The following is a 115343-nucleotide window of genomic DNA, read 5'->3' as shown; positions in this document are numbered from 1 at the left end:
CAGCGCCGGGTCCTCCCGGTCATCGAGGCCCTGGTCAAGGCCGGCGCCCTGGTCAGCGTCGACACCACCCACGCGTCAACGGCGGCCGCGGCCCTCAAAGCCGGTGCCGCCATCATCAACGACGTGTCCGGGCTGACGATCGAGCCCGAGATGGCCGAACTGGTTGCCCGCACCGGCGTCCCGTACGTGCTGACCCACCGCCGCGGCGACGCCAAGACGATGACCTCGCTCACCGACTACGGCAACGTGGCAGAGGACGTTGCCGCTGAACTGGTGGGCGTGCGGGACAAGCTGTACGCAGCCGGCGTGGCACCTGAACAGATCATCGTGGACCCGGGCCTGGGCTTCTCCAAGAACGACGCCCAGAACTGGGAGCTCCTGCGCAACATGGCCCCGCTCGAGGCTCTCGGCCACCGGATCCTCGTAGGGGCGTCCCGCAAGCGCTTCCTCGGCACCCTGCTGACCGTGGCCGGCAAGGCCGCGGCCCCCCAGGAACGGGACCACGCAACCGCCGCCATCACGGCCATCAGCGCCGCACGCGGTGCGTGGGCCGTGCGCGTGCACGACGTCGGATCCAGCCTTGACGCCGTCAAGGTCGCCGCCCGGATGGCCGCGGGGCCGCTCGGCGACTCCAGTCCCACTAACTAGGCAGCCACGATGGACACAATCACGCTGAGCGGTGTAACCGCCGTCGGCCATCACGGGGTGTTCGATTTCGAGCGCCGCGACGGCCAGCCGTTCATCGTTGATGCCGTGCTGCACCTGGACTTCACCAAGGCCGCCGCCTCTGACGACGTCCTGGACACCGCCCATTACGGCGAGGTGGCCGAACGCATCAAGCACTGGATCACCGGGGAGCCGCTCAACCTCATCGAGGCCCTTGCCGTGCGCATCGCCGACGACCTCCTGCAGGAGTTTCCGCTGGCCGCCGTTGACATCACGGTGCATAAGCCCAAGGCCCCCATCGAGGTTGAGTTCGCCGACGTGTCCGTCAGCGTGCATCGGCGGCGGCCATGAACCCCCCGTACTCGAACAACCCCTACGTCCGTGCGGTGCTGGCACTCGGCAGCAACCTGGGGGAGCGGAACGACACGCTCTCCAGCGCCGTCGCCGACCTCGTGGACCGGCCCGAGGTGCGCCTCATCGCGGTGTCCCCGGTGGTCCAGACAAAGGCCGTGGGCGGACCCGAGGGCCAGCCGGACTTCCTGAACATGGTGATCACCGTGGAGACCTCGCTGCCGCCGGCGGAGCTGCTGCGCCATTGCCAGGCGGTGGAAAACAAGCACCACCGGGTGCGTGAAGTCCGGTGGGGCCCGCGGACCCTGGACGTGGACATCATCACCTACGGGGACGTGGAGAGCTCGGATCCCGCCCTGACCCTGCCGCACCCCCGGGCCGCGGAACGTGCTTTTGTGCTCTACCCGTGGTCGCTGATCGACCCCGCGGCCGAGCTCAACGGCGTCCGGGTGGGGGAGCTGGCGGTCCGGGCCGCTGACTTCCCGGACCTGGCCCCGTTCGACGGTTTCGGCGACTTCGACGGCCTCCCCACGGCGGGAGCAGTGGAGTAGGCCGTGAAACCAGTCAACCCGTTCCTGCTGATCGTTGTGGGGCTCATCCTCGCCGTTGCCGGCTGGTTCGCGACAGTCATGACCACCCGCTACGGACTGGCCACCCCGGTGCTGCCGCAGACCGGCCTGGTGACCATGGGCGTGATCGTTGTGCTCACGCTGGTGCTGGGCATCCGGGTGCTGCGCTGGCGGAACGGCAACAAAAAGAAAATGCTCAACCCCATCCTGGCCGCCTGGACCCTGGTCCTCGCCCAGGCCTGTGCGTACACGGGGGCGGTTCTGCTGGGCTGGCACGCGGGAATCTTCCTGGACCTCCTGAGGCTCTGGAACCTCCGCAGCGAGCAGGGAATCACCTGGATGGCCCTCTCCATGGCCGGCGGGGGACTGGCCATGATCGTCGTGGGGCTCGTCGTCGAACGCTTCTGCCGGATTCCGCCTGAAGACGGCGACGCGGACGGCACGCCGGGGGTGCCCGGACGGGGCGCCCGCAAACCCAAGGGGGAAGGCGAATATGCCTACGGAGGCGATTGATCCGCCGGGGATCTCCTGGCTCCGGGTCTCGCCCAAATACGTGACCGTCCGCCTGGTTGAGTGGGCCTTCGGGAACCTGATCGCCGTGGCACTGCTCTCGCTGCCGCTGCTGTTCACGCTGGCCGGCTGGTGGGACTGGGTTCCGCTCTGGCTGGCCATCGCGGTCCCGGCGTTCATGCTGGTGCTGGCGGTCTGGCGGCTCCTGCTGATTCCGCGCCAGGTGCGGGCCATCGGTTACGCAGAACGCGACGACGACCTCCTGATCCGCGGCGGCATTTTCTTCCAGCGCACCCTGGTGGTTCCCTACGGCCGGATGCAGTACGTGGATATCGGCGTAGGTCCCGTGGAACGCAGCCTCGGCCTGTGCACGCTGAAGCTGCACACCGCCTCGGCCGGCACCAACGCCGAGATCCCCGGGCTGCCGGCCGACGAAGGGGCGCGGCTCCGCGAGCAGCTGTCCGCCCGGGGCGCTGCACGGCTGGCCGGACTGTGACGCCTGCCGGGGCAGGGGAGACGCCCGCCACCTCCGGTACTGCCGGGCCGGTTTCCGTGGTGCCCGACGGCGAGTGGCTGCGTGTGCATCCCGCCTCGCCGTTCATCCGGGGCTGGGTGGCGCTTGCCGCCATCGGCTTTTTCTTCGGCCGCGACACCTTCGAACGCCTCCTGCAGGGCAGGCCTTTGATGGACGACATGTTTGCCGGCCGCGTGCCCTTCCTGCTCGCCGGCGGCGGACTGATCCTGCTGCTGGCCGTGCTGGGGTTCATCATGACGTGGTACTTCACCCGCTACCAGGTGGCGGAAGGCTACGTCCGGGTGAACACGGGCTTCCTGTTCAAGCAGCAGCGCCAGGCGCGGCTTGACCGCGTGCAGGCCATCGACATCGTGCAGCCGCTGCTGGCCAGGATCTTCGGCCTTGCCGAACTGAAGTTCGAGGTGGCCGACGCCGGTGAATCGGCGGTGCGCCTGGCCTACCTCCGTATCGACGACGCCCGCCAGTTGCGGGCCACCATCCTGGCGCGCGCAGCCGGGCTCGAACCCGACCCGGAACGGCCTGACGCAGTCCTGCCGGAAGCCCCGGAATTCGCCGTTCTGTCCGTGCCGCCGTCGCGCCTGGTCGGTTCCCTGCTACTCAGCGAGCAGAGCTTCTTCGTGGCCCTGGGTGCCGTGGCATCCGTGGTGCTGTCCGTCCTCACCGAGAACCGCAGCTTCTACTTCTACCTGATCCCCGCCGCCCTTGGCCTGGCCGCCGCCTACTGGGCGTCGTTCAACAAGGGCTACAACTTCACCGCCGCCATTTCGCCGGACGGCATCCGGCTCCGGTACGGGCTGCTGGACACCCAGGCCCAGACCCTGCCGCCCGGCAGGATCCAGGCCTTGAAAGTCTCGCAGCCGCCGCTGTGGCGGATCTTCGGCTGGTACCGGATGCAGGTCAACGTGGCCGGCTACGGCCCCGGCAGCAACGGCGAGGGCGCCTCGCGCACCACGCTTCTTCCGGTGGGCGTCCAGGCGGACGTCATGAGGATGCTGTCGCTGGTGCTCCCCGACCCGGGGACGCCGGACCCGGCGCGCGTCTTTGCCGCCGGCCTCACCGGATTGGCCCGGGCCGGAGGGACTTATGCAGGAGAGCCAGGCGCCGAAGGTCCCGACGGCGGTTTTGTCACCAGCCCGCGCCGCGTGCGGCTGCTGGCTCCCCTGGGCTGGCGCCGCAACGGCTTCGCCGCGACCGGTACGGCGTTGCTGATCCGCTCCGGCCGGCTCTGGCGCGAACTGGTGGTGGTTCCGCACCAGCGCACCCAGTCCATGGCCCTGCACCAGGGGCCGCTGGCACGACGCTTCCGAGTGGCCGACCTGGTCCTGCACACCACAGCCGGTCCGGTGTCGCCGCGGGTCATCCAGGCCGGACTGGACGAAGCCCGTGCCCTGTTCGATGCCCAGGCGGCGCGCGCCCGGGAAGCCCGCAAACGCCAGACCAGTGAGCAGTGGCTCGCGCAGGTCGCCCCGGCCACGGTGGTTGAGCCCGGGGGCGAAACTGAGCCCGCCGAAACCGCGCCTGTCGACCAACAGAACCAGCAGGAGGGCCAGCAACATGGCTAAGCCAGGACGCCTCGGCGTCGGAATCATCGGAGCCGGCAAGGTGGGAGCAGTGCTCGGCGCGGCGCTCCGCGCGGCCGAGCACGCCGTCGTCGGGGTTTCCGCAGTGTCCGACGCAAGCCGCGAACGTGCCGAAACCCTGCTGCCCGGCGTGCCGGTGCTCGAGGTGCAGGACATCGTGGAACGGTCCGAGCTGGTGCTGCTGGCCGTCCCGGACGACGCCCTCGGCGGACTCGTGGAAGGCCTCGCCAAGCTTGGTGCGTGGCAGCCCGGACAGCTCGTAGCCCACACTTCGGGCCGCTTCGGCGTCGGGATCCTGCATCCGGTGCGGGCAGCCGGCGCCGTCCCGCTCGCGCTGCACCCGGCCATGACCTTCACCGGCATGAGCCTGGACCTCACCCGGCTGCTGGACTGCACGTTCGGGGTCACGGCGGACGCAGCGATGCTGCCCATCGCGCAGGCCCTGGTCGTGGAGATGGGGGCCGAGCCGGTGGCCATCGCCGAGGGCGACCGCATCCAGTACCACGCAGCCCTGGCCCACGGTTCGAACCACCTGGTCACCCTGGTTGCCCAGGCCTCGCAGCTGCTGCGCGAAGTGGGCGTCGAATTCCCTGAACGAATGCTGGGGCCGCTGCTGCGGGCGACGCTGGAAAACGCCCTCGCCTCCGGCGAGTCGGCCTTGACCGGGCCGGTGGCGCGCGGCGACGCCGGCACGGTTGCCGCGCACGCCGAGGCGCTGCGGGAACACGACGCCGGTGCCGGCGGCGATATTCTGGAGGCCTACCTGGCCATGGCGCGGGCCACCGCGCGCCGGGCAGCGAGCCGCGGGCTGCTGAAACCGGACCAGCTGGAGGCGATCCGGAACGCCCTGGACGGCGTGGACAACGACGGTGGGGACAACGACGGCGTGGACAACGACGGGCCGCAGGCCACTGGAGGAAACTGACTTGGCGATCAAACTCGTAACCACTGCGGCAGAGCTGCGGGCCGAAAGCGCACGGCTGCTGACGGAGAAACAGGGTGCGTCGCAGGGCCTCGTTCCCACCATGGGCGCCCTGCACGAAGGCCATGCCAGGCTTGCCCGTACCGCCGTCGAACATAACGACGTTGTGGTGGCCAGCATCTTCGTGAACCCGCTGCAGTTCGGCGAGGCCGTGGACCTGGACCGCTACCCCCGGACCCTTGAAGCGGACATGGAACTCCTGGAGGCCGAGGGCGTGGACCTGATCTTCGCGCCGTCAGTGGACGAGGTCTACCCGGGCGGCGAGCCCCTGGTCCGGGTCACTGCCGGCCGACTGGCCGAAAAGTGGGAAGGCGCGTCCCGTCCCGGCCATTTCGATGGTGCCCTCACCGTGGTGGCCAAGCTGCTGCACTACGGCATCCCCGGGACGGGCCTGCCGGGCGGAGGCGCCTTCGTGACCGGCGCCGGTGCGGGCCTGCCCGCCTACCGCGCCTACTTCGGCCAGAAGGACGCCCAGCAGCTGACCCTGGTGCGGCGCATGGTGGCGGACCTGAACTTTCCGGTGGAGATCGTGGCTGTTCCCACGGTCCGGTCCGCGGACGGCCTGGCCCTGAGCAGCCGGAACAGGTTCCTGTCCGGGGAGGAACGGGAGGCCGCCCTGGTTCTGTCGCGGGCCCTGCGGCTCCTTGAAGAGCGCGCCAACGCCCACGAGCCGCTGGACCTGGAATCCGCCCAGGCGCTGGTGGAATCGCAGCCCATGGTGGGGCTGGACTACTTCGACGTGGTGGACCCGGAGACTCTCGAGCCCTTGGCGGAGAACTGCAAGGAGACGCCGTTCCGCGGCGAAGGCCTGGCCATCATCGCAGCGAAGGTGGGGCCGGTCCGGCTGATCGACAACGTTCCGCTCAGTTCCTGAAAATTTTTCCAATGACGGGAATTACCCCGGGGGATACACTGTTGGAATCTGCAGCGACGACGCTCGCCGGAAACCACTTCACCTCTCCCTAGGGAATTCCCCATGTCTACAGACGTCTCTTCCAACGCCCACGGCGACCCCGTGGCCCCGCCCGCTCCGGCGGCCGGGGCGGCACAGGCGGCCGGTCCGGTGAAGATGTCCCGCGAGTCGGTCACCATCATCGTCACCCTGCTGGTTGCCACGTTCGTGGTCATCCTCAACGAAACCATCATGAACGTCGCCCTCCAGCGGCTCATGGTGGACCTCGGAGTCGACGCCCCCACGGTGCAGTGGCTGTCCACGGGCTTCATGCTCACCATGGCCGTGGTCATCCCCACCACCGGGTTCATCCTGCAGCGGCTGTCCACCAGGGCCGTGTTCATGCTGGCCATGGGACTCTTTTCGGGCGGCACGCTCCTCGCCGCGCTTGCTCCGGGATTCGAAATCCTGCTGCTGGCACGCATTGTCCAGGCCGGCGGTACGGCCATCATGCTTCCCCTCCTGATGACCACCATCCTTACCCTGGTCCCGGTCGAACGGCGCGGCGCCGTCATGGGCAACGTGAGCATCGCCATTTCCGTTGCCCCCGCCATGGGTCCCACCGTCTCCGGCCTGATCCTCGAGCACTTCACGTGGCGCTTTATGTTCGTGTTCGTCCTGCCCATCGCCCTGGCGGCCTTCGCCATCGGAGCCCGCTACCTCACCAACATCGGTGAGACGGAGAAGACCCGGCTGGACATCCTGTCCGTACTGCTGACCGTGCCCGCCTTCGGCGGCCTGGTGTACGGGCTGAGCCAGATCGGCGGCGGCCACGGCGGGCAAAGCGGCCCCGGAACCGCTGCTGTCGCTGCGCTGGCAGTGGGCCTGGTGGCGATGACTGCGTTCGTGTTCCGCCAGCTGAAACTGCAGAAGTCCGACGGCCCGCTGCTGGACCTGCGTGCGTTCAACTTCCGAATGTTCACGGTGTCCGTGCTGCTCCTGGTGGTTGCCATGATCGCCCTGTTCGGCGCCGTCATCCTGCTGCCGCTCTACCTTCAGGAAATCCGCGGGCTGAAGTCCCTGGAGACCGGCCTGGCGCTCCTGCCCGGCGGCCTGGCCATGGGTCTGCTGGGGCCGTTCATCGGCCGCCTGTTCGACAAGGTGGGTCCGCTGCCGCTGACGGTCACCGGCTCCCTCATGATGGTGCTGTCGCTCTGGCAGTTCTCCATGCTGAACGCGGACACGGCCGTCTGGTGGATCGTGGCGCTGCACGTGGTCCTCAGCCTGGGCCTGGCGCTGCTGTTTACCCCGGCGTTCACCACCGGGCTCAACCCGTTGCCGCCGCACCTGTACTCGCACGGTTCAGCCATCATGAGCACGCTGCAGCAGGTGGCCGGGGCCGCCGGAACCGCGCTCCTGGTGTCGATCTACGCCGTGGTGTCCGCAGGCTCGGGCATCGTCGCCGGAATGCATGCCGCTTTCCTGACGGCGGCCGTCATAGCCGTCGCCGCCGTCGTGCTCGCCGCCATGATGCGCAAGACCGCAGGTGCGGAAAACCCGGTGCCCGCGGCCCACTAGAAGTCCACACTCTAAGCGCGAACGGACACTTGAGGCCCCAAAAACGCGGGGCCTCAAGTGTCCGTTCGCGCTGCTGTGGTGCGGGGACTCAGCCGGCGAAGAACTCGCTGAGTTCGGTGATCAGCTTGTCCGGCGCGCGGTTGACGCCGTCGTGGCCGGCTCCCGGCAGGATGGTGTAGCTCGAGCCGGACAGGACGTCGTGGATCTGGCCGCACGCGATGCCGAAGTACGCCGGGCTCTTTTCGCCCACAATGATCAGCGTTTCCAGCGGCAGTGCCAGGAACGGCTCGGCCGGCATGTCCGCCGCAATGATTGCCTTGATCTCGCGGACGCCGGCTTTCATCAGTTCCCGCTGCTGCCTGCCGAGGGGTGTTCCGGCGGTGAGCTTGTTCGCCAGCGTCAGCATCGAGAGCGGCATCCGGGAGGACAGGGCGCCGCCCGTCTCGAGGCCCCTGAGCAGTACGGCGAGGGCGCGGTCGTCGTCCCCGGCCGCGGTGGCGCGTTCGTATTCGGCGATCCAGTCTGCCTTGACGCTGTGGTTAACGGAGACGGCGGGGTCGTAGACAGCCAGCCGTTCCACCGGCAGCGTGCGCGCGGCGTGCAGCGCCACGGCGCCGCCGAAGCTGTGCCCGAAGACGTCCGTGCTGGCCGTGTGCCTCATCACGGTGTCCAGGTCGCGGATGTCCACGTCCAGCGTGTAGTCCGCAGGCTGCGGTGATGATGCTCCCCGTCCGCGCCGGTTGAACGTGTGCACCGGCCGGCCCAGCGAGGCGCTCAGTTTCTGGGCAAAGCGCGTGTAGTCAGCGGCGGTGACCATTGAAGCCTGGACGACGACGACGCCCGAGCCCGCCGAGGCCAGTTCGGCTCCGGTGGTGTAGAGCTCCAGCGTTCCGCCGTCGGGTGTTTTGATGTTCTCGCGCGTCATGTTCCGAGCCTACCCGGGGCGGCGGGAACCGCGCAGTAGCGGGGCGGGATGTACAGGGAAGCGGCAGGAAACGGCCGGGGTTCGGTCAGCCTTTGAAGTATTCAGAGATGTCAGAGACGAGTTCCTTCACAGCGGCCGGGATGGAGCCGTGGAAACCCTTGGGCGACAGCTCATAGGTGCTCCCCGGCACGGCGGCGTGGAGGCGCTGGGCGGTGACCTTGTAGTAGCTGGGGCTTTTGCCGCCCGCCATGAAGTGGGTGGCGGCCGGCAGGACGCTAAAGTCCCGGGCGTGGTCGGCTTCGTTGTAGGCGGCCCGCAGCTCTCCCACTGCGCTGGGCATGACCCCGCTGAACATTTTGTTGAGCCTGGTGCGGGACACGAGCGCCATCAGACCGGCAAGTATGGGTTCGGGGATCCTGGCCATCGCTGTTCCTGGCTTCGTGGCCTTCTTCATGTGAGCCAGGGCGTGGCCCACTTTGCCGTTGTTGACGGCGTGTTCAAATCCGTCCAGCCAAGCGGTGTCAATGCTGCCGTCGATGTTCACGGCGGCGTCGTAGACGGCCAGCTTGTCCGGTACATACGGGGTGCCGGTGAACTCCTGGACCGCGTTCAGCGCCACCGAGCCGCCCAGGCTGTGGCCGAAGAGGTTGCGGGCGCCGGTGGCGTCCATGATTGTCCGGACGTCGGCGATCTCGGTGGCCATGGAATAGTCCTCGGGCTGCGGGGTGGAATCCCCGCGCCCGCGCCGGTCGTAGACGTCCACCGCCCAGCCGTCGCCCAGGCCCTTGGACAACGCCTCGGAAAACGGCCGGTAGATCAGTGCCGTCAGGAATGCTCCGCCGATCACCACCACCCGGCGCTCGCCGGGGGCATCCACGGTTCCGTAGCTGTACAAGGCCAGCCGGCCGCCGTCGTGCGTGTCCACGACCTGCTGCTTCACTGTTCCGTCACGTTCGCGGGTTTCTTTCACGGGCCCATCCTAAAACGGCCGCCCTGCGGGAGCCGGGCGGCGCGGATGCGCTGGAGCCGCAGGCCGGCGTCGTTGGCCAGGAACCGCGCGGTGGTGAGGGCCAGGCGGTGCCCGGGGCGGAGCGGGCCTTCGTGCAGCTGCCCGGGGATCAGGGCGAAGTCGATCGCCGGGACAGCCGCCGCCAGCTGGCGTCCGGTCTCAGCGAAGTACGCCGGGCTCCAGCCGCCGCTGAGCATCAGGGTGGGTGTGGTGACGCCCGCGAAGTCCCCAAGTTCCGCGTCGGCTTGGAGCACCGCCCGCATTTCGGCAACGGCGGTGGGCAGCAGCTGCCGCATTTCCGCACCGAGGCGGGTCCGGGCGGACAGGATGCTCAGCATGCGCAGGGCGCCGAGGGGGAGTTTGGAGACCGGCCCGGCCGTTTCCAGCCCCTGGACCAGGTGCGCCCACGCGTGGTCGAGCTGTCCGGCGGCCATGGAGTGCTCAAGTTCCGGCCGCCACCGGCGGCTGAGGCTGCCGGACAGGGAAACCGCGGCGTCGTAGGTCACGAGCCGCCGGATGGGCTCGGTCCTGGCCGCCTGCAGGGCCACGAACCCGCCGTAGCTGTGGGCGACGACGTCCGTGGAACCGGTGGCCCGCATGACGGCACGGAGGTCGCCGACCTCCGTCGCCGCCGAGTAGTCCCCGCCCTGGCCCGAGGAGCCGCCGCGGCCGCGTCGGTTGTAGGTGTGCACGGGCCGTCCCAGCAGGCGCGCGATCTTCATCGCGAAGGGCCGGTACAGTGCATCGGTCACCAGGGTTCCGTGTACGACGACGACGCCGGGTTGCGCCGTTGCGTCCGGGCCGCTGCCCGGACCTCCGATAAGGCTGTCCCGCGGGTCGCCCGCCGCTGCGGGCAGTCCCCGGCCGTGGGCAGGCCTGAAGGAGTGCACCTGAAGGTGACCGTCGCCGTCGTCCGTCCTGATCGTCCGAGTTTCCACAGCCCCGAGTCTATTCCCCGCCCCTCAGCGGACTCGGCCAATAGTTTTGTCCAGATAATGGGGGATAAGCGGCCGGTTGGAGCCATTATCTGGACAAAAACTCCGGGGTGAGGGGGATCATGGGCGGTCGGAAAAACATGCCGGAGAACTCCCGGTAAACTTAGGGATTGTGACTTCCCAAAACACCCCCACCCCGACCAATGCTGCCGAACCGGCGGACGCCAGCGAGCAGATGCGCATCCGCATGGAGAAGCGCGCCAAGCTGATTGAACGCGGCGAGGCTTACCCGGTGGGTGTTGAACGCACGCATTCCCTCAGCGAGATCCGGGAGAAGTACGCACACCTCGAGGCCGATGAGACCACCGGCGACGTCGTGGGCGTCACCGGCCGCATCGTATTCATCCGCAACACCGGCAAGCTGTGCTTCGCCACGCTCCAGGAGGGCGGCACCGACGGCAAGGGAACACGCCTCCAGGCCATGCTGAGTCTGGCGAACGTGGGCGAGGAGTCCCTGGCGGACTGGAAAGCCCTGGTTGACCTCGGCGACCACGTCTTTATCAAGGGCGAGGTTATTTCCTCCCGCCGCGGCGAGCTGTCCGTCATGGCCGACTCCTGGTCCATGGCCTCCAAGGCCCTCCGCCCGCTGCCCGTGCTGCACGCCGGCCTGAACGAGGAAACCCGCGTCCGACAGCGCTACGTGGACCTGATGGTCCGCGATGAGGCCCGCGAAATGGTGTACACCCGCGCCGCGATCACCCGTTCCATCCGCGAAAGCCTGCACCGGCGGAACTACGTCGAGGTGGAAACCCCGATGCTCCAGCTGGTCCACGGCGGCGCCCTGGCCCGGCCGTTCGAGACCCACATGAACGCCTTCGACCAGAAGATGACCCTGCGCATCGCCACCGAGCTGTACCTCAAGCGTGCCGTGGTGGGCGGTATCGAACGCGTCTACGACATGGGCCGGGTCTTCCGCAACGAAGGCGTGGACTCCACCCACAGCCCGGAATTCACCACGCTCGAATGCTACGAAGCCTGGGCCGACCAGTTCGTCATGGCGGACCGCATCAAGGAGATCATCCTCGACGCCGCCGACGCCGCCGGTGTGGGCCGCACCATCCAGACCGAAGCCGGGGAGATCAACCTCGACGGCGAATGGAAGTGGCTGGCCGTCTACCCGGGACTTTCCGACGCCGTGGGCCAGGAAATCACGCCGGACACCACCGTGGAGGAACTGCGGGCCGTGGCGGCCAAGCACGACGTCAAGGTCGATCCGAAATGGGATGCGGAGAAGCTGGCCGTTGAACTGTTCGGCGAAATCGTGGAGCCCACCCTGCTGAACCCCACGTTCGTCTACAACTACCCGCCCTCCGCGCAGCCGCTTGCCCGCCAGCACCGCGACGACGACCGCCTGATCGAGGCCTGGGACCTGATCATCGGCGGCATGGAGCGCGGCACTGCCTTCTCGGAGCTCATCGACCCCGTGATCCAGCGGGAACGCCTGACGGAGCAGTCCATGCATGCAGCGGCCGGAGATGTCGAGGCCATGCAGCTGGATGAAGACTTCCTGCGTGCCCTGGAGTACGGCGCTCCGCCCATGGGCGGCATCGGGCTGGGCATCGACCGCCTGGTGATGCTGTTCACCGGCGCCGGCATCCGCGAGACCATCCTGTTCCCGCTGCTGAAGCCAGAAGGGCACTGACCGTGGAGTACGTTGCAGTCCTCCTGCCTTCGCTCGTGGTCGGTTTGCTCTTCTGGTTCGCGATGAAGTCGATTTTCAATGCCGACAAGTCGGAGCGCCAGGCAGAAGCGCGCGCGCAGGCCGAGGCGGACGCCCGCGCGGCCGGACCTAATGGCGGACAGAATGACGTACCGAATACCGGCACGAATGCCGGCAACGGGAACGGCACAAACTAATACTTCCTGTGTATTCCTGCCCACCATTCACAGGAACTTTTTGCCGCTTTGACGCGTTGCCATAAACCGGGGGATACTTTTTACAGATACATCCTGCTTTTCTGCATACCCGTCCTTTCCACAAGAGAGAATTTATATGGCACAGAAAGTAAAAATCATCCTTGTCGATGATCTGGATGGGGGAACCGCGGACGAAACTGTCCGATTTGGCCTTGACGGCGTCAGTTACGAAATTGACCTGTCGGCTGCCAATGCTGCAGAACTCCGCTCCTCGCTGGAGCGGTTTGTTTCAAGCGCCCGCAAGACGTCCACCGGCCGCGCCACCCGCACCAAGGTCTCAGGCGGCCGGAACCAGGACTCTGCACAGATTCGTCAGTGGGCCAGGGAGAATGGCTATGCGGTTAACAGCCGCGGCCGCATCCAGGCTGAAATTCAGGAAGCCTACCAGAAGGCAAATTCCTAGCACTGCCGCAGTTTTGCGTGGAAAAGCAATGCCCCTGCCTCACGGCGGGGGCATTGCCATTTGTTTGGCCCCCTGCGTCGGAGCCCGCCGCGGTAAAGATGGGGCGGCTATTTCGGGGTTATTGCGGCGGGCCGGGCCGGGAACTTGTTGTGGAACTAGCCAGGTTCAAGTTCCAGGCAACTGCAGCGCAATTGATGCCCCGCAGTAAGCCGGATTAGCGGCCGCATCAAAGCTAAAAAGCGGCCGGTTCGGCTGGTCCGGGACCCTCCCAGGCGGGCGGCGTCAACCCCGGACACCGGTCCCGGGTTTCCCCTGTGGCGAACACGCTCCACAAGTCCGGGTCCGCCACGTAGCATCAAAGTACGTCGTAGCTAGGAGTGTGGCGAAATGTTTGAGCGATTTACGGACCGTGCCCGTCGCGTAGTTGTGCTTGCCCAAGAAGAGGCACGCATGCTGAACCACAATTACATCGGTACCGAACACATCCTCTTGGGTCTGATCCATGAGGGTGAGGGCGTTGCCGCCAAAGCTCTGGAGTCCTTGAGCATTTCGCTCGACGGCGTACGCGAGCAGGTGCAGGAGATCATCGGCCAGGGCCAGCAGGCCCCGTCAGGCCACATCCCCTTCACCCCGCGCGCCAAGAAGGTGCTGGAGCTTTCGCTCCGCGAAGCGCTGCAGCTGGGCCACAACTACATCGGCACGGAGCACATCCTGCTGGGGCTCATCCGCGAGGGTGAGGGCGTGGCTGCACAGGTGCTGGTGAAGCTCGGAGCTGACCTCAACCGCGTCCGCCAGCAGGTGATCCAGCTGCTCTCGGGTTACCAGGGCAAGGAGACCACCGGCGCAGGCGTCGGTGCCGGCCAGCCGGAGGGCACCCCCGCCGGTTCCGTGGTCCTGGACCAGTTCGGCCGCAACCTGACCCAGGCTGCGCGTGAGAACAAGCTGGACCCGGTGATCGGACGCGAACAGGAAATGGAACGCGTCATGCAGGTTCTTTCCCGGCGCACCAAGAACAACCCCGTCCTTATCGGCGAACCCGGCGTCGGCAAGACCGCCGTCGTCGAAGGACTTGCCCAGGCGATTGTCCGCGGGGACGTTCCGGAGACCATCAAGGACAAGCAGCTCTACACGCTGGACCTTGGCTCCCTGGTGGCAGGCTCCCGCTACCGCGGTGACTTCGAAGAGCGCCTGAAGAAGGTCCTCAAGGAGATCCGCACCCGCGGCGACATCATCCTGTTCATCGACGAAATCCACACCCTTGTGGGTGCGGGTGCCGCCGAAGGCGCCATCGATGCCGCATCCATCCTGAAGCCCATGCTGGCCCGCGGTGAGCTGCAGACCATCGGTGCCACCACGCTGGACGAATACCGCAAGCACATCGAAAAGGACGCAGCGCTTGAGCGCCGCTTCCAGCCGATCCAGGTCAAGGAGCCGTCGGTTGCGCACGCGATCGAGATCCTCAAGGGCCTGCGCGACCGCTACGAAGCCCACCACCGCGTGACCATCACCGACGGCGCCCTCGCCTCCGCAGCGAACCTGTCCGAGCGCTACATCTCGGACCGCTTCCTGCCGGACAAGGCGATCGACCTCATCGATGAAGCCGGCGCGCGCCTGCGCATCCGCCGGATGACGGCTCCGCCGGAGCTGAAGGCCATGGATGAGCGCATCGCCGAACTCAAGATGGAGAAGGAGTCCGCGATTGACGCGCAGGACTTCGAAGGTGCCGCCTCGCTGCGCGACAAGGAGCAGAAGCTCATTGCCGAGCGGGCCGAGAAGGAACGCCACTGGAAGACCGGCGGCATGGACGACATCTCCGAGGTGGATGAGGATCTCATCGCCGAGGTGCTGGCGAACTCCACCGGCATCCCGGTCTTCAAGCTGACCGAGGAAGAGTCCTCGCGCCTGCTGAAGATGGAAGACGAACTGCACAAGCGCGTCGTCGGCCAGAACGAGGCCATCAAGGCCCTGTCCCAGGCCATCCGCCGCACCCGTGCAGGCCTGAAGGACCCCAAGCGTCCGGGCGGCTCGTTCATCTTCGCCGGCCCCACCGGCGTCGGCAAGACCGAGCTCGCCAAGGCCCTGGCGGAGTTCCTGTTCGGTGAAGAGGACGCCCTCATCACGCTGGACATGTCCGAATACTCCGAGAAGCACACGGTGTCGCGCCTCTTCGGTGCCCCTCCGGGCTACGTCGGCTACGAAGAAGGCGGACAGCTGACCGAAAAGGTCCGCCGCCGTCCGTTCTCCGTGGTCCTGTTCGACGAAGTGGAGAAGGCCCACGCCGACCTCTTCAACTCGCTGCTGCAGATCCTGGAGGACGGCCGCCTGACCGACTCCCAGGGACGCGTGGTGGACTTCAAGAACACCGTGATCATCATGACCACCAACCTTGGTACGCGGGACATTTCCAAGAGTGTCGCCACCGGCTTCCAGTCCGGCACGGACACACAGACCGGCTACAACCGGATGCGCGCCCGGGTCACCGAAGAGCTCAAGCAGCACTTCCGCCCCGAGTTCCTGAACCGTGTTGACGACGTTGTGGTGTTCCCGCAGCTGACCCAGGACGAGATCATCGAGATCGTGGACCTGTTCGTGAGCCGCCTGGAGAAGCGCCTCAAGGACAAGGACATGGGCATCGAGCTCACCAAGGCCGCCAAGGTGCTCCTGGCCACCCGCGGCTACGATCCCGCCATGGGTGCGCGGCCGCTGCGCCGCACCATCCAGCGCGAGATCGAGGACCAGCTGTCCGAAAAGATCCTCTTCGGTGAGATCCACGCGGGCGACATCGTGGTGGTGGATGTGGACGGCGAAGGTGACGACGCCAAGTTCACCTTCGAAGGAAACGCCAAGCCGCGCATCCCGGAAATCGCTCCGAGCGTCTAAGCATTACCGCTAAGGCCCCGCCCCTCTGCAAAGAGCGGGCGGGGCCTTTTGCATTTCCGCTCGGTTCCCGTCGCCCCGTCGCCTTCCGTGTGGGCAGGTTGTGAAAACACCGTTTCACTAGTAGTGAACGCGCTGTGATCCGCGCCACAGTCGGTGTTGAATCTGTTCATGGCTTCTGAAAACTCAGTGATCCTGAGTGAACAACCCGCGACCCCTTTCCATGACATTGACCATTACCTGGCCATCCCCCGGGTGAGTGGGCTGGCTTTGAGCCCGGACGGAAAACGGCTGGTGACCACTGTTGCCACGCTGAACGCCAAGGGCACCGAGTATGTGACGGCGCTCTGGGAACTTGATCCGGCGGGGGAGAAGCATGCCCGCCGGATCACCCGCAGCGCCAAGGGCGAGGCCGGGGCGGCCTTTTCCTCCACGGGCGATCTCTACTTCACGTCGGCGCGACCCGATCCTGAGAGCCCTGACGACGAGCCCGTCAGCGCCCTCTGGCAGCTGCCCGCCGACGGCGGCGAAGCCCGCGTGGTACTTTCGCGCGCCGGCGGGGTCAGCCACGTGATGGCAGCCAAGGACGCCGGTGCCACCTTCGTCACCGCATCCGTACTGGCGGGCTCCCCGGACGAGGAAGCGGACGAGGCGCGGCGAAAGAGCCGCAAGGACAACAAGGTGTCCGCCATCCTCCACAGCGGCTATCCGGTGCGCTACTGGGATGCCGACCTGGGCCCGGACCAGCCGCGAATTTTTGCTGTGGAGCCGGGGGAGGACAAGGAACCCGGCAAGCCGGCGACCGTCGATGCCGCCGCGCCGCTGAAGCTCCGCAACCTGACCCCGGGCGTGGCAGGCATGCTGCGCAACGCAGATTCGGTGGTCAGTCCCGACGGCAGGACGATCTACACCAGCCTCGACAAGCCACTGGCCAAGGCCGACTCACGGTCGGTCCTGGTGGCCATTGACGTGGCCACTGCCACGCACCGGGTCCTGCTGGACGGCGAAGGCATGAGCTACTTCGCGGGACCGGTGAGCCCGGACAACCGCACCCTCGTGGTGATGAGCGAATCGGACACCACTCCGCACCAGGCTCCGCAGGTCAGGCTCCACCTTCTGGACGTCGGTGCACCGGACGCCGGCGCCCCGGACTCCGGTGCACCGGACGCCGGCGCCCCGGACTCCGGTGCACCGGGGGAGCCGGAAGCGAACCTCCGGCCGCTGGCCCGCGACTGGGACCGCTGGGCCATCAAGGCGGCCTGGCTGCCGGACGGCTCGGCCCTCCTGGTGACAGCCGACGACGACGGCGCGTCGCCGGTTTTCCGGATCACCGTTCCGGAGCCTGCCGCCGCCGCGAGTGTCACCCGGGTGACGCGTGACGCGGCGGCCTACACCGACGTCGTGGTTTCGCCTGACGGGCTGAGCGCGTACGCGCTCCGGAGTTCCTACGAATTTCCACCCGAGGCGGTCCGGATCGACCTGGCGAGCGGTGACGTCACCCGGCTTCCGGCTCCTGCTGAACGTCCCCGCATCCAGGGCTCCCTGGAGCGCATTCACGCGTCAGCTGCCGATGGCGCCCGGGTTCCCGCCTACCTGGCCCTGCCGGACGGCACCTCCGCGCAGAACCCGGCGCCGCTGCTCCTGTGGATCCACGGCGGCCCCCTGGGCTCGTGGAACGCGTGGACCTGGCGCTGGAACCCCTGGCTGCTGGCGGCCAGAGGGTATGCCGTGCTCCTGCCGGACCCCGCGCTGTCCACCGGCTACGGCCAGGCCTACATCCAGCGGGGCTGGGGAGAATGGGGCAAAGCGCCCTACGTGGACCTTATGGCAATCACGGACGTGGCGGTGGAACGCCCGGACATCGATGCTTCGCGGACAGCTGCCATGGGCGGCTCGTTCGGCGGTTACATGGCCAACTGGGTGGCGGGCCAGACCGACCGCTTCGACGCAATCGTCACCCATGCCAGCCTGTGGGCCCTGGACCAGTTCGGCCCCACGACGGATGCGTCACAGTACTGGCTGAAGGAAATGACGGCCGAGATGGCCCTGGACAACTCGCCGCACCTGCACGTGGAGAAGATCAGCACGCCCATGCTGGTGATCCACGGCGACAAGGACTACCGCGTGCCCATCGGCGAGGGCTTGCGGCTCTGGTACGAACTGCTGTCCAAGTCGCAGCTGGCTGCCGACGACGCCGGCCGCACTCCGCACCGGTTCCTCTACTACCCGGACGAGAACCACTGGATCCTGCAGCCGCAGCATGCCAAGGTCTGGTACAGCGTCGTCGAGCACTTCCTCGCGAAGAACGTGCTGGACCAGGACGTGCCTTTGCCTGCCGACCTGGGCTTGTGAGGCGGCGGGCGGGGCGGTCGTAAGATGGGGGCTGTGACTGAGACCTTCCGTATCCGCCCCGCCCGCACCAGCGACGTAGCTGCCATCAAGCGCCTCGTGGCGCCGCTCGCGGACAAGAGGATCCTGATGGCCAAGGAGACTGTGGCGTACTACGAAAGCCTGCAGGAGTTCAGGATCGCGGAGTCGGCCGACGGCGAGGTGATCGGCTGCGGCGCCCTGCACGTCATGTGGGAGGACCTGGCGGAAGTGCGCACGCTTGCGGCCTCCGACGCGTGGCGTGGAAAGGGCGTGGGCCACGTGCTGGTGGAAAGCCTTCTAGAGGAGGCCAAAGCGCTGGGTGTATCGCGTGTGTTCTGCCTGACCTTCGAAGTGGATTTCTTCAAGAAGCACGGCTTCGACGTCATGGCCGACCAGACAGCCGTGGATCCGGTGGTCTATTCCGAGTTGCTGCGATCGCATGACGAAGGTGTGGCGGAGTTCCTGGACCTCGCACGGGTGAAGCCGAACACCTTGGGCAACACCCGCATGATCAAAGCCCTCTAGGCAGGTTTTCGCCAAACTTCTGCGCTCCAGATAACGTCTTATTTCTCAGTCTTCCCTTATATCGAATCGATGTATAAAATTAAAGAGCTTGCCTGCTAAGACACGGATCCCGAAACCACCTCTAAGGACAGAAATGCGCGAGCTCGCCATTTTTCCGGATTTTTCGGCGTTTCAGATGGATGTGCCTGCGGTTCTGACCCGCAGCGATCCGCTCAGCCGGCCCTCCGAGGCGTCGGCATTCCATATAGGCGCCGCCGCGTGGCCGGATTTGATCCCGGCTTCCTGGGGGAAACGCTGAGCCCGGCCCGGGAACACAAGCTCGGAAAGCGAAAGGGACAGTCAATTGGGGGCTGTCCCTTTTCGTTTGCCCTCTTTCGCCGGCGTTGCCGGGGGGGCACTAGCACCACGATGTGACAGGGCGCTACCCTTGCACGGGCCGCGGTAGTAGGGTCAAGACAAAGCCGCCAGGACCTTCCAGGGAGCCCTCCAATGAAGAAGCTGATCAATGATCCCCGCGCTGTAGTGGACGAGTCCGTGGAAGGCTTCGGCCTGGCCCATGCGGACCTCGTGACCATCAGCGCCGAGCCCAAGTTCATTACCCGCAAAGATGCCCCGGTGGCGGGGAAGGTGGGCCTTGTCAGCGGCGGCGGGAGCGGCCACGAACCGCTCCACGGAGGATTCGTCGGACTGGGAATGCTCGACGCCGCCGTACCCGGCGCCGTCTTCACCTCACCCACGCCCGACCAGATCATTCCGGCCACCCTCGCGGTGAACTCCGGCGCCGGCGTCGTGCATATCGTCAAGAACTACACCGGCGACGTCCTGAATTTCGAAACGGCCGCCGAAATGGCGGAAGCCGAGGGCGTGCAGGTCCGCACCGTCCTGGTCAACGACGACGTCGCCGTGGAGGACTCGCTCTACACTGCCGGCCGGCGCGGCGTGGGCGGCACTGTCCTGGTGGAGAAGATCGCCGGCGCGGCCGCGGAACGCGGGGACGGCCTGGACGCGGTCGCCGCCATCGGAGACCGGGTCAACCAGAACGTCCGCAGCATGGGCGTCGCCCTGACTGCCTGCACCGTGCCGCACGCCGGGACGCCCAGTTTTGACCTGGAAGAGAACGAAATCGAAATCGGCATCGGCATCCACGGTGAGCCCGGGCGGCACCGGATCCCCATGGAAAACGCCGACGGCATCACCGACCGCCTTCTGGAGCCCATCCTGTCCGACCTTGGCATTGCCTCCGGCGACAAGGTGCTCCTGTTCGTGAACGGCATGGGCGGGACGCCCCAAAGCGAGCTGTACATCGTGTACCGCCGCGCCGCCCAGGTGCTCGCGGAGAAGGGTGTCACGGTGGAGCGCTCCCTGGTGGGCAACTACATCACGTCCCTGGAAATGCAGGGCTGCTCCATCACCGTCCTGCGGCTCGACGACGAACTCACCGGCCTTTGGGATGCCCCGGTCCACACTGCCGCGCTGCGATGGGGCATCTGACCATGGGGCTGGACGTTGACTGGGCCGTTCGCTGGCTGACCCTTTCCGCGCAGGCCATGGCGGACCACCGGGTGGAACTGATCGAGTTGGACCGTGCCATCGGGGATTCGGACCACGGCGAAAACATGGACCGCGGATTCAAGGCCGTGATGGCGAAGCTCGCCGAGGCTCCCCCCGCCACGCCGGGAGCGGCCCTGAAGCTCACCGCGATGGCTCTGATGTCCAAGGTGGGAGGTGCCGCCGGCCCCCTCTACGGCACAGCGTTCCTGCGTGCTTCCACTTCACTGGGCGACGCAACGGACATCGATCCTGCCGCGCTGGCCGCTGCCATCCAAGCCGCCCGCGACGGCGTGGTGGCCCGGGGCAAGGCCGAATCCGGCGATAAGACCATGGTGGACGCCTGGACGCCCGCCGTCGACGCCGCAGCAGCGCAAGCCGCCGAAGGCGACGGGAACGTCGTCAAAGTCCTCCTCGCGGCTGCGGAGGCCGCCGAGGCGGGCGCCGTCGCCACTGATCCGCTGATCGCCCGCAAGGGGCGCGCCAGCTACCTGGGGGAGCGCAGCGCCGGCCACCGCGACCCCGGCGCCGTCTCCACCGCCCTCATCCTGCGCGCCGCGGCCGGGGCAGCTGAATGACGGTCCGCCTCGTCGTAGTGTCCCATAGCGAAAAAATCGCCGACGGCGCCGTGGAGCTGGCCGCCCAAATGGCACCCGACGTCGTCATCCTCCCGGCGGGCGGCACCGATGACGGCCGGATCGGGACCAGCCTCGAAAAGGTCATGGCGGCCCTGGAACAGGCGGCCGGCGGCGACGGCGTGGTGGTGCTGACGGACCTCGGCTCCGCCGTGATGACGGCCGAATCGGCTGTGGAATTCCTGCCGGATCCGGACTCGGTCCTCTTGGCCGATGCGCCCCTGGTCGAGGGGCTGGTGGCGGCGGCTGTTGCGGCGCAGTCGGGGGCGGACGCAACCGGGGTGAAGCAGGCGGCCGAAGCGGTCCGCCGTGCTCCGGCGCCGGAGGTGCCGGCGGAAGCGGAGATGTCCGGTCCGCCCGAGGCCGCGGGTGATTTTGCGCTGGTCAACCAGGCGGGCATGCACGCCCGTCCCGCCGCGAAGATCGCCGGGGGACTGGCGGGCATGGACGCGGACGTGACGGTCAACGGGGTGGACGGCGCGTCCATGACGGGCCTGATGACCTTGGGTGCGGGCAAGGGATCAGTCCTCCATGTGGAGGCCTGGGGGCCGGATGCCGGCAAGGCTGTGAAGTACGTCGGCGGCCTGGTGGAAGCTGGGTTCGGCGAGCCCTAGCCGGCCGGCCTGAGCCCGTCTTCATCCAGCAGCACGCCGGCTGTGATGAACTTTCCGCACTGCTCGCCGTAGGGGTACTCCGCCCGTGGCAGGAAGCTCAGCGTGCGCTCCGGCAGCGGAATCCCCGCCGTGGAGGTGCCCGTGGCCGTGGCATCAATGCGGGATTCGGTCAGGATATCCATCATCAGCATTCCCGTGAGGGTGCCGTCAGGCGAGGACGTTGCGGAGCATACGCCGTCGGGGCCCGCGGAGGGCTCGCAACCCAGGTCCACTGCGGTGCTGCCGGGCATCAGGTCAAGGTCGGCTTCCCGGCACGTGCCGTCCTGGCAGGCCTTCAGGTGGATGGCCTTGACGTGTGGCGCGTAGCTGGCCGCCACGGTCAGCGCCACCACTGATGCCTGCGCGATGGCCGGGCAAGGCACTGCCTCCGGCAGGCACGCGGAGGGGAGGATCGACGTCGTGACCGCTGCCAGAAGCACGCCCAAGCTGCGCATGCTTCAGCGTAGATCCGCCGGCGCCGGCCACACCAGCACAGGGTGATTCCAGTTCCGGAACGAATGCGTAACGGACCTCAGGATCGGACCTCAGGCGGGGAGCCGCAGGCCGCCAGGGTGCAGCTCGGCAAGGCCGTCGCTGACCAGCCCCGCCAAGGCCCGTTCCAGCTGTTCCGGGGCGGAATTCAGCCGGTGCAGCGCCGCAAGCGGGACGCCGATGCCGCTGGCTTCGAAGCCAAGGTCCGCAGCGGGCTGGTGGAACATCTCCGGCGCTACCGGCGCGTCCGCCAGGCGGAGAACGGCCATCACGGCGCCGCGGACCTGCCGGTCGGTGCCGTGCCAGGACTGCCCTTTCGGAGTGTACGACGGCGGCGGCTCGCCGGCCGCCAGCCACGCACAGGCACCGCGCACCGGGCAGTCACCGCACTTCGGCGCCCTTGCCGTGCACACCAGGGCTCCCAGCTCCATCACCGCCGCGTTCCAGCGGACCGAAAGCCCGACGTCGGCCGGCAGCAGTTCAGCGGCCAGCCGCATTTCCGCCGCTGCCAGCGATTGCGCCGGCAGGGCCGTGCCCGAAAAGAGCCGCGCGTGGACGCGGCGGATGTTGGTGTCCACAACGGTCTCGCGGCGGCCGAAGGCGAACGCCGCTACCGCTGCGGCCGTGTAGCTGCCCACTCCTGGAAGCTCCAGCAGGGCGTCGTACGTTCCCGGCACCTCGCCGTCGTGCTTCTCGACGACGGCGGCGGCTGCCGCGTGCAGTCGCAGTGCCCGCCGCGGGTAGCCGAGCCTGCCCCAGTGCCGGACTGCCTCGCCGGACGCTTCGGCGGCGAGGTGCGCGGGCGTGGGCCAGCGGCGGAGCCAGTCCTCCCACACGGGGAGGACACGGACTACGGGCGTCTGCTGCAGCATGATTTCGCTGACCAGGACACCCCATGGCGTGCAGTCAGGGTCGCGCCAGGGCAGCTCCCTTGCGGTGTCAGCGAACCAGCGGTCAAGCGCTTCGTGGAGCGGCGCGAGCGGCGGCAGCGCGGGGCGACTCGCCGGGGACGTGGCAGTGGGTGTGGCTAAGGCTTCGATGCAAATACTGTAGTGGATACTGGCCAGGGGTCCGCCTTCCCGGCGTGGTGGTGCGCCAATGTGCCCGGCGTTCTCTAGCCTAGAAGGATGGTCAGGCAAGGCACTTCAGGAAAGAACGGTTCGAAACCGAAGGGCACCCCCGGCCGGAAGCCGGGGCGGCCTCCGCTGAAGGCTGTCTACCGCCGTCGCAGGCTGTTCGTTGGCCTGGTTCTGCTCCTGGTTGCCTCGGTGGCGCTGGGAGGTTTTGCTGCCGTGTCCGGCGCCATGCGTTCCTCCGAGCAGGCCTCCTCCACGGAGCGGAACGGTTCGGACGCGTCCAAGCCCGACGCCGAGCCGTCCGCATCTGCCACGCCCAGCACCCCGGCGACGCCAACGTGCGACCAGGGCCTGGTTACTGTCTCCGCGTCGACGGACAAGGCTGCCTACGCGGCGGACGAGACCCCGCTGCTCAGCCTGAAGGTCACCAACGGCGGCAAAGTGGCGTGCGAGGTGAACCTGGGCACGTCCCAGATGGAGTACACGGTGACCAGCGGCTCCGACCGGATCTTCTCCTCGGTTGACTGCCAGGCGGAGAGCAGTGACCTGGTGAAGACCATTGCTCCGGGCCAGAGCGAGACTGCCAACTTCCCGTGGCAGCGCAACCGCAGCGTGCCCGGCTGCGGCGCGGTGTCCGCGAAGCCCGGCGCAGGCGGGGCGTACTACATGTTCGTGGCGAGGCTCGGAACGAAGTCCAGCACCAAAGCCGTTTTCCAGCTTCTCTGAGAAGGCGTTTAGAGGAACCGGTCCAGCAGGCTTGCCTCGGCCATGCGGCTCAGTCCCTCCCGGACCGTGCGGGCCCGCTGGTCGCCGATGCCATCCACGGTCATGAGGTCGTCGATGGTGGCCGCCATCAGGTATTGGAGGCCGCCAAAGTGGTCAACGAGCCTGTCCGCAACGGCCTTGGGCACGGCCTTCAGGCCGGACAGGAGACGGTACCCGCGCGGCTGCACCACGGCGTCGAGCGTGTCCACGCCGCCCGCGAAGCCGATGATTCCGGCGATCCTGCTGAGGTCGATCAGCTCGGTGGGGCCCAGGTTGAGCAGGGCGTTGACGGCGCCGTCGATGTCCTCCGGGGAAGCGTTCGGACCGGCGTAATCGCGGATGATCACGTCGCTGCCGGGTCCGCGGCCCACCGTGAGCTCGTCCAGCTGCAGGGAGAGCAGGCGTCCGTCCTCTCCCAGTTCAAGCACGTACTGGGAGATCTCCTCGGAGATACGGCGCACCATCTCCTGGCGCTGAAGGGTCACGGCGACGTCGCGGACGGTCACCATGGCTTCGATTTCCAGGGCGGAGAGGGAACTGGTGACCTGGTCCAGGCGGGACCGGTACCGTTCCAGGGTGGCAAGCGCCTGGTTGGCGCGGGCCAGGACCTTTTCCGAGCCTTCCAGGACGTGCCGCAGCCCGTTCACGTAGAGCGCGATGATCTGCATGGACTGGCTGACCGAAATCACCGGAACACCGGTCTGGATGGCGACGCGTTCCGCCGTGCGGTGCCTGGTGCCGGATTCCTGCGTTTCGATGCTCGAGTCCGGAACCAGCTGCACGGCAGCCCGGAGGATGTTGCCGGCGTCCTTATCGCAGATGATGGCGCCGTCCATTTTGGCCAGCTCGCGAAGGCGGGTGGGGGAGAAGTCGATCCCGATATCGAACCCGCCGGAGCAGATGGACTCGATGGTGCGGTCCGAGCCCAGGACGATCAGCGCGCCGGTGCGTCCGCGGAGGATGCGTTCCAGGCCGTCGCGCAGAGCGGTGCCTGGAGCCACTCTGCCCAGAGTCGCCTTAAGCGAATCTTCAGGGCTCCGAGCCATAGGTTGTCCCTTCAAAGGTGCAAGCCGGTGCCTGCGGGTATGCCGGTTTTACGATGCCGCCGGCAGGATCAAAAGTACTCATTTTCCCACTGGCTCCATACTAGGGGCAAAGAAGCGCATTAACCGCACGGACAAGCCTCAAAGTGGCCCGTTGGGCTGCCGCTGACAGCGGTCCGGAAAGGCTGTGGACGACGACGGCGGGAAGCGGCACTTGGGCGTCCCACCGGCGGCGTTTCCCGCCCTGCGATAAACTGGAAACCTTGGCTGCACAGTTCACGCGTGACGGCCCCCACGTTCAAATTCCCACCAGACCCCATGTCGCAGCGAAAGTAGCACCGTGTCCCAAGAAGTCCTCAGCCCCGCCCGAGTCCACGAGATTCATAAGCAGGCGGCCCGGCGTCGGACCTTCGCGGTCATTTCCCACCCTGACGCCGGCAAGTCGACGCTTACTGAAGCCCTGGCCCTGCACGCCAAGGTGATCGGCACTGCCGGCGCCTCCAGCGGCAAGGCCAACCGCAAGGAAACGGTCTCGGACTGGATGCAGATGGAAAAGGACCGCGGCATCTCCATCAGCTCCGCTGCCCTGCAGTTCGCCTACCGGGACACCGTGATCAACCTCCTGGACACCCCCGGCCACGCCGACTTCTCCGAGGACACCTACCGCGTCCTGGCCGCCGTGGACTGCGCCGTGATGCTTGTTGATGCCGCCAAGGGCCTCGAGACGCAGACCATGAAGCTGTTCGAGGTGTGCAAGCAGCGCAACCTGCCCATCATCACCGTGATCAACAAGTGGGACCGTCCGGGCCTGGATGCCCTGGCGCTCATGGACGAAATCACTGAGCGGACGGGACTCCAGCCCATGCCGCTGACCTGGGCCGTGGGCATCTCCGGCGACTTCCGCGGCGTGTGGGACCTCCGCAACGACCGCTTCGCCCGGTTCCAGCGCAACAACGCCGGTGCCAACATCGCGCTCACCGAGTACTTCACCCCGGAAGAGGCCGCAGCCAACCAGGGTGACGACTGGTCCAACGCCGTGGACGAAGCCGGGCTGGTCATCGAATCCAACCTCGAGTTCGACGTCGACGCCTTCCACGCCGGCAAGGCAACCCCCATCCTTTTCAGTTCGGCCGCCCTCAACTTCGGCGTCAAGGAAATCCTGGACGCCCTGGTTGACTTCGCTCCGCCGGCGGCGCCGCGTCCCGACGTCGACGGCGACCCCCGCCCGGTGGACGCCCCGTTCGCGGGCTTCGTCTTCAAGGTCCAGGCCGGCATGAACAAGGCCCACCGCGACCATGTTGCGTTCATCCGCGTGTGCTCCGGCGTCTTCGAGCGCGGCATGGTGGTCACGCAGACGCGCACCGGGAAGTCGTTCGCCACCAAGTACGCGCAGCAGGTGTTCGGCCGTGAGCGCGAGGTCATCGACGAAGCGTTCCCCGGCGACGTCGTGGGACTGGTGAACGCCTCGTCGCTCCGGGTGGGCGACAGCCTGTTCCTGGACGAACCCGTGGAGTTCCCCGCGATCCCGCTGTTCGCGCCGGAACACTTCCAGGTGGCACGTTCCAAGGACCCCAGCCGCTTCAAGCAGTTCCGCCGCGGCATCGAGCAGCTTGAACACGAGGGCGTCATCCAGGTGCTTCGCTCCGACATCCGCGGTGACCAGGCGCCGGTGCTCGCCGCCGTCGGTCCCATGCAGTTCGAAGTGGTGGAGGACCGCATGGCGCACGACTTCAGCGCCCCCATGCGCCTGGAGCGCCTCCCGTACTCGATGGCAAGGATTTCGACGGCGGACGCCATGCCGGCGCTGGCCAACGTGCCGGGCGCCGAGGTGCTGCTGCGCTCCGACGGCGAATACCTTGCCCTGTTCAACGACATCTGGGCGCTGCGCCGGATCGAAAAGAACCATCCGGACCTCACCCTGGTGCCGATCGGAACCCACAACCCTGCGAAGTAGCTAGCGCCGCCCCGCATGCAAAGCCAGCTCCAGCTCGAACCGGGCCCGGGGGTCTTCCAGCGCGTCGCCGAAGAGTTCACGCAGCTGCGCCGCCCGGTAACCCACGGTCTGCGGATGAATGCCGAGCTCGGCGGCCACCGGAGCCCGCTGGCCCCAGTGCCGCAGCCACGAGAGGAGGGTTTCCGCCAGCCTTTCCCGCTGGGCCGGCCGGAGCCCTTCCAGGGGTGCAAGCCTGCGCTCGGCCAGTTCCGCGATGGCCGAGGGCTCGGAACCGAGAATGATCTGCGCCAGGTGGTCGTCGGCCCAGATGGGCGGATCCTCGGGGTCCTCCCTTGGCGGCAGCACCGAGGCGGCCAGGACGGCCAAGCGCAGCGAGTCAGGTACCTTTTCCCAGCTGCCCGCCGGCCCCACGGCAGCGGACCGGCCCTTCAACACCTTCTCCAACGCGGCCCGGGCGGAGTCGGATTTGCGGGCGGGAACAAGGGCCACGGCATCTGTTTCGCGTTCCACCACCAGCGTCCCCGGACCCAGCTGCAGCCGGAGCCCGGCGGACCGGTCCAGCGGAAGCGTCACCACTACGAGCCTCGCCGGCAGCGACCAGTCGGCCATGGACGCGGCCTGCCGCAGGGCCGCCTCGTCCGCCTGGCCCATCAGCAGCAGTTCCAGCAGTTCGGTCCGGCGCCGGTCCACCGCCCCCGCGCGTTCGGACTGTTCGAAGGCGTAGGCCTCGGCGCTGACGGCGGACAGTTCGTCGATGTAGGCCAGGATCGATTCGCCCAGGTCCACCACAACGCTCTGGCCCAGGTCCTTCTCCATCGAGATCCGGGACATCTCCCGGAAGGTCACGCGGGCGCCCATGCGGTAGGCGCTCAGCAGTGCGTCCATGCTCCGGCCCTGGCGGAATTCGCCGCTGCCGAGGCCGGCCACAAGCTCCCGGCTTTCCTCGGACAGGGCGGGCAGCCTGGTGCCGGGCAGCTGGAGGAACCGCTCCAGTGCCGCAGCCACCCCGCGCCTCAGGCCCCGCCCGAAGCGGCCTTCGATGGGCCTGGCATAGGCCGGAACCAGCTGCGGGACTGCACCGATGATGGCCTCCACAATGCCGGGCATCCTGGGGCGCAGCAGGTCGCTGACTTCCCGGGGCAAGGCGAGCCACGGCGGATCATACGCGGGGGTTGCGGGACTCTTCGAGGCGGGAGGGTTCATGAGAGACTTCCATAAGTTGTTTCGGGGGAACAGTTTAGAACGTTCGATCGTATGCCTTGGGAGAAGAAATATGCCTCGATCCAACATAAGGTTAATAACATGATCCGGCTCCGTAAGCTGGCGCGCGCCGCATCTGTACTGACCACCCCGCTAGCTCCAGAAGATATTCTGTCGCTGTTCAATCCTGTGTTCTCCGCCCGCCAGTTGCGCGGCGTGGTCACCAGGGTGGTCGCCGAGACGGCCGATTCCGCCACCATTTTCTTCCGCCCAGGCCGTGGCTGGAAGGCGCACCAGGCTGGCCAGTGGGCCCGCATCGGCGTCGAACTCGACGGCGTGCGGCACTGGCGTTCCTATTCACTGAGCGCACCCGCCGGCCAGGATCCCGCCATCACGGTGACCGACGTCGGCGCCGTTTCCGGTGTCCTGGTCCGCAACACCCGACCCGGTGACGTGCTGTTCCTGGCCCCGCCGCAGGGCGACTTCGTCCTCCCCGAGCACCCGAGGCCGCTGCTGATGCTCACTGCGGGCAGCGGCATTACCCCCGTCATGTCCATGGTGCGCACGCTGGTGCCGCACCGCCCGGACGCGGACGTCGTGCTGATCCATTCGGCCCGGACCCCGGCGGACAGCATCTTCCGGGAAGAGCTTTCGGAGCTTGCCGACCAGTTCCCCAACTTCAAGGTCACGCACTGGTTCACCGGCGAACGCGGCCGGGTGGACTTTTCCTCCGCCGCCGTGCTGGACGAGCTCTGCCCGGACTGGCGCCACCGCGCTGCCTATGCCTGCGGGCCGGAGGGCTTCCTGGACGACGCCGAAGCGCTGTGGTCCGCGGAAGCCGCCGCTGCGGCGGCTGAAGGGTCCGCCACTCACGGTTCCGCCGCTGGCGGAGAATCCCACCAGCCGGAGGGGCCGTTTGCTGCCGACCCGATCAACCTCATCATCGAACGGTTCACCACCAGCCTGGCCGCCGGGGCCGGGCACGACGGCGGACTGGTCACCTTTGAGGCCTCCGACCGTGAGGTGGAGGCGGACGGCAGCACCCCGCTCCTGGACGTCGGCGAAGACGCCGGCGTGCTGATGCCCAGCGGCTGCCGGATGGGCATATGCCACAGCTGCCTCACCCCCCTGCGGGCAGGGCATGTCCGCGACCTCCGCACCGGCGAAGTCCACGGCGAGCCGGGCCAACTAATCCAGACGTGTGTATCGGCAGCAGCCGGACCCGTTAACCTCGACATTTGAGGAGCACCACCGCATGGCAATAGTTACCAACCACGAAGCCGAGACCACGGAAGACGCCGTAGTGCCCGCTGCGAAGGCGCGGCGCGGGGCGCTGGCCACCTCCGGCAGCCCCCTGGTCCGTCCACCGGCCGCGGCTCACCTCTCCGACGAGCAGGTGGCTGAGCTGGGCCGCGAACTTGATGCCATCAAGGACGACATCCTGGCCAAGCGCGGAGCCTCCGACGCCGCCTACATCCGCCGCATGATCAAGATCCAGCGCGGACTGGAGATCTCCGGCCGCGCGACGCTCCTGGTGAGCCGGAACAAGGGCGCCTGGGTTGCCGGCACCACCCTGCTGAGCCTGGCCAAGATCCTGGAAAACATGGAGATCGGGCACAACGTGCTGCACGGCCAGTGGGACTGGATGCGGGACCCGGACATCCACTCCACCACCTGGGAATGGGACTTCGTTACTCCCGCCCGCGCCTGGCAGCACACCCACAACGACCTGCACCACCGGTGGACCAACGTGGTGGGCAAGGACAACGACGTCGGATACAACCTCCTGCGCATGGACCCGCAGCAGGAGTGGAAGCCGTTCAACCTGGGCAACCCGCTCTACAACGCCCTGCTGGCCCCGGTCTTCGAGTGGGGCATCGCGATCTACGACCTTGAACTGCAGGACTTCAAAGAGGGCAACAAGTCCAAGGAAGCCCTCACCAAGGACCTCAAGGCCCTCGGCGTGAAAGCCCTCAAGCAGTTCACCAAGGATTACGCCGCAACCCCGGCGGTCGCAATGCTGACCGGCTCCGGCAAGCAGGCGCTCTACGGCACCCTGACCGCGAATGCGATCCGCAATGTGTGGGCCCACGCGGTGATCTTCTGCGGTCACTTCCCCGAGGGGACGGACACCTTCACCGAGGAAATGGTGGAAGGCGAAACCCGCGGTGACTGGTACGTGCGGCAGATGATCGGTTCGGCCAACATCTCCGGTTCCAAGTTCATGCACCTCATGACGGGCAACCTGTCGCACCAGATCGAGCATCACCTCTTCCCGGACATTCCGTCCAACCGCTACGCCGAGGTGGCGCCGAAGGTGCAGGAGATCTGCAAGCGCTACGGCCTGCCGTACACCACCGGTCCGATGTGGAAGCAGGTTGGCTCCACCTGGGCCAAGGTCTTCAAGCTGGCACTTCCGCCCAAGAAGGCCTGATGCCGGGGTCCACAACGGGCCTGAGTATTTGACGAAAGGGACGCCTGCCATCGCGGCAGGCGTCCCTTTTTGTGAGAGCTATTCAGGGGGCTTTGCCGCCGAGCCAAGGATGTGGGCTACCCGCGGATTGCCGGGAAGGGCCGAGAATCCGAAGCGCTCCACGGTCTGCACTGTGAGGCCGGCTGCCGCGATCCCGGTGGCGGTGTCGCGGTTCGGGTGGCATCCGCCGGCCAGCCGGCTCCATAGGGGAGTGAGCAGGTCCTCCAGTCCGGCGAGCATGAAGTGTTCGGACCGGACATGTTCATAAAACAGCAGCAAACCGCCGGGCCGGAGAACCCGCATGGTCTCCGCCAGGACGGCTGACTGGTCCGCCACGCTGCACAGGACCAGGCTGGAGACCACCACGTCCACCGATTCGTCCGCCGCCGGCAGTGACTCCGCCACGCCGTCGTGAACTGTGATGGGGACCGGTGCCTTGCCGGCCTCGGCAAGCGCCAGCGCCCGGAGGGTCGGGTCCGGTTCGAGCGCCAGCACGCTGGTCACCGCGGCAGGGTAGTAGGGAAAGGTGGCCCCGTAGCCCGCCCCGATTTCGACGACGGCACCATGCGCGGCCTCGACGAGGCGCCGGCGGTGGTCCGCCGCCCCGCGTGCGTCCATGCGCGGGCCGACGCGGGCGAAGTAGGGGCCGAAGGATGAATTCCGGGGGTTGGTTTCCGGCATCGGTGCCTCCTTGGTTCAGCGTGGCTGGCCGGTCTTGCTACCACTATCCTGCATCGGATTCTGGTTCAGGCATGTCTGGCGCAGGTGACCACCCGGGATCTTCGGCCCTTGCGGCAAAAATCATGCGGGGAACACACTGAGAGCAACGCACGAGGAGCTGGCTTGGGGTGGCGGGCATGATTGCCGGCAGCCCTTGACGCATACCCCTGGGGGGTATATGTTTCGGATACCGGAAAACGACGTCGCGGGCGAGAGCCTCTACGCAGTGAAGGTCCGACAGCGGGTGAATCGCCCGTTGCCCTCCTCGGACACCCTTGCGAAAGGACGCACCATGACTGCCGGCCCGAAGCCCGCCGACGGAGCAGTGACTACGCCCCTGCGGAACACGGTTGTGGAAGTGCGGGGCCTCCACTGGGCAACCTCCAAGGCGGTGGTGGAACACGTGCTGCTGCAGCGGCCCGGAGTCACCGCCGTCGACGCAAACCCGGTCGCCCAGACTGCCACCGTGAGCTTTGACCCGTCCGTGACCTCCGTGGAGCAGATTTCGGGTTGGATCCGGGACTGCGGGTACCACTGCCGCGGGGAATCGGTCCCCGACCATGTCTGCTACCCGATGGACCAAACAATGCATCCGGCGGAACATGTGCACCCGGCAATGCACGCTGGTCATGGTGAGAAGCCCCGGACGCCGCAGGACATGATGGGCCACGGCGGGCATCATGCCGGAATGTCGATGGATGACATGGTCAAGGACATGCGCAACCGGTTCCTGGTCGCCGCGGTCCTGTCCGTCGGCGTGACGCTATGGTCCCCGATGGGCCGGGACATGTTCGGTTTCACAGCTCCGACGCCGTTCGGGCTCCGTGACGACGTGATGGCCCTGATCCTGTCCCTGCCTGTCATCTTCTACTCTGCCTGGATTTTCTTCGACGGCGCCTACCGGGCGCTGAAGGCCCGCACCCTGGACATGATGGTCCTGGTCGCTATCGCCGTGGGCACCGGGTGGCTCTACAGTGTCTGGGTCACCTTCACCGGCGGCGGTGAAGTGTTCTACGAAGCCGCCACTGTCCTTGCCTCCTTCGTGCTGCTGGGCCACTGGTTCGAGATGCGCGCACGCGGCGGGGCGAATGAGGCCATCCGCACACTGCTCGAGCTGGCCCCGCCGGTCGCGGTCGTGATCCGCGACGGGGACACTGTCGAGATCCCCACCTCGGAGGTCCAGACCGGGGACCTGCTGCTGATCCGGCCGGGGTCGAAAATCCCCGTTGACGGGGAAGTCGAGGACGGCCAGTCGGAAGTCGATGAGTCCATGGTCACGGGTGAGAGTCTTCCGGTGACCAAAACCATTGGCTCGGAAGTAATCGGCGCGTCCATCAACACCACCGGCACCATGCGGGTCCGGGCCACCAAGGTCGGCGCCGACACCGCCCTGGCGCAGATCGTGGCCCTCGTCCAGGAGGCCCAGAACTCCAAGGCACCCGGCCAGCGGCTGGCTGACAGGGCCGCGTTCTGGCTGGTCCTGGTCGCCCTGATCGGCGGGACAGTGACGTTCGCCGCCTGGCTCGCCCTCGGCGCCGGCATCCAGGCCGCCCTGCTGTTCGCCATCACCGTCGTCGTGATCACCTGCCCTGACGCGCTGGGCCTGGCCACCCCGACGGCCATCATGGTGGGCACCGGACTCGGTGCCAAACGCGGCGTCCTGTTCAAGAACGCCACCGCCCTGGAGGTATCCGCACGGATCGACACCGTCGTGATGGACAAGACCGGCACCCTGACAAAGGGCGAACCGGAAGTGACCGACGTCGTCGTTGAGGGAATAAGCGAAAGCGAACTTCTGGCGCTGGTCGCCGCCGTCGAGCAGGAATCCGAACACCCGCTCGCTGCGGCCGTCGTGCGGCACGCTCAAGAACACGGCGCATCTGCCCTGGCTGCCTCGGATTTCCTCAATGTTCCCGGCCACGGTGCCGGCGCCACCGTGGACGGACACCGGGTGCTGGTGGGCAACCGCAAGCTCATGGCCGACGAAGGAATCGACCTTGGGCCGCTGGCCGCAGTGCGCGACAGGCTTGCCGCCACCGGACGGACCGCCGTGCTCGTCGCCGTGGACGGAAGGGCCGCAGCCGTGATCGCCTTGGCGGACGCCGCAAGGGAAACAGCCGCCGCCGCCATAGCTGCCCTGCACGAGGCCGGGATCGAAGTGGTCATGCTCACCGGGGACAACGAAGCAACCGCCCAGCGGATCGCCGGTCAACTGGGCATCGATACCGTGATCGCCGAAGTGCTGCCGGGCGATAAATCAGCGAAGATCGCCGAACTGCAACAGCGCGGAAAGGTGGCCATGGTTGGCGACGGCGTCAACGACGCGCCGGCCCTGGCCCAGGCCGACCTCGGCATCGCGATTGGCGCGGGCACCGACGTGGCCATTGAAACGGCCGACGTCGTCCTGATGCGGTCGGACCCGCTGGATGTGCCCATAGCCCTGCGGATCGGCAAGGGCACCCTGCGGAAGATGCGCCAGAACCTGGGCTGGGCCGTGGGGTACAACGCGATTGCGCTCCCCATCGCTGCCGGGGTCTTCGCCTTCGCCGGGATCGTCCTCAGCCCGGAGATCGCGGCGCTGTCGATGTCCGGTTCCAGCTTCCTGGTCGCCGTCAACGCCCTCCTGCTCAAGAGGCTCCGGCTGCCGCGTCCGGAAACGCCCGAGGCCACCACGGCACGCGCTTCCCGGCCGCTTGCCCCGGCCGGGACCCGCTAGGCTCCCCGTCATGGACCTCCGCCTCATGGCCCGCGTGCTGTTCCTGCGGGCCGCCTGGCGGAGACGGGACCACTGGGACGCCGCCCGGATCGCCGCCCACCAGGAACACGCCCTCCGGGACCTGCGCCGTGCAGCGTACGCCGGCTCGGAGTTCTACCGGCGCCATCACGCCGGCCTGCACGAGGCTCCCCTGGACCAACTGCCGTCCGTGACGAAAGCGGAACTGATGGACCACTTCGACGAGGCCGTCACCACACCGGACCTGAGGCTGGTGGATCTAGAGAACCATCTGCGGGCACTGACGGAGCGCGGGGGAGACCCGGGGGTGCCGTGGAAGGGCCGGTGGTGGGCCGCCGCAACGGCGGGGACCACGGGCTGGCGCGGAACGTTCGTCTGGAACCGTTCCGAATGGGCAACCGTCCTGGCCTCCTACGCCCGTGCGAACGACTGGGCCGGGATCTCCGCCGGGCTCACCCGGCCCCTGAAAATGGGCCTGGTCAGCTCCCTCGTCCCCACACACCAGTCCGCCGTCGTCGGCGTATCCCTGCGCTCCGGAATCGTCCCCACCCTCCGCCTGGACGTCACCGCACCCATGGAAGAGACGGTCGCCGCCCTGGACCGCTTCCAGCCCAGGATCCTGGTCGGCTACGCCTCGGCACTCAAGCCCCTTGCGGCGGAGCAGCGCGCCGGGCGGCTGCACATCTCCCCGCAGGGTGTGATGTCCGCCTCCGAAGTGCTCAGCCCGCACACCGCCGCGGAACTGGAGGCGGCCTGGGGAAGCGCCCCCTTCGACGTTTATGCCGCCACCGAAACGGCCGGCATCGCCTCCCCCTGCACCTACCGGAACCGCCATGTCTACGAGGACCTGCTGATCATTGAACCGGTGGACCAGGCCGGGAAGCCCGTGCCCGCCGGGACAACCGGGGCCAGGCTCCTGGTCACTGTCCTGTTTTCGCGCACCCTTCCACTGATCCGTTACGAAATGTCAGACACCGTGCGGCTGGACGGACGGGGTTGCCCCTGCGGACGACCGTTCGCCCTTCTGGAGGGCATCGAAGGCCGCATCGAAGACATCCTGCAACTGCCGGGCAAACAGGGACCGGTCAGCGTCCATCCGATCGTGTTCCACCACGTCCTCGATGAGGCCGGGAGCGCAGGGTGGCAGGTCATCCAGGAGCCCGCCGGGCTGCAGGTCCTCCTGGCAGGCCTCGCGCCGGGAGCTTCCGCTGAAGGAGCGCGGGCAGCCGTGGCAGGCGCGCTCAATGAAGCCGGTGTTGTGGGAACCCGGGTGGATGTGCACGTGGTGGAACACCTTGAACGGACAGCCCTGGGCAAGGCGCCGTTCGTCAGGGCATTAGTCCGCCCGCAGTAGGCGACGCGCTCAACGGACTTCGATCACGCCCATCATGCCAAGATCCTCGTGGTCCAGGATGTGGCAGTGGTACACGGAACGGCCGGCGAAGTCCCGGAAAGCGACCCGGACCTTCACCCGCCCCTGTGCGGGAATGTTGACCACATCGCGCCACTCCGGCTTTGGCAGAGCCTGTCCGCCCTCCTCAACCACCTGCATCGGCCAGACATGCAGATGGAACGGGTGGTCCATGGGGCTAGGGTTGGTCAGCGTCCATTCCTCCACCGTGCCCGCCGTGACGGTAGTGTCCGTTCGCGCCGCGTTGAACTCGCGGCCGTTGATGGTGAACCCCATCATGCCGCCGCCCATGCCCATGCCCATGCCCATGCCGGAGGAGAGTGTGAGCTGCCGGCGCGCCGCCACGGCCGCCGTCCTGAGGTCGTCCGGTTCCGGGAAAGCGGGCAGCGGAAGCTGCGTCGGCGGCAGCGGGGAACCCGTAGGGGAGGGGGAGGGGCCGCTGCTCCCGGCAACCCGAAGCGTTGCCAGCGCCGCGCCCGCACTGTCCGGCCGGCCCGATTGCCTGGGGCCGCGCCCCTGGCCCATCATGCCGGCCATGCTGCCCCGGTCATAGTACGCGGCACGCAGGATGGAGTCCCCGGCGGCTGTGGTGACCAGCAGGTCTGCCCGGTTGCCGGGCACCAGGAACAGTTCCTCCACGGCCGACGGCGCGGGGTAGCGGCCCGAGTCCATACCCAGCAGCTGAACCTGCTGCCCGTCGAGCCGCAACGAAAGGTAGCGGGCCACGCAGGCGTTGATGATGCGCCACCGCTCGCGTTGGCCCGGCACAGCAGTGAACTCCGGATTGCTCTGTCCGTTGACCAGGATGAACTCACCTTCCCTGCCCAGCATCCGTTCCATCTGCGAGACAGGGACAACGCTCCCGCCGCTGTCCAGGGTGGTGTCCGAAATGACCAGGACTCGTTCGGTGCTGACTGGAACCGGCTCGGGATCCTCCACAATGATTGCGCCATAGAGGCCCGCGAAAATCTGGTCCGCCACCATGCCGTGGTGGTGGGGGTGGTACCAGTACACGCCGGGAGGGTGGTCCGCTGGAATCCGGTACTCGTAGTCAAAGGCAGCGCCCGGATTCACCACGACGAACACGTTGTCCCCGGCGCCCTCCGGTGAGACATGCAGGCCGTGCACGTGCAGGTTTGTTGGCTGGTCCAAACTGTTGGACAGCCGGACGCTCAGCACATCGCCGGGCTGCACACGGAGGGTGGGCCCGGGGATGCCGCCGTTATAGCCCAATGCCCGTGCCTGCCGCCCGGCGAGCTGGAGTTGGCCGGCGCGGGCTTCAAGCCGGACTTCCAGGCGGCCGCCGGCGCTGCTCATCTCGGACGGCTGCGACAGTTCCGCACCGGTCTCGGGTGCCAGCCGGGACGAGGGCCGTGAAGCCAGCGACCACCACAGCCCTGCTCCGCCGGCTGCCGTGCCGGCGGCGCCGAGGCCGCCCAAGAGCAGAGCGCTGCGCCTGCTGATGGGCCGGCGGACCTTGGGACGCGCGCTTGGTGGCGGGCCGGGCTGGCTTAAAGGCTGCGGGTCCGATGGCGGGCTTGATGGGGGATTTGCCGGAGGCACTAGGGTTCCTCGCCGAGTACCCTGACCTGCTCGCGGTACTGGTCGGCGGTCAGTTCCCCTTTGGCGAACCGTTCGTCGAGGATCTGCCGGGCCCGGCTACGGCCCGGCCAGTGGCCCCCGGGTCCCGGCTGGCCGGGAGGAGGGAAGCCGCCCTGATACCCTGCGCGGCCGCCGGAGAACACTCGCACGGCAACCAGCACCAGCAGGGCTATGCCCAGCAACATCAGCACTCCCCAGAGCCACATCCATCCCATATCCAGACCGTAACCCCACATCATGGCTGCCTCCTTCGTGGCATGCGCTTCCTACCCCAACAGTGCGCCCGCTTCCCGGACTCCACTAGGGTCCTAAGTCGCTTGTGCGGTCAGCTCAGCTGATGAGCAGGCTCAGGGCCTCGGCCAGGTGCCCCACTTCCCGGACGGAGAAACCTGCCGGAACGGGTCCCGGCCCGTTGGGGCTGGACGGAACCACGGCGTGCGTGAAACCGAGCCGGTGGGCTTCCTGGATGCGCTGGTTGATGCCGGGGACCGGCCGGACTTCACCGGCCAGCCCCACCTCGCCGAACGCGATCAGCCGGATGGGCAGCGGCTTTTTCGCCTTGGCCGAGGCCACGGCGAGGGCCACGGCAAGGTCCGTCGCCGGCTCGCTGAGCTTCACGCCGCCCACGGTTGCCACGTAGGAGTCGTCCTTTTGCAGCAAACAGCCGGCGCGCTGCTGGAGCACCGCCAGCAGCATGGCTACGCGGGAGCTGTCCAGGCCGCTGGTGGCGCGGCGCGGCTGGGAGCTGGCGCTCTCGGCCAGCAGCGACTGCACCTCGGCAAGCAGCGGGCGGCGCCCCTCCAGGGTCACCGTGATGCAGGTGCCGGATACCGGCTCCTTAGTGCGGGACACAAACAGTCCGCTGGGATCGGCCAGGCCGACGATGCCGTCCTCGTTGAGGTCGAAGCAGCCGACGTCGTCCGTGGGCCCGTAGCGGTTTTTGACGGCCCGCAGCAGCCGCAGCCGGGAGTGCCGTTCGCCTTCGAACTGGCAGACCACGTCCACCAGGTGCTCCAGGAGGCGCGGGCCGGCAATGGACCCGTCCTTGGTCACGTGGCCCACCAGCAGGGTGGTCATGTTGCGGCGCTTGGCCGCGGCGATGAGGGAAGCGGCCACCTCCCGCACCTGCGAGACGCCTCCGGCGCTGCCTTCGACATCCGCGCTGCTGAGCGTCTGGACGGAGTCCACCACCAGCAGCCGCGGTTCCAGCTTCTCCACCTGCCCGAGCGCCTGGCCCAGGTCCGTTTCGGCAGACAGGTAGAGGGATTCGGCAACGGCATCGATCCGGTCCGCCCGCAGCTTCACCTGGGCAGCGGATTCCTCACCGGTGATGTACAGGACATCCTGGGCGGTGCGGGCGAACTTGGCGGCGACGTCGAGGAGCAGCGTGGACTTGCCTACACCGGGTTCACCGGCCAGCAGGATCACTGCGCCAGGAACCAGCCCGCCGCCCAGCACGCGGTCCAGTTCGTCCACACCGGTGGGCAGGAAAGCTGCGGTGGTGGCGTCGACGTCGGCAATCCGGCGGGCGGGCTCCAGAACTGTGGTGGCCGCCGTCGTACGCGCAACGGCGGCGCCGGTTTCCTCAACGGTGCCCCAGGCCTGGCACTCGCCGCACCGGCCCACCCACTTGACGGTGGTCCAGCCGCATTCGGCGCATTTGTAGGCCGGGGCTTTGGATGCCCGGGAAGTCTTTGTTGCCATGGGTTCCACCCTAGCGGCGGGGCCGGACATTCCCCGCCCGGGTTAAAGGGCCGGCAGCACGTCCCGGGCCTCGCGCGAATCCATCCCCGTCGCTTCCAGCAGGTCCACCATGAGCGGCCGGAACAGCATCACCACGGTTTCGCCCTCCAGCCGCTCCACTTCCAGCAGCTTGGGGTGCAGCCGCAGCGCGATTTCACTCAGGTCCTGCCGGGCGGTGCGCAGGTGCGCGCGCCGGGCGCCGTCGTGCGTTTCCGCCAGGCCGAGGGAGAGCTCATCGATCGCGGCAGCGGTCTCCTGCAGCACCCCGGCAATGTTGTCAGTGGCTTCGTCGGACAGCGCGGCGTGGTTGATGGCGCTGGTCAGCCGGCGCGCAAAGACCCTGCTGTTGCGCAGCGCCAGGTCGATGAAGTCCAGCGACTCCTTGAGCCGGTCCAGCTCGTCCCTGTGCCGGCGGTAGGCCGGCGCAAGGGTGGCCACTTCGCCGGAGGCGCGCAGGGTGTGGCGCATTGCGTCCACCAGCGGCTGGCAGTTCCGGCCGCGGATCAGCGCGTGCCACGCCTGCGTGGAGTCGCTGTTGGTGAGGGCCGTGGCGCATTCCCGCAGCACCTCGGCCAGTTCATGGAGCAGCTTTTGGACATCCTTGCGGGGCTCGCGGCGCGGATCCTTCGGCACAAGGATGGTCACCAGCAGGGCGAACAGCCCGCCCACAATGGCGTCGATGCTCCGAGTGAACGGCCCTCCGGCCGGCGCCGGCAGCAGTACCACCAGCAGCGACTGGAGCCCCAGCTGCGTGGTGAAGATGTTGCCGCTGTCCAGGAAGCGGGCCAGCAGGATGGAAATCAGGAGTACGACGGCGGCCACCCAGATATCGCCGCCCAGCCAGTGGCGGAGCAGGTCACCCACCGCAATGCCTATGGTGCAGCCCAGCCCCACTTCCACCACCCGGCGCAGCCGCGGCTCCCGGGAAAAGCCCAAGGCGATCAGCGAGGACGTGGCGGCGAACAATGGACCCGAATGTCCCAGCACGTGCTCGGCGAACGCGTACGCGCCGACGGCACAGCCGGTCATCTGGATGGCCGGGAACAACGAGTTGCGGCTGCGGATCAGCCCGGTGCGGATGCGGCCACGCAGGAAACGCCCGCCCGCTGAGAGTCCTGCTGGGATGGCCATGCGTTCCAGTCTATTCACCTGGAATCCACTACGACCGAAGATGTGATGTGCGCAATGCTGACGCCGCATATGTAAGCCGATGTCCCGCCCTCGTTAACCTTCCGTTCACTTTGGTCCACATATCCCGTTACCTAAGGCCCCTAACTTCAATAAAGGTACAAAAAGTACACAACTTCTTTTGTTCGGACGTCTCCGGTCCGGCACGCATCAGAAAATCCCTGGAAGGGGTACATCTAGTGAAGGCACTCCGCTTCGGCCGCCACGCGGCTATCGCTGTCATCGCAGCCGGCGCACTCGCGCTCACCGCCTGTGGTTCCGACAACGCCACCAACACGGCCCAGTCCGGTGCCCCGTCCGCCACGGGAGCCAACGTCACCGGCACGCTGACCGGCATTGGCGCCTCCTCCACCGGCCCCGCCATGGACGCCTGGAAGGCCGGTTTCGCTTCCGCCAACCAGTCCGCTTCCGTGCAGTACTCCCCGGACGGCTCCGGCGCAGGACGCAAGGCCATCATCGACGGCTCGGCCCAGTTTGCCGGCTCCGACGCTTACCTGAAGGATGAGGAGCTGGCCAGCTCCAAGGAAAAGTGCGGCCCCGAGGGTGCCATCAACATCCCCGTGTACATCTCCCCGATCGCCATCGCGTTCAACATTCCCGATGTCAAGGAACTGAACCTCGATGCAGCGACAGCCGCCAAGATCTTCCGCGGCGAAATCGCCAACTGGAACGATCCCGCGATTGCCGCCCTCAACCCGGATGCCAAGCTGCCGGACCTGAAGGTCACCCCGGTCAACCGTTCGGATGACTCCGGCACCACCACCAACTTCACTGATTACCTGGCTTCTGCCGCTCCCGAGGTCTGGACCGACAAGTCTTCGGGCGTGTGGCCTGCTTCCCTGAAGGGCGAGAACGCCAAGGGCACCTCCGGCGTTGTCAAGACTGTCACCGACACCCCGGGTGCCGTGACCTACGCTGACGATTCCGCTGTCGGCGGCAAGCTGGGCACCGCTGCCATCAAGGTGGGCGAGGAGTTCGTCAAGATTTCCGCCGAGGCAGCCGCCAAGGCTGTTGAAGCCGGCAAGCCGGTTGAAGGCCGCGCCGCCACCGACGTTGCCATCAAGCTGGACCGCAAGACCACCGCTGCCGGTGCCTACCCGGTTGTCCTGGTTTCCTACCACATTGTCTGCACCACCTACGACAAGAAGGAAACCGCTGACCTGGTCAAGGCCTTCGAAAGCTACGTAGTGTCCGACGCCGGCCAGCAGGCCGCCGCCGATGCAGCGAAGTCCGCTCCGCTGTCCAAGACGCTGCAGGACAAGGCCGTGGCGGCCATCGAATCCATCAAGGCCAAGTCCTAGGGATTTCGCTGCACAGCAAGGCATAGTGGAAACACGAGCCTGAACCAGGTTCCCTGTCCCGGGCAGGGCGGTCACAGACCGTCGCGTCCGGGGCAGGGAACCTAGGTGTTTGTCCGAAGTAAAGCCAGTTTCACCGCTGCATTCCGGAACCATCCCGGACGAGGCAGTCGGTTCTATCCGAACCCAGAGGATCGTTTGTGACCACCACCTCCCTGACACAGTCCCGGGGCGCAGGGCGCACCGGAGATAAAGTCTTTTCCGGAGCCGCCCTGGCCGCAGGGTGCCTGATCCTTGCCGTGCTCTTCGGCGTTGCCCTGTTCCTGGTTGTCCAGGCGATGCCGGCACTGGTGGCTTCGCCTGACAAGATCCAAGGCGGTGAAGGCTTCTTCGCCTACATCTGGCCGATCGTGGTCGGAACCCTGATTGCGGCCATCATTGCCCTGGTCATCGCCACGCCCGTGGCCATCGGCGTTGCGCTTTTCATTTCGCACTTCGCACCGCGCGGCCTCGCCTCCGGCCTGGGCTACGTGATTGACCTGCTGGCCGCCATCCCGTCTGTGGTCTACGGCGCCTGGGGTGCCGCCTTCCTGGCCAAGGAAATCTCACCGGCCTACGACTGGCTGGCCAAGAACATGGGCTGGCTGCCGATCTTCCAGGGCCCCGCCTCGGCCACCGGCAAGACCATCCTCACCGCCGGTATCGTGCTGGCCGTGATGGTCCTTCCCATCATCACGTCCCTGAGTCGTGAAATCTTCCTGCAGACCCCCAAGCTGCACGAGGAAGCCGCGCTCGCATTGGGTGCCACCCGCTGGGAAATGATCAAGATGGCCGTCCTGCCGTTCGGCCGCCCGGGCATTGTCAGCGCCGTCATGCTGGGCCTGGGCCGCGCCCTCGGCGAGACCATGGCCGTGGCCCTGGTGCTGTCTTCCGGCGCCCTCACCGCCAGCCTGATCCAGTCCGGCAACCAGACCATCGCCGCGGAAATCGCCTTGAACTTCCCTGAGGCCGGCGGCCTGAAGGTGAACACGCTGATCGCGGCAGGCCTGGTCCTGTTCGTCATCACGCTGGGCGTCAACATGATTGCCCGCTGGATTATCAGCCGGCACAAAGAATTCTCGGGAGCCAACTAAATGACCTCCACCCTCACCCCCGTCCGCAAGCGCTCCGCGCTCACCAAGGGGCAGTTGCCCAAGTTCGCGCCGTACGTGGTCCTTGCCCTGGCGCTGGTGGTCGGCGCCGCCATCATGGCCGTAATCGGCTTCAACGCGTTCGGTTGGGGCATCGTCTCCGCCATCCTGTTCACGGCCGGCCTTGTGGGCTGGAGCGCCGCCGTCGAAGGCGGGCGCAAGGCCAAGGACAAACTCGCCACGTGCCTGGTGATGGGCTCTTTCCTGGTGGCCCTGCTCCCGTTGATTTCGGTGATCTGGACGGTCCTGGTCAACGGGCTGCCCGGCCTCCTGGACCCCGGCTTCCTCAGCACCTCCATGAACGGTGTCACCGGCGCCTTTGACAACAAGAGCGTTGAGGAGGGCGCGCCGGTCCTCGGCGGCATCTACCACGCCCTGCTCGGCACCATCCAGATCACCCTGCTGGCCACCGTCATCTCGGTTCCGGTGGGGCTGCTGACCGCCGTGTACCTCGTGGAATACGGCGAGGACCGTCCGCTGGCCCGGGCCATCACCTTCTTCGTGGACGTCATGACTGGCATCCCCTCGATCGTTGCCGGCCTCTTCGCTGCTGCGTTCTTCTTCGCCGTGGTTGGCCCCGGCACCAAAACGGGGGCCGTGGCTGCCGTCGCCCTTTCGGTCCTGATGATCCCGGTGGTGGTGCGCTCCAGCGAGGAGATGCTCAAGATCGTGCCCAACGAGCTCCGCGAGGCTGCGTACGCACTGGGCGTCCGCAAATGGCGGACCATCCTCAAGGTGGTCATCCCGACGGCGATTTCCGGCATCGCCTCCGGCGTCACCCTGGCGATCGCCCGCGTGATCGGCGAAACGGCGCCGATCCTGGTGACGGCAGGGTTCGCCACCAGCATCAACAACAACGTCTTCAGCGGCTGGATGGCCTCGCTGCCCACGTTCATTTACACCCAGATCCTGAACCCCACCTCGCCGTCCAACCCGGACCCCTCCTCGCAGCGGGCCTGGGGTGCCGCGCTGGTGCTCATCATCCTGGTCATGCTGCTGAATCTCGGCGCACGCCTGATCGCCAGGGCCTTCGCACCCAAGACCGGCCGCTAGTTCGCCGGTAATATTCAATTCGTATCCAGCAAGTGAAGGAATACCATGTCTAAGCGCATCGACGTCAAGGATTTGAACGTCTACTACGGCAAGTTCCTGGCCGTTGAGGACGTCAATATCAACATCGAGGCCAAGTCCGTCACGGCATTCATCGGCCCGTCCGGCTGTGGCAAGTCCACATTCCTGCGTACGCTGAACCGCATGCACGAAGTGATTCCGGGCGCCCGGGTGGAAGGCGAAGTGCTGCTGGACGGGGACAACCTCTACGGCCCCGGCGTGGATCCGGTGACCGTCCGTTCGCAGATCGGCATGGTTTTCCAGCGGCCCAACCCGTTCCCCACCATGTCCATCCGGGACAACGTGCTGGCCGGCGTGAAGCTGAACAACCAGAAGATCTCCAAGGGCGAGGCAGATGCCCTCGTGGAGCGTTCCCTGCAGGGCGCCAACCTGTGGAATGAGGTGAAGGACCGCCTGGCCAAGCCGGGATCCGGACTTTCCGGCGGACAGCAGCAGCGCCTGTGCATTGCCCGTGCAATCGCCGTGGAACCGCAGGTCATCCTGATGGACGAGCCCTGCTCAGCACTGGACCCCATCTCCACGCTGGCCATTGAGGACCTCATCAACGACCTCAAGGACCAGTACACGGTGGTCATCGTCACGCACAACATGCAGCAGGCCGCCCGCGTCTCGGACCGGACCGCGTTCTTCAACATCGCAGGCACCGGGAAGCCGGGCAAGCTGATCGAGGTGGGCGACACCCACACCATCTTCAGCAACCCCACCCAGAAGGCCACGGAAGACTACGTCTCCGGCCGCTTCGGATAAGCGCTGCCTCCCTTCATCGGTTGCTCCGTAACCGCCCTTTTGGAACCTCAAAACGGCAGTTGCCGAGCAACCGATGGTGCTTTAAAGGTCCGCGAGGGGCGAGAGTGAGAGCTCCAGCACGAAGGCCGCCGCCGCCGTCACCACGGGGGTGAGGACCCAGAACGCGAGGATCCTGAGCACTAGCCTGCGGTTGGTCACCGGGAAGCCCTGGTTGCTCCCGGCGCCCAGCACGGCCGCCGTCACCGTGTGCGTGGTGGAAACCGGCCAGTGCAGCCCGATTGCCCCGAGCAGCAGGATGACAGAGCTGTAGAGCTGGGCCACGAAGCCCCGCAGGGGATCGATCCGGGTGAGCTTGTAGCCGATGGTGTAGGAAATGCGCCAGCCTCCGGCCAGCGTTCCGGCCGTCAGCATCGCCGCGGTGAGCAGCGGCACCCAGCCGGGCATGGCGCCGCCGTCGGACAGCCCCGCGGCCAGGAGCGCCAGCAGCAGCACCGCGCCGGTCCGCTGCCCGTCCTGCAGGCCGTGGCCGAACGCCACCGCCCCCGCGGCGATGGACTGCGTACGGCGCGAACGGCTGTTCACCACGCCGGGCGGCGTGTAGCGTGCCGCCCAGGTGGCCGGCCACACCAGCAGGTACGCGCCCGCGAACGCGATGATGGGGGACACCAGGAGGGGCAGCACGACCTGGAACAACAGGGAGTTGTTCACGCCGCCCACGGCGTTGCCGCCCACCAGCACGCTGGCCAGGCCGGCGCCGGCCAGCCCGCCCACCAGGGCGTGGGTGGAGGACGACGGAATGCCGCGCCACCAGGTGTAAATGCCCCAGACGACGGCGCTGAGCAGGCCGGCCGCCAGGATGGTCAGGCCGTTCTCACCCCGGGGAAGCGAAATCCAGGTTCTGCTCACCTCCAGCGCCAGGAACCCGCTCAGTGCGGCTCCGACGAAGTTGAAGAGGGCCGCCAGCAGGACAGCCACCGTGGGCGTGAGCGCCCGGGTCCGCACGGCAAGGGCCACGGACGTTGAGGCATCCCGGAAGCCGTTCAGAAAGGCAAACCCGGCGGCGAACAGCACCACCACGGCGAAAAAGAACACGGTCACGTCAGGATTCCTTGACGATGATGCTGCCTACCTGGGTGGCGATGCGCCGCATGTCCTTGGTGACTTCGACCAGCTGGTTGGCGACGTCACGGTTCCGGGCGTACTGGGCGGACTTCATGTCCTTGAGCATGTCCGCGACCCACACCCGGTGCGTTCGTTCAGCGCGCTTGGTCAGGCGGAGGATCTCGATCCAGTAATCCTCCAGGTCATCCAGGTTGTTCAGCTGCCGCATCGCGTCGACGGTGAGCTCGGCCTGCCTGCTGATGATCTCCAGCTGGTCCGCGGCGCGCTTGGGGAGGCGTTCGAGCTTGTACAGGGCCACAAGCTCCGCGGCGGCGTCCAGCTTCTCCATGGCCTCGTTGAGGTAGCGGGAGAGCGCGTACATGTCCTCGCGCGGCAGCGGATTCACGAAGCTGGTGCGCATGTGGGTCAACAGCGCGAACTGCAGTTCGGCCGATTTGGCCTCATGGTCGTGCATGTCTTCGACCAGGCGGTTGTGTTCCGTGGCGGGGACGCCGAGGATTTCGGCGAGGGTTCCGGTGGCTAGGACGATCTGGCGGGCCATCTGCGAGAGCAGGTGCAGCCCCGCTGGCTCCTGGGGAAAGAGGCGGAGCTTCACCTTCGGATTCCGCTATGGGTAGGGTCCGGCAGGGAATGTGGCCGCAGGGCCATGTGACTTGACGTTGACCCGCACATGGGGATTACTTTACCGGCAGTTGCACGCGGGCATAAAAGTGGTGCCGAACCGGATACGCCTCTCGGCGGTAGGCCGCTCTAGGCGGCTAAATGTTGAAGCCCGGGGGTTTCGCGGTTCGGCACCGGTTTCAGTTTTCTACTTTGGCTGAACCAAGTCAACATTGACAGCCGGGCCGCTCCGTGCGTCACACTGGCGGACTTGCGCAGCGGACGCGTCAGTCCAGCTCGCCGAGCCGCCAGGCGTTTGCTGCGTGCTCAAGGTCCTCCGCGGTCTTCACCAGGAGATGTGAGTTGCGCGTGAGTTTGCTGGCGTGGTTTTCGTTGCTGTGTTCGGCGCCGTCGGCCAAGGTGGCCTGGCCCAGGGCCACCACCCGGCAGAACGCGGCGGAACGTTCCAGCGCGACGTCGAACTCGCCGTCGAACGCGCCGGAGAGGATGGCATCCGCCATCGACTTCATTTCATCCGCTCCCGGCGGCTCGGCAGCGCCCGCCACCACGTTGGAAACCTGTGCGGTGTCCTTGCCGGCCTTGAAGTAGACGGAGATGCGTTCGGGGTCCTGGATGGTGGCGGCACGCAGGGCGTACAGCCGCCAGAGGGCGCCGGGCAGGGACCGTGCCGGGCTTTCGGCCCACATTTCGGCGATAGCCTCCAACCCTTGCTCATCCGCGAGTTTGACGAGCCGCTTGGTGACCTTGGGATCGTCGCTGTCGCGGCCGTGGCGCACCAGCGCCTGGGCCGCCAGGTGTGCGGCCTCGGATACGCGGGCAGGGTCTGCGCCGCCCGCGAACGGCTCAAAGTCGATGGGCGCAAAAGGCTTGGGCTTGTGATGCCGGTTTGCGCCGCCGTAGGCCTTGGGTCCTGCTTGCTCGCTCATGCCCCCACGCTACTCCTGTGCTGTTCTGTTATCGAGCTTGCCGCCGGGCGGCTTTAGGAGTATTGAGGCATGCTGCGAATGCCATCGTGACTGTTTGGGCTCGTGCTTAACGCACGACGGCGCCCCGCTTAACGCACGACGGCGCCCCGCTTAACGCACGACGGCGCCCCGCGCCGTTGTGCAAAACCTGCCCTTGGCGTGCGGTACAGTATTTAACGTCCAGAAATGGACTGGGCTGATGGTCCGATTGCGTTCGATTGCAGCGCAGCCGCGGGCGTCAGCTGGGGCCTTTAGCTCAGTTGGTAGAGCATCGGACTTTTAATCCGTGGGTCGTGGGTTCGATCCCCACAGGGCCCACTCTTTTAGCGAAGAGTGGAAAACCTCCGGCTTCCTGGCGACAGGGGGCCGGAGGTTTTTTGTTGCCCGGAACCGGTCCGGGGGTTTCCAGCCCGGGTTACTTGCCGGTGAGCGTCCACGACCGCTTGGACAAGCCGAACCAGAAACCGTCGATGGCAGTCTTTGCCTTCAGGTCACCGGATTCGTAGGCCGCACCCAGGGCCACGTAGAGCGGCGCCCAGTGCTCGCTGCGGGGGTGGGCTTCGCGCGCCGCGGGGGCCTTCTTGAGGAAGTCCAGGATGGAGTCGACATCGCCGGCGGCCATGGTTTCCTCGGCCCAGTGGTCGAATTCGCTGGAAACGGAAGGCGGCGCGGTGTCCGGTCCGGCGGCCGGGTTGAACCAGCGCAGGTTGTGCGTGGTGAAGCCCGAGCCCACGATGAGCGTGCCGCGGTCCCGCAGCGGCGCCAGCGTCTTGCCCAGGTTGAACAGGCCCTGCGGATCAAGGGTGGGCATGGACATCTGGAGCACCGGGACGTCTGCCTCCGGGAACATTTCCACGAGCGGAACGTAGGCGCCGTGGTCCAGGCCGCGCTCCTCGTCGCGTTCCACGTGGTGGCCGTGCGTGGACACCAGCTTCTCCACTTCGGTGGCCAGCTCCCCGGCCTGCGGCGCGTCGTATGTCACGTCGTAGTACTTCTGCGGGAAGCCCCAGAAGTCGTACACGAGGCCCGGCTTGTTCACCGTGGCGCTGAGGGTCACCGGGGCATTTTCCCAGTGGGCGGACACCATCAGGATGTCCTTGGGTTTGCCGAAGGAGCCCGACCAGGCGCTGAGCTCGCTGGTCCAGCGGGCGTCGTCAGCCAGGGGAGGGGCGCCGTGGCTGAGGAACAGTACGGGCGGGCGGTCGAGTGTCTGCGTCATGTATCAATCCTACGAGGATTTAGTTGAAACTTCAACCATCGTTTTCCGGGCGCCAGGCCGGACTCCCTGCCCGCGCACACTGCAATGTGATGCCGGACACTCGTTTACGTATACTGGAACGGTTTTGCAGCCAGACTTGGGGCTTCCCCGTTTGCCGGGGAGGGTGGCCGGCAAACACCACCGCCCACCCGGAACCCCAGCAGTTAGGTATGCGCCCATGTCAGGTCGCCGAGCAGCAGACCGCCAGCGCCACGGCCGATTGCCCCGCAAGTCGCCGTTCTTCTGGCCCCGGATCATGATGACCATTGGCGTAATGGTGGCCATTGCAGTAGCTGCTGCGGCCGTCCTCTGGATCACGGGAAGCAAGTCGCCACTGGCTGCGAAGCAGTGCGAGATGCCCGCCGAAGTGCGCGTCGGTGCCGATGCCACCATTGCCCCGGCGCTGGAGAGCGCGGCCGCAAGGGTTCCCGCTGAGGCGTGCATCAAGTACACGATCGAAACCCGGACCCAGCCCGAGCTTGCCGCCATAGTGACCGCGGGCAAGGACGCCCCGGACCTGTGGGTGTCCGACTCCGCGGTCCGGGTCCAGCGCGTTGTGGCCCCCGCGCCCCCGGAGATCACCGTGCCGTCCCTGGCCTCCACCCCCGGGGTGATTGTGGGGCGGCAGGGCGAGGTCCCCGGCTTCGCCACGTGGATCAGCGCCCTGCAGGCTCCCGGTGTGCGCTTCAGCGACCCGCTGGTAACAGGAAGCGGGGAGGTGGCGCTGCTGGGCGCACTTTCCGAGGTTGAAGCCGGCCGTGCGGAGGCGAAAACGCTGCAGGCCACGACAGTCCAGCTGGCACAGAGTGAGAGCCGCCGGACCGGGGAGAAACTCACCGATGACAAGCAGCTCGAGGCGGTGGCCGCGGGCGGCGGATTCGCCATCGTCACCGAACAGGCCTGGCTGTCCTTCGCGCAGACCGCCGCCGGCGCCAAGCTGTCGGCGTCGATGCCGCACACAGGTTCCGTCTCGCTGGACTACCCCGTGGCCCTGACCGCCGCAGGCAAGGCGCGCGGCAGTGCCGCCGCTGACGCTGCCAAGGCGCTGGCAGCCGCCATGGCCACCGAGGACGGAACGAAGGCGCTCGCGGACAACGGGCTGCGTCCCGCGGACGGCAGCCGGACACCGGACCAGAAGGGCGTGGGCAGTGTCGCGGCGCTCAAGCCCGCGTCGGCGGAAACCGTGCAGCGCACACTGAAGGGCTGGTCCCTGCAAGCCATTCCTTTCAGGTCGCTGGTGGTGATGGACGTCTCCGGCTCCATGAACTTCCAGGCCGGCGGGCAGACCCGCATGCAGCTCACGCAGCAGGCGGCGATTGCGGGCAGCAAGCTGTTTCCCAACACTGCTGCCCTGGGCATGTGGGCGTTTTCCATCGGCCTGGGCGGGGGCAGCCAGGACTACGTTGAGCTCGACCCCATCAGGAGGATGGACCAGGTGGTGGACGGTGTCACCCAGCGGGACCGCCTGGTGGCTGACATCTCCGGGCTCGACCAGCGGACCGGCGGTGCCACCGGGCTGTACGACACGACCCTCGCTGCGTACCGCACCGTGAAGGCAAACTACGATGCCCGCGCCATCAACAGCGTGATCCTGTTTACGGACGGCGCCAACGAGGATCCGGATTCCCTCAACCTCGAGGAGCTGCTCGAGGCCCTGGAACGCGAACGGGACCCCGCCAAGCCCGTGGTGATCGTCAGCATCGGCATCACCGAGGATGCGGACGCCGAAACCCTCCGCAAGATTTCCGAAGCCACCGGCGGCACCAGCTATGTTGCGAGGAATCCGCAGGACATCCCGAGTGTGTTCGTGGATGCGCTGCAGGCTCGAGCACAATAGCTGTATGGCCAACAGCAGCGAGCGGCGCCTCCCGCGACTCGAAGATGTGGCGGAGCGTGCCGGTGTCTCGCACCAGACGGTGTCCCGCGTCATCAACAACCACCCCAACGTGAGCAAGTCCACCAGGGAACGTGTTGAAGCGGCCATCGCCGAACTCGGCTACCGGCGGAACACTGCCGCGCGCAGCCTGGTCACGCGGCGCTCACACACCATCGGCGTCCTGGCCAGCGAGCTGTCCCAGTACGGGCCCGCCAACACCCTGCTCGGGGTGGAGCAGGCCGCCCGCGACGCCGGCTATTTCGTGAGCATCGCGGCCATCCGCGAGGTCGGAGCGGAAGCGATATCCGATGCCGCGCGCCACTTCATGGACCAGGGCGTCGACGGGATCGTGGCGCTGGTTCCGCACACGGACACGCTGCAGGCCCTGGAGAAGCTGAACCTGGATGTTCCTGTGGTGGTGGTGGGTTCCAGCGGCGAAGGCCGGTTCAGCGGCGCCATGGTGGACCAGAAACTGGGTGCGCGGCTCGCCGTCGGGCATTTGATCGAACAGGGCCACCGGCGCATCGGCCACATCTCGGGTCCGCAGGACTGGATCGATGGCGCGGCGCGGGCCGAAGGCTGGCGGGCGGCGCTCGCAGAGGCCGGATTGAATGATGAGCTGTTTGTCGAGGGCGATTGGAGCGCCGGCAGCGGCTACAGCATCGGGCAGAAACTCGCCGTCGAACGGGCCGCAACGGCGGTCTTCGTGGGCAACGACCAGATGGCGCTGGGGCTGCTGCGGGCCTTCGGCGAAGCGGGCGTGCGGGTGCCGCAGGACGTCTCCGTGGTGGGATTCGATGACCAGCCGGAAGCCGGCTATTTTACGCCGCCGCTCACCACGGTCCGCCAGGACTTCGAGGAACTTGGCCGCCGCTGCGTGGACCTGATGCTGCGGCTGCTTGAGGATGGCGCCGCGGCGGGCACCACCGTGGTGGAACCGCAGATGGTGGTGCGGATGAGCACCGCACCACCATCTGACGCCAACGTCCCCTAAGAGGGGACGGGGCGGTTACCGGAACGACGACGGCGCGCGGCTACCTTGCGGAGTTTGCCGGCGCCGCTTCCGGCTGAACCGGGGCCTTGGCAGGCTCTGCCGCCGCCGGCGGAGTCCCCTTCCATTTGAACCGCTTGCCGATGGCCGAACCCGACCCGCTGGCGCTGCGGTTCTTGTTGAAGATGTCGAAGCCGACGGCAAGCAGCAGCACCAGGCCCTTGATCAGCTGCTGGTAATCCGTGCCTAGTCCGAGGATGGACATGCCGTTGTTGAGGACGCCCATGATGAGCCCGCCGATCATGGCCCCGGCCACGGTCCCGATACCGCCCTGTACCGCTGCGCCGCCGATGAAGGCTGCGGCGATCGAGTCAAGTTCGAAGCCGGTTCCACCAGCCGGCTGCGCTGAGTTCAGGCGCGCAGTGAACACCAGTCCGGCCAGCGCAGCGAGGACACCCATGTTCACGAACAGCCGGAACGTCACGGCCTTGGTTTTGATGCCGGACAGCTCCGCCGCGTGCAGGTTTCCGCCGATGGCGTAGGTGTGCCGGCCGAAGATGCTGTTGTTCATGAGGGCTGAGTAGACGATCACCAGGACGGCCAGCACGATCAGGACGATCGGGGTGCCCCGGTAGCTTGCCAGCAGGAAGGTGATGGTCAGCATCAGCACCGCGATGAAGGCGGTCTTGATGGCGAACCAGGCCATGGGTTCGTTTTCCAGGTCGAACTTGCGGCGGACGCGGCGTTCCTTGATGGCCTGGAAAAGAATGGCGGCCGTTCCGCCGACTCCGAGGATGACCGTCAGCCATTCCAGCACGGAGGCTCCCCCTGAAATGTCCGGCAGGAAGCCGCCGCCGAGGGCGCGCATTTCGTTGGGGAACGGCGTGATCTGCTGGTTTTTGAGGGTAATAAGTGTCAGGCCGCGGAAGATCAGCATGCCGGCGAGGGTCACGATGAACGCCGGGATGCCCACATAGGCGATCCAATAACCCTGCCAGGCGCCAACAAGGGCGCCGACGAGGAGGCACGCCGGGATGGCGATCCACCATGCCCAGCCCCAGTGGACAATCATGACGCCGGACACGGCACCGATGAAACCGGCAATTGAACCGACGGACAAGTCAATGTGGCCGGCGATGATGACCATCACCATGCCGATGGCCAGAATCAGGATATAGCTGTTCTGGACCACCAGGTTGGTGACGTTCTGCGGCTGCAGGAGGATGCCGTCGGTGAGGACCTGGAACAGGATGACGATCAGGATCAGGGCGACGAAGATGCCGACCTGGCGGAGGCGGCTTGCCAGGAAGCCGAGGGATTCTCGTAGGGCAGACATGGGTCGTTATTCCTTCTCTAGTGTCATGTAGTGCATCAGGGTTTCCTGGGATGCCTCGGCAATGGGCAGCTCACCGGTGATGTGCCCGGCTGACAGTGTGTAGATCCGGTCGCAGATGCCCAGGAGCTCAGGCAGTTCGGAGGAGATCACGATGACGGCCTTTCCCTCGGCTGCCAGCGCGGCGATGATCGTGTAGATCTCAAACTTGGCGCCGACGTCGATGCCCCTGGTGGGTTCGTCGAGGATCAGGACGTCGGGGTCGGAGAACATCCACTTGCTGAGGACCACCTTCTGCTGGTTGCCGCCGGAGAGCTTTCCGGTGATGGCGGCGACGGAGGGAGCCTTGATGTTCATGCTCTTCCGGTAGCGGTTGGCCACCTTCGTTTCCTCGTTGCCGTCCACCCAGCCGCGTTTGGCGAGCTTGCCGAGGGCCGCCATGGAGATGTTGCGCTTGATGTCCTCGATCAGGTTCAGGCCGTAGTGCTTGCGGTCCTCGGTGGCGTAGGCAATGCCGTGGCGGATGGCATCGGGGACGGTGGAGGTGTCTATTTCCTCGCCGTACTTGAACACTTTGCCCGAGACTGCGCGGCCGTAGGTCCTGCCGAACACGCTCATGGCCAGTTCGGTTCGTCCGGCGCCCATGAGTCCGGCGAGTCCCACCACTTCGCCCTTCCGGACGTTCAGGCTGGCGTTGCGGACCACCATGCGGGAGTGGTCCTGCGGGTGCCGGACGGACCAGTCCTCAATGCGCAGGACCTCCCCGCCAATGACGGGGGAGCGGTCAGGGTAGAGGCTTTCGAGGTCCCGGCCCACCATGCCGCGGATGATCCGCTCCTGGGTGATCTGGCCCTCGTTCAGCCGCAGGGTCTCGATCGACTTGCCGTCCCGGATGATGGTCACGGCGTCGGCCACCTTGCGGATTTCGTTGAGCTTGTGGCTGATGATGATGCTGGTGACGCCCTGGTTTTTCAGGTGCAGGATGAGGTCCAGCAGATGGTCGGAATCTTCATCGTTGAGGGCCGCCGTCGGCTCGTCAAGGATGAGCAGTTTGACCTCCTTCGACAGTGCCTTGGCGATCTCCACCAGCTGTTGCTTTCCGACGCTGATGTGCTGGATCGGCGTCACCGGGTTCTCACTGAGGCCCACCCTGGCGAGCAGCTTGGCCGCCTCCAGGTTGGTCTTGCGCCAGTCCACCCAGCCGCGCGTGGCCAGTTCGTTTCCCAGGAAGATGTTCTCGGCGATGGACAGGTAGGGGCTGAGGGCCAGTTCCTGGTGGATGATGACGATTCCGCGCTTCTCGCTGTCGCTGATGGTGGCGAAGTCGCAGGGTTCGTTCTCGAAGAGGATGTCGCCGTCGAACGTGTTGTGCGGGTACACGCCGGACAGCACTTTCATCAGGGTCGATTTGCCGGCGCCGTTTTCGCCGCAGATGGCGTGGACTTCGCCGCGGTTGACGTCAAGGGTGACGTCCTGGAGGGCTTTGACGCCGGGGAAGGTTTTGGTGATTCCCCGCATTTGGAGGATGGGTGCGTTCATGGTCATTTCCCGCTGACTGGTTGGAGCCGGGCGCCTGCGGGTGCAGGGCCCCTGGAGGGTGCGGCCGGGCGGCTGGCCCGGCCGCACCCTTCACGGTGCCTATTTGACGTCGGCGTCGGTGTAGTAGCCGGAGTCGATCAGCTCCTGCTTGTAGTTGTCTTTCGTGATGATGACGGACTCCAGGAGGTAGGCCGGAACCACCTTCACCTTGTTGTCGTAGGTCTTGGTGTCGTTCGTTTCCGGCTCCTGGCCCTTGAGGACAGCGTCGACCATCTTGACGGCCTGCGCGCCGAGCTTGCGGGTGTCCTTGAAGATGGTGGAGTACTGCTCGCCGGCAATGATGGACTTCACCGAACCCTTTTCAGCGTCCTGCCCGGTAACGATGGGCAGGCTGCCCTTGGAGTAACCGCCGGTGCTGGTCAGTGCGGAGATGATGCCGATGGAAAGGCCGTCGTACGGCGACAGGACGCCGTCGAGCTTGGTGCCGGAGCTGTAAGCGGCGGTGAGGATGTCTTCCATCCGCTTCTGCGCCACCGGTGCCTGCCAGCGAAGGATTGCCGCCTGCTCGAACTTGGTCTGGCCGCTGGGCACCTTCAGGGTGCCGGCATCCATGAACGGCTTCAGGGTGTCCATCGCCCCGGTCCAGAAGAAGTTGGCGTTGTTGTCATCGGGGCTGCCCGCGAACAGCTCGACGTTGAACGGGCCCTTGCCCTCCACCTTCTTGCCGGCTGCGTCGAGCAGGCCCAGCCCGGTCAGCAGCGAGGTGGCCTGCTGGACGCCCACGGTGTAGTTGTCGAACGTGGTGTAGTAGTCCACATTCGGCGTGCCGTTGATGAGCCGGTCGTAGGCGATGACCTTGACGTTCTGCTCCTTGGCTTTTGCCAGGACGTCCGTGAGCGTGGTGCCGTCGATGGCGGCGATGATCAGGGCTTTGGCGCCCTTGGTGAGCATGTTTTCGATCTGGGACACCTGGGTGGGGATGTCATCATTGGCGAACTGCAGGTCCGTCTTGTAGCCGAGATCCTTCAGGGACTTCTCAACGTTCCCGCCGTCGGCAATCCACCGTTCGGACGTCTGTGTGGGCATGGAGATTCCCACCAATGAGCCCGCCGCATCCGCGCTTCCGGTGGCAGTCGCGCTGCCCGGCCGGGAGCCGCAGCCGGTTGCCCCGACGGTCAGGGCGAGGGCGACTGCAACGACGCCCAGGAGTTTCTTGATTCTCACGGTTTCTCCTTCCACGGCGGGGATGCGCCGCGAACTGGTTTCTGAAGCGGAAAGCGAAATGCTCCTCGCCATACTGTCGACCACCTCAGTCCCCTCGCCCAACCGCAGGGCGCAGGCCGACTTCTTTGTGACCAATGTTCACGCCAACAGCTCTGTTAGCGCTAACAACTTATCCAAGATTAGGCCTCATTTTCCTGTGAAGCAAATCACAATGTGATTACCGCGGCCAGGGTGCGATGCGTGCCCGCCAGTTCCCCCTGCGGTCGCGGAGGTCCGCTTGACGTCGTACTTGTTAGCGCTCACAATTAGTTCAGTCCGCGCAGTTGCGGACTGGTTACTGGAGGACTTCATGGACGTCACAGCAGACGGCAAAGAAAACTACGTTATTGGCGTGGACTACGGCACGCTGTCCGGGCGGGCCGTGGTGGTCCGCGTCCGGGACGGCAGGGAGCTGGGCAGCGGTGTGTTCGAATACCCGCACGCCGTGGTCACCGAATCACTTCCGGCGGGTCTGGCGGGCGACGGCGCCTCGCGGCTTCCCGGGGAATGGGCGCTGCAGGTGCCCAACGACTACCGCGATGTGCTGCGTTACGCCGTGCCGGCGGCGATTGCGGAGGCGGGGATCGACCCCGCAGCCGTGGTGGGCATCGCCACCGACTTCACGGCGTGCACCATGGTCCCGGTCAAGGCCGACGGCACACCGTTGAACGAAGTTTCCGGTTTCGCCAACCGCCCGCACGCCTACGTAAAATTGTGGCGCCACCATGCCGCCCAGCCGCAGGCGGACCGGATCAACGAGCTGGCCGCGGAGCGCGGCGAAAGCTGGTTGCCACGGTACGGCGGGCTGATCTCCTCTGAGTGGGAGTTCGCCAAGGGACTCCAACTGCTGGAGGAAGATCCGGAAGCCTACGCTGCCATGGACCACTGGGTGGAAGCGGCCGACTGGATCGTCTGGCAGCTGTGCGGCAACTACGTCCGCAACGCCTGCACCGCCGGGTACAAAGGGATCTACCAGGACGGCCGCTACCCGTCCGAAGAATTCCTGGCCGCCCTGAACCCGGAGTTCAAGAATTTTGTCAGCGCCAAGCTGGCGCACACCATCGGACGGCTCGGCGATGCCGCCGGCTACCTGACGGCCGAGGCGGCAGCCTGGACGGGCTTGCCGGAAGGCATTGCCGTCGCAGTAGGCAATGTGGACGCCCACGTCACCGCACCGGCTGCAAAGGCCGTGGAGCCCGGGCAGCTGGTGGCCATCATGGGCACCTCCACCTGCCACGTTATGAACGGCGACGAGCTGCGTGAAGTCCCGGGCATGTGCGGCGTGGTGGACGGGGGAATCGTTGACGGGCTGTGGGGCTACGAGGCCGGCCAGAGCGGGGTGGGGGACATCTTCGGCTGGTTCACCACGTACGGGGTCCCGCCCGAATATCACGAGGCAGCAGCGGCGGCGGGCCTGGGCATCCATGAATACCTCACCGAACTGGCATCGAAGCAGGCCATCGGAGAGCACGGGCTCATGGCACTGGACTGGCACTCAGGCAACCGCTCCGTGCTGGTGGACCACGAGCTGTCGGGCGTGGTGGTGGGCCAGACCCTCGCCACCAGGCCCGAGGACACCTACCGTGCACTGCTGGAAGCCACGGCCTTCGGCACACGCACCATTGTGGACGCGTTCCGCGACTCGGGGGTGCCGGTCAAGGAGTTCATCGTGGCCGGCGGCCTGCTGAAGAACAAGCTGCTCATGCAGATCTACGCGGACGTCACCGGGCTGCAGCTGTCCACCATCGGCTCCGCCCAGGGGCCGGCGCTTGGCTCCGCCATCCATGCCGCCGTCGCCGCAGGAGCGTATTCGGACATCCGGGCCGCTGCCGCTGCCATGGGGTCGGAGCCCGGCGGAGTATATATTCCCATTCCGGAAAATGTTGCCGCCTACGAGGAACTCTTCCAGGAATACCGCACCCTGCACGACTACTTCGGCCGCGGCACCAACAGCGTGATGCACCGGCTCAAGGCCATCCAGCGCGCGGCGAAGCCGTCGTTGGCGGAGGTCTCCGCATGAGCAATCTTCTGGAAACCATCGCCCGGGTCCGTCGCGAGGTCTGCGAACTGCACGCGGAACTCACCCGGTACGAACTGGTGGTGTGGACTGCCGGCAACGTGTCCGCCCGTGTTACCGGCCACGACCTGATGGTCATCAAGCCGTCCGGAGTCTCCTATGCGGACCTCACGCCCGAGAGCATGGTTGTCACTGACCTCCATGGCATCCCCGCCGGCGGGGAGTGGGGCAACCCGCCGTTCTCGCCGTCGTCGGACACTGCCGCGCATGCATACGTCTACCGGCATATGCCGGAAGTGGGCGGGGTGGTGCACACCCATTCCACCTACGCCACGGCATGGGCGGCCCGCGGTGAGGCGATCCCGTGCGTGCTGACCATGATGAGCGACGAATTCGGCGGCAGCATTCCCGTCGGCCCGTTCGCACTGATCGGCGACGACTCGATCGGACAGGGCATCGTGGAGACGCTCCGGAATTCCACGTCACCGGCGGTCCTCATGCAGAACCACGGTCCGTTCACCATCGGCAAGGACGCCCGCTCTGCCGTGAAGGCCGCCGTGATGTGCGAGGAAGTGGCGCGGACCGTCCACATTTCCCGCCAACTGGGCGAGCCGCTGCCCATCGACCAGGCCAGCATCGAATCCCTCTACGCCCGCTATCAGAACGTCTACGGCCAGTAACGCGGCAACCCGCACCTTCTTCAGGAGAACCCTTATGAGCAACACCAGCAACACGTCCGCCAACAGAACCTCTCTCGGCCACTACGAGGTCTGGTTCCTTACCGGCAGCCAGCACCTGTACGGCGAGGACGTCCTCAAGCAGGTTGCAGCGCAGTCGCAGGAGATCGCCGCCGCACTGAACGGATCCGCCGACGTCCCGGTCAAGGTGGTCTGGAAGCCCGTCCTCACCGATTCTGACGCCATCCGCCGCACGGCGCTGGAAGCCAACGCCGACGACTCCGTGATCGGCGTGACGGCCTGGATGCACACCTTCAGCCCGGCCAAGATGTGGATCCAGGGCCTGGACCTGCTCCGGAAACCGCTGCTCCACCTGCACACCCAGGCCAATGTGGAGCTGCCGTGGGCAGACATCGACTTCGACTTCATGAACCTCAACCAGGCCGCGCACGGCGACCGCGAGTTCGGCTACATCCAGTCGCGCCTGGGCATTCCCCGCAAAACCGTGGTGGGCCACGTGTCCAACCCGGAGGTCTCCCGGCAGGTGGGCTCGTGGCAGCGCGCGTCGGCCGGCTGGGCCGCCGTCCGGACGCTCAAGCTGACCCGCTTCGGCGACAACATGCGCAACGTGGCCGTCACCGAAGGTGACAAGACCGAGGCCGAGCTGCGCTTCGGCGTCTCGGTGAACACCTGGTCCGTGAACGAGCTCGCCGAGGCCGTGCACGGCGCCGCGGAGTCCGACGTCGACGCCCTCGTGGCGGAGTACGAGCGCCTTTACGACGTGGCGCCGGAGCTGAAGGCGGGGGGAGCGCGGCACGAATCGCTGCGCTACAGCGCCCGGATCGAACTGGGCCTGCGCAGCTTCCTCGAGGCCAACGGCTCCGCCGCATTCACCACCTCCTTCGAGGACCTGGGCGAACTGCGTCAACTGCCCGGCATGGCCGTGCAGCGGCTGATGGCCGACGGCTACGGCTTCGGCGCCGAAGGTGACTGGAAGACAGCCATCCTGGTCCGCGCCGCCAAGGTGATGGGCGCCGGCCTGCCCGGCGGCGCCTCGCTGATGGAGGATTACACCTACCACCTCGCCCCGGGGCAGGAGAAGATCCTGGGCGCGCACATGCTGGAGGTTTGCCCGTCGCTGACCGCGACGAAGCCGCGCGTGGAGATCCACCCGCTGGGAATCGGAGGCAAGGAGGACCCGGTCCGGATGGTGTTCGACACCGACGCCGGACCCGGCGTCGTGGTGGCGCTCTCCGACATGCGCGACCGCTTCCGCCTCGTGGCGAACGCCGTGGACGTTGTGGACCTGGACGAGCCGCTGCCCAACCTGCCGGTGGCCCGGGCCCTGTGGTCTCCCAAGCCGGACTTCGCCACCTCCGCCGCGGCCTGGCTGACCGCCGGCGCCGCGCACCACACGGTGCTGTCCACCGCCGTGGGCATGGACGTGTTCGAGGACTTCGCCGAGATTGCGCAGACGGAACTCCTCACCATCGACGAAGGCACCACCATCAAACAGTTCAAGAAGGAACTGAACTGGAACGCCGCCTACTACAAGCTGGCCGGCGGGCTGTAGGGACTGCCGCTCGCTGCCCGCTCAGCCCTCCGCGGCGGGGCGGGCAGCGAGCGTGGCTTTGGCTTCCTTCGATTCCGTTCCCCTGCGGTAGCCGACGTTCACCGCCTGGTCCGGACTCTTGCCGCGGAGCTCCGCCAGCAGGTCCTCGGGCGAGGCGATCTCCTTGCCGTCCAGCGCGGTCAGCACGTCCCCGGGCCGGATGCCGGCGCGGTCGGCGGGCCCGCCGTCGACCACCGACAGCACCAGGGCGCCGCGGGTGTCCTGGAGTCCGAGCTGTTCGGCGATCTGCGAGGTGATCTCGCCCGGACGCAGGCCGATGAAGGCGTGGTCCGCTGTGCCGTCCTCGCGTAGCTGTTCGGCCACCCGGACTGCTGTTGCGGCGGGGATGGCGAAGCCCAGCGCCACGGCGCCGGACTGCGGCGGGATGTACGCCTCGCTGATGCCGATCACTTCACCCCGGGAATTGACGACGGCGCCGCCCGAGTTTCCGGGGCTGATGGCGGCATCGGTCTGGATCAGGTCCACCAGGGACTGGCTGCTGGCTGCCGAGCCCGGGATCTCCCGGTGCAACCCGGAGATGATGCCCGCTGTTGCGGTGTTTTCGAAACCCAGCGGCGAGCCGATCACGACCGCCAGTTCTCCCACCCGGGGTAGGCCGGACTGGAACTTCGCGGCGGGAAGCCCGGTGCGCCTGGTCTCCACCAGGGCCAGATCCGAAATGGGGTCCATGGCCCTGACGGTGCCGGCGACGCGCTGGCCGTCGGCAAACGCGACCTCAACGTCGGTGCTACCCCGCACCACATGCTCATTGGTGAGGATCAGTCCCTCTGCGGCGAAGACCACGCCGCTGCCCACGCCGCCGTCGGTCAGGATGGTGACAACGGACGGCTGGACGTTCTCCACGATGGACGGAATGTCCGCCGAAGACTGTGGTGTGCCGGGTTGAGTACCCGGCTGGGCGGTCTGCTGCGCGGGCTGCGCCGGGGTGCTGGCCTCGGAAGTGGGGCGCGGTCCCGGCGGCGGGCTCGATGTGCAGGCAGGCAGTGTCAGGCCGATGACCACTGCCACGCCCAGCGTTAGCCGTACGGGATACCGGCTTTCCCTCTTCGAGATGCTCATCCGACTGCCTTTCGTTCGTTACGGACCCGACAGGACCGGCAAGTCCGAGCCGGCCCTTGACGGCAGCGCCTTTCACCCTCAACAATAGATTTCTATAACGTTGTAAAGAACGAGAAAACGAGGATGTTTACGTGGGAACCACCGAAGCTGCCGCAGGCAAAATAACCGCCAAAATCACCCTGGACCCCGCCTTCGCCGTGGGCCCCGTCCGCCGCCGCACGTTCGGCGCGTTCGTGGAGCACCTTGGCCGCTGCGTCTACACCGGCATGTTCGAGCCGGGCCATCCCCAGGCTGACGAGGACGGCTTCCGGACCGACGTCCTGGAACTCACCCGCGAACTCGGCGTGTCCACGGTGCGCTACCCGGGCGGCAACTTCGTCTCCGGCTACCGCTGGGAGGACGGCGTGGGCCCGGTGGGGCAGCGGCCCGTGCGCCTGGACCTCGCGTGGCATTCCACGGACCCGAACCATGTGGGCGTGGACGAGTTCGCCAAGTGGTCCGTCAAGGCCGGTGTCGAACCCATGATGGCCGTGAACCTGGGCACCCGCGGGACCCAGGAAGCACTCGACCTGCTGGAGTACTGCAACATCGACGGCGGCACGGCCTTCTCCGACCAACGCCGGTCCAACGGGGCCGAAAACGGCTACGGCATCAAGATGTGGTGCCTGGGCAACGAGATGGACGGTTTCTGGCAGATCGGCCACAAGAACGCCACGGAATACGGCAGGCTCGCCGCCGATACCGCCCGGGCCATGCGGATGGTGGAGCCGGACCTGGAACTGGTGGCCTGCGGCAGTTCCGCCCCCACCATGGACACCTTCGGCGAGTGGGAGCGCGTGGTCCTCACCGAGACCTACGACCTCGTGGACCTGATCTCGGCCCACCAGTACTTCGAGGATTTCGGCGACCTGCAGGAACACCTTTCATCCGGCCACAGGATGGAGGCGTTCATCAAGGACATCGTGTCCCACATCGACCATGTGAAGTCGGTCAAAAAGTCCGCCAAGCAGGTCAACATCTCTTTCGACGAGTGGAACGTCTGGCATATGAGCCGCGACGAATCCAAGGCACCCACCGGCAAGGACTGGCCCGTGGCCCCGGTGCTGCTCGAGGACCGCTACACCGTTGCGGACGCCGTGGTGGTGGGCGACCTGCTGATCACGCTGCTCCGCAACACCGACCGCGTCCACTCCGCCAGCCTGGCGCAGCTGGTCAACGTCATTGCCCCCATCATGACCGAGCCCGGCGGCCGCGCCTGGAAGCAGACCACGTTCCACCCGTTCGCCCTGACATCGGAGCACGCCAAGGGCACGGTGCTGCAGCTCGCCGTGGACTCCCCGCTGCTCAGCGGCGGAAAGACGGCGGACTTCGCGGCACTGTCCGCCGTCGCCACGTTCGATCCGGACTCCGGCGAGGCGGTGGTGTTTGCCGTGAACCGCTCGGCGACGGACTCGCTCACGCTGGATGCCGCCGTCGGCGGGCTGGGACGTATGAAGGTTGTCGAGGCAGTCACCTACGCCAACAAGGACCCGTACTGGCAGGCGACGGCGGACGATTCCACTTCGGTGCTGCCCGGCGAAAATGTGAGTGTAAAGCTCGACGGCGGCCGGCTCGCCGCCGAGCTCCCTGCGGTGTCCTGGAGCATGATCCGCCTGGCTGTTGACGGCGCCGGCGGCTAGGCCGGAATCCAGCCGGAGCCAGCCTTCCAGCAGCTAGTCCTCAAGCAGTGAGGGGTCCAGGTGAACGGGGGCGTCCAGGTCGCGTGTGCAGACCAGGACGTCCCCTTCCACGTGCAGCCGGGCGGCGTGGATGCTGGTGCGCTGTTCACGGGCCGCCCGGGCCGGATCCGCCATGCCGTTCGCCATTTCCGTGTCCTGCCACTCGGGGTGCGTGAAATAGAAGATGTAGGCGTGGTCACCCTGGGTGACCACATCAGCATGCCGCCCGTAGGTGGCGTCGTCCGCCCCGGTGCCGGGGGAGTCCAGGATGAGGCCGTTGTTTGCCTCCTGCCGGGTCCATGCCAAACCGTCTGCCGAGCGGTGCACGGCCTGGCCGCGCCATTCGTCCACCACCATCCAGTACCAGCCGCCCAGGCGGAACACGTTGGGGCCCTCGTGGGCGGGTAGCCCGATGACTTGGCCCTCGGCCCGCCAGCGGCCGCCGTCGTTCGTTTCCTCCCAGGCCGCCGACCATGTGGTGGAGCCGTCCACTTCGTCCTTGAACCAGAGGCGCGGGCGCCCGTCCGCCACGATGGCGAAGGCAGCGTCGATGACGTTTTCCGAGCCGACGTCCACCCGGTCTTCGAAAGTCCAATGCTCCAGGTCGGTGCTGGTGAAGTGCACCAGCCGGCGCCGGGTCTGATCCGCCCAAGTGCCCGGAGCGCCCGCGCCCCAGGTCAGGAACATGTGATATTTCCCGTTGTGCCACACCACCTCCGGGGCCCAGTGCGTGTTCAGTGCGGGGGAGTCTTCCGGATCGAGCCCCTCCACCACGCCGCGGTACTGCCAGGTTGCGCCGGCGTCCGCGGAGACGGCGACGCCGATCCTGGTCCCCGTGATCCAGTCCACGCCGCCTGTGGCGAGGGTGGCGCGGCGGGCCGTGTAGAACATCCACCATTCGGAGGTGCCGCGGCGGTGGATCACCGTGGGATCAGCGGCGCCGTCGAACACCGGGCAGCGGAAGAGGGGGGACGGGGGCAGCGGCATGGCGGTTCCTTTGTGAAATGCCGGCCCCAGGCCGGCTCGGATGCGGCAGTCGCAGCTAGCCTATAACGTTGTATATCCGGTGGACAGGGCAAAAGCGGGACGGGTCTGCAACGATGTAGCTGAAAGTGTTGCCGGGGAAGGGAATCACCTGTGGCTGTGACCATGAACGACGTTGCGCGCGCCGCCGGCGTCTCGTTGAAGACGGTGTCGAATGTGCTCAACGACTACGAATTCATCAGGCCTGCCACCAAGCAGAAAGTGCTGGATGCCATTGCGGAACTGGGGTACGAAGCCAACCTGACGGCACGCAGCCTGCGCTCCGGCAAGACCCGCATGCTGGGGCTCGTGCTGTCCGATCTCTCCATTCCTTACTACGCGGAGCTCGCATCCCGGTTGATGACAGTGGCGGGCAGCCGCGGCTACCGCGTCCTGGTGGAGCAGTCCGGAGCCACGGTTCCGCATGAACTGAGTGCGCTCCAGGGCCCCTTCCGCCAGTTGACGGACGGCCTGCTGTTCACCCCGCTGGCCCTCGACGCCGGAACCATCGCCGCGCACCGGGGCGCCAAGCCGGTGGTGATGCTGGGGGAGCACATCGCGGATCGGCGGTTCGACCTCGTGACCATGAAGAATGCCGAGGCGGCTGCGGCAATCACCGCCCACCTCCTCGCGGGCGGCCGCCGCCGCATCGCCGTCCTGGGCGCGGCGGCCGGCGACACGGCGGACAGTCCCGGCCTGCGCCTGAACGGCTACCGCGAGGCGCTGGACGCTGCCGGAGTGGCGTTTGATCCCGCCCTGGTGGTGGAGTGCGACTGGCGCCGTGACGGCGGGGCGGCCGGCGTCGTCGGCCTGCTGGACAGCGGAATCCGGTTCGACGCCGTCTTCGGCCTGAACGACGCGATAGCCCTTGGCGCCATGCATGAACTCCTGGTCCGCGGCATTAAGGTGCCGGACGACGTCGCAGTGGCAGGCTTCGATGACATCGACGAAGCCCGTTTCGCGTCGCCGTCCCTCACCACGGTGTCTCCCGGCATGGAGGAAATCGCCGAGCGGTCCGTCAACCTGCTCATCGACCGGATCGAAGGCGCGGAGACAGCCGCCGAGGGCCTCCATGTCGAGGCGGCTTTCGAGCTAAAAGTGCGGGACTCGGCTCCCTAAGTTCTCCCGCACTGCGAGGTAACCGAAGAGCTCACGCAGACCGAAGTGCCAGGGCGGCAGCTCCTCGGCGGCACCCACGGTGTTGACCAGGGCGCCGAGGTGGCGGCTGCGGATGGTCACCACGTCCCCCATCTTGTGGGTGAATCCCTGGCCCGGCTGGTCCCGGTCCTGCGTGGGTGCGAACAGCGTGCCGGTATACAGCGCAAACCCGTCAGGGTACTGGTGGTGCCTGCCGAAGGTCGCGGCCACCAGCTCCTCGAACGGGCGGCTGATCCTGGCCACGGTGTTCCGTCCTTCCAGCTGAAAACCGTCCGGGCCCTCCACCCGGAGCAGGATTTCTTCCTGCCGCAGGGTGTCGAGGGTGAACCGGCCGTCGAACAGCCGGATCAGCGGCCCGAGCGCGCTCGAGGCGTTGTTGTCCTTGGCTTTGCCCAGCAGCAGCGCACTCCGTCCTTCAACGTCGCGGAGGTTCACGTCGTTGCCGAGCGTCGCACCCACAATCCGGCCTGTGGACGTGGCGATCAGCACGAGCTCCGGCTCCGGGTTGTTCCACGAGGAAAACGCAGGAATCCCGACGCCGGCGCCCAGGCCCACGGAGGACAGCACCGGCGCCTTGGTGAAGACCTCCGGGTCGGGACCGATGCCCACCTCCAGGTACTGCGACCACAGCCCCTCGGCGATCAGCACCCGCTTGGCCTCGGCAGCCTCGGGGGAGCCCGGCCGGACGTCGCCGATGCTGCCGCCGAGCGCCCTGCCCACAAGTTCACGCATCTCGGTGGCCCTGCCGGCATCTCCGCCGCAGCGTTCCTCGATGACTCGTTCGATCATGCTGTCCACGAACGTCACTCCGCAGGCCTTGATGACCTGGAGGTCCACGGGTGCCAGCAGGTGCGGACGCGCCGTGTCCCGCGCCAGGGAGGCTTCGACGACGTCCGCGGTCTTCCAGCGCGCCGCAGTCATGGCCGAACGGACGTCCGCCGCCGGTTCCGCGCGCTCCAGCAGCTCCGACACCGTGCCGGCGAGGTGCTGCAGGTCGAACACATCCCCGCCCCGCACTGCCACCACCCGGGGACCCGAGGTTTCCACATCCCAGAGACGGCCGATGAGCAGTGCCTCTTCGGCGTCCTCGGGCAGAACGGCGGCGACCGAAGCCGGCAGCCCGGTCACAGCTGACCCTCCTGCCGGCCGGCAGGCCGCTGCCAGACGCCGTCGACCCTTTGCGGGACGTTCCACGGGTTCGCATCCTGCAGCGGTTCCGGCAGCCGCGGCTCCGGGAAGGACTGGAAGGCCACCGGCCGCAGGAAGCGCCGGATGGCGGCCGTTCCCACGGAGGTGGTGCCCGACGTCGTGGCCGGGTATGGCCCGCCGTGGTGCTGGGCGTAGCTGACGGTGACGCCCGTGGGCCAGCCGTTCCAGAGCAGCCGCCCGCTGATGTCCGCGAGCCTGCCGGCCAGCTCGGCGACGTCGTCGTCCGGTTCCGCCTGAAGTGTGGTGGTCAGCTGGCCTTCCAGGAGCCCGGCAAGGGCGGCGAGTTCGGATTCGTCGGCGTACTGCACCACCAGGCTGGCGGGCCCGAACATCTCCTGGCGGAGGATCCCGGGATTCCGGCGGACCGCGTCGGAGGTCGTCAGCAGGACGGTGGGTGCCGGAGTCTCGGCGAAATCGCCGTCGAGCAGCACCTGGACGCCCGCCGTGTCCCGCAGCCCGGCAACTGCCTGCCGGAACCCTTCGTGCAGCCGCTCGCTGAGCAGCTGCGCCGGGGTGAAGTCCTCGAGGGCCTTCCGGAGGCTGTCCCGGACCTCGTCAGTGTGCCCGGCGGGGACGAACAGCACGCCCGGCTTGGTGCAGAACTGCCCCATGCCCAGGGTGAAGGAGCCGGCGTAGCCGGCCAGGATCTCCTCGCGGCGTGCGGACCAGGCGCTGCCGGTGACGAAAACGGCATTGATGCCGCCCAGCTCCCCGAAGAAGGGGATCGGCTCCGGCCGCGCGGCCGCACGGTCGAACAGTGCCCGGCCGCCCGCCGTCGAACCCGTGAACCCGATGGCCTTCACCAGCGGGTGGTCAACCAGGGCTTCCGCGGCCTCGCGGCCGGTGACCAGCGCGAAGAGGCCCGACGGCGCCCCGGCGGCCTCCAGCGCGGCGGTCACCGTTTCGGCGGTCCGGACCGCGAGCTCCCGGTGGCCGTCGTGCGCCTTGTGGACGACGGCGCAGCCGGCCGCCAGGGCCGACGCGGAATCGCCGCCCATCACGCTGAAGGCGAAGGGGAAGTTGGACGCCCCGAAGACCCCGACGACGCCGAGCGGAACGTTATACCGGCGAAGGTCAGGCCGGGGCCCCATGCCCCAGGCGGCATCGTCATGGTCGATCGTGGCGTCGAAATGCTCGCCGCGGCGGATCTCCTCGGCGAAAAGGCGGAGCTGGAAGACGGTGCGTTTCAGTTCGCCCTGGAGCCGCACTTCCGTGAGGTGGGTTTCCCTGGCCGCGATGCCCACAAGGGCCGCGGCGTCGCCTTCCAGCCCGGCGGCCACCGCGTCCAGCCAGGCTGCCCGTGTGGCTGGGCTGGCCAGGCGGGCCTTTTCGAAGGCTGCGTGGGCGGCCCCGACGGCTGCGTCCAGTTCGCTCACAGTGGTGTTCATCGGCCGGCTCCCGCCGGTGCCAGGCTGGCGCCCGTGACGGCGGCCCGGTTTCCCACTTCAAGCCACCCCGCGCCGGCGGGAAATTCCCAGCGCGTCCGGGAGGCGCTGATCATTTCGGCCCCTGTGCCGGGCAGTTCGGGGGCGGCATAGCGTCCGCCAACGATCCGGACCGGTTCGGCGAAGTGTTCGTGGAGGTGGTCCACGTATTCGATCATGCGGCCGTCCTGGCTCCCGGTGATGGCGGCGTAATCGAAGAAGGAGAAGTGCTGGACCAGCTCGCAGAGGCCAACGCCGCCGGCGTGCGGGCACACCGGGACGCCGAACTTGGCGGCGAGCAGCAGGTTGGCGATGTTCTCGTTGACGCCGCCCACCCGGGTGGAATCGAGCTGCAAAACGTCGATGGCGCCGGCCTGAAGCAGCTGCTTGAACACAATGCGGCTGGCCACGGCCTCGCCGGTGGCGACGCGGACCGGAGCGACGCCCCTCCGGATGTCCGCATGTCCCAGGATGTCATCGGTGCTGGTGGGCTCTTCGATCCAGTAGGGATCGAACTCGGCCAGCTGGTTGACCCATTCAATCGCCTCGGACACCTCCCAGCGCTGGTTGGCATCGATGGCGATGGGCAGGTCGCCCACGGCCTGCCGGGCGAGGGCCATGCGGCGGCGGTCGTCGGCGATGTCGCCGCCCACCTTGAGCTTGATCATGGAGAACCCGGCGGCTGCCGCTTCCTTGCTGAGCCGGACCAGTTTCTCGTCGCTGTAGCCCAGCCACCCGGGCGAGGTGGTGTAGGCGGGGTAGCCGTCCGCCCTGAGGCTTGCGATGCGGGCCGCCTTGCCGTCCTGGCCTGCGCGGAGGATGTCCAGTGCCTGCTGCGGGTTCAGGGCGTCGCGGATGTGGGTGAAGTCCACAACGTCCACGATCTCCTCCGGGGACATCTCGCTCAGGAGCAGCCAGAGCGGCTTGTTCTCGCGGCGGGCGCGGATGTCCCAGAGGGCGCTGACCAGCGCGCCGGCCGCCATCTGGGTGACGCCCTTTTCCGGGCCGAGCCAGCGGAGCTGCGAGTCGTGGATGAGGCGCTTCGAAGCGTTGCCCAGGTCGTAGATCAGTTCGTCGATGTCCCGGCCCCGGAGCAGCTCTGCGTAGGAGTCGATGGCCGCCGTGAGGATTTCGCTGCCGCGGCCGCAGCTGAACACAAAGCCGTGGCCTTCATCGCCCGCATCGGTGCGGATGACGACATAGGCGGCGGAGTAGTCGGGGTCAACGTTGACCGCGTCGGACCCATCGAGTTCCAGGGACGTGGGAAAGCGGACGTCCTGGGTGGTGATGGAAGTGATGGAAGGCATGGATCTCTTCTCTCGGATTGAACTGGAGGGTGTGCATGATTTCCTATATGAATTTACATAATCATATAGGAACTGTGATCCAGATCAAGTGCCGGGGCAAAAAAGAGCCCCGGCCGAGGGGCCGGGGCTTGGCTCTATTGCACGATGTGCCGCCTGGGCGGGCCGCTGTCCTGCAGCGGCGTGAGGTCGGCGTGGCCTTCGAAGGCCTGGGCGAAGCGGGCAAAGGAGTTCCGGATGTGCTCCGCCATGGCCGCTTCGGCCTGTTCCGGCTGGCAGGCCTTGATGGCCTCGCGGACCGCGGAATGTTCGGCTACGGTGATGGCGCCGTCGACGTCCGCCGGGTAGAGGCGGAAGGTGTGCAGGTGGCAGTGGGTCTGCGCGAAGGCGTGGCGGACTACGGTGTTGCCGGCGGCGGCGAGGATCGTGTCGTGGAAGCGGGTGTCGTGGGCCACCAGGTCCTGCCGCAGGTCGCCGTCGGACTTCATGGCGCCGCGGAACGCCGCAATTTCCTTTTCGAGGGCGGCCGCGGGGTTGGCCAGCCGGTCTACGGCTGCCGAGCGTGCCGCCCAGGGCTCCACCAGCAGCCGGAATTCAAAGAGGGAACGCAGTTCGGCCAGGTCCAGCAGGGGTGTGGTGCTGTAGCCCTTGCCGGGGTTGTAGACCACCAGGTTGTCGCCCTCCAGCCGCTGCAGGACCTCGCGCACCGGTGTCTGTGACACACCCAAGCTCCGCGATACGGCGTCGATGTTGATCCGGGTGCCTGGTGCGATTTCGCCTTCGAGGATGGAAGCGCGCATCGACGAATACACATCGCTGACGGCGGCTTTGCCTCGGGAGATATCGGAAGACTGACGTGGGGGCACGCGCTGACCTCTTAGTGCTGGTTGGGTGTTGTCCGGGTTGGAGTCGCTGGGGGAATCATATTCCACCCGGCCTTCCGCCGCCCCGGCGGGTGGTGTGCGGAGGTTTTTTCGAGGGGGACTTGATCCGCATCACATTTTCTATATGATTAACCCGATTCCTATATGATTTGGCATCGATATCTTCGGTGTCTTCCCCCGGTGCCACAGGCGCCCGAAGCCATGTTTACGTCGAAGGAGACCACATGACTGCGCTCGGAAGTAAAGTTGCCAGTACGTCATCCCTCAAAAATCCCCGAACCATGACCCGGAAGCGCTGGGTCATTATCTGGCTGGCCTTCATCGGGTTGAGCATCAACTACCTGGACCGCTCCAGCCTGAGCGTTGCCCTGCCCTTCATGGGCAAGGACTTCGAACTGACCGCCACCCAGCAGGGCCTCATCTTTGCCGCCTTCTTCTGGGCCTACGATTTCTGCCAGCTGGCGGCCGGCTGGTACGTGGACAAGGTGGGGCCGCGCAGGTCGTTCTCGCTGGCGGCTGTCTGGTGGTCCATCTTCACGATGGTGACCGCCGCGGCGACGAACTTCTGGTCCCTGTTCGCTGCCCGCTTCCTCCTGGGCGTCGGCGAAAGCCCTGCGCCCAGCACCGCAGCCAAGGTGGTGGCCACCTGGTTCCCGGTCCGTGAGCGGGCGTTCGCCACCAGCATCTGGGACTCAGGTTCCCGCGTGGGGGCCGTGATCGCACTGCCCATCGTCACCCTGATCGTGGCGCTGACCTCCTGGCATGCAGTGTTCATCATCATCGGCGTCGCCGGCATTATTTGGGCCGCCGTCTGGTGGAAGGTGTACCGCAGCCCGCAGGAGCACCCAGGCGCCAACGCGGCCGAGGTGGCCTACATCGAGGAAGGCGGTGCCCGCGGCGAAGGCAGCGACGACGCCAACGCTGCGAAGCTTCCCTGGCGCTCACTCTTCAAGTACCGCACCATCCTCAGCATGATGTTCGGCTTCTTCTGCCTGAACAGCGCCATCTACTTCTTCATCACCTTCTTCCCGAGCTACCTCGTCAAGGAACGCGGATTCGACCTGCTCAAGCTGGGCTTCTTCGGTGCCATCCCCGGCATCTGCGCGGTGCTGTGCGGCTGGCTGGGCGGATACCTGGCCGACCGCGCCGTACGCAGCGGCGTTCCCGTCACCAAGGTCCGCAAGGCCACCATCGCCGGCGGCCTGATCGGCGGCTCCGTGATCATGTTCGCCGCCCTCGTTCCGGAAGCCTGGATGGCGCTGGCGCTGCTCTCCGTTGCCTACTCAAGCCTCACGGTCGCGGCGACCGGCATCTGGTCGCTGCCTGCGGATGTTGCCCCGAGCTCCAGGCACGTCGGATCCATCGGCGGACTGCAGAACTTCGCATCCAACCTGGCCGGCATCTTCACCCCCATCCTGATCGGCGTGCTGGTGGACCAGACCGGGTCCTTTGTGGCTCCGCTGGCAGTCATCGGCGCCGTCTCCCTCGTGGGCGCCGCCAACTACCTGTTCGTCATGGGCAAGATTGAACCGCTGAAGGTCAAGGAGCCCGCAGCGGTCGCGTAGCCAGTCATCGTGTAACCGGCGGCCGCCTAACCGGCGGTCGGGGCGGCGGCAACCTGCACGGGTTGCCGCCGCCCTTTTGCTGTGTTCCCGTGGCTGGTGCACAGTCCGCTGATTCAGGCTGCGTCCCGTAGCCTGAGCCGAAGTGGCTCGAAAGGAATCAGTAGGCATGGTTGATGTAGTGACAGATATTGAGATCCGGCAACCGCGCGCGGTGGTGGCCGCATTTGCGGCAAATCCGGAGAACGCTCCGGCCTGGTACGCAAATATCAAGACCGTCAGTTGGGAGACGCCGCCCCCAGTGGCCCTGGGATCCAAAGTCGCCTTCACGGCGGAGTTCCTTGGAAAGACCTTGGAATACGTCTACGAATTCACCGAGCTTGACCCCAGCCGGAAGCTGGTCATGCGCACCGCCCAAGGGCCTTTCCCGATGGAGACGACCTACACCTGGACCGATTCCGACGGCGGCGGCACGCGCATGACCCTGCGCAACACCGGAACGCCGGCAGGCTTCTCCGCCGTAGCGGCGCTGGTGATGGCGCCGATGATGCGCCGCGCCATGCGCAAGGACCTGGCCAAGCTGAAATCCCTTCTCGAAGCCGGGTTGTAAGGCGCCGCTCAGCTGGCCGCAGCAGACAGCTCGGCTTCCAGCCGTTCGACGTCGGCCCGGTGGCAGAGTTCGGTGGCAGGCGTCATGACCGTGGCGCTTCCTGCTGCCACGGCGGCACGGAAAGCAGCATCAAGCGGGCGGCCCTGCGCGAGCCGGAGCACAAAGGCGCCGAGAAAACTGTCGCCCGCCCCGACCGTGCTGACCACCGGCACATCCGGCACGGTCAACCGGATCAGGCCGGACTTTGAAGCGAGCAAGGCTCCGGCCCCGCCGAGCGTGAGGGCGACGTGTTCCGCGGCCCCGGCAGCCACAAGAGCGGATGCCGCGTCCACCTGGCCCTGTTCACTGTCGAGGGCAGCGCCGAAATGCGCCCCCAGTTCGCGGAGGCTCGGTTTGACCAGGAACACGCCTTCGCCAAGCGCCTCGGTCAGAGCCGGCCCGGAGGCGTCAACAACGCAGTGCGCTCCGGCCTGGCGCGCCAGGCGGGCGATCCTCGCGTAGAAGTCCTCCGGAACTCCCGGCGGGAGGCTGCCGCTCGCCACCACGTAGCCGCCCACTGGCATCGCTCCGGCAACACGGTCCAGGCACGCCTGCCACTCCGGTTCGCTGAGCTCCGGGCCCAGGAGGACGAACCGGAACTGCTTCCCGGTGGACGTCTCATCCACGGTGAAATCCTCGCGCGTGCTCCCGTGGATCGGAACCGCCAGGGACGGGATGCGCTCTGCCTCAATGAGCCTGCGGTAGGCCTCCCCGGTGGGGCCGCCTGCGGTGTACACCGCCAGCGTCTGGCCGCCGAGCCGCTGGATGACCCTCGCCACGTTGACTCCCCCGCCGCCCGGATCGAGCCGGCTCGCCCCGCACCTGAGTTTATGTCCGCTGCTGACGCGTTCAGTCGAGGTGCTGATGTCCAGTGCCGGGTTCACCGTGAGGGTGAGAATCGGCTTAGTGCCCGGCTGCTGTGAGGGTCCCATGGCCCCAGCATAGGAGACCCTGCCGTTGCCGCGGCAGGCGCCCGCCGGCAAGGTTCCCGCCTGCCCGCATCAACTGCCACACTGTTCCTGATGCAGGCATTCTTCGACGGACTCCTCAACGCCAGCCCGCTGCTGGTGACCTGCGTCGTGTTCGCCCTGGTCTTCGCCGAGGACGCCCTCTTCATAGGCTTCGTCATCCCGGGCGAAACGGCGGCCGTGGTGGGTGGCGTGATCGCAGGAAAGGGCGGCATCCCGCTCGCGGTGATGATCGCGGTGGTGGTCTCCGCCGCGGTCCTGGGCGACACCGTTGGCTACGAAATCGGCAAGCACCTGGGCCCCCGGCTGATTTCCCGGAAGATCTTTGACCGGAAGCGCCCCCAGCTGGAGAAAGCACAGGAGTTCCTTCAGCGGCGCGGCGGCCCGGCCGTCTTCCTGGGCCGGTTCACCGCCTTCTTCCGCGCCGTGATGCCCGCCCTGGCCGGGCTGAGCGGTATGCCCTACCGCCGCTTTGCGCTCTGGAACATCACCGGCGGCGTGCTGTGGGGGAGCCTCTTCGTGACCCTGGGATACCTGGCCGGCAACCTGTACGACGAGGTGGCACGCACTGCCGGGAGCGCCGCCGCCGTCGTGGTTGCCGCAGTGGCAATCGGCGTGCTGGTCATCTGGCGGATCCGCCGGCACCGGCAGGCGACGGCTGCAGACAGCAGCGCGCGTCCACAACGGTTGCCCCCAGGGCGTTGACTAGTCACCACGGGTGACCGTGGCTGCCGTGGAGGGTCCACCTTACGCCGCGATGAAGAGTGCCCAGTCAGGGAAGGGATCCGCCGGTAGTGGCGGCCCGGTCTCATCGAGACCGGCGGCACTGGCAAGGACATTCAGCCAGTCAGGCGGTTCCCGGTCTTGGTCGTCGCCCGCGTTGGCGGGAAGGTCGGGCCAGTGTGGCGGTTCCCACTCCTGTTGTTCGCTCGGATAGGACCGTCCCGCCGGTGAGATCCAGCCCGGCGGCTTGTCCCGGGTCGCACCGACCGGTTTCCACGCTGTGGTGTGTTTGAGGCGGTGGTGCCTCCGGCAGGGCTGGGCCAGGTTCGTGATCCCGGTGCCGCCTCCCTCGGACCACGCCAGCAGATGATCCGCTTCATTATCCAGGGAAAAGTTGTTGCAACCCGGAAAAGGGCACCGGCCGTCCCGAAGCCGCAGCCACTGACGCATCGCCCTCGGAACCCGGTAGCTCTCGCGTCCGATCTCCAGGGGTGCTCCGGTCCGCGGATCGGTCAGCACCCGCAGGAACGACTCTGCGCCATCCCCGACAAGCCGGCGGGCCATACTCGCCGGCACGGGACCATACCCGTCCAGCGTGGCCGGTTCCTCGCCTGCGCCCAGGAGCGATAACACCGGAACACTCACCAAAACCTGCGCCCTCGGTGACGGGATGCCATCCACCACCCCCGCCAGCAGCCAGTCAGCAGCAACGTCCGCCCGCAACTGGGCCAGGGTCCGGGATTCCGCCGGCCCCTGCAGGGCACGCGCCGCTTCCGTGGCACGGGACCACACACCCGCTGCCACATCCGCAGCCACGTAGGCCGAAAGCCAGACCATGCCGTCCCGGTCCGGGACATACTCCAGCCGCCGGTCCTCCACGCCCTTGCGGTGCCGCTCCTCGATGCCCACCGGATGGTGCCGCTCACGCCAACTGCGCGCCTTGGCCCGGAACCTGCCCGGCACCAGCTCCCCCGCCGGGCAGCCACGCGCAGCAAACGGAGCGTCGGGGTCCAGGAAATGCGCCTCCAACGCAGCAGCGCCACCCTTGTCCAGGTTGGCGGTTTCATCACACATCACCCGCGCGTGCTGCCACGAGATACTCCCGGATCCCAGCGCAGACAGCGTCAAGGGCAGGGACGTGGTCAGCGCGGCCGACTCCGCCAGGAATGCCGCCGCCGCCCTTTCACTCACCGTCAGGACACACGCGACCTCTGCCGTCACCGCCATTTCCCGGGCGGTGCACTCCTGCGGGGAAACAGCCGGGACCGCCACGGCGGCGGCAGCGCGGGCATACCCCGCAGCGAAATGCACCTTCAACCCCGCCAGCATGGCTTCCATCCGGCCCGCCACGCCCAGACCGTCCAGGCACGCGTCCGCTTCATCCCGAAGAGGATCAGCACCAGCCAACGCACCATCCCCGGCACCGCGACCAACCACAGCAGCCAACGCAGCAAGGGAAGCCTCCATCGCCTCCACCGTCTCCGCAACCGCCCTGCTATCCATACCCACAGCATCCCAGCAGGCACCGACAATAAACGCCGGCGGCGCCGCCTCGCGGATTCGCCCCCACTTCGTCGCCCGGGACCCTAGCTGCAGACGTCCGTCAGTGGCACGGCCTCGGGGCGCCCGCAGCGGCTGGCCACTTTCACCGCCTGCCCCAGGGCCGCCGATTCCAGCACGGATTCCATCACCTCCAGCACATGGAAGGCCAGCTGCCCGCCGGCCCGCGGCTCTTCGCCGGCCGGGGTCGTGGCGAGGTCGTGCAGGCCGAAGCCGCGGGCCGAATCCACGTAGCCGGCCGAGATCGGGAGCACCTCCCAGCCCTCTCCGCCCAGGCTGCGGAGCTTCACGTCGCCGTCGAAATGGTTGGGATCGGGCACGACCAGCGACCCCGTTTCGCCGTGGATCTCCAGGTTGGCGGACTGGGTGGCCACCGCATCGAAGCTCATCACCAGCGTGGACAGCGCGCCGGATTCGTGCACCAGCACGCCCGTCACGTGGGTGTCCGTGGTGACCGGAACGCTCTCGCCGGCGCGCGGTCCGGTGCCGATGGTCCGGGCACTGCGGGTATGGCTCGCTGCCCCGATCACCGACGCCACCGGCCCCAGCAGCGTCACCAGCGCGGAGACGTAATACGGCCCCATGTCCAGCAGCGGACCGCCGCCCGGAACGTAGTAGAAGTCCGGGTTCGGATGCCAGCGTTCGTGGCCCGGGGTCACCATGGTGGCCGTCGCCGAGATCGGCGCGCCGATCCGGCCGTCGTCGATCGCCTTCCGGGCGGTCTGGATGCCGGTCCCCAGGACCGTGTCCGGTGCGCAGCCGACGACGACGCCCGCCGCCGCCGCTGCCTCCAGCACCTTGCGTGCCTCTTCGGTGGTGGCGGCCAGCGGCTTTTCGCCGTACACCGCCTTGCCGGCGGCGACGGCCCGCAGGGCGATGTCCGCGTGCGCTCCCGGGATGGTCAGGTTCAGCACCAGGTCGACTTCCGGGTCCGCCAGCAACTGGTCCACACCCAGCGCACGCACCCCCGGCTGGCCGGCCGCCACGGCCTCCGCCCGGGCCGGGTCAAGGTCCGCCACGGCCACCAGCCGGACGCTGTCCAGCCGCGGGAACGTGGCCAGGTAGGCGGCGATGATGTTGCCGCAGCCCACCACGCCGATCCGCAGCGGTGACGCAGACGACGACTCCAATTCGGTGGTTCCTAACGGCTGGCCCACAGCATGCCCCTTTCAATGATGGTGCGGACGTTGTTGTCCTTGAGGATCTCCACGCTGTGGCCGGGTGTGGCCACGAAGATCCGGCCTTCGCCCCATGAACGCGTCCATACCGCCGGCGAGACCACGTCCCGGTGCCAGGCGTCCTTGTCCCGGGCGGGCAGCGTGGTGGTGGCGAGGACGTCGATGTAGTCGTCGGAGAGCACCCAGTACTGTTCGGTGAACAGTTCGAAGTCGCCGATTCCCGCAGTGACCGGGTGTTCTGCCGCCGCCGGCAGCATGTTCACCGTGTACGTCCGGAAATTGTCCGTGGCGTCCCCGTGCAGTTCGCCGTGGTCCTTGACCGGGTGGCAGGCGAACTGGCCGCCGATCAAGTGCAGGTAGTCCGAATTGTTCCGGTACGAATCAGCAATTCCGCCGTGCCAGCCCGCCATTCCGGTGCCCGCCTGGATCGCGGTGCGGAGGCCCTCGAACTCGGCCTTCTCGATGGTGGTCATGGTGTTGCACTGCACGATCAGGTCCACCCCGGCCATGTATGCGGCGTCCGCGTACACCGCCGTCGACTCCTCCACCCTCACGGTGAAGCCCCGTTCGCGGAGGAACGGAATAAAAAGGTCCGTGGCTTCGACGGGCTGGTGGCCGTCCCAGCCGCCCCGGACCACCAAAGCGTTTTGTGTAGCGGTCATTGTTCTTCCTTCTCTCAGTCCACTGAAGTCCAGCGGGAATCCCCGCCTGCGCTGTTTTCCACTGCCGCCAGCACCCGCTGCACCTGCAGCGCATCGGAGAACGACGGCGTGGGCTGGGTTCCGGCCCCGATGGCCGTCAGCAGGTCCACCACCTGGTGCGTGAAGCCGTGCTCGTAACCGAGCCCGTGGCCCACCGGCCACCAGTTCCCGGTGTACGGGTGGTGGGCCTCCGTGACGTTGATCCGTCGGAAGCCGAGCGAATCCGCATCGGCGCCGCTGCCGCCGTCGTAGTAGTTCAGGTAGTTCATATCCTCGAAATCGAAGGCGACGGACCCGCGCGAGCCGTTCACCTCCAGGCGCATGGCATTCTTCCTGCCGAGCGCCGCCCGGCTCGCTTCGAAGACGCCGATCGGGCCGCCGTCGAACCGTGCACTGAAAATCACCGCATCGTCCACGGTCACCGGACCGCGTTCGACGCCGGCACCCGTCGCGCCGTTCCCGCCGAGGCCCACGAAGTCCCCGCCCACGGGACGTTCCCTGGTGAAGGTCTCCATGATCGCTGAGACGCCCGTGATGCTCTGCCCGGTGACGAACTGGGCGGCGTCGATGCTGTGCGCGCCGATGTCCCCGAGGGCGCCGGAACCGGATTTCGCCTTGTCCATCCGCCAGGTCAGCGGTGCGTTCTCGTCCGAAAGCCAGTCCTGCAGGTACTGTGCGCGCACCTGCCGGATGGTTCCCAGTTTGCCGTCCCGCACCATAGACCGGGCCAGGGCCAGGGCGGGGGTGCGGCGGTACGAATAGCCGCACATGGCGAAGACGCCGCGCGCCGCAGCCTCGGCGGCAATCTCCGTCATCTCCTCGGCTTCCGCCACGCTGTTGGCCAGCGGCTTTTCGCAGAGCACGTGCTTCCCGGCCCGCAGTGCGGCGATGGCGATCTCCGCGTGCGTGTCACCTGGGGTGCAGATGTCCACCAGGTCGACGTCGTCCCGCTCCACCAGTGCCCGCCAGTCCGTTTCGGTGGCGGCCCAGCCCAGGCGGCGGGCTGCCGCGGTGACCCGGGCGCCGTCCCGGCCGGCCAGGACGGTCAGTTCGGGGACTAGCGGGAGGTCGAAGAAACGCGGTGCGGTGCGCCAGGCGTGCGAGTGGGCGGCGCCCATAAAGGCGTGGCCCACCATGCCGACGCGGATCGGCGGGGCCGTCTTGTCGGGCGTTCCGTTGTGCGGCGTGCTCATGGGTGTGTTCTCCATTGAGGTCTATTTGCTGAAGCCGGCTGTGAGGCCGCTCAGCAGCTGGCGGCGGCCCACGACGTACAGGACAAGGATGGGCAGGGTGGTGAGGACCACGGAGGCCAGCACCGCGGGGATGTTCACGCTGTATTGGCCCTGGAAGGTCCACAGCGCCAGCGGCAGGACGCGAAGTTCCGGACTCTGGGTGAGGATCAGCGGCAGCAGGAAGCCGTTCCACACCCCCAGGCCGTTGTAGATGGCCACGGTGACGATGGCCGGTTTCACCAGCGGCAGCGCGAGCCGCCACATGGTCTGCCATTCGTTGCAGCCGTCCAGGCGCATGGACTCGAACAGTTCGTCCGGCACGTCCCGGATGAAGTTGGCCAGGATCAGCACCGTGAGCGGGATCCCGAACGCGATGGACGGCAGGATCAGGGCAAGCAGGCTGTCGTAGAGGTTCAACCGGATGATGAGCAGGTACACCGGGATGATGGTGGCCTGCAGCGGGATGGCCAGGCCCATCAGGAACAGGCCGTTGACGAGCTTCAGGAACTTCCCGCGGCCGCGGACAATCGCGAACGCCGCCATGAAGGAGAACAGCACCGTGGGCAGTACGGCTCCCGCCGTCACCAGCGAGCTGTTGAGGAAGTACCGTGCGAAGTCGGCTTCCAGGACCATCCGGTAGTTGTCCACCGTGGGGTTCGACGGCGGTGCCAGCGGGTTTTCGCTGAAGTATCCCGCCTGGCTCTTGAAGCTGGTGATCACGATGTAATAGATGGGAATGATGATGACGGCGAGCCAGATCCAGCCGCCCAGGCCGCCGGGGAGGTTCAGTTTCCGGAAGCGGCGGCCGAGGCCGCGGTTCGGCGCAGGCTCCGCGGGCTTCAGGGCCGCGGGCGTTGCTTTCGTGAGGGTGGCGCTCATGGTCAGAGTCCTTCCAGCTGGCTGCCGCCGGCGTTCTTGCCGCCCAGCCGCTGCAGCAGCAGGGCCAGGCCAAGTCCCACCACCACCAGGATGACGGCGATGACGCTGGCGGGGCCCATCAGGTTGGCCCGGAAACCGGTCAGGTACATGTCCAGGGCGAGGATCCTGGTGGAGTTGCCCGGGCCGCCGGCGGTGAGCACGAAAATGAGGTCGAAGTAGGTCAGTGATCCCACCACCATGAGGGTGGAGGACGTGATGATCGTGTACTTGAGCTGCGGCACGGTGATGTAGAAGAACTGCTTCATCCGGCCCGCGCCGTCGATCTCGGCAGCCTCGTACAGGGACTTGGGGATCTGCCGGACGCCGCCCTGGTAGATCAGGGTGTGGAACGGAACGAACTGCCACGCAATCACGAAGATCACCAGGAACAGCACCAGCTGCGGCTGTCCGAGCCAGTCCTGCGCCAGGAACGGCAGGCCCAGGCCTTCAGCCAGCCCGAAGTTGGGGTCAAGCAGCGCCTTGTACGCAATGGCGATGGCGGCCGAGGAGAGCAGCAGCGGCAGGAAGTAGAGCACCGCCAGCACCGCCCGGTACTTCTGGCTGCCGGCAGTGAAGGTGCCGAGCAGCAGGCTGATGGGCGTCTGCACCAGCCAGGACACCACCATGATCACGAAGGTCAGCCACACCGCGTTGTACATGACGGGATCGGAGAGAACGGCAAGCCAGTTGTCCATGCCGGCCAGGCTGATGGCGCCGATGCCATCCCAGTTGGCGAAGCTCAGGGCAACGACGCCCAGGAGTGGAAGGACGGCGAAGACCGCGAAGAACAGGAGGGCGGGCAGGACCATCCAGCCCAGCGACCCGCCCCGGGCCCTTCCACCGGCAGTGAGTGCTCCGGCGCTCATTTTCCAAGCGTCGCATTCATGTTGTCGGCGAACTGCGCCGGGGTGATGGACTTGAGGAACAGCTGGTCGATGTTGCTCAGCAGAGCCTCGGCCGCCGTGGGACTGAGGGCCTGGTCCCAGGACTGCTGCAGGCTGGGCGCGTTCTTGCTCAGCGTGTACACGTAGTTCAGGAAGTCCTTGTCCTCGCTGGAGGCGAGCTTGTCCTCGATGCCCTGCACGATGGGCACGGCACCGGACGAGATGTAGGCGGTGATTTCATCCGTGGTCAGCAGGCCGTCCTTGAAGAACTTCTTGGCTGCTTCCTTTTCCGCGGCGCTCGCCTTGGCGGAGATGGACAGGTACTGGGCGGGATTGCCCACGGTGTTGAGGGGATCGCCCTTGCCGCCGGCGACGGTGGGGAAGTCGAACCAGCCGAGCCTTCCGTCCTGGACGAACGTGCCGCCGTCGTGCTTCATGCCCCCGTACGTCCAGGCTCCGTGCAGCATCATCGCCGCCTTGCCGGTGAACAGGAGCGCCTGGTCCGCGTTGCTGTCCGCCGTGATGGAGGAGAAGCCCTTGATGAACCCGTTGGCGGAGACCAGTTCCTGGATCTTGGCGCAGGTTTCCAGCACCGCCGGATCTGACCAGGCGTTGGCCTTGCCGTCGAAGATCGCCTGGAAGACGTCCGGGCCGCCGATCCGGTCCAGGAGGTATTCCAGCCACATCATGGACGTCCAGCGGGACTGGCCGCCGAGTGACAGCGGGGCCACGCCCATGTCGTTGAAGGTCTTGGCCAGGGCGATGAGGTCGTCCCAGGTCTTGGGCGGCTCGGCGTTGGCCTTCGAGAAGAGTTCCTTGTTGTAGTAGAAGACAATCGGCGCCACGGTCTGCGTTGGCACGGCATAGATCTTGCCGTCGACGGTGGCCGCGGCAAAGGAGGACGGGAAGAGCTTGGCCTTGACGTCGGGATTCGCGTCGAACCACCCCGTGAGGTCCTCAACCTGCCCCGCCTGGGCATAGGTTTTCAGGGTTCCGCCGCCCCAGCCGTAGATGATGGTGGGAGCCTGGCCCGCGCCGATGGCCGTCTTGATTTTGGTCTTGTAGGCATCGTTCTGGAAGACCGTGGCCACGATCCTGGAATCCGGGTTGGCGGTGTTGAAGGCCTCCAGGCTCTTTTTCCGGATGGATTCGTTGGGTTCCCCGGTCAGGGACCAGAACGTGGCGCCGCCGGCCGGTGCCGTGCCGGGTCCCGCGGTACCGCAGGCGGTCACCGTCCAGGCGGCGAGGGGAGTGAGGGCTGCAAGGGCAAGAAATGACCTGCGTGACGAAAGGCGTGGTTCCATTCTGATCTCCATTGAAAAGAGCCGCGGCATTGCGGCGCCGGTGGTGGTGCCGGCCGGTCGGGCGGCACCAGCGATGAGCAGATGTTTTCGAAATATTTCGCAACTAATTCGTGAACTGAGATAGAAGCTAGTCCTGTTTCAACCCCGGCGTCAAGGGTTTCCCTGCAAATATTGACGTTCGCGCTGCTGTTGGTGCAGACTTCAGCTACCGAAATTTTTCGAGAAAGTTGCAACGATGCCTGCACAGACACCGAAGGCCAGGCTGAACCTGGCTGACGTCGCGGCCCTGGCCGGCGTGTCCGCGCCCACTGTTTCCAAAGTCATCAACGGCCGTGACGACGTCGCGGAGGCAACCCGCGCCCGGGTCCAGAAGGCCCTCGTCAAGCTTGGCTACGAGTCTCCGATGCAGCGCAGGGTCAGGTCAGGCGGCCCGGTGCTCGTGGACCTGGTGTTTGACGGGCTGGACAGCTCCTACTCGCTGGAGGTGATGTCCGGGATTGTGGGCTGCGCCGCCGAGGAGGGCGTTGAGGTGGTCCTGAGCAGCGTGACTCCGGACAAGCTGAAGAACACGGACCACGAGCAGTGGTCCCAGCGGCTCTTCGACGCGGGCAGGAAAGGCCTCATCCTGGTGACCTCCGAAATCACTCCGGGCCAGCTGGAGTCCTTCCGGCGCAGGAACATCCCGGTGGTGGTGATCGATCCGCTGAATCCGCCCCGCTCCGGGTTCGTCAGCGTCGGTGCCACGAACTGGGCCGGCGGCAAGGCGGCGGCCGAGCACCTGATCTCCCTGGGGCACCGGAAGATCGCCTTCCTGGGCGGCCCCGAGGCCGCAGAATGCAGTGTCGCCCGGCTCCACGGCTACCTGGCGGCCCTGCGTGCCAACAACATCCCGGCCAATCCGGACTATATTGTGGCCGGCCAGTTCCAGCGCTACTTTGGCGTTGCCGGTGCGCGCCAGCTGTTCGCCCTCGCGGACCGGCCCACCGCAATCTTTGCCGGCAACGATGCGATCGCCCTGGGCGTCCTGGACGAAGCCCGCGCGCAGGGCATCAACGTTCCCGGCGAGCTCAGCCTGGTGGGCTTCGACGGGACCGACGTCACCGAACAGTCCGTACCGCGCCTGACTTCCGTGGCCCAGCCGCTGCAGGAGATGGGGCGGACGGCGCTCCGATCCATCCTGCGGCTGGCCGGCGGGGAGGCCCTTGAATCAACACACGTAGAATTGGCTACCCGGCTGGTGGTCAGGGACTCCACGGCGGCGCCCGCCGGCTGATTTTGTCCCCGGCGTGCCGAACATTACACCACCTCGACTTACTTCGCGCTGGTGGCGCGGGAATAAGGGTGCGATGGTGTAGGTTGCATTCCCGTCAGTCAAGAACATTAGAAAAGAGAAACACCCAAGTGGCAACCGATTACGACGAAGTACGATCCGACGTCAAGGAATCCCAGGAGAACTCCCTCGAGGCTCTTCAGTCCGCCAACGCCCCCGATGCTCGAAGCGTTGTCCGGGAACTGGATGAGACCGACGCGCTCGACGACGGCATGGTCCCCGGCGGCGAGTTCGTCGCCGAGGAACTGGTGGTCCAGGTCGTTCCCCAGGCGCAGGATGAGTTCACCTGCTACTCCTGTTTCCTGGTCCGGCACCGGTCCCAGATCGCCCGTGAAAAGAACGGCCACGCCTATTGCGTTGATTGCGAAGGCTAAGGGCCGCCACACCGTCTCCCGCCATCCCTGAAACCGGGAGACGGGCCCCGGAAACCTCACGGAAACGTGACCGGCCTACTGTGGTCACAAAGCAGTACGTTGAAGGGATTTCCGATGCATCTGATGCCCCGTGAGCAGGAAAAGCTCATGATCGTGGTCGCCGCTGACCTGGCCCGGCGCCGCCAGGCCCGCGGCTTGAAGCTCAACTTCCCTGAGTCCGTGGCCATCATCAGCTATGAACTGATCGAGGGCGCCCGGGACGGCCGCACCGTCGCCGACCTCATGAGCTACGGCACCACGCTCCTCACCCGTGAGGACGTGATGGAGGGCGTGCCGGAAATGATCCACGACGTCCAGATCGAAGCCACGTTCCCGGACGGCACCAAGCTCGTCACTGTCCACGATCCGATCCGCTAAGGGGCAGGCGATGATTCCAGGTGAGTACGTCCTCGGCTCCACGCCCGTGGTGATCAACGCCGGACGCGAGGCGGCCGACGTCGTTGTGGTTAACACCGGTGACCGGCCCGTGCAGGTGGGCTCGCACTACCACTTCGCGGAAGCGAACGCCGCCCTTGAGTTTGACCGCAAGGCCGCCTACGGCCGCCGGCTGGATATTCCGGCCGGCACCGCGGCCCGGTTTGAGCCGGGGGACAGCAGGACCGTCAGGCTGATCGAACTGGCGGGCAGCCGCGAGGTGTACGGACTCAGCAACGCGGTGAACGGTGCACTGGCTACGGCCGATTCCGGCAAAGGGGACGCCAAATGAGCTTCGAACTGACCCGCCGGCAGTATGCGGACCTGTACGGCCCGACGACGGGCGACGCCATCCGCCTCGCTGACACCGAACTGTTCCTTGAAATTGAAAAGGACCTCACCGTGTACGGCGAGGAAGTGGTGTTCGGCGGGGGCAAGGTGATCCGCGACGGCATGGGCCAGAACGGCCAGGTGACCCGGGACGGGGACGGCAGTACTGGTTTCGGCGCCGAAATTCCGGATACCGTCATCACCAACGCCGTCATCCTGGACTACACCGGCATCTACAAGGCGGACGTGGCGATCAGGGACGGCCACATCCTCAAGATCGGCAAGGCCGGCAACCCGCAGATCGCCGACGGCGTGGACATTGTGATCGGCGCCAGCACCGAAATCATCGCCGGGGAGCGGAAGATCCTCACGGCCGGCGGCGTGGACACGCACATCCACTTCATCTCCCCGGACCAGGTGCCCACGGCCCTCACCAGCGGCGTGACCACCATGGTGGGCGGCGGTACCGGGCCGGCCGAAGGCACCAAGGCCACCACCGTCACTCCCGGCAAATGGCACATCCAGCGGATGCTGCAGGCCACCGAAGGCATGCCCATCAACATCGGCCTGTTCGGCAAGGGCCACGCGTCCGCCGTCGAACCGCTCGCCGAGCAGATCCGGGCCGGCGCGATCGGGCTCAAGGTCCACGAGGACTGGGGCTCCACCACGTCCTCGATCGACAACTCCCTGAAGGTGGCGGACGAATTCGACGTCCAGGTGGCCATCCACACGGACACCCTCAACGAGTGCGGCTTCGTGGAGGACACCATCCGGGCTATCGGCGGCCGGGTGATCCACACGTTCCACACCGAGGGAGCCGGCGGCGGCCACGCCCCGGACATCATCAGGATCGCCGGGCTGCCCAACGTGCTGCCCGCGTCCACCAACCCCACGCTGCCGTACACGCGGAACACCATCGAAGAGCACCTGGACATGCTCATGGTGTGCCACCACCTCAACCCGGACATCCCGGAAGACGTGGCGTTCGCCGATTCCCGAATCCGCGCCGAGACCATCGCCGCCGAGGACGTGCTGCAGGACCTGGGCATCTTCGCCATCACCTCCTCCGACTCCCAGGCCATGGGCCGGGTGGGCGAGGTGATCACCCGCACCTGGCAGGTGGCGGACAAAATGAAGAAGCAGCGCGGGGTGCTGAAGGACCCCCGGGGGGAGAGCGCGGCCGGTGCCCATGGTTCCGAGGACAGCGACAACTTCCGGATCAAGCGCTACGTGGCGAAGTACACCATCAACGCCGCGATCGCGCAGGGCATGGCCGACTCCATCGGCTCGGTGGAGGAAGGCAAGTTCGCGGACCTGGTGCTCTGGGACCCCGCGTTCTTCGGGGTGAAGCCGGAGCTGGTACTCAAGGGCGGCCAGATTGCCTACGCCCTGATGGGCGACGCCAACGCCTCCATCCCCACCCCGCAGCCGCGCACCATGCGTCCCATGTTCGCAGCGTTCGGCAAGGCGGTGCAGCAGTCCTCCATCACGTTCCTGTCGCAGGCCGCGATCGACGCCGGGGTGCCGGAAGAGCTGGGCCTGCAGAAGGTCATCCGGCCCGTATCCGGGATCCGCACGCTGTCCAAGGCCGACCTCAAGTTCAACGACGCCACGCCGGACATCCAGGTGGACCCGGAAACGTACCAGGTGACGGTGGACGGCGAGGACATGACCTGCGAACCGGCGGACGTGCTGCCCATGGCGCAGCGCTACTTCCTTTTCTAACCTCCCGAGCACCGGAGCACCCCGTGATTATCGAAAAGATCCTCGGCAACCTGCACGACCTCCCCGCCGCTGAGACCGCGGCCTTCGCAGGGCTGCACCAGGAAAAAGTGGTGCTGCCCAGCGCCCAGCTGGTCAAACGGATCCAGCGCGTCACCACGGACCACGGCCAGGAGATCGGAATCCGGCTGCCGTCCGGTTCCGGGGACCTGCGCGACGGCGACATCCTGCATGTGGCCGACGCGAACATGATCGTGGTGTCCGTGCTGCCCACCGACGTCCTGGTGGTGGCGCCCCGGACCATCCACGAGATGGGTGTGGTGGCGCACTCCCTGGGCAACCGTCACCTGCAGGCCCAGTTCTTCGATTCGTCCTCCGAGTACGCGGCCGAGGTGATGGTGTGCGCCTACGACCACACCGTGGAGGACTACCTCAAACACGTCGGCGTGCCCTACGACCGCCAGGAACGCGTCATGCCCGTCCCCTTCCGCCATGCCGAACACAGCCACTAGCCACCAGCTCGCGCTCCAGCAGCTGACCGACTCCGCCCTGCCCACGGGGGCCTTCGCGCACTCGCTGGGCTTTGAGACCTACATCGAACGCGGCCTGGTCCACGACGAGGCGACCTTCGGGGTGTGGCTTTCGGCATTCGTGGAGCAGCAGCTCACGTATTCCGACGGCCTGGCCATCCGCTTCCTCTACGAGGGCGTTCCCGTTGCGGACCTGGATGCGCTGCTGACCGCGCAGCTCCTCCCTCGGCAGCTGCGGGAGGCGAGCACCAAGATGGGCACCCGGCTGCTGGAGATCGGCTCCGAGGTGTTCCCTTCCCCGGAGCTGGCGGAGTACCGGGAGCTGGTGACCGCCGGCCGCGCCGCCGGCCACCAGCCGCTGGCGTTCGCCGTCGTCGCCCGTTCCCTGGGGGTGCCGCTCACCGAGGCGCTCGCCGCGTACCTTTTCGCCGCGGCCACCTCACTGACCCAGAACGCCGTCCGCGCCATTCCGCTGGGGCAGAACGCCGGCCAGCGGCTGCTGCGGAAAGCGGCCGACGACGTCGCTGCCGCCGCCGAACGGATCGGCCGCCTTGCGCCGGACGACTTCGGGGCCGTCAGCCCCGGACTGGAAATTTCGCAGATGCGGCACGAACGTCAACGTGCCCGCATGTTCATGAGCTAGCAGGAGGACACCATGTCTGAACCCATCAAAATCGGCATCGGCGGACCGGTCGGTGCCGGCAAGACCCAGCTCGTGGAGCGTCTCACCCGGCATATGAGCCGCGAAATCTCCATGGCCGCCATCACCAACGACATCTACACCATCGAGGACGCCAAGATCCTGGCCGCCAACGGCATCCTGCCCGAGGACCGGATCATCGGCGTCGAAACCGGCGGCTGCCCGCACACAGCGATCCGTGAAGACACCTCCATGAACACGGCGGCGATCGAAGAGCTCAAGAAGCGCCATCCGGACCTGCAGGTGATCTTCGTGGAGTCCGGCGGCGACAACCTCTCCGCCACGTTCAGCCCCGAGCTGGTGGATTTCTCGATCTACATCATCGACGTGGCGCAGGGGGAGAAGATCCCGCGCAAGGCGGGCCAGGGCATGATCAAGTCCGATCTGTTCATCATCAATAAAACCGACCTCGCCCCGCACGTGGGCGCCGACCTTGCCGTCATGGAACGGGACTCGAAGGAATTCCGGGGCAACAAACCCTTCTGCTTCACCAACCTGAAAACCGACGAAGGGCTCGACGCCGTCATTGAGTGGGTGCGGCGCGACGTCCTGATGCTCGACCTCGCCCCATGACGGCTCTTGGGCTGGAGCCGGCGGCGCTGGAGCCGGCGGCCGCCCCAGCGGTTAAGCCGCCGATGGGAGAGCTCGAGCTCGTCGTCGCTGTTCGGAGAGGCAGGTCCGTGGCTGCGCATCAGTACCACCGGGGCGCCCTGCGGGTTTTGCGGCCGCACTACCTGGATGGGTCCGGGCAGGTTTGCTATGTGATGGTGAATCCTGGCGGGGCGTATCTTGGGGCCGATCTCTATGTCATCGACGTGGAGGTGGGCGACGCGGCAAGGCTCCTGCTGACCACCCAGTCCGCTACGAAGATCTACCGGACTCCGGGGTCGTTTGCCGAGCAGCGGATGACCCTGCGGCTGGGGGAGGGGGCGCAGCTGGAGCTGGCCCCGGACCAGCTGATCGCGTACCGCGAGGCCAGCTACCGGCAGAACACGCACGTTACGGTGCGGCCGTCGTCGAGCCTGGTCATGGCTGAAGTGGTCACGCCGGGGTGGTCGCCGGACGGGGCCTCGTTCCGGTACGAGGAACTGCGGCTCCGCACCGAGATCCACGTGGAGGCGGACAGCGGCACCGAACTGCTGGCGCTGGACAACCTGCTGATCCGGCCGCCCCTCGGCGATGTCACCGGCATGGGATTCATGGAGGGCTTCAGCCACTTGGGATCGCTGGTGGTGGTGGACCCCCGCGTGGACCAGGCCCTCGCCGACGAATTCCACGCACTCACGTCAGGCCACGACGCCTACACCGGTGTGTCGCTGACCGCCTCCGCCGGCGGAACCACCGGCCTGGTGCTGCGGTCATTGTCCAACTCCACGGAGGAACTCAACCGGCTGCTGGGGGCGTGCACCGCCCTGCTGCGGAACCGCTGGCACGGGCAGGCGCCCCTGAACCTGAGGAAGTACTGATGACCGCTCCCACCGGGTTCGCCGCGATGTACCGGGAACGGGAGAAGCTGCCGCTCCGGACCCGCTTGCTCTTCGCCTTCGGCGCGGTGGCCGCATTGCATCTTGCCGCCGTCGTACTTCTGCTGGCCGGAAGCCTGGGGGCCGGGAGTATTGGGGCCGGGACTATGGAAGGGGCGCAGCCGCTGGCGCTGGGGCTGGTGCTCACCGCGTACCTGGCGGGCATCAAGCACAGCTACGACTGGGACCACCTCGCCGCGATCGACAACTCGACGCGGAAGTTCGTGGCGCAGCACAAGGACCCGGTGAGCGTGGGGTTCGCCTTCAGCCTGGGCCACAGTTCGGTGGTGATCCTGGCCGGGATCCTGGTGGTGGGCGGCGCGGCAATGATGGGCCAGTTCATGGAGGACGGCACCGCCGGAAACCTGGTGCTGGGCCTCATCGGCAGCGGCGTGTCCGGGTTGTTCCTGCTGGCTATGGGCCTGTTCAACGGCTCGGCGTTCATCCGGGCAGCGCAGGCATACCGGAAGGTGCAGGGCGGCGGGCAAGTGCGGGACGAAGACCTCGAGGCGAAGGGCTTCGTGGCACGCCTGCTGGCCAGGCCTCTGTCCAGGGTCCGGCGGCCGCGGAACATTTACGTGATCGGTTTCCTGTTCGGCCTGGGTTTCGATACCGCCACCACCATCGGGCTCCTGGTCATGACGACGGCGGCATCCCTCGCCGGTGTCTCCCCGTTCGTACTGCTGGCGCTGCCCTTGGCGTTCACGGCCGCCATGACCCTGTGCGACACGGCCAACGGTGTGGCCATGATGCGCATGTACCGCCGTGCCATCCACCATCCGCAGCGGAAACTCGGGTTCAATGCGCTGGTCACCGGAATCTCGGCCGTGTCCGCCCTGTTTATTTCGGCCATCACCCTGGGCGGATTCTTCAACGCGGCGTTCGGATGGCACGATCCCCTCACCACCTGGCTGGGCGGTGTGGACCTGGGCGAGGCCGGACTGCTGCTGGTGGCCATGCTGCTGGCTGCCTGGGGTGCCGCGGTGTGGCGGGAGCGGTGGAAGGGCCGGTCGCAGACCGTTTAGCTCGGGTGGAGGCAGGTCCTTGACGCAACCCATGACGCGGGCCCAGGCGGGTGGCAGGATAGGACGCATGGAACTGCACATCACCGGGGACCCGGCTGCCGACAAACTACTCAGCGACGACGCGTTTGCGCTGCTCACCGGCATGCTGCTTGACCAGCAGGTGACCATGGAGTCAGCGTTCGCCGGCCCTGAAAAGATCCGGACGCGCATCGGTTCCATGGACCCGGCGGCGATCGCCGGGTACGACCCCCAGGAATTCGTTGAGATGTTCAAGGAGCGCCCGGCCGTCCACCGGTTCCCGGGATCCATGGCCGGACGCGTCCAGGCGCTCGCGGAGACAGTGCACCAGGACTGGAACGGGGACGCCACGGCAATCTGGACGCAGGGCGATCCCGACGGCCAGGAGGTGCTGCGCCGGCTGAAGGCCCTGCCGGGATTCGGCGAGCAAAAGGCCAGGATTTTCCTGGCGCTGCTCGGGAAGCAGTGCGGACTCAAGGCCGAAGGGTGGCGCGAGGCCGCCGGACATTACGGCCAGGAGGACGCCTACCTGTCCGTGGCCGACATCGTGGATCCCGAGTCGCTGAGCAAGGTGCGCGCCAGCAAGCAGGCCGCCAAAGCCGCTGCCAAGGCCGCGAAGACCACTGGGAACTGATACCCGGCCGGGGTGGAGTGGAAGGCGGATACCGTGAGTGAGCAGCCCGCAGGCCAGTTCGCCTCCCTCTGGGCAACCACCAGTGCATCCACGGGCTACGCCGCCCTCGGGGAAACCATAGACGTGGACGTAGCCGTGATCGGCGGCGGCATTGCAGGCCTGACCGCTGCGCTGGCCCTCAAGCGGGCCGGGCAGACGGTGGCAGTGCTGGAAGCGGCCCGGGTTGGCACCGGAGTCACCGGGAACACCACCGGCAAAGTCACGTCCCTGCACCGGCTGGCCTACACGGAACTTGCCGGACGGCACGGCACCGAGGCAGCCCGCGTCTACGGACAGGCCAACGAAGCCGCCATTGGGCACGTTGCAGGCATAGTGGCGGACGAAGGAATCGACTGCGGCTTCCGGCGGGTATCCAACTACACCTACGCCGAATCGGAACGCACGCTCGGCCTGGTCCGGGAGGAAGCGGCGCTCGCAGCCAGGCTGGGGCTTCCGGCGTCCTTCACCACCGACGTCCCGCTGCCCTTCGCGGTCAAGGGGGCCGTCCGCTTCGACAACCAGGCGCAGATCCACGCGCTCAAATACGTGCAGGGACTGGCCCGCGCAGTGGACGGGGGTGGCAGCTTCGTCTTTGAGGAGTCCCCTGCCACTGGGTTCCGGGACGGGGCGCCGGCAGTGGTGGACACGGAGCGGGGCTCGGTCCGGGCCCGCGAGGTCATTGTGGCGACGAACGTGCCGTTCGGGGACAACGGAACCTTCGACGAACGGTGCTACCTGCACCGCTCGTATATCGTTGCCGCCCGTTCCGGTTTGCCCCCGCGGGACGCCACGTTCCTCAGCGCGGACGAGCCGATGCGCTCCATCCTGACCTTTGGCCTCGACGGCACAAGCTACATTCTGGTCGGCGGTGAAGGCCACCCCGCGTCGGAGCGCACCGACTCCGCGGAGCGGTACCGGCGGCTCAGCGGATTTGCCCGGGACCGCCTGGGTGCCGGGGAGATCGCCTTCCGCTGGTCCACGCAGGACGCCATGCCCGCGGACGGGCTGCCCTACGTCGGGCGCTTGTCGCCGGACTTCCGGCATGTCCACGTAATCACCGGGCTGCGCAAATGGGGGCTGACCAACGGAACGGCCGCGGCCCTGGTCCTCCGGGACACGCTGTGCGGCACGGGCAACCCGTGGGCGGCCCTGTTCGACAGCACGCGGGCTGTACCGGCCCCGGCCGCCACGCCGGCCGCTGCCGAGGATGTCACGGCGCCGTCCCCCGAGCCGGGTGTTCCAATCCGGTCGGACCTCGTCCGGGGTTCAGGAAGCGTGGTGGACGTGGACGGGGCAAAGACCGCCGTCTACGTCGGCCCGGCGGGAAACGTCAGCGCGGTATCGGCCGTCTGCACGCACCTGGGCTGCACCGTGGAGTTCAACGCGGCGGACGTGACCTGGGACTGCCCGTGCCACGGCTCCCGGTTCAGCACCGATGGCACCGTGATCCAGGGCCCCGCCACAAGGAACCTTGCACCCGGCAAGGCACCGGCGGAGGGCCGCTGACCCGGGGCCTCTTCCCGGGCCGGGGCCTCTTCCAGCGGCGCAGTGCCGCCATCACGCGCATTGAGAGCGCCCAGTACGCCACTCCGGCGGCAAGCGAAGCGGCCACCGCCAAAGCAGGGCTGACGTCGACCAGCAGCGGGTAAACCAGCCAGTGTGCGAGGTAGGCGTACAGCGAGGATGCGGCCAGGAGGCCCGCAAAGCGGTGGAGGCGGGCGGGGACGGGGATGCTGGGGAGCCAGATGAGCAGGAGGACGCCGGCAACGAGGGTCGCCTCACGGTTCGGGTTGTCGAAAAAGCCCGGGACCGTGAGGACCGTGAGTGCCGTGACGGCGACCCGCTGGAGGAGCCCACGCGAACGCGCCACTGCCCAGCCGAGCGCGAACAGCCACAGTACCGGCCCGGTGTTGGGCACCTCGGGGTCCACCAGTTCAAAGCGTTCCAGCAGCCCCACCCCGGTCAGCACCAGGGGGAAAGCCCACGGAAAGCGCCGCTCCGCGCGGTCCGCCCAGGGAACGGCCAGCAAGGCGGCTGCCGCAGCAAGGATGTAAACCAGCACTTCCACAAACCAGAAGTGCCACTGCGTGGTCACCTCTTCCGGGCCGATGATGGCATTGAGGAGCAGGACGTTGGCGATGCTGTACCGGTCGGTGAGCAGGTAGGCAACGCCGATGAAGACGACGCTGGGGACTACCACCCGGCCGAGGCTGCGCAGCTGGCGGCGAAGGCGGGGCAGCCGTTCTCCGGCGAGCTGGAAGCGGGCAAAGTTGAACCCGGCAACGGCCATCAGCACATGCGCGGTGCCCTGCCAGCTGAAAAGGCCAACGTGGGTGCTGACGATGAACACGATCGCCAGGGCCCTCAGCACGATCCCCGTCTCGAGCGGGGCGAAGAACCGCCCGCGACGCTGCCGCGGGGGCGTGCCGGGGTTCATGAGGTCGCGGACCGTGCGGACATGCCAGTCGGCCGGGAGGTTGCCAAGGGCCTTTTCCAGCCGGACGGAGACGGCCACGTAGGACAGTGAGTCCCCGCCAAGGGTGACGAACGTGCTGTCGTCCGTGACGTCGTCGTTCTCCAGCTGTTCCGCGAAGATCCTCCGGACGTCCCCAGGTCCCTCGGCGGGAAGGGAAGCGGCCGCATCCTCTGTGGGTGCGGGGGCGGCCCGCTCGGCGGCGAGCTCAAGGATCGCGGGATAGTCCACCTTCCCGCTCCCCAGCCGGGGCAGGCCCTCCATGGCGTGCACATCCACGGACGTGCGCGGCAGCCCCACGCTCTGCGCGAGGACCTTGCCCAGCAGCCGTTCATCGTGGTCGCCTTCCACGGCGACCACCAGGCCGTCGTCGGACCCCGCGCAGGCCCCGGAAACGCCGAGCCCGTCGAGGATCCGCTCCACCTGCCCCAGATCCACCCGCAGCCCGACCACCTTGACGAACCGGCTCCGCCGTCCCACGATTTCGTAAATGCCGGTGGGATGCTGCCGGGCCAGGTCGCCCGTCCGGAGTTCGGTGACTGTCCGGCCCGCTGAGAGGTCCTCCGGGCCCTCGGCATAGCCGAGCATCACGTTCGGGCCGGTGTACACGAGCTCGCCGTCCTCCAGGCCCGGAACCGGGTCGATCCGGAAGGCGCCGCCCGGCACGGGGATGCCGATGGTTTCGGGCGTGGTTTCAGCCAGTTCCGGAGGCAGGTACGCCATCCGGGCCGTTGCTTCAGTGGCGCCGTACATCACAAACAGGTCCCAGCCCCGCCGCCGGCCCAGCCGCGAGAACTCGCGCACCTGCTCGGGGGCAAGCCTTCCGCCGGCCTGCGTCACATACCGCAGGTGCGGCAAATCCATCCCGCTAAACCCGACGCGGTCCAAGAGCTCAAAGGTGTAAGGGACTGCTGCAAAGGACGTCGCGCCACGGGCGGCGAAAAGGTCCCAGAAACACGGGTCGACGACGGACAGGTCCGTGAGCACCAGCGCGGCACCGCGTGACAGGTGGCTGTTGATGACGGACAGCCCGTAGCAGTAGGACATTGGAAGGGTCGTGGCCGCGCGGTCCGCCGAGCGGATACCAAGGTATTCGGCAATGGAATCCGCGTTCGACTGCAGGTTGGCGTGGGAGAGGCGCACGAGTTTCGGTGAGCCGGTGGATCCCGAGGTGCTCAGGAGCAGGGCGAGGTCCGGGTGGAGCTGGTGCAGTGTGCCGGGCCGCAGTTCCTCGACGGCCGGCCCGCTGCCCTCACCGGACCGGACGATCACATCCGGACGGTATGCCGCCATGATCGACTCGATGGAGCCCGGTTTGTCCGCCGGAACGAGGATCAGCGGGTGGCCCGAGGACAGGGCTGCCAGGTACGCGACCAGCGAATCCAGGTCGTTCCGGGCCGCGAGCAGCACCAGGCGCCGCACCGGCCCCAGGAGGGCCGCCGTCGCATCGACGCGCTCAGCCAGTTCCCGGTAGGAGAGGGCTGCCGCGTCCGTCAGCACAGCGGGAAGATCGCCGTGCCGGGCGAGCCGGGAAGCGAAGGTTGCCGGGCCGAGGTCCTGCCCTGGGTCCGGGCATACGAGTGGCGGGGCAGGAATCATGGTGGTCCTCAACTACGTGCTTAGGCTGGCCTAACCACGAAACAGTACCGGTGATTCCCGGAATTAAGAAAACTTTATGTGTCCTATTTCTCCAGCCTCTTTCCTAAAGCGGTCACGCCTGCGCCAGATGCCGCACCCCGGAACTGGACTCGGCCTTGAACCCGAGGTTCCGGGACACCGCCCTTGCCGTGGCCTGGACAGCCGGCGCCAGCACGTTCGGGGGAGTGCCGCCGTCGGGAACCACGATGGAAAGCGCGGCGGCAACGGCGCCCTGGGCGTCGAAAATGGGCGACGCCACCGACACCGTCCGGGAGGGCGCCGACCTCCTGATCATCGCCACGCCCGTGCGGCGCACGTCGGACAGGGTGCGCCTGAGCTGCCCCTCCGGCATGGCGTCCACACCGGCCTCAACGTCGGCGGGCTGCCGGATCACCGCGTCCTGGAACGCTGTGTCCGCGCCGGCCAGTAGGACGAGCCCGACGGCGGTGGACCGCAGCGGCGCGCGGCCGCCCACCCGGTAGGCCACTTCTGTGGCCTCCTTGGAGGACAGCCGCTCGATCAGCACGGCCTCGTTCCCGTCGCGCACTGCCAGCAGGACGTGGTGGCGTGTCACCTCGAAGAGGTCCTCGAGGTAGGGCAGGGCGATTTCGCGCACGCCGTGGCCGCGCGGCGAGAGTGACGCGACTTCCCAGAGGCGGACGCCCACGACGTACCGCCCGTCGTCGAGCCTTTCCAGTGCACCCCATGCCACCAGCCGGGCGATGAGCCGCAGCGCCGTTGGCGCCGGCATGTCCGCATACCGTGCCATTTCGGAGAGTGTCAGGGCCCGACGACGGTCGGTAAACACGGCCAGCAGGCTCAACGCACGGTCGATGACGGGTTCGCCCTGCTTAGGCCTCTTGCCGCGGGCGGCAGCAGTGGCGACGGGCCCGGTGTGGTCCGGATCCTGCTCCGGGAATGCTGTCATGTCACACCGTTCCTTCTTCGTCGCCAGTGACGTCCACCACCCTAGTGTTTCATCCAATGAAACTCATAGTTGGTGCAGCAGCTCCCTCCTGCGGGCAAGGGCGCCGAGCCAGTGCGCGCTCTCCTTGGGGGTCCGTTCCTGGGTGGTCCGGTCCACCGCGATGAGGCCGAACTTGGGGCCGTAGCCAAAGATCCATTCGAAGTTATCGAAGGCGGTCCAGGCGATGTACCCGCGGACGTCGATGCCGTCGGCCAGGCAGGACGCCACGCCGGCCACCGCTGTGCGGAGGTAGGCCAGGCGCTGGGCGTCGTCATCGGTCGACAGGCCGTTCTCCGTGACGATGACCGGGATGCGGGCGACGCGGGCGGCTTCCCGGACAGTCGCTTCAAGGGCTTCGGGGTAGATTTCCTCGCCCATCTGGTTGGTCTCGGCACCCTCGGGGGCGGGCATAACCCCGTCCGGCCCGAACACGGTCCGGCCGTACGTCTGGATTCCCACGAAGTCGTCGCCGCGGGACGCCACGAGGAAGCGTTCGTTGACCTCCCGGCGGATCCTGTCCGCCCGGTCCTGGCCGCCTTCGGCTGCCTGGACGTCCGTGTTGGCCAGGGTCCAGCCGACCGGGAGCTCAGGCCGGATCGCCTTGATGGCGGCCCTGCCCTCACGGTGGGCCGCGAGCTTGATATCGAAGCCTGCCTCGGAGACGGTGAACTGGAAGGGGGCCACACGGCTCGCGTCGATGCCGAGCCGGTCCGCCGCTGCCGCCCACAGCGGCACGTCCGCCCTGCGCCCGGGGGCTTCGCCGCCCAGGCCGAGCTCCTTGAGCAGCCACGGAAGATTGGGTTCGTTGAGCGTGCAGGCAACGCCGATGAGGTCGCCGAGATGCCGCATGGCGCGGTCGCAGTAGCGGGCGAAGAGTTCGGGGGTGCGGGGATCCTCCCAGCCGCCGGCCGCCAGAAGCCACAAGGGCGAGGTGAAGTGATGGAAGGTGACCACCGGCGTGAGCCCGTACTCGTGGCAGGTCTCCAGCACGCGGCGGTAGTGGTTGAGTTCGGCTACCGAGAAATGGCCTTCTTCGGGCTCGATGCGAGCCCACTCCAGCGAGAAGCGGTAGCTGGTGAACCCCAGGCCGGCGATGAGGGCAATGTCCTCGCGGTACCGGTGGTAGTGGTCCACGGCGTCGCCGGACGGCTCGGCAAAAATCGTGCCGGGAAGCCTCTCCAGGAACCAGCAGTCACTGTTGACGTTGTTTCCTTCGACCTGGTGGGCTGCCGTGGCGACGCCCCAGAGGAAATCCTGCGGGAAGGCAAAAGAGTCGGTCATCTGGTTCCTTTCGATGCGAGCGCCAGGCGACTGTGCATGGGCTGACTGTCCATCGTCGACGTTCAAGGCCGGGCCGGGGGTTGCCCTTTTCATTGGTTGAAAGACTCTTCCTCCAAGCAGTTCTTCGCGCCTGGCCCCGCCGTGACGGGGACCACATAAGTGTTTCAACCAATGAAATCCCCGTGTCTGCGCCAAACAGCCGCCGCTGATGCTTGAGGGGAGCCGGCCACTCGCCTGGCCCCCTAGCTTTTTCCCTCCGTTGTCACATCAGAATGCAAAGGCGCACTACATGAAACTTCTGAACTCCGCTGCACGCGGGAGCTCCGCCGTCCTGGCCGGAGCGCTCCTGCTGGGATCGCTCACCGCCTGCGGCGGCTCGGGCCAGGCGGCTGCCAAGGCCGACACCAGCAACCTGACCCTCGCCATCGATAGCGACTCTGCTTCGTTCGGTTTTGATCCGCTGCGCGTTGCCGATGCGCAGCGGCAGTTCTTCGAAGGCCTCTACGAGAACCTCATGACCCTGCAGCCGGACGGATCCGCGGGTCCGGGCCTGGCCAAGGAGTTCAGCTACAACGCGGACAACACGGTTCTGACGCTGACCCTCAAGGAGGGCGTCACCTTCACGGACGGTTCCACCCTGGACGCGGCCCTGGTCAAGGCCAACTTTGACCGCCGCACGGATCCGGCACTGAGTGCCTACTCGGCAGTCGCCAAGGGAGGCGCCCAGGAGATCACCTCGGTGGACGTCGTCAGTCCCACCAAGGTGGCCCTCACGTTTGCGAAGGCACAGCCGGGCTTTGAAAAGAACCTCACGTCCACCATGGGCATGATCGTTGGCAAGACCGGCGTGGCGGACACCGCCAGCCTGGCTGCCACCCCGGACGGCTCGGGCCCCTACACGCTGGACCCCTCCACGGTGAAGGGCAACAAGTACGTGCTGGTCAAGAACGACAAGAGCCCGGAGGCTTCGAAGTACGCCTTCAGCAAGATCACCTTCAGCGTCATCCAGGACCCCCAGGCGCGTGCCAACGCCCTCGTCTCCGGCCAGGCCGACGTCGCCATGCTCACCTCCCCCACGGTGGACTTCGCAAAGTCCAAGGGCCTCGGCGTGTCCCAGATCGGTGGAACCCTGCACACCATGGTTTCCTTCGACAAGATCGGGAAGACCGCCCCTGCGTTTGCCAGCGAGAAAGTCCGCCAGGCGTTCCAGTACGCCATCAACCGCCAGTCACTGGTGGACGCACTCCACAAGGGAGACATCCCGGCCTGGAACGCCCTGCCCAAGGACTCCGCCGGGTTCACCGAAGAGCTGAACACCAAGTTCGCCTATGATCCGGCGAAAGCCAAGAGCCTGCTGGCTGAGGCCGGCTACGCTGACGGCTTCGAATTCACCATTGTTGGCAGCGCTGAAACGCAGACGGACCTGCAGGCCGTCCAGAAGGATCTGGCCGCCGTCGGAATCACCATGAACATCAAGATGGCCTCTTCCACCGACGAAGCCTTCGCGGCAGTCGCCACCACACCCCTCGGCTATGCCTCGCTCGGCTGGGACAATCCGGTGGGCCTGATGTACGGCGTGGTCCTGAACGGTTTCACCAATGTGCAGAAGGCCACCGATGAGCAGCTGACGGCCGCCACGGGCGAAGCCGCAGCCGCGAAGGACGACGCCGCCAGGAAGGCCGCCCTGACCAAGCTCAACACCCGCCTGGTGGAATCCGGCTGGATGATCCCGCTGTACGAGTCACTCACGAACCAGGGCTACAACACCAAGAAGATCAAGCAGGTGGAGTTCGCCGGCACCAACGCGTACCCGCTGCTCTCGTCCTACGCACCGGCCAGCTAGTCACCTGCCGCTAATAAACCTGCCGCCAAACAACCGGCTGCTAATAAACCGGCTTTGCCGGGTTGCCCTCCGCGCACCGGAAGGCAACCCGGCAGGTCCTGACCGATGGAGGTCACCATGGCACTATTCATTTCCAAGCGCCTGCTGATGGCGCTCGCCACTGTGCTGGTGGTTGCGGTGCTGGCATTCCTGCTGGTGCACGCAATGCCCGGCAGCCCCGGAGCCTTGTCGCTCGGAGCCGGCGCCTCCCAGGAAGCCATCGATGAGGTCAACCAGCGGCTCGGCTGGAATGATCCACTGGCGGTCCAGTTCGTCCGCTGGCTCGGCGACGCGGTCCAGGGGAACCTGGGCGTTTCCCTGATTGACGGCCGTTCCGTCAGCACGGACCTGCTGAGCAGGCTTCCCGTCACCGCGTCGCTGGCCGCCGGAGCCACCCTGCTCAGCGCCGTGCTGGGCATCGCCCTGGGCGTGACCGCCGCTGTCCGGGGCGGCACGGTGGACCGCATCGTTGGCGGAGTCTGCGGCCTGGCCGTGGCCCTGCCCGCCTTTTGGATCGGCATCATCTTCGTCTACTTCCTCGCCGTCCAGTCCTCGGTCTTTCCGGCAACCGGCTATGTTCCGTTCGAGGTATCCCCGCAGGATTGGGCGCTGTCCCTGGCCCTGCCCGTGATCACCCTTGCCGTGGGCGGTGCCGCATTCATTGCCCGGCAGACACGTGCGTCGATGCTCGAGGCGCTGCAGCAGGAACACATCCGGACCCTCCGGGCCACAGCCACTCCCACCTGGAAGATCCTCTACGTCCACGCCCTGCGCTACGCCAGCCTCCCCATCGTGGCCGGCACAGCCCTGCAGTTCATCGGCCTCTTTGGCGGTTCCGTTATTGCCGAGCAGCTGTTCGCCATGCCTGGCCTGGGCCAGGCCGTCCAAAACTCCGTCAGCACCCACGATGCCCCGTCCGTGCAGGGTGTCGTGGTGATCGCCACCGTTGTGGTGGTTGCCGTGAACCTGGTGCTGGAACTCGCCACCAAGTTCCTCGACCCGAAGTTGCGTGCCGCATGATCCCCTCCATTGCCCCTGCCCCTGCCGCCGCGGACAGCACAGCTGCCGCCGCGGCCCTGCCCAAGTCCGGCCCGAAGGCTGCCTTCACCAAACTCTCCAGCCACCGCCTCTTCACCTCTCCCGGCGGCGTGGCGGGCGTGGTGTGGCTGGCCGCCCTGGTGGCCGCTTCCCTGACGGCCCCGTGGTGGCTGCCGTTCAAGACCGAGGACCAGGATTTCACCGCCGTGCTCTCCGGTCCCACCGCGGCCCACTGGCTCGGAACCGACGAGCTCGGCCGGGACCTCCTGAGCCGTATCTTCGCTTCCGCCGCCGGCACGCTGGGAACGTCCATGATCACGGTGATTGTCGCCGTCGGGCTCGGGACCGTCCTGGCGATGCTGGCGGCCGCCGCAGGCGAACGCGTTGAGGCGGTCATCAGCCGCGTCACCGAAATCATGATGTCCCTGCCTGGCACGGTGATCATCCTGGCCGTCATTGGCGCAGTGGGGACCAACATTCCACTGATCATGGCGATCCTTGGCGTCCTCATCTCCGCCGGAATCTACCGGGTGATGCTGGGCCAGGCGAAGTCCCTTCAATCGCAGCTCTACGTGGATGCAGCCAAGGTTGACGGTGTCAGCGCCGTGGGCATCAGCCTCCGGCACGTCCTGCCCGGCCTGACCACCACCATCGTGGTGCAGTCCGCCCTGATCTTCGCCGTCGGCATGCTCATCCAGGCCGGCCTCGCCTTCATCGGTTTCGGCCCGCCCATCCCGCAGCCCAGCTGGGGCGGGATGATCCAGAGCGCATCCCAGCACGTCTACGACGCCCCCTGGCTCATGGTCCCCACCGGCGCCGTCCTGGCCATCACTGTCCTTGCGGCCAACGCGATCGGCAACGCCCTGGGCAGGGCGCCCAACGCCGCGGCATCGCACCTTCCCTCGGCCGCAATCCGACGACGGCGGGCTGCCGCCGCAGCTGCGGCAGCCGCCGTCGAGGCGCCGCTCGACGACGCGCCCGGCCCAGGTGTCCTGAGCGTCCGCGGACTTTCGGTTGCGGTCGACGGCGGCACTCCGCTGGTCACGGACGTCTCGTTCGACGTCGAACAGGGAACCGTGCTCGGCCTCGTCGGCGAGTCCGGCTGCGGCAAGACCATGACCGCCCTGTCCCTGCTGGGACTCCTTCCTTCCGGCGTTTCGGCCACCGGCGGACGGATCCTGTGGAAGGGAAAGAACCTGGCGTCAGCCGCGGAACGCGACATGGAAGGCATCCGCGGCCGCGACATCGCGCTGATCTCCCAGGAACCCATGCGGGCCCTGGACCCCATGTTCACCGTGGGCTACCAGCTCACCGCAGCCATCCGGCGCCTTCGGAAGATGGGCAAAGCCGAGGCACGTGGGGAGGCACTCAGCCTGCTCGAAAAGGTGGGCATTGTGGACGCCGGACGCATCCTCACGACGTATCCGCACCAGATCAGCGGCGGCATGGCCCAGCGCGTGGCCATCGCCTTGGCACTCTCAGGCCGTCCCCGGCTGCTGGTGGCCGATGAGCCCACCACGGCACTGGATGTGACGGTCCAGGCTGAAATTCTGTCCCTGCTGCGCTCGCTGGTGAAGGACACCGGCATGTCGGTGGTGATGGTGACGCACGATCTCGGCGTCGTCGCGGACATCTGTGACAACGTCGCCGTCATGTATGCCGGCCAGGTGGTGGAAAGCGGCCGGACCGCCAACATCCTGGACAACCCCCGCCACCCCTACACGCTGGCCCTCCTTGCCGCGGACCCGCACGCCAACACGGCGGCTGATATGCCGGAACGGCTGGCCACCATCAGCGGGCAGGTCCCGCAGCCCAAGGACTGGCCGGCCGGCTGCCGTTTTATGGCCCGCTGCCAGTTCGCCGGATCGGCCTGCGCCGCCCCGGTGCCGCTGCTCCCGTCCGGCTCCGAAGCCGGCGAGGTCCGCTGCGTCAAGGCGGACGAACTGGCCGTTGAGGGCCTGGAGTGGCTTGCCACCGAAGTGCCCTCGCACCGCGTACTGGACATCGTTGAAAAGGACCTGGCATGAGTATCGAGACGGCAGAACGTCAGGACACGCGGGCAGCCGCGCCGGAGCAGCCCATGCTGGAAGTCAGGGACCTGGTGGTCCGCTACGGCCGCGGGCGCAAGGCCGCAGCCCTGGCGGCAGCGGTGGACGGGGTGAGCTTCAGCATCCTCCCCGGCGAAACCGTGGGCCTGGTGGGGGAGTCCGGCTCGGGGAAATCCACCATCGGCAAGGCGATCCTGGGCCTGCAGAAGGTGGCCGGCGGGTCCGTCAGCTTCCGGGGGAAGGACATCACCCGCGCCGGCGCCGCCGAACGCCGAGCCCTGGGCGGCGAACTGCGGGCCGTGTTCCAGGACCCCAACTCCTCGCTGAACCCGCGCCAGACCGTCGGTGCTTCCCTGGCGGAACCGCTCCGCCTCCGCGGAGTCCCTGCAGCCGAGGCGCGGGAAAAAGCCGAAGCCATGCTGGAACGAGTGGGACTGCCCCGGGATGCCGTGGACCGCTATCCCAGCCAGTTCTCCGGCGGCCAGCGCCAGCGCATCGCGGTGGCGCGCGCCCTGATCTGCGACCCCCAACTGGTGGTGTGCGACGAAGCGGTCAGTGCCCTGGACCTCTCCACCCAGGCCCAGGTGCTGAACCTGCTGGCGGACCTCCGGGACGAACGCGGCCTGAGCTACCTGTTCATCGCCCACGACATTTCGGTGGTCCAGTTCCTCGCGCAGCGCGTGGTGGTCCTCTACCGCGGCCAGGTCATGGAGAGCGGACCGGCCGCCGCCGTCACCGAGGCGCCCAAACACCCGTTCACGCAGGCCCTCGTGGCTGCCTCACCCGTGCCGAGGCCCGCGGAACAGGCCCAGCGGCGGGCCGTGCGCGAGGCCCTGGGCGTGCGCACTGCGGCCGCGGTGGCGGCATCGCCGGGCGGCTGCCCTTTCAGCCAGCGCTGCCCGCTCGCCACCGAACGGTGCACCTCCGAACGGCCGGCGCTGCGCAGGGTGGGCGCCTCCGACGTCGCCTGCCATTACGCCTGATGGGGCCCACAGTGAGTGAAATTGCGGGCCCGGCCGCCGCCCGGCTGCGGACCAACCAGCTGGCGGAGGCCTTCGGCATCACCGGCACCGCCCCGCGGTTCAGCTGGACACCGCCGCAGGGGACGGTCCGGCAGGCCGCCTACCAGCTGACTGCCAGCAACGGCTGGGACACCGGCCGGGTGGCCTCGGACGCGCACCGTTTGGTCCCGTATGACGGGCCCGTCCTCCGTTCCCGTGACCGCTTTGAATGGAAGGTCCGGACGTGGAACGTGGCCCCGGACGGCACAGAGGTGCTGTCCGGGTGGGCGGAGCCCATGTCCGTGGAACTGGGCCTGCTGCATCCGGGGGACTGGCTGGCACAGTGGATCGGCCCCGACGAGCACGTGGTCCCGGCGCCGGGGCAGCGTCCCGGCTATGCCCTGCACCGCGAATTCGCCCTGGCCGCCGTGCCGGATTCCGCACGGGCCTATGCCACAGCGCACGGAATCTACGAGCTCTTCATCAACGGCCGGCGGGTGGGGGACCAGCAGCTCACCCCCGGTTCCACGAGCTACCACAGCACCCTGCAGGTGCAGGCGTTCGATATCACCAGGCTGCTCCGGCCCGGGAGCAACACTGTGCGGGCCGTCCTGACAGACGGCTGGTTCCGCGGTTCCTTCGGGTTCACGCGCGACGCCGACATGTACGGGACGCAGACAGCGTTCCTGGCGCAGCTGGAACTTGAGTCCGCGGAAACCCGGACGGTCATCGGCACCGACGGTTCGTGGCTTGTTTCCGGAACAGAGATCGTCTCGGCGGACCTCATGGAAGGCCAGCGCGTGGACCTCCGCTCCGCGGCTGCGGAAGGCACGGAGGCCCGGCCCGCCGCCCTGCGGGAGGGCAGTTACGCCACCCTCTCCGGCCCGGTGGCACCACCCACCCGGATCGTGGAGGAACTCGTTCCGGCGTCCATCACCCGCCTTGGCAACGGCCACCAGATGGTGGACCTGGGGCAGAACATCAACGGCTGGGTCCGGTTGAGCCGGCTGGGCGCCCGGGGCACCGAAGTCACCCTGGTGCACGGGGAAACCCTGGATGTCGACGGGGATGTCAGCCAGGACCATCTCCGGCCCATCGACTTCACCAAACCCGGGCAGTTCCTGGCCGCCGGGCAAGTGGACTCGGTGGTCTCCGCCGGTGCACCCGAAGGGGTCTTTGAGCCGCGCCACACCGTCCACGGCTTCCGCTACGTCTCCGTCCGGGGCCTGGCTGAAACGCTGGGGCCGGCGGATATTTCGGGCTGCATGGTCCAGACCGACCTGGAACGCCTGGGCACCTTCAGCTGCAGCGACGGCCGGCTCAACAAGCTGCATGGGATCGTCGAATGGAGCTTCCGGGACAACGCCTGCGAGGTGCCCACCGACTGTCCGCAGCGTGAAAAGGCCGGGTGGACCGGCGACTGGCAGCTCTTCGTGCCCACGGCAGCCTACCTCTTCGACGTGGCAGGTTTTTCGCGGAAATGGCTCAACGATGTTCGTGCCGACCAGTGGGACAACGGGGTCGTCGCCAACATCTCCCCGTCACCCGGGCCTGCCGTAACCGGGGCCGAATTCATGGCCTTCACCAACGGGTCCTCGGGGTGGGGCGATGCGGTGGTCATGGTTCCCTGGGAAATTTACCTCGCCACCGGGGACACCGGCATTCTCGAAGAGAACTGGGACGCGATGAACCGGTGGCTCGGCTTCGTCCGCAGCACCGCGGAGGGGAACCGGCATCCGGCCAGGGCCGCCGCGGAGCCCGCGCCGGCCCCGCATGAGCAATACCTCTGGGACACCGGCTTCCATTTCGGGGAGTGGATGGAACCCGGCGGCCCGGCGCCTGACCTCTTCGCCGCCCGGTCCATGGACAACGGCATTGTGGCCACCGCGTACTACCGGCACTCCGCCGCGTTGATGGCCGGGATTGCCGCCGTCCTGGGCAGGGATGCGGAAGCCCGCGAACTTGGCGAGCTCTCGGGGAATGTCCGCCGCGCCTGGCAGCAGGAATACCTGCTGCCCGACGGAACGGTGCGGGATAAAACGGGCGAGGGCGGCACGCAGGCGAACTGCGTGCGGGCTCTCGCCTTCGACCTCGTGCCGGAAACTGCCCGGACCGCCGTCACGGGGCAGCTCGCCACCCTGGTCCGGGAGGCGGGGACCCATCTGGGCACCGGCTTCCTTGCCACGCCGTACCTGCTTCCGGCGCTCGCCGACAACGGCCGCCTCGATCTTGCCTATGAGCTGCTGATGCAGGATTCCGAGCCCTCGTGGCTGGTGATGGTGGACCGCGGTGCCACCACCGTGTGGGAGGACTGGAACGGCATCGGGGCCGACGGGAGCCCCAAGGGCTCCCTGAACCACTACAGCAAGGGCGCCGTGGCCTCGTTCCTGCACCGCTACACTGCCGGGCTGCGCCAGTCGCCGGGGAGTGCCGGCTGGGAGCGGATCATCATCGAACCCCGGCCGGGTGCAGGGCTGACGTCCGCCAGCACCTCGCACCGGGGCCCGCAGGGCCTCATCAACATCGAATGGGCCATCGACGACGGCGTGCTGGCGCTCACCGCGGCCCTGCCGTCGGGGACCACCGCCGAAGTCCGCCTGCCGGGCGGACCGGCCGCCGTCGTCGGACCCGGAACACATTCCTTCACCGCCGCTATGCCCGGCAGCGCAATGCCGGCCGGCGCCCACACCCACCCGGACTATGCAGGGAGCACGCCATGACCCAGGAAACCAACACCACCACTGCCCCGGCACGACTGCCTTCACCGCCTCCGTTCCCGGCGTTCCACGCGCCGGGAACTCCGCAGGCGGCATCGGAGGTGTCCGCGGTGCACCGCGAACTCAGCTATGCCATCGCCGTCGGGTTCCGGCGCCTGGCCATGGACGTCTGGCTGCCACGCGAGGCAGCCGGACCTGTCCCGGTAGTGGTGTGGATCCACGGCGGAGCCTTCCAGCTCGGCGACCGCCGCGAACTGCCGCCCACCTTTGCGCCGGATTCCGTGTTCCGCCGCCTGAACGAGGCCGGCATCGCGTGCGCCACCGTGGACTACCGCCATGCCCTGGAAGCGCCCTTCCCCGCGCAGCTGCACGACCTGAAGGCGGCCGTCCGGTACCTCCGGGAGCATGCTGACGTCCTGGGCATCGACGCCCGCCGCATCGGCGCCTGGGGCGAGTCCGCCGGCGGACACCTTGCTGCGCTGCTCGGCGTCACGGGGACGCGCGAGGATCTTGAGGGCGGGCTGGGAGTCCGGGGGCACTCCAGTGCCGTCAGTGCGGTGGTGGATTTCTACGGGGTGTCCTCACTGCCGGACATGCCGCCCAGGGATGTGCCTGCCGGCCTGATGTCCGGCGCCCTGGCCGCAGCCGTGCCGCCCGGCATGACCATGGAACCGGGACCCATGCTGGTGGGCGGCACCGCCGACCCCGCCCTCCTGGCGGCGGCAAGCCCGCTGGGGTACGTCACCGCAGCAGCACCGCCGTTCCTGCTCATTCACGGCGACAGCGACGGCCTGGTCCCGCTCTCGCAGAGCGAATTGCTGGCCGCGGCGCTGACGGACGCCGGTGTCCGCAACGAACTGGTCACCATCCGGGGCGGCGACCACTGCTTCTTCTTCGCCGAAGACCAGCTGGACGGAATCCTCAGCACGGCGGTGGACTACTTCGTCCGCGAACTTTAAATCCGCGGACCTCAGGACAGGGCCGACGGCGGGCAGGTAGCATGCCGCTATGGCTATCGCACGCTTCCCAAGCTTTGTTATTGACTGCCCCGACGCCGACGCCCTCGCGGGCTTTTACGCCGCCCTGCTCGGCTGGAACATCAAGGTGGACGACGGCTGGACCGAGATCCGGCCCGACGACGGCAGCAACTGCATCGCCTTCCAGCAGGTGGACGGCTACCAGGCGCCCGAATGGCCGGGCCAGTCCCGGCCGCAGCAGATGCACGTGGACCTTGTGGTGGATGACCTGGACGACGGCGAAAAAGAGGCCATCAAGCTTGGCGCCACCAAAGCGGGGACCCAGCCCGGCACCACCTTCCGCGTCTTCCTGGACCCGGCGGGCCACCCGTTCTGCCTCTGCCTGAGCTAGGCGGCTGAACGAAGCGGTTGGAGCGGTTCGCTGGCCCTGTTTTCAGTCAATGAAACTTCGCTAGCGGGGTTGTTGGCGTTTCCGGAACGCTGGAGGAAGACATAAGCCTTCCCCGTTCTTGACGAATCGAGCCGACGTTGACTCATCACACCGCCGTACCTTCCGCCGTCCGCTTCGAACACCACGAGGAGCCGCTGGGCATCGGTGAAGACCGGCCGCGGCTCTCCTGGCAGGTCAGCACCGACACCTCGGGCTGGGTCCAGTCCGCGTACGAACTCGAGCTCGGGCCCGATGAAGCGCGCCTGGTCAGCTACGGCCGGACTGAATCCGCCGAACAGCTCCTGCAGCCGTGGCCGGCGCCGCCACTGGAGAGCCGGCAGCGTGTCGCGGTGCGCGTCCGGGTCTGGGGAACGGGCGACGACGGGCCCTCCGGGTGGAGCCGTGTCGCCTACGTCGAAGCCGGGCTCCTGCATCCCGGGGACTGGCAGGCGGCCATGATCCGGCCGGCCTGGCACGAAGCCAGCGAAGACACGGAACCCGCCGCCAGGCTGAGCCGGACGTTCGAAGTCACCGGTCCCGTGGCCTCCGCCCGCCTCTACGCCAGCGCCCACGGGCTCTATGTCGCCTCGATCAACGGCCGGCGCGTGGGGCGCGACCGCCTGGCACCGGGCTGGACCAGCTACCACCACCGCCTCCGCTACCAGACCCATGACGTCACCGGCTATCTGCGGCCCGGCACCAATGTCATCGGACTCGAACTTGCCGACGGCTGGTGGCGGGGCAACCTGGGCTTCCAGGACAAGCGGAACACCTACGGGGACCGCACAGCGGCGATCGCCCAACTGGAAATCGCCGACGACGGCGGCCGGATCACGGTCATCGGAACCGACAGGTCCTGGCTGGCAGGGAGGAGCCCGGTGCTCGGCGCCGATCTCTACAACGGCGAAACGTACGACGCCCGGCTGGAGGACGGCGGCTGGGCCGGCTCCGGGGATGCCGCCCTCGGCCCTGTAGCCGTGGAGGACTTTGAGGCATCGGTGCTGGTGGCCCCGGACGGTCCGCCGGTGCGGGCCACTGAAGAGCTGTCCGTTCGCGCCGTGCTGGGCACGCCGTCCGGGAAGACCATCCTCGACTTCGGCCAGAACCTGGTGGGGCACGTACGCATCCGGGTCAGCGGCGAGGCCGGCACGGAGCTGGTCCTGCGCCACGCCGAAGTCCTGGAACACGGAGAACTCGGCACCAGGCCCCTGCGGGTCGCCAGGCAGACCGACCGGTACATCCTGCGCGGCGGCCGCGAGGAAACCTGGGAGCCGGAGTTCACCATCCACGGGTTCCGCTACGTGGAGGTGAGCGGCTGGCCGTGTGACCTCGACCCGGAAGCCTTCACCGCCGTCGTTGTCCACTCGGACCTGGCGCGGACCGGCACCTTTGAATGTTCCGACGCCATGCTGAACCGGCTCCATTCCAACGTGGTGTGGGGCATGCGCGGGAACTTCGTCGATGTGCCAACGGACTGCCCGCAGCGCAACGAGCGGCTCGGCTGGACCGGGGACTTCCAGATTTTCGCAGCAACCGCGTCCTTCCTCTACCGGATCCCGGGGTTCACCGCCTCCTGGCTGAAGGACCTGGCGGCGGAGCAGGGAACCGACGGGCCCCCGCCCCTGGTTGTCCCCGAAGTGACGTTCGACAAGCCGCCGTTCCCGGTCCGCCCGGTGATGGCCGCGTGGGGTGATGCGGCCGTGCTGGTTCCGTGGGTGCTGTACCAGCGCAGCGGCGACCTGGAGTTCCTGCGGCGGCAGCTGCCCGGAATGACCGCGTGGCTGGACGCTGCGGCCCGGGCCGCCGGACCGGAGCTGCGGTTCGAGCAGGGGTTCCAGTTCGGTGACTGGCTGGACCCGGCGGCGCCACCGAACGATCCCGGCGCCGCCCGGACGCCGTGGCAGCTCGTGGCGCAGGCCTACCTGGCGTGCTCCGCCCGGGTGGCCGCTGAGGCCGCGGAGCTGCTGGGGGAGGATTCCGCCGCCCTGAACGGGCTCTCGCAGCGGGCCGCCGAAGTATTCCGGAAGCGTTATATATCCGGCAGCGGGCTGCTGATGCCGCCTACGCAGACGGCCTATGCCGTGGCACTGAGCTTCGGGCTGCTGGAGGGCGGGGAGCGGGCTGCAGCGGCGGCGGGCCTGGCAGCTGCCGTGGAGGCCGACGGCTACCGGATCGCCACCGGCTTCGTCGGGACGCCGCTGGTGTGCGACGCCCTGACCGACCACGGTTATGCGACGGCGGCGTACCGGCTGCTGCTCCAGACGGAATGCCCGTCCTGGCTGTACCCCGTGACCATGGGGGCCACCACCATCTGGGAGCGCTGGGATTCCATGCTTCCGGACGGCAGTATCAACGAGGGTGAAATGACGTCCTTCAACCATTACGCCCTGGGTGCCGTGGCCGACTGGATGCACCGCAGCCTGGCCGGCCTGGCGCCGGCTGAACCGGGCTACCGGAAGCTCCTGGTCCGGCCCCGGCCGGGCGGCGGGCTGGACTGGGCGGAAGCCCGGCACGAAACCCCGTACGGTGTGGCCTCGGTGCGGTGGGACCTGGCGGGCCGGGACTTCACGCTGCAGCTGACCGTCCCCGCAGGGTGCACCGCCACGGTGGTGCTGCCCGACGCTGAAGGGAGTACCTATGGCGTGGGTTCCGGGACGCACTCGTTCAGCTGCGCCGCGGCGCTGCCTGATGGCGCCGTCCGGGCACCCGAGCTCGCCGCACGGCCATGACCGTGGATCCGGAGCTGGCCGGCCTCCTGCACCACGTGGCCGGCGCCGGCTCCTTCGCCGAGCTCCTTGCCGATCCGTCCGGCGTGCAGCGACTGGAGGCCTTCAGCGCCGGGGGTGCCCCGTATACGGCACCCGACGTAGCTGTCCGGACCGTGGATGTACCGGGACCCAACGGCCCGGTACCGGTGCGCATTTACGCCGGACCGGCGTCGGACTCCTCCAGCGCGGACCCTTCCACTGCGGGCGACTCCACTGCGGGCGCCTCCGGCGGCGCTGCTGGCGGGGGCCTTCCCGCCCTCGTGTGGATCCACGGCGGCGGGTTCGCCGGGGGTGGCCTGGACATGCGGGAAGCGGACCAGCTGTCGCGGGAAGTGGCGGCCAGAATGGGCGGGATCGTGCTGTCCGTGGATTACCGGCTGGCCCGCGACGGCGTGCATTTCCCGGTACCGCACGATGACGTCCTGGCGGCATGGCTTTGGGCCGTCGAGCACGCCGCGGAACTGGGGGCTGACCCCCGGACACTGTGCCTGGGCGGTGCCAGTGCCGGTGGCAACCTGGCAGTCGGAGCAGCCCTGTACCTCAAGGATTCGGGCCGCCAGCTGCCTGCAAAACTGGTGCTGGCCTACCCTTTCCTGCACGCGGAGCTGCCGGCGTCAGGGAACCCTGATTCAGCAGGCATGTCCGGCCTGCCGCGCATCCTCCGCTTCACGGCGGACGACTGCCGCGCCCTGGTGGAGAACTACATTGGCGGTCCCCTCCTGATGGCATCCTCCTATGCGATGCCCGGGCATGCGGATCCCGCCGGACTGCCGCCGTCCGCGGTCCTGGTGTCCGAATACGATGACCTGCGCTACTCCGCCGAGCTGTTCATCCGCGGTCTCCGCTCTGCCGGGATCGCCGTGGAAGCACGCCTGGAAGCCGGTGCCACTCACGGGTACCTGAACCACTCCGCCGGACTGGGCATTGTGCAGCGCGGCCTGCAGTTCCTGGCCGACGAAGTGGGCTCCGCGAAGCCGTTCCAATGATTGAAATTTCCCGTTTCCAGTGGGCCTTCCGTCCAGCAGGCTTAGGGGAGACGCCGGATCGATCCTGATACCGGCCATGGCAACGGATGGAGTCACTGATGACTGCAGGACAAGTCCTGAGGGGAATCGAGTTTTCGATTCCCGGCGGTTCGCCGTTGCTGCTGGACCTTTACCTGCCGGGCGGGGGCAGCACCCAGGTCCCGGTGCCGGCCGTGGTGCACTTCCATGGCGGCGGCTGGCGGACGGGGGAGCGTTCCTCCCTCGGCCCGGTCACGGACGGGTTCTCGCTGACCCCTTTTGAGCGTTTGGCAGCAGCCGGGTTCGCCGTGGTGTCGGCAGACTACCGGCTGTCCTCGGAGGCGGTGTTTCCGGCCCAGCTCCTCGATGCCAGGGCCGCCGTCTCCTGGCTCCGGAGCCACGCGGCCGACTACAACGTGGACCCGGAGCGGATCTACGCCTGGGGCGACTCCGCCGGCGGCCACCTGGCCTGCCTGGTGGGCCTCGGCGCGGACGGTTCCGGCGGTTACGACGTGGACGGTTCCGGCGACGGCGGCGACGGCGGACAGGCAGGAGCGGCGCGTGTTGCCGCCGTCGCCGCCTGGTACGCGCCCACTGATTTGGTGCGGATGGGCGCCCAGGCACTGCCCGACGCCGTCGCCACGGCCGACGATCCCGGCTCCCGGGAAGCGCTCCTCATCGGCGCCCGGCCCGCCGACGCCCCGGAGAAAGCGGCTGCCGCCAGTCCGTTGAGCTACGTCGGCGGGCACGCCCCGCCGTTCTTCCTGGCCCACGGCACCGCGGACCGCTTCGTCCCGCCGGCCCAGGCCACCACACTGGCCGCTGCGCTGGAAGCCTCGGGCGCCGACGTCGAACTTCACCTCATTGAGGGTGCCGACCACATGTGGCTGCTGCCGGACGAAAGCCCGGCAGCGGCGCAGAAGGTCCTGGACGCCACCATCGATTTCTTCCGCAGGCAAGCCCGCGCTTCCTGACATTGCGCTTCCTGACATTGCACTTCCCGACATTGCACTACCTCCTGAACCCGCCTGACCGGCATTCGCCGTGCCCGGGCTAGACCTGAAAGGCTCCACATGCAGTACATCGGCATCAACCACCGCGGGGAACCTTGGGCAGCGGCCCTGGTGGACTCCCGCGTCTTCCCGCTGGCGCCCGTGGGCGAGTTCTGGGCCGACGCCGCCGGCTGGCAAGACAAGTCTGTCTCGCTGACGGCTGGCAGCCCGCAGTCCGACGACGACGGCGGCTGGCTTGAGCGCGGCAGCGTCACCGAGGTGCCGCTGGTGCCGCCGTCCGCACGCGTCATCTGCGTGGGACTCAACTACAAGGCGCACGCCGCCGAGGGCAGCTACAAGGAGCAGGAGCTCCCTCCGCACCCCACACTGTTCGGCCGCTGGACCGCATCCCTGTCGGTGGGAAATGTGCCTGTTCCGGTGCCTGCCGGCGAAGACGGCCTGGACTGGGAAGGCGAAGTGGCGGCATACATCGGCCGGCGGGTGGAATCCGCGAACGAAGCCGAGGCCGCGGAGTCGGTCTTCGGTTACTCCACCTTCAACGACCTGACCGCCCGCCGGGCCCAGAAGCTCACCTCGCAGTGGACCCTGGGCAAGAACGGTGACTTCAGCGGGCCGCTGGGCCCGATGGTCAGCCGCGACGAGGCGGGCGACCTCCGGGACGGCCTCCAGGTCCGCACCCGGGTGAACGGCACCGAGGTCCAGAACGGCAACACACGGGACATGATCTTCTCCGTACCCGCCATCGTCTCGCTGATCAGCCACACGCTCACCCTCCATCCCGGCGATGTGATCGCCACCGGAACCCCGGAGGGTGTGGGGTACGCCCGCACACCGCAGTGGCTGCTGCAGCCCGGCGACACGGTTGAAGTGGAAATCGACCGCCTCGGCACGCTGACCACCCCCGTAGGCGACAGCTCACTCCGTGGCCGTGCCTGATGGTTACGCTGCACTCCGCCTCCCCTGACGCGGTGCCCGGGGAGGTGCAGGTCCTGATCTCCGGCGGCGGCCCCAGCGGGCTCTTCCTCTCGCTGGACCTGGCTTCCCGCGGCATTCCCAGCGTGGTGATTGAACCCCGGACAACCGTGGATCCGGACAGGCCCCGGGCCAAGACCACCAACGCCCGCACCATGACGCACCTGCGCCGGCTGGGACTGGCGGACGCCCTGCGCGCCGCTGCCCCGCTTCCCGTGGAGTACGCCCAGGACGTGATCTTCTGCACCGGTCTGGCCGGTCCCTCAGCCCACGGGCTGCGGACCTTCCGGCAGGCCTTCCAGCTGGTGCCCGGCCGCTACGGTCCGCAACCCGAATGCGGGCAGCAGGTTCCGCAGCCGGTCCTGGAGGAGGTCCTCCGGGCGGCGGTGGCCAAGGCGCCCCTGGTCACCCTGCTGACCGGGTGGCACGTTGAGGACGTTACTGCCCATGACGGAGGTGTTCACTCCGGATCCATCGATCCAGGCACCATGGATCCCGGAACAGCAGGCGCCGCACCCGCCGTCATTCGATCCGCCGTCGCCGTGGCGGACGGCGCCGGGCGCACCCGCACCATCGCCGCGGACTTTGTGGTCGGGGCCGACGGCGGGTCGTCGGCTGTGCGCCGCAGCCTTGGCATCCGCTTGGAAGGCGGCTCCGCAGCCCTGTCCAACATCAGCATCCTGTTCCGTTCCAAGGGCCTCGGCTCCGCGATCACGCTGCCCCCGGCCGTCCAGTACTGGGTGGTGGGCGGGGAAACCGCAGGAATGGTGGGCCGGATGGACCTCGTCGACACCTGGTGGGCCATCATCCAGGGAGTGGACGCCGCAGCAGCGGGCGGGTTGGCTGACCACGAAGCCGTCGCCATGGTCCGCGAACTCGTGGGCGCAGACGTGGATATCAACGTGGTGGCAACGGACCCCTGGACCGCGCGCATGCTCCTTGCTCCCGGATACGGCCGCGACGGCGTGTTCCTGGTGGGCGACGCGGCACACCTGAATCCGCCCTGGGGCGGCCACGGCTTCAACACCTGCATCGGGGACGCCGCGAACCTGGCATGGAAAATCGCGGCCAGCCTGAACGGCTGGGGCGGCCCGGGGCTTTTGGCCAGTTACGGCCTGGAACGCCGTCCGGTGGCCGCCCGCACCATCCGGGACGCCGCCACCAACGGCGAGGCGCTCGCCTACCATTTCGCTGATCCGGCGCTGCGCAGCGACGGCGGCGACGGCCTCCGGGCCAGGCAGGCGGCTTACCAGGCGCTCGCGGTCAAGCAGAGCGAGTTCGATTCGCTGGGGCTGGTGCTCGGCTACGCCTACGCGGATTCGCCCCTGGTGGTGCCGGACGGCTCGCCGGTTCCCGCCGAAGACCCCATCCGGTACGTCGCGTCGGCCAGCCCGGGCGCCCTGCTTCCGCACGCGTGGCTGGACGCCAACACCTCCGTCTACAGCCGCCTCGGCCCGGGTTTCACCCTTCTGGCCGATGCCGCCGCCTTGGGCGGGGCGCAGGCGGACCAGGTCTTCGCACCGGTATTCGTCGCAGCCGCGCGGCGGGGCATCCCGGTGACCGTCGCCGCCGTCGGGCCTTCCGACGACGGGACGCCGATGGGGGAACTGTGGGGGGCCGACGCAGTGCTGGTCCGCCCGGACCAGCACGTCGCTTGGCGAGGGAGTGTGCCGGAGGCTGCTGCGGCAGCGCTGTCCGTGGCCGCAGGCTGGGGCGCGGCATCGCCAGACTCTTCGCAGCACCACCCGACGCAGCACCACTCGTCACAACACCACTCGTCGCAGTCCAACGAAAGGGACTCCCGTGTCAGCGCCGTCATTCCGTGATTTTCTCTTCGCCCCCGACCATCCGCGGGTGGCCGGCATCCGCGGCCTCACTGCCCGGGATTATGCCGAGGCAGCCAAGACCGACTCCTTTGCCGGGCCCATGATCAAGGGCTGGGACGTGCTCTATCCGGAACCGTTCACGGGCATCACGAACGACGGCGTCATCCGCCCGGGACTGTATCCGCTGGAACCAGCCCGGCCCGGGGAGGAAGCTCCCACGGCCGCGATGGTGGCCGCCGGCCGCAAGCTCCTGGAAGTGGCCGCCCCGGAGGAAGCAGCCAGGCTGCGCTACGCCGTGGATGCCCATGAATGGCAGGGCTGGGCCAACCCGGAGTTCATGCAGCACGACACCGGGCTGCGCCTTGACGAGCTGGCTTCGCCCCTCCGCGATGCCGCCCTGGCGGTGGTGGAGGCGAGCCTGAGCCCGACCGGTTTCGAACTGGCCAGGAACCTCATGCGGATCAACGGGTTCCTGGGTGAGCTGGTGGAGCTGCCGCAGCTGATGAACGAATTCAGCTACAACTTCGCCCTGTTTGGCGAGCCGTCCGAGACTGAACCCTGGGGGTGGCAGATGTTCGGCCACCATGTGGCGCTCAACTGCCTGGTGGCGGGCACGCAGCTGGTGATCTCGCCTGTGTTCCTCGGCGCGGAGCCGGATGGCATCGACGCCGGTCCGTACCGGGGCGTCAAAGTCTTCAAGGAGCGCATCGCACTGGCCCGGCAGCTGATGGGGGCACTGCCTGACGCCCTCCGCAAGGACGCAACGGTGTATGGCGCCATGGTGGACCCGGCCATGCCCGAAGGACGGATCCACCCCGGCGACGAACGGCACCTGGCCGGCTGCTTCCAGGACAACCGGGTGATTCCTTACGAGGGCATCCCCGTCGGCTCGATGCCGCCCGCGGCCCGGGCCGTGCTGGACGAAGTGGTGGAGGATTTCATCGCCTACCTGCCGGACGGGCCCAGGGCCGCGCGGCGCAGGGAGATCCAGGAGAACTATGGGGAGAGCTGGTTCAGCTGGATCGGCGGCTGGGAAGGTCAGGAGGCTTTTTACTTCCGGCTGCAGAGCCCCGTGGTGGTGATGGAACTGGACCACCACACGGGCGTCTTCCTGAGTAACGACGAGCCGGCGCCGTTCCACATGCATACCGTGCTCCGCACCCCGAACGGCAACGATTACGGCCGCGAACTGGTGCGCCAATTCCCGTCGATTGCTCCGTAACGGCCCTTTTCCGGGGTGAATAGGGCGCCTACGGAGCAATCGATGACCACCTGAGAGCAGAAATGGCCCGGACTTCCTTGCGGAGGTCCGGGCCGTTGTTTTCTCTGCGGCGAGGGCGGTTAGGAGATGTCCAGTGCCGTGCGCCGCTGCGGCGGCGGGCCCACCACGGTGAGGTCCATTTCGGCCTGGGCGCGCCCGAAGCCTTCCATGTCCATGTAGGGCTGGCCGCCTTCGGTGTACATGTAGTCCTCGGTGGGCTTGTTGAAGTACTCGAAGAAACCGTTGAAGACCGACGGCGTCAGGAAGCCCACCATCTGGGTGTTGTGCGCATCGAACGCGAAGGAGTG

At 67.3% G+C, this 115343-nt stretch carries 101 protein-coding genes and 1 tRNA gene (2 of these 102 running past the window's edge); 65 read left to right on the top strand and 37 right to left on the bottom strand.

Annotated features, from left to right (window positions below):
- From folP to RW112_RS08490, 9 genes are all read left to right on the top strand, one after another.
- Window positions 1-648: the 3' portion of a dihydropteroate synthase gene (folP, locus tag RW112_RS08530; protein WP_317781327.1), read on the top strand. It extends 288 nt beyond the left edge of the window; 648 of the gene's 936 nt are visible here — the last part of the coding sequence; its start codon lies off the left edge, out of view; the stop codon is at window positions 646-648.
- Between the two features lie 9 nt (window positions 649-657).
- Window positions 658-1017 (top strand): dihydroneopterin aldolase, encoded by a 360-nt coding sequence (folB, locus tag RW112_RS08525; protein ID WP_305943098.1) that lies wholly within the window; start codon window positions 658-660, stop codon window positions 1015-1017.
- Entirely contained in the window at window positions 1014-1568 is a 555-nt protein-coding gene (gene folK / locus RW112_RS08520; protein ID WP_305943099.1) for a 2-amino-4-hydroxy-6-hydroxymethyldihydropteridine diphosphokinase, read from the top strand. Before folB ends, folK begins: the two co-directional genes overlap by 4 nt.
- 3 nt (window positions 1569-1571) lie before the next feature.
- The gene (locus RW112_RS08515) at window positions 1572-2099 is read left to right on the top strand and encodes a DUF3180 domain-containing protein (protein WP_317781326.1); all 528 of its coding nucleotides are present in this window, start codon (window positions 1572-1574) and stop codon (window positions 2097-2099) included.
- Window positions 2080-2592, top strand: coding sequence for a PH domain-containing protein (locus RW112_RS08510; RefSeq protein WP_317781325.1), 513 nt, complete (start codon window positions 2080-2082; stop codon window positions 2590-2592). Before RW112_RS08515 ends, RW112_RS08510 begins: the two co-directional genes overlap by 20 nt.
- Window positions 2589-4193 (top strand): PH domain-containing protein, encoded by a 1605-nt coding sequence (locus RW112_RS08505; RefSeq protein ID WP_411709882.1) that lies wholly within the window; start codon window positions 2589-2591, stop codon window positions 4191-4193. Before RW112_RS08510 ends, RW112_RS08505 begins: the two co-directional genes overlap by 4 nt.
- Window positions 4186-5136 (top strand): Rossmann-like and DUF2520 domain-containing protein, encoded by a 951-nt coding sequence (locus tag RW112_RS08500; RefSeq protein ID WP_317781324.1) that lies wholly within the window; start codon window positions 4186-4188, stop codon window positions 5134-5136. Before RW112_RS08505 ends, RW112_RS08500 begins: the two co-directional genes overlap by 8 nt.
- A 1-nt stretch (window position 5137) precedes the next feature.
- On the top strand, window positions 5138-6067 hold the full coding sequence (locus RW112_RS08495) for a pantoate--beta-alanine ligase (RefSeq protein WP_317781323.1): 930 nt from the start codon (window positions 5138-5140) through the stop codon (window positions 6065-6067).
- Between the two features lie 102 nt (window positions 6068-6169).
- On the top strand, window positions 6170-7663 hold the full coding sequence (locus RW112_RS08490) for an MDR family MFS transporter (RefSeq protein ID WP_317781322.1): 1494 nt from the start codon (window positions 6170-6172) through the stop codon (window positions 7661-7663).
- A gap of 88 nt (window positions 7664-7751) precedes the next feature.
- Here RW112_RS08490 and RW112_RS08485 read toward each other — a convergent pair whose 3' ends face one another.
- The 3 genes from RW112_RS08485 to RW112_RS08475 all read right to left on the bottom strand — a co-directional run bounded on the left by RW112_RS08485 (window position 7752) and on the right by RW112_RS08475 (window position 10535).
- Complete coding sequence (locus RW112_RS08485; RefSeq protein ID WP_317781321.1) at window positions 7752-8588, bottom strand: alpha/beta hydrolase; 837 nt, start codon at window positions 8586-8588, stop codon at window positions 7752-7754.
- An 85-nt stretch (window positions 8589-8673) separates the two neighbouring features.
- A complete protein-coding gene (locus RW112_RS08480) occupies window positions 8674-9528 on the bottom strand; it encodes an alpha/beta hydrolase (protein ID WP_317781595.1) in 855 nt (284 codons plus the stop codon).
- 26 nt (window positions 9529-9554) lie between these two features.
- On the bottom strand, window positions 9555-10535 hold the full coding sequence (locus RW112_RS08475; RefSeq protein WP_317781319.1) for an alpha/beta hydrolase: 981 nt from the start codon (window positions 10533-10535) through the stop codon (window positions 9555-9557).
- A 169-nt stretch (window positions 10536-10704) separates the two neighbouring features.
- Here RW112_RS08475 and lysS point away from each other — a divergent pair, with 169 nt between their 5' ends.
- The 10 genes from lysS to dhaM all read left to right on the top strand — a co-directional run bounded on the left by lysS (window position 10705) and on the right by dhaM (window position 21481).
- Window positions 10705-12234, top strand: a complete 1530-nt coding sequence (gene lysS, locus RW112_RS08470) for a lysine--tRNA ligase (protein ID WP_317781318.1) — start codon at window positions 10705-10707, stop codon at window positions 12232-12234.
- Between the two features lie 2 nt (window positions 12235-12236).
- Window positions 12237-12449 (top strand): hypothetical protein, encoded by a 213-nt coding sequence (locus tag RW112_RS08465; protein WP_317781317.1) that lies wholly within the window; start codon window positions 12237-12239, stop codon window positions 12447-12449.
- 136 nt (window positions 12450-12585) lie between these two features.
- On the top strand, window positions 12586-12912 hold the full coding sequence (locus tag RW112_RS08460) for a histone-like nucleoid-structuring protein Lsr2 (protein ID WP_137320725.1): 327 nt from the start codon (window positions 12586-12588) through the stop codon (window positions 12910-12912).
- Window positions 12913-13299: 387 nt separating this feature from the next.
- Entirely contained in the window at window positions 13300-15792 is a 2493-nt protein-coding gene (locus RW112_RS08455; RefSeq protein WP_011690039.1) for an ATP-dependent Clp protease ATP-binding subunit, read from the top strand.
- 168 nt (window positions 15793-15960) lie between these two features.
- Entirely contained in the window at window positions 15961-18141 is a 2181-nt protein-coding gene (locus tag RW112_RS08450) for a prolyl oligopeptidase family serine peptidase (RefSeq protein ID WP_317781316.1), read from the top strand.
- Window positions 18142-18165: 24 nt separating this feature from the next.
- Window positions 18166-18684, top strand: coding sequence for an amino-acid N-acetyltransferase (locus RW112_RS08445; protein ID WP_371745950.1), 519 nt, complete (start codon window positions 18166-18168; stop codon window positions 18682-18684).
- Between the two features lie 133 nt (window positions 18685-18817).
- Window positions 18818-18982, top strand: coding sequence for a hypothetical protein (locus tag RW112_RS08440; RefSeq protein WP_317781315.1), 165 nt, complete (start codon window positions 18818-18820; stop codon window positions 18980-18982).
- A gap of 191 nt (window positions 18983-19173) precedes the next feature.
- Window positions 19174-20175, top strand: a complete 1002-nt coding sequence (gene dhaK, locus RW112_RS08435; RefSeq protein ID WP_317781314.1) for a dihydroxyacetone kinase subunit DhaK — start codon at window positions 19174-19176, stop codon at window positions 20173-20175.
- Window positions 20176-20177: 2 nt separating this feature from the next.
- On the top strand, window positions 20178-20810 hold the full coding sequence (gene dhaL, locus RW112_RS08430; RefSeq protein WP_317781594.1) for a dihydroxyacetone kinase subunit DhaL: 633 nt from the start codon (window positions 20178-20180) through the stop codon (window positions 20808-20810).
- Complete coding sequence (dhaM, locus tag RW112_RS08425; RefSeq protein ID WP_317781313.1) at window positions 20807-21481, top strand: dihydroxyacetone kinase phosphoryl donor subunit DhaM; 675 nt, start codon at window positions 20807-20809, stop codon at window positions 21479-21481. Before dhaL ends, dhaM begins: the two co-directional genes overlap by 4 nt.
- Here dhaM and RW112_RS08420 read toward each other — a convergent pair.
- Together RW112_RS08420 and RW112_RS08415 are read right to left on the bottom strand one after the other, a co-directional pair.
- Window positions 21478-21975 (bottom strand): hypothetical protein, encoded by a 498-nt coding sequence (locus tag RW112_RS08420; protein WP_317781311.1) that lies wholly within the window; start codon window positions 21973-21975, stop codon window positions 21478-21480. The genes dhaM and RW112_RS08420 overlap by 4 nt on opposite strands.
- A 90-nt stretch (window positions 21976-22065) precedes the next feature.
- On the bottom strand, window positions 22066-22884 hold the full coding sequence (locus tag RW112_RS08415; RefSeq protein ID WP_317781310.1) for an A/G-specific adenine glycosylase: 819 nt from the start codon (window positions 22882-22884) through the stop codon (window positions 22066-22068).
- 255 nt (window positions 22885-23139) lie between these two features.
- Between RW112_RS08415 and RW112_RS08410 the strand changes: the two genes are divergently transcribed.
- Complete coding sequence (locus RW112_RS08410) at window positions 23140-23814, top strand: hypothetical protein (protein ID WP_317781309.1); 675 nt, start codon at window positions 23140-23142, stop codon at window positions 23812-23814.
- A gap of 8 nt (window positions 23815-23822) precedes the next feature.
- On the opposite strand, the gene disA is transcribed toward RW112_RS08410, so the two are convergent.
- Window positions 23823-24899, bottom strand: coding sequence for a DNA integrity scanning diadenylate cyclase DisA (gene disA / locus RW112_RS08405; protein WP_305943116.1), 1077 nt, complete (start codon window positions 24897-24899; stop codon window positions 23823-23825).
- A gap of 337 nt (window positions 24900-25236) precedes the next feature.
- Here disA and RW112_RS08400 point away from each other — a divergent pair, with 337 nt between their 5' ends.
- The gene (locus RW112_RS08400; protein ID WP_317781308.1) at window positions 25237-26850 is read left to right on the top strand and encodes a peptide chain release factor 3; all 1614 of its coding nucleotides are present in this window, start codon (window positions 25237-25239) and stop codon (window positions 26848-26850) included.
- On the opposite strand, the gene RW112_RS08395 is transcribed toward RW112_RS08400, so the two are convergent.
- Window positions 26851-28053, bottom strand: a complete 1203-nt coding sequence (locus tag RW112_RS08395) for a helix-turn-helix domain-containing protein (RefSeq protein WP_317781307.1) — start codon at window positions 28051-28053, stop codon at window positions 26851-26853.
- A 99-nt stretch (window positions 28054-28152) separates the two neighbouring features.
- Between RW112_RS08395 and RW112_RS08390 the strand changes: the two genes are divergently transcribed.
- Both RW112_RS08390 and RW112_RS08385 read left to right on the top strand, forming a co-directional pair.
- Window positions 28153-29292: a ferredoxin reductase gene (locus RW112_RS08390; protein WP_317781306.1), complete on the top strand. Its 1140-nt coding sequence runs from the start codon at window positions 28153-28155 to the stop codon at window positions 29290-29292.
- Between the two features lie 13 nt (window positions 29293-29305).
- Window positions 29306-30484 (top strand): acyl-CoA desaturase, encoded by a 1179-nt coding sequence (locus RW112_RS08385; RefSeq protein ID WP_317781305.1) that lies wholly within the window; start codon window positions 29306-29308, stop codon window positions 30482-30484.
- A gap of 78 nt (window positions 30485-30562) precedes the next feature.
- Here the strand turns inward: RW112_RS08385 and RW112_RS08380 are convergent, their stop codons facing one another.
- Window positions 30563-31204, bottom strand: a complete 642-nt coding sequence (locus tag RW112_RS08380; protein ID WP_317781304.1) for a class I SAM-dependent methyltransferase — start codon at window positions 31202-31204, stop codon at window positions 30563-30565.
- A 331-nt stretch (window positions 31205-31535) separates the two neighbouring features.
- Between RW112_RS08380 and RW112_RS08375 the strand changes: the two genes are divergently transcribed.
- Both RW112_RS08375 and RW112_RS08370 read left to right on the top strand, forming a co-directional pair.
- Window positions 31536-33959, top strand: coding sequence for a heavy metal translocating P-type ATPase (locus tag RW112_RS08375; RefSeq protein WP_317781303.1), 2424 nt, complete (start codon window positions 31536-31538; stop codon window positions 33957-33959).
- 10 nt (window positions 33960-33969) lie between these two features.
- Window positions 33970-35331 carry a phenylacetate--CoA ligase family protein gene (locus tag RW112_RS08370; protein WP_317781302.1) on the top strand — a complete coding sequence of 454 codons (1362 nt, stop codon included), beginning with the start codon at window positions 33970-33972 and terminating at the stop codon, window positions 35329-35331.
- A gap of 9 nt (window positions 35332-35340) precedes the next feature.
- On the opposite strand, the gene RW112_RS08365 is transcribed toward RW112_RS08370, so the two are convergent.
- The 4 genes from RW112_RS08365 to RW112_RS08350 all read right to left on the bottom strand — a co-directional run bounded on the left by RW112_RS08365 (window position 35341) and on the right by RW112_RS08350 (window position 39864).
- Window positions 35341-36828 (bottom strand): multicopper oxidase family protein, encoded by a 1488-nt coding sequence (locus RW112_RS08365; RefSeq protein WP_317781301.1) that lies wholly within the window; start codon window positions 36826-36828, stop codon window positions 35341-35343.
- Window positions 36829-36950: 122 nt separating this feature from the next.
- Window positions 36951-37229, bottom strand: coding sequence for an SHOCT domain-containing protein (locus RW112_RS08360; protein ID WP_317781300.1), 279 nt, complete (start codon window positions 37227-37229; stop codon window positions 36951-36953).
- A 91-nt stretch (window positions 37230-37320) separates the two neighbouring features.
- Window positions 37321-38694, bottom strand: coding sequence for a DNA repair protein RadA (radA, locus tag RW112_RS08355; protein ID WP_317781299.1), 1374 nt, complete (start codon window positions 38692-38694; stop codon window positions 37321-37323).
- Window positions 38695-38736: 42 nt separating this feature from the next.
- Complete coding sequence (locus RW112_RS08350) at window positions 38737-39864, bottom strand: FUSC family protein (RefSeq protein WP_305943135.1); 1128 nt, start codon at window positions 39862-39864, stop codon at window positions 38737-38739.
- A 236-nt stretch (window positions 39865-40100) separates the two neighbouring features.
- On the opposite strand from RW112_RS08350, the gene pstS reads away from it, so the two are divergent.
- The 4 genes from pstS (at window position 40101) to pstB (ending at window position 44287) form a co-directional block, all read left to right on the top strand.
- Window positions 40101-41222 carry a phosphate ABC transporter substrate-binding protein PstS gene (gene pstS, locus RW112_RS08345; RefSeq protein WP_317781298.1) on the top strand — a complete coding sequence of 374 codons (1122 nt, stop codon included), beginning with the start codon at window positions 40101-40103 and terminating at the stop codon, window positions 41220-41222.
- 197 nt (window positions 41223-41419) lie between these two features.
- The gene (gene pstC, locus RW112_RS08340) at window positions 41420-42352 is read left to right on the top strand and encodes a phosphate ABC transporter permease subunit PstC (RefSeq protein WP_317781297.1); all 933 of its coding nucleotides are present in this window, start codon (window positions 41420-41422) and stop codon (window positions 42350-42352) included.
- Window positions 42353-43462 (top strand): phosphate ABC transporter permease PstA, encoded by a 1110-nt coding sequence (gene pstA, locus RW112_RS08335; RefSeq protein ID WP_317781296.1) that lies wholly within the window; start codon window positions 42353-42355, stop codon window positions 43460-43462. It abuts the gene before it with no gap.
- A gap of 45 nt (window positions 43463-43507) precedes the next feature.
- A complete protein-coding gene (gene pstB / locus RW112_RS08330) occupies window positions 43508-44287 on the top strand; it encodes a phosphate ABC transporter ATP-binding protein PstB (RefSeq protein ID WP_011690076.1) in 780 nt (259 codons plus the stop codon).
- Window positions 44288-44368: 81 nt separating this feature from the next.
- Here pstB and RW112_RS08325 read toward each other — a convergent pair whose 3' ends face one another.
- The 3 genes from RW112_RS08325 to RW112_RS08315 all read right to left on the bottom strand — a co-directional run bounded on the left by RW112_RS08325 (window position 44369) and on the right by RW112_RS08315 (window position 46956).
- A complete protein-coding gene (locus RW112_RS08325; protein WP_305943139.1) occupies window positions 44369-45385 on the bottom strand; it encodes an inorganic phosphate transporter in 1017 nt (338 codons plus the stop codon).
- Window position 45386: 1 nt separating this feature from the next.
- Complete coding sequence (locus tag RW112_RS08320; protein ID WP_305943140.1) at window positions 45387-46004, bottom strand: DUF47 domain-containing protein; 618 nt, start codon at window positions 46002-46004, stop codon at window positions 45387-45389.
- A 292-nt stretch (window positions 46005-46296) separates the two neighbouring features.
- On the bottom strand, window positions 46297-46956 hold the full coding sequence (locus RW112_RS08315; protein WP_317781295.1) for a hypothetical protein: 660 nt from the start codon (window positions 46954-46956) through the stop codon (window positions 46297-46299).
- Between the two features lie 284 nt (window positions 46957-47240).
- Between RW112_RS08315 and RW112_RS08310 the strand changes: the two genes are divergently transcribed.
- A tRNA-Lys gene (locus RW112_RS08310) sits at window positions 47241-47313 on the top strand.
- Window positions 47314-47410: 97 nt separating this feature from the next.
- Here RW112_RS08310 and RW112_RS08305 read toward each other — a convergent pair.
- Window positions 47411-48214 (bottom strand): class III extradiol ring-cleavage dioxygenase, encoded by an 804-nt coding sequence (locus RW112_RS08305; RefSeq protein ID WP_317781294.1) that lies wholly within the window; start codon window positions 48212-48214, stop codon window positions 47411-47413.
- A gap of 217 nt (window positions 48215-48431) precedes the next feature.
- Here RW112_RS08305 and RW112_RS08300 point away from each other — a divergent pair, with 217 nt between their 5' ends.
- Window positions 48432-50090, top strand: a complete 1659-nt coding sequence (locus RW112_RS08300; RefSeq protein WP_317781293.1) for a substrate-binding domain-containing protein — start codon at window positions 48432-48434, stop codon at window positions 50088-50090.
- 4 nt (window positions 50091-50094) lie between these two features.
- Window positions 50095-51123, top strand: coding sequence for a LacI family DNA-binding transcriptional regulator (locus RW112_RS08295; RefSeq protein WP_317781292.1), 1029 nt, complete (start codon window positions 50095-50097; stop codon window positions 51121-51123).
- A 40-nt stretch (window positions 51124-51163) separates the two neighbouring features.
- Here the strand turns inward: RW112_RS08295 and mmsB are convergent, their stop codons facing one another.
- The 3 genes from mmsB to chvE all read right to left on the bottom strand — a co-directional run bounded on the left by mmsB (window position 51164) and on the right by chvE (window position 55216).
- Window positions 51164-52456 (bottom strand): multiple monosaccharide ABC transporter permease, encoded by a 1293-nt coding sequence (gene mmsB, locus RW112_RS08290; protein ID WP_317781291.1) that lies wholly within the window; start codon window positions 52454-52456, stop codon window positions 51164-51166.
- A 6-nt stretch (window positions 52457-52462) separates the two neighbouring features.
- Window positions 52463-53992 (bottom strand): multiple monosaccharide ABC transporter ATP-binding protein, encoded by a 1530-nt coding sequence (gene mmsA / locus RW112_RS08285; RefSeq protein ID WP_317781290.1) that lies wholly within the window; start codon window positions 53990-53992, stop codon window positions 52463-52465.
- Window positions 53993-54091: 99 nt separating this feature from the next.
- Entirely contained in the window at window positions 54092-55216 is a 1125-nt protein-coding gene (gene chvE / locus RW112_RS08280; RefSeq protein WP_317781289.1) for a multiple monosaccharide ABC transporter substrate-binding protein, read from the bottom strand.
- A gap of 349 nt (window positions 55217-55565) precedes the next feature.
- On the opposite strand from chvE, the gene araB reads away from it, so the two are divergent.
- The 3 genes from araB to araA are packed head-to-tail and all read left to right on the top strand — an operon-like array spanning window position 55566 to window position 59522.
- Window positions 55566-57275 (top strand): ribulokinase, encoded by a 1710-nt coding sequence (araB, locus tag RW112_RS08275; protein ID WP_317781288.1) that lies wholly within the window; start codon window positions 55566-55568, stop codon window positions 57273-57275.
- Window positions 57272-57952 carry an L-ribulose-5-phosphate 4-epimerase gene (locus tag RW112_RS08270; protein ID WP_317781287.1) on the top strand — a complete coding sequence of 227 codons (681 nt, stop codon included), beginning with the start codon at window positions 57272-57274 and terminating at the stop codon, window positions 57950-57952. Before araB ends, RW112_RS08270 begins: the two co-directional genes overlap by 4 nt.
- A gap of 34 nt (window positions 57953-57986) precedes the next feature.
- Window positions 57987-59522: an L-arabinose isomerase gene (gene araA / locus RW112_RS08265; RefSeq protein ID WP_317781286.1), complete on the top strand. Its 1536-nt coding sequence runs from the start codon at window positions 57987-57989 to the stop codon at window positions 59520-59522.
- Window positions 59523-59543: 21 nt separating this feature from the next.
- On the opposite strand, the gene RW112_RS08260 is transcribed toward araA, so the two are convergent.
- Window positions 59544-60641, bottom strand: coding sequence for a S1C family serine protease (locus RW112_RS08260; protein WP_317781285.1), 1098 nt, complete (start codon window positions 60639-60641; stop codon window positions 59544-59546).
- Window positions 60642-60772: 131 nt separating this feature from the next.
- Between RW112_RS08260 and RW112_RS08255 the strand changes: the two genes are divergently transcribed.
- On the top strand, window positions 60773-62320 hold the full coding sequence (locus tag RW112_RS08255; RefSeq protein WP_317781284.1) for an alpha-N-arabinofuranosidase: 1548 nt from the start codon (window positions 60773-60775) through the stop codon (window positions 62318-62320).
- Between the two features lie 33 nt (window positions 62321-62353).
- On the opposite strand, the gene RW112_RS08250 is transcribed toward RW112_RS08255, so the two are convergent.
- Window positions 62354-63346 (bottom strand): family 43 glycosylhydrolase, encoded by a 993-nt coding sequence (locus RW112_RS08250; RefSeq protein ID WP_317781283.1) that lies wholly within the window; start codon window positions 63344-63346, stop codon window positions 62354-62356.
- Window positions 63347-63496: 150 nt separating this feature from the next.
- On the opposite strand from RW112_RS08250, the gene RW112_RS08245 reads away from it, so the two are divergent.
- Window positions 63497-64501, top strand: a complete 1005-nt coding sequence (locus RW112_RS08245) for a LacI family DNA-binding transcriptional regulator (RefSeq protein ID WP_317781282.1) — start codon at window positions 63497-63499, stop codon at window positions 64499-64501.
- Here RW112_RS08245 and RW112_RS08240 read toward each other — a convergent pair.
- The 4 genes from RW112_RS08240 to RW112_RS08225 form a co-directional block, all read right to left on the bottom strand.
- Window positions 64475-65659, bottom strand: a complete 1185-nt coding sequence (locus RW112_RS08240) for a fumarylacetoacetate hydrolase family protein (RefSeq protein ID WP_317781593.1) — start codon at window positions 65657-65659, stop codon at window positions 64475-64477. The genes RW112_RS08245 and RW112_RS08240 overlap by 27 nt on opposite strands.
- Before the next feature lie 5 nt (window positions 65660-65664).
- The gene (locus RW112_RS08235; RefSeq protein WP_317781281.1) at window positions 65665-67137 is read right to left on the bottom strand and encodes an aldehyde dehydrogenase (NADP(+)); all 1473 of its coding nucleotides are present in this window, start codon (window positions 67135-67137) and stop codon (window positions 65665-65667) included.
- Window positions 67134-68480, bottom strand: a complete 1347-nt coding sequence (locus RW112_RS08230) for an L-fuconate dehydratase (RefSeq protein WP_317781280.1) — start codon at window positions 68478-68480, stop codon at window positions 67134-67136. The genes RW112_RS08235 and RW112_RS08230 overlap by 4 nt, the downstream gene beginning before the upstream one ends.
- A gap of 134 nt (window positions 68481-68614) precedes the next feature.
- Window positions 68615-69343, bottom strand: a complete 729-nt coding sequence (locus RW112_RS08225) for a GntR family transcriptional regulator (RefSeq protein WP_317781279.1) — start codon at window positions 69341-69343, stop codon at window positions 68615-68617.
- 242 nt (window positions 69344-69585) lie between these two features.
- On the opposite strand from RW112_RS08225, the gene RW112_RS08220 reads away from it, so the two are divergent.
- Together RW112_RS08220 and RW112_RS08215 are read left to right on the top strand one after the other, a co-directional pair.
- Window positions 69586-70926: an MFS transporter gene (locus tag RW112_RS08220; protein WP_305943158.1), complete on the top strand. Its 1341-nt coding sequence runs from the start codon at window positions 69586-69588 to the stop codon at window positions 70924-70926.
- A 166-nt stretch (window positions 70927-71092) separates the two neighbouring features.
- Window positions 71093-71533: an SRPBCC family protein gene (locus tag RW112_RS08215; protein ID WP_317781278.1), complete on the top strand. Its 441-nt coding sequence runs from the start codon at window positions 71093-71095 to the stop codon at window positions 71531-71533.
- Window positions 71534-71541: 8 nt separating this feature from the next.
- Here RW112_RS08215 and RW112_RS08210 read toward each other — a convergent pair whose 3' ends face one another.
- Window positions 71542-72504 carry a 1-phosphofructokinase family hexose kinase gene (locus RW112_RS08210; RefSeq protein WP_317781277.1) on the bottom strand — a complete coding sequence of 321 codons (963 nt, stop codon included), beginning with the start codon at window positions 72502-72504 and terminating at the stop codon, window positions 71542-71544.
- 90 nt (window positions 72505-72594) lie between these two features.
- Here RW112_RS08210 and RW112_RS08205 point away from each other — a divergent pair, with 90 nt between their 5' ends.
- Window positions 72595-73245 carry a DedA family protein gene (locus RW112_RS08205; protein WP_317781276.1) on the top strand — a complete coding sequence of 217 codons (651 nt, stop codon included), beginning with the start codon at window positions 72595-72597 and terminating at the stop codon, window positions 73243-73245.
- A gap of 42 nt (window positions 73246-73287) precedes the next feature.
- On the opposite strand, the gene RW112_RS08200 is transcribed toward RW112_RS08205, so the two are convergent.
- The 7 genes from RW112_RS08200 to RW112_RS08170 form a co-directional block, all read right to left on the bottom strand.
- A complete protein-coding gene (locus RW112_RS08200) occupies window positions 73288-74766 on the bottom strand; it encodes an HNH endonuclease signature motif containing protein (protein WP_317781275.1) in 1479 nt (492 codons plus the stop codon).
- Window positions 74767-74849: 83 nt separating this feature from the next.
- Complete coding sequence (locus RW112_RS08195) at window positions 74850-75953, bottom strand: Gfo/Idh/MocA family oxidoreductase (RefSeq protein ID WP_317781274.1); 1104 nt, start codon at window positions 75951-75953, stop codon at window positions 74850-74852.
- A gap of 11 nt (window positions 75954-75964) precedes the next feature.
- A complete protein-coding gene (locus RW112_RS08190; protein WP_317781273.1) occupies window positions 75965-76663 on the bottom strand; it encodes a ThuA domain-containing protein in 699 nt (232 codons plus the stop codon).
- A gap of 14 nt (window positions 76664-76677) precedes the next feature.
- A complete protein-coding gene (locus RW112_RS08185) occupies window positions 76678-77895 on the bottom strand; it encodes a Gfo/Idh/MocA family oxidoreductase (protein ID WP_317781272.1) in 1218 nt (405 codons plus the stop codon).
- A gap of 21 nt (window positions 77896-77916) precedes the next feature.
- On the bottom strand, window positions 77917-78813 hold the full coding sequence (locus RW112_RS08180; protein WP_317781271.1) for a carbohydrate ABC transporter permease: 897 nt from the start codon (window positions 78811-78813) through the stop codon (window positions 77917-77919).
- A gap of 2 nt (window positions 78814-78815) precedes the next feature.
- A complete protein-coding gene (locus tag RW112_RS08175; RefSeq protein WP_317781270.1) occupies window positions 78816-79718 on the bottom strand; it encodes a sugar ABC transporter permease in 903 nt (300 codons plus the stop codon).
- A complete protein-coding gene (locus RW112_RS08170) occupies window positions 79715-81040 on the bottom strand; it encodes an extracellular solute-binding protein (protein WP_317781269.1) in 1326 nt (441 codons plus the stop codon). The genes RW112_RS08175 and RW112_RS08170 overlap by 4 nt, the downstream gene beginning before the upstream one ends.
- 235 nt (window positions 81041-81275) lie before the next feature.
- Between RW112_RS08170 and RW112_RS08165 the strand changes: the two genes are divergently transcribed.
- From RW112_RS08165 to RW112_RS08110, 12 genes are all read left to right on the top strand, one after another.
- On the top strand, window positions 81276-82313 hold the full coding sequence (locus RW112_RS08165; protein ID WP_317781268.1) for a LacI family DNA-binding transcriptional regulator: 1038 nt from the start codon (window positions 81276-81278) through the stop codon (window positions 82311-82313).
- A gap of 128 nt (window positions 82314-82441) precedes the next feature.
- On the top strand, window positions 82442-82744 hold the full coding sequence (locus tag RW112_RS08160) for a DUF4193 domain-containing protein (RefSeq protein ID WP_305943170.1): 303 nt from the start codon (window positions 82442-82444) through the stop codon (window positions 82742-82744).
- A gap of 114 nt (window positions 82745-82858) precedes the next feature.
- Entirely contained in the window at window positions 82859-83161 is a 303-nt protein-coding gene (locus RW112_RS08155; RefSeq protein WP_317781267.1) for an urease subunit gamma, read from the top strand.
- 10 nt (window positions 83162-83171) lie between these two features.
- Window positions 83172-83510 carry an urease subunit beta gene (locus RW112_RS08150; RefSeq protein ID WP_317781266.1) on the top strand — a complete coding sequence of 113 codons (339 nt, stop codon included), beginning with the start codon at window positions 83172-83174 and terminating at the stop codon, window positions 83508-83510.
- Window positions 83507-85273: an urease subunit alpha gene (ureC, locus tag RW112_RS08145; protein ID WP_317781265.1), complete on the top strand. Its 1767-nt coding sequence runs from the start codon at window positions 83507-83509 to the stop codon at window positions 85271-85273. The genes RW112_RS08150 and ureC overlap by 4 nt, the downstream gene beginning before the upstream one ends.
- A 23-nt stretch (window positions 85274-85296) precedes the next feature.
- Entirely contained in the window at window positions 85297-85782 is a 486-nt protein-coding gene (ureE, locus tag RW112_RS08140) for an urease accessory protein UreE (protein WP_317781264.1), read from the top strand.
- Window positions 85763-86443: an urease accessory protein UreF gene (locus RW112_RS08135; protein WP_317781263.1), complete on the top strand. Its 681-nt coding sequence runs from the start codon at window positions 85763-85765 to the stop codon at window positions 86441-86443. The genes ureE and RW112_RS08135 overlap by 20 nt, the downstream gene beginning before the upstream one ends.
- Window positions 86444-86455: 12 nt before the next feature.
- Window positions 86456-87073, top strand: a complete 618-nt coding sequence (gene ureG, locus RW112_RS08130; protein ID WP_317781262.1) for an urease accessory protein UreG — start codon at window positions 86456-86458, stop codon at window positions 87071-87073.
- Between the two features lie 107 nt (window positions 87074-87180).
- Window positions 87181-87966, top strand: coding sequence for an urease accessory protein UreD (locus RW112_RS08125; RefSeq protein ID WP_411709881.1), 786 nt, complete (start codon window positions 87181-87183; stop codon window positions 87964-87966).
- Window positions 87966-89048, top strand: coding sequence for a nickel transporter (locus RW112_RS08120; RefSeq protein ID WP_317781261.1), 1083 nt, complete (start codon window positions 87966-87968; stop codon window positions 89046-89048). The genes RW112_RS08125 and RW112_RS08120 overlap by 1 nt, the downstream gene beginning before the upstream one ends.
- Before the next feature lie 67 nt (window positions 89049-89115).
- Window positions 89116-89700: an HhH-GPD-type base excision DNA repair protein gene (locus tag RW112_RS08115; protein WP_317781260.1), complete on the top strand. Its 585-nt coding sequence runs from the start codon at window positions 89116-89118 to the stop codon at window positions 89698-89700.
- Window positions 89701-89733: 33 nt separating this feature from the next.
- Window positions 89734-91245 carry an FAD-dependent oxidoreductase gene (locus RW112_RS08110; protein WP_317781259.1) on the top strand — a complete coding sequence of 504 codons (1512 nt, stop codon included), beginning with the start codon at window positions 89734-89736 and terminating at the stop codon, window positions 91243-91245.
- Here RW112_RS08110 and RW112_RS08105 read toward each other — a convergent pair.
- From RW112_RS08105 to RW112_RS08095, 3 genes are all read right to left on the bottom strand, one after another.
- A complete protein-coding gene (locus RW112_RS08105) occupies window positions 91166-93811 on the bottom strand; it encodes an AMP-binding protein (protein ID WP_317781258.1) in 2646 nt (881 codons plus the stop codon). The genes RW112_RS08110 and RW112_RS08105 overlap by 80 nt on opposite strands.
- Window positions 93812-93923: 112 nt before the next feature.
- Window positions 93924-94778: an IclR family transcriptional regulator gene (locus tag RW112_RS08100; RefSeq protein WP_317781257.1), complete on the bottom strand. Its 855-nt coding sequence runs from the start codon at window positions 94776-94778 to the stop codon at window positions 93924-93926.
- Between the two features lie 63 nt (window positions 94779-94841).
- Entirely contained in the window at window positions 94842-96098 is a 1257-nt protein-coding gene (locus tag RW112_RS08095; RefSeq protein ID WP_317781256.1) for a glycoside hydrolase family 1 protein, read from the bottom strand.
- A gap of 289 nt (window positions 96099-96387) precedes the next feature.
- Between RW112_RS08095 and RW112_RS08090 the strand changes: the two genes are divergently transcribed.
- From RW112_RS08090 to RW112_RS08030, 13 genes are all read left to right on the top strand, one after another.
- Window positions 96388-97941, top strand: coding sequence for an ABC transporter substrate-binding protein (locus RW112_RS08090; RefSeq protein ID WP_317781255.1), 1554 nt, complete (start codon window positions 96388-96390; stop codon window positions 97939-97941).
- Window positions 97942-98046: 105 nt separating this feature from the next.
- On the top strand, window positions 98047-99000 hold the full coding sequence (locus tag RW112_RS08085; RefSeq protein WP_317781254.1) for an ABC transporter permease: 954 nt from the start codon (window positions 98047-98049) through the stop codon (window positions 98998-99000).
- The gene (locus RW112_RS08080) at window positions 98997-101045 is read left to right on the top strand and encodes a dipeptide/oligopeptide/nickel ABC transporter permease/ATP-binding protein (RefSeq protein WP_317781253.1); all 2049 of its coding nucleotides are present in this window, start codon (window positions 98997-98999) and stop codon (window positions 101043-101045) included. The genes RW112_RS08085 and RW112_RS08080 overlap by 4 nt, the downstream gene beginning before the upstream one ends.
- On the top strand, window positions 101042-102049 hold the full coding sequence (locus RW112_RS08075; protein WP_317781252.1) for an ABC transporter ATP-binding protein: 1008 nt from the start codon (window positions 101042-101044) through the stop codon (window positions 102047-102049). The genes RW112_RS08080 and RW112_RS08075 overlap by 4 nt, the downstream gene beginning before the upstream one ends.
- An 11-nt stretch (window positions 102050-102060) precedes the next feature.
- On the top strand, window positions 102061-104787 hold the full coding sequence (locus RW112_RS08070; protein ID WP_317781251.1) for a family 78 glycoside hydrolase catalytic domain: 2727 nt from the start codon (window positions 102061-102063) through the stop codon (window positions 104785-104787).
- Window positions 104784-105743 (top strand): alpha/beta hydrolase, encoded by a 960-nt coding sequence (locus RW112_RS08065; RefSeq protein ID WP_317781250.1) that lies wholly within the window; start codon window positions 104784-104786, stop codon window positions 105741-105743. The genes RW112_RS08070 and RW112_RS08065 overlap by 4 nt, the downstream gene beginning before the upstream one ends.
- Before the next feature lie 49 nt (window positions 105744-105792).
- A complete protein-coding gene (locus RW112_RS08060; RefSeq protein ID WP_317781249.1) occupies window positions 105793-106152 on the top strand; it encodes a VOC family protein in 360 nt (119 codons plus the stop codon).
- A gap of 137 nt (window positions 106153-106289) precedes the next feature.
- Entirely contained in the window at window positions 106290-108920 is a 2631-nt protein-coding gene (locus tag RW112_RS08055) for a glycoside hydrolase family 78 protein (RefSeq protein ID WP_317781248.1), read from the top strand.
- Window positions 108917-109945: an alpha/beta hydrolase fold domain-containing protein gene (locus RW112_RS08050; protein ID WP_317781247.1), complete on the top strand. Its 1029-nt coding sequence runs from the start codon at window positions 108917-108919 to the stop codon at window positions 109943-109945. Before RW112_RS08055 ends, RW112_RS08050 begins: the two co-directional genes overlap by 4 nt.
- Window positions 109946-110043: 98 nt before the next feature.
- Entirely contained in the window at window positions 110044-110937 is an 894-nt protein-coding gene (locus tag RW112_RS08045; protein ID WP_317781245.1) for an alpha/beta hydrolase, read from the top strand.
- A 99-nt stretch (window positions 110938-111036) separates the two neighbouring features.
- Window positions 111037-111912, top strand: coding sequence for a fumarylacetoacetate hydrolase family protein (locus RW112_RS08040; RefSeq protein WP_317781244.1), 876 nt, complete (start codon window positions 111037-111039; stop codon window positions 111910-111912).
- Window positions 111912-113774: an FAD-dependent monooxygenase gene (locus RW112_RS08035; RefSeq protein ID WP_317781243.1), complete on the top strand. Its 1863-nt coding sequence runs from the start codon at window positions 111912-111914 to the stop codon at window positions 113772-113774. The genes RW112_RS08040 and RW112_RS08035 overlap by 1 nt, the downstream gene beginning before the upstream one ends.
- Entirely contained in the window at window positions 113752-114996 is a 1245-nt protein-coding gene (locus RW112_RS08030) for a DUF3500 domain-containing protein (RefSeq protein ID WP_317781242.1), read from the top strand. The genes RW112_RS08035 and RW112_RS08030 overlap by 23 nt, the downstream gene beginning before the upstream one ends.
- 119 nt (window positions 114997-115115) lie before the next feature.
- On the opposite strand, the gene RW112_RS08025 is transcribed toward RW112_RS08030, so the two are convergent.
- Window positions 115116-115343, bottom strand: partial view of a quercetin 2,3-dioxygenase gene (locus RW112_RS08025; RefSeq protein ID WP_317781241.1) — the 3' portion only. 843 nt of this gene lie beyond the right edge of the window; only the last 228 of its 1071 coding nucleotides appear in the window; its start codon lies off the right edge, out of view; its stop codon occupies window positions 115116-115118.

Origin of the sequence: Arthrobacter sp. B10-11 (assembly GCF_033142195.1) — a bacterium.
GTDB classification, from domain to species: Bacteria; Actinomycetota; Actinomycetes; order Actinomycetales; family Micrococcaceae; genus Arthrobacter; species Arthrobacter oryzae_C.
The sequence above is the reverse complement of the archived record's forward strand: the minus strand, read 5'-3'. Positions and strand labels throughout refer to the sequence as shown.

Excerpts from the sequence above, each read along its gene's own strand:
- folB (WP_305943098.1), top strand. The coding sequence starts at position 658 with ATGGACACAATCACGCTGAGCGGTGTAACCGCCGTCGGCCATCACGGG.
- folK (WP_305943099.1), top strand. The coding sequence starts at position 1,014 with ATGAACCCCCCGTACTCGAACAACCCCTACGTCCGTGCGGTGCTGGCA.
- RW112_RS08510 (WP_317781325.1), top strand. The coding sequence starts at position 2,080 with ATGCCTACGGAGGCGATTGATCCGCCGGGGATCTCCTGGCTCCGGGTC.
- RW112_RS08500 (WP_317781324.1), top strand. The coding sequence starts at position 4,186 with ATGGCTAAGCCAGGACGCCTCGGCGTCGGAATCATCGGAGCCGGCAAG.
- RW112_RS08490 (WP_317781322.1), top strand. The coding sequence starts at position 6,170 with ATGTCTACAGACGTCTCTTCCAACGCCCACGGCGACCCCGTGGCCCCG.
- RW112_RS08485 (WP_317781321.1), bottom strand. The coding sequence starts at position 8,588 with ATGACGCGCGAGAACATCAAAACACCCGACGGCGGAACGCTGGAGCTC.
- RW112_RS08460 (WP_137320725.1), top strand. The coding sequence starts at position 12,586 with ATGGCACAGAAAGTAAAAATCATCCTTGTCGATGATCTGGATGGGGGA.
- RW112_RS08455 (WP_011690039.1), top strand. The coding sequence starts at position 13,300 with ATGTTTGAGCGATTTACGGACCGTGCCCGTCGCGTAGTTGTGCTTGCC.
- RW112_RS08450 (WP_317781316.1), top strand. The coding sequence starts at position 15,961 with ATGGCTTCTGAAAACTCAGTGATCCTGAGTGAACAACCCGCGACCCCT.
- RW112_RS08445 (WP_371745950.1), top strand. The coding sequence starts at position 18,166 with ATGGGGGCTGTGACTGAGACCTTCCGTATCCGCCCCGCCCGCACCAGC.
- RW112_RS08440 (WP_317781315.1), top strand. The coding sequence starts at position 18,818 with ATGCGCGAGCTCGCCATTTTTCCGGATTTTTCGGCGTTTCAGATGGAT.
- dhaK (WP_317781314.1), top strand. The coding sequence starts at position 19,174 with ATGAAGAAGCTGATCAATGATCCCCGCGCTGTAGTGGACGAGTCCGTG.
- dhaL (WP_317781594.1), top strand. The coding sequence starts at position 20,178 with ATGGGGCTGGACGTTGACTGGGCCGTTCGCTGGCTGACCCTTTCCGCG.
- dhaM (WP_317781313.1), top strand. The coding sequence starts at position 20,807 with ATGACGGTCCGCCTCGTCGTAGTGTCCCATAGCGAAAAAATCGCCGAC.
- RW112_RS08420 (WP_317781311.1), bottom strand. The coding sequence starts at position 21,975 with ATGCGCAGCTTGGGCGTGCTTCTGGCAGCGGTCACGACGTCGATCCTC.
- RW112_RS08415 (WP_317781310.1), bottom strand. The coding sequence starts at position 22,884 with ATGCTGCAGCAGACGCCCGTAGTCCGTGTCCTCCCCGTGTGGGAGGAC.
- RW112_RS08410 (WP_317781309.1), top strand. The coding sequence starts at position 23,140 with ATGGTCAGGCAAGGCACTTCAGGAAAGAACGGTTCGAAACCGAAGGGC.
- disA (WP_305943116.1), bottom strand. The coding sequence starts at position 24,899 with ATGGCTCGGAGCCCTGAAGATTCGCTTAAGGCGACTCTGGGCAGAGTG.
- RW112_RS08395 (WP_317781307.1), bottom strand. The coding sequence starts at position 28,053 with ATGAACCCTCCCGCCTCGAAGAGTCCCGCAACCCCCGCGTATGATCCG.
- RW112_RS08390 (WP_317781306.1), top strand. The coding sequence starts at position 28,153 with ATGATCCGGCTCCGTAAGCTGGCGCGCGCCGCATCTGTACTGACCACC.
- RW112_RS08385 (WP_317781305.1), top strand. The coding sequence starts at position 29,306 with ATGGCAATAGTTACCAACCACGAAGCCGAGACCACGGAAGACGCCGTA.
- RW112_RS08380 (WP_317781304.1), bottom strand. The coding sequence starts at position 31,204 with ATGCCGGAAACCAACCCCCGGAATTCATCCTTCGGCCCCTACTTCGCC.
- RW112_RS08375 (WP_317781303.1), top strand. The coding sequence starts at position 31,536 with ATGACTGCCGGCCCGAAGCCCGCCGACGGAGCAGTGACTACGCCCCTG.
- RW112_RS08370 (WP_317781302.1), top strand. The coding sequence starts at position 33,970 with ATGGACCTCCGCCTCATGGCCCGCGTGCTGTTCCTGCGGGCCGCCTGG.
- RW112_RS08360 (WP_317781300.1), bottom strand. The coding sequence starts at position 37,229 with ATGATGTGGGGTTACGGTCTGGATATGGGATGGATGTGGCTCTGGGGA.
- radA (WP_317781299.1), bottom strand. The coding sequence starts at position 38,694 with ATGGCAACAAAGACTTCCCGGGCATCCAAAGCCCCGGCCTACAAATGC.
- RW112_RS08350 (WP_305943135.1), bottom strand. The coding sequence starts at position 39,864 with ATGGCCATCCCAGCAGGACTCTCAGCGGGCGGGCGTTTCCTGCGTGGC.
- pstA (WP_317781296.1), top strand. The coding sequence starts at position 42,353 with ATGACCTCCACCCTCACCCCCGTCCGCAAGCGCTCCGCGCTCACCAAG.
- pstB (WP_011690076.1), top strand. The coding sequence starts at position 43,508 with ATGTCTAAGCGCATCGACGTCAAGGATTTGAACGTCTACTACGGCAAG.
- RW112_RS08315 (WP_317781295.1), bottom strand. The coding sequence starts at position 46,956 with ATGAGCGAGCAAGCAGGACCCAAGGCCTACGGCGGCGCAAACCGGCAT.
- RW112_RS08305 (WP_317781294.1), bottom strand. The coding sequence starts at position 48,214 with ATGACGCAGACACTCGACCGCCCGCCCGTACTGTTCCTCAGCCACGGC.
- RW112_RS08300 (WP_317781293.1), top strand. The coding sequence starts at position 48,432 with ATGTCAGGTCGCCGAGCAGCAGACCGCCAGCGCCACGGCCGATTGCCC.
- RW112_RS08295 (WP_317781292.1), top strand. The coding sequence starts at position 50,095 with ATGGCCAACAGCAGCGAGCGGCGCCTCCCGCGACTCGAAGATGTGGCG.
- mmsB (WP_317781291.1), bottom strand. The coding sequence starts at position 52,456 with ATGTCTGCCCTACGAGAATCCCTCGGCTTCCTGGCAAGCCGCCTCCGC.
- mmsA (WP_317781290.1), bottom strand. The coding sequence starts at position 53,992 with ATGAACGCACCCATCCTCCAAATGCGGGGAATCACCAAAACCTTCCCC.
- araB (WP_317781288.1), top strand. The coding sequence starts at position 55,566 with ATGGACGTCACAGCAGACGGCAAAGAAAACTACGTTATTGGCGTGGAC.
- RW112_RS08270 (WP_317781287.1), top strand. The coding sequence starts at position 57,272 with ATGAGCAATCTTCTGGAAACCATCGCCCGGGTCCGTCGCGAGGTCTGC.
- araA (WP_317781286.1), top strand. The coding sequence starts at position 57,987 with ATGAGCAACACCAGCAACACGTCCGCCAACAGAACCTCTCTCGGCCAC.
- RW112_RS08260 (WP_317781285.1), bottom strand. The coding sequence starts at position 60,641 with ATGAGCATCTCGAAGAGGGAAAGCCGGTATCCCGTACGGCTAACGCTG.
- RW112_RS08250 (WP_317781283.1), bottom strand. The coding sequence starts at position 63,346 with ATGCCGCTGCCCCCGTCCCCCCTCTTCCGCTGCCCGGTGTTCGACGGC.
- RW112_RS08235 (WP_317781281.1), bottom strand. The coding sequence starts at position 67,137 with ATGAACACCACTGTGAGCGAACTGGACGCAGCCGTCGGGGCCGCCCAC.
- RW112_RS08230 (WP_317781280.1), bottom strand. The coding sequence starts at position 68,480 with ATGCCTTCCATCACTTCCATCACCACCCAGGACGTCCGCTTTCCCACG.
- RW112_RS08220 (WP_305943158.1), top strand. The coding sequence starts at position 69,586 with ATGACTGCGCTCGGAAGTAAAGTTGCCAGTACGTCATCCCTCAAAAAT.
- RW112_RS08215 (WP_317781278.1), top strand. The coding sequence starts at position 71,093 with ATGGTTGATGTAGTGACAGATATTGAGATCCGGCAACCGCGCGCGGTG.
- RW112_RS08210 (WP_317781277.1), bottom strand. The coding sequence starts at position 72,504 with ATGGGACCCTCACAGCAGCCGGGCACTAAGCCGATTCTCACCCTCACG.
- RW112_RS08205 (WP_317781276.1), top strand. The coding sequence starts at position 72,595 with ATGCAGGCATTCTTCGACGGACTCCTCAACGCCAGCCCGCTGCTGGTG.
- RW112_RS08200 (WP_317781275.1), bottom strand. The coding sequence starts at position 74,766 with ATGGATAGCAGGGCGGTTGCGGAGACGGTGGAGGCGATGGAGGCTTCC.
- RW112_RS08190 (WP_317781273.1), bottom strand. The coding sequence starts at position 76,663 with ATGACCGCTACACAAAACGCTTTGGTGGTCCGGGGCGGCTGGGACGGC.
- RW112_RS08185 (WP_317781272.1), bottom strand. The coding sequence starts at position 77,895 with ATGAGCACGCCGCACAACGGAACGCCCGACAAGACGGCCCCGCCGATC.
- RW112_RS08180 (WP_317781271.1), bottom strand. The coding sequence starts at position 78,813 with ATGAGCGCCACCCTCACGAAAGCAACGCCCGCGGCCCTGAAGCCCGCG.
- RW112_RS08175 (WP_317781270.1), bottom strand. The coding sequence starts at position 79,718 with ATGAGCGCCGGAGCACTCACTGCCGGTGGAAGGGCCCGGGGCGGGTCG.
- RW112_RS08170 (WP_317781269.1), bottom strand. The coding sequence starts at position 81,040 with ATGGAACCACGCCTTTCGTCACGCAGGTCATTTCTTGCCCTTGCAGCC.
- RW112_RS08165 (WP_317781268.1), top strand. The coding sequence starts at position 81,276 with ATGCCTGCACAGACACCGAAGGCCAGGCTGAACCTGGCTGACGTCGCG.
- RW112_RS08155 (WP_317781267.1), top strand. The coding sequence starts at position 82,859 with ATGCATCTGATGCCCCGTGAGCAGGAAAAGCTCATGATCGTGGTCGCC.
- RW112_RS08150 (WP_317781266.1), top strand. The coding sequence starts at position 83,172 with ATGATTCCAGGTGAGTACGTCCTCGGCTCCACGCCCGTGGTGATCAAC.
- ureC (WP_317781265.1), top strand. The coding sequence starts at position 83,507 with ATGAGCTTCGAACTGACCCGCCGGCAGTATGCGGACCTGTACGGCCCG.
- RW112_RS08135 (WP_317781263.1), top strand. The coding sequence starts at position 85,763 with ATGCCGAACACAGCCACTAGCCACCAGCTCGCGCTCCAGCAGCTGACC.
- ureG (WP_317781262.1), top strand. The coding sequence starts at position 86,456 with ATGTCTGAACCCATCAAAATCGGCATCGGCGGACCGGTCGGTGCCGGC.
- RW112_RS08120 (WP_317781261.1), top strand. The coding sequence starts at position 87,966 with ATGACCGCTCCCACCGGGTTCGCCGCGATGTACCGGGAACGGGAGAAG.
- RW112_RS08115 (WP_317781260.1), top strand. The coding sequence starts at position 89,116 with ATGGAACTGCACATCACCGGGGACCCGGCTGCCGACAAACTACTCAGC.
- RW112_RS08105 (WP_317781258.1), bottom strand. The coding sequence starts at position 93,811 with ATGATTCCTGCCCCGCCACTCGTATGCCCGGACCCAGGGCAGGACCTC.
- RW112_RS08100 (WP_317781257.1), bottom strand. The coding sequence starts at position 94,778 with ATGACAGCATTCCCGGAGCAGGATCCGGACCACACCGGGCCCGTCGCC.
- RW112_RS08095 (WP_317781256.1), bottom strand. The coding sequence starts at position 96,098 with ATGACCGACTCTTTTGCCTTCCCGCAGGATTTCCTCTGGGGCGTCGCC.
- RW112_RS08090 (WP_317781255.1), top strand. The coding sequence starts at position 96,388 with ATGAAACTTCTGAACTCCGCTGCACGCGGGAGCTCCGCCGTCCTGGCC.
- RW112_RS08085 (WP_317781254.1), top strand. The coding sequence starts at position 98,047 with ATGGAGGTCACCATGGCACTATTCATTTCCAAGCGCCTGCTGATGGCG.
- RW112_RS08080 (WP_317781253.1), top strand. The coding sequence starts at position 98,997 with ATGATCCCCTCCATTGCCCCTGCCCCTGCCGCCGCGGACAGCACAGCT.
- RW112_RS08075 (WP_317781252.1), top strand. The coding sequence starts at position 101,042 with ATGAGTATCGAGACGGCAGAACGTCAGGACACGCGGGCAGCCGCGCCG.
- RW112_RS08065 (WP_317781250.1), top strand. The coding sequence starts at position 104,784 with ATGACCCAGGAAACCAACACCACCACTGCCCCGGCACGACTGCCTTCA.
- RW112_RS08060 (WP_317781249.1), top strand. The coding sequence starts at position 105,793 with ATGGCTATCGCACGCTTCCCAAGCTTTGTTATTGACTGCCCCGACGCC.
- RW112_RS08050 (WP_317781247.1), top strand. The coding sequence starts at position 108,917 with ATGACCGTGGATCCGGAGCTGGCCGGCCTCCTGCACCACGTGGCCGGC.
- RW112_RS08045 (WP_317781245.1), top strand. The coding sequence starts at position 110,044 with ATGACTGCAGGACAAGTCCTGAGGGGAATCGAGTTTTCGATTCCCGGC.
- RW112_RS08040 (WP_317781244.1), top strand. The coding sequence starts at position 111,037 with ATGCAGTACATCGGCATCAACCACCGCGGGGAACCTTGGGCAGCGGCC.
- RW112_RS08035 (WP_317781243.1), top strand. The coding sequence starts at position 111,912 with ATGGTTACGCTGCACTCCGCCTCCCCTGACGCGGTGCCCGGGGAGGTG.